Source organism: Sphingomonas sp. (genome assembly GCF_003248515.1).
Lineage (GTDB): Bacteria > Pseudomonadota > Alphaproteobacteria > Sphingomonadales > Sphingomonadaceae > Sphingomonas_I.
The window spans coordinates 1-112,024 of sequence record NZ_QFOB01000002.1 but is presented as its reverse complement, the minus strand read 5'-3'; the positions used below and the strand labels follow the sequence as shown (position 1 = coordinate 112,024).

The 112,024-nt window shown below is 66.7% G+C and carries 112 protein-coding genes, 2 tRNA genes and 1 pseudogene (1 of these 115 cut by a window edge); 70 read left to right on the top strand and 45 right to left on the bottom strand.

The features are described 5' to 3' along the window. The 3 genes from DI605_RS03690 to DI605_RS03680 form a co-directional block, all read left to right on the top strand. Nucleotides 1–546, top strand: partial view of an amidohydrolase family protein gene (locus tag DI605_RS03690; RefSeq protein WP_293969205.1) — the final stretch only. Its footprint begins 780 nt before the window's first position; the window shows 546 of its 1,326 coding nt (coding positions 781–1,326); its start codon lies beyond the left edge, outside the window; it ends in the stop codon at nt 544–546. Nucleotides 547–809: 263 nt separating this feature from the next. Continuing rightward, entirely contained in the window at nt 810–1,034 is a 225-nt protein-coding gene (locus DI605_RS03685; RefSeq protein WP_293969202.1) for a hypothetical protein, read from the top strand. 596 nt (nt 1,035–1,630) lie between these two features. Next, entirely contained in the window at nt 1,631–2,554 is a 924-nt protein-coding gene (locus tag DI605_RS03680; protein WP_293969199.1) for a LysR family transcriptional regulator, read from the top strand. Between the two features lie 67 nt (nt 2,555–2,621). Here the strand turns inward: DI605_RS03680 and DI605_RS03675 are convergent, their stop codons facing one another. Further along, complete coding sequence (locus DI605_RS03675) at nt 2,622–2,813, bottom strand: helix-turn-helix domain-containing protein (RefSeq protein ID WP_293970137.1); 192 nt, start codon at nt 2,811–2,813, stop codon at nt 2,622–2,624. On the opposite strand from DI605_RS03675, the gene DI605_RS03670 reads away from it, so the two are divergent. Then, entirely contained in the window at nt 2,739–3,140 is a 402-nt protein-coding gene (locus DI605_RS03670) for a hypothetical protein (RefSeq protein ID WP_293970196.1), read from the top strand. The genes DI605_RS03675 and DI605_RS03670 overlap by 75 nt on opposite strands. A 19-nt stretch (nt 3,141–3,159) precedes the next feature. Here the strand turns inward: DI605_RS03670 and DI605_RS03665 are convergent, their stop codons facing one another. Genes DI605_RS03665 through trbB form a run of 10 tightly spaced genes read right to left on the bottom strand, consistent with a single transcriptional unit; the run spans nt 3,160 to nt 12,291 of the window. After that, nucleotides 3,160–4,341, bottom strand: coding sequence for a TrbI/VirB10 family protein (locus DI605_RS03665; protein WP_293969196.1), 1,182 nt, complete (start codon nt 4,339–4,341; stop codon nt 3,160–3,162). Continuing rightward, nucleotides 4,338–5,186, bottom strand: coding sequence for a P-type conjugative transfer protein TrbG (gene trbG, locus DI605_RS03660; RefSeq protein WP_293969193.1), 849 nt, complete (start codon nt 5,184–5,186; stop codon nt 4,338–4,340). The genes DI605_RS03665 and trbG overlap by 4 nt, the downstream gene beginning before the upstream one ends. Beyond that, a complete protein-coding gene (gene trbF, locus DI605_RS03655) occupies nt 5,183–5,872 on the bottom strand; it encodes a conjugal transfer protein TrbF (RefSeq protein ID WP_293969191.1) in 690 nt (229 codons plus the stop codon). The genes trbG and trbF overlap by 4 nt, the downstream gene beginning before the upstream one ends. Continuing rightward, a complete protein-coding gene (gene trbL, locus DI605_RS03650) occupies nt 5,869–7,182 on the bottom strand; it encodes a P-type conjugative transfer protein TrbL (protein ID WP_293969188.1) in 1,314 nt (437 codons plus the stop codon). The genes trbF and trbL overlap by 4 nt, the downstream gene beginning before the upstream one ends. Before the next feature lie 3 nt (nt 7,183–7,185). Further along, on the bottom strand, nt 7,186–7,593 hold the full coding sequence (gene trbK-alt, locus DI605_RS03645; RefSeq protein WP_293969186.1) for a putative entry exclusion protein TrbK-alt: 408 nt from the start codon (nt 7,591–7,593) through the stop codon (nt 7,186–7,188). Then, entirely contained in the window at nt 7,586–8,332 is a 747-nt protein-coding gene (trbJ, locus tag DI605_RS03640) for a P-type conjugative transfer protein TrbJ (protein WP_293969184.1), read from the bottom strand. The genes trbK-alt and trbJ overlap by 8 nt, the downstream gene beginning before the upstream one ends. Further along, nucleotides 8,329–10,782 carry a conjugal transfer protein TrbE gene (trbE, locus tag DI605_RS03635; protein ID WP_293969182.1) on the bottom strand — a complete coding sequence of 818 codons (2,454 nt, stop codon included), beginning with the start codon at nt 10,780–10,782 and terminating at the stop codon, nt 8,329–8,331. Before trbE ends, trbJ begins: the two co-directional genes overlap by 4 nt. 5 nt (nt 10,783–10,787) lie before the next feature. After that, nucleotides 10,788–11,051, bottom strand: a complete 264-nt coding sequence (locus DI605_RS03630) for a VirB3 family type IV secretion system protein (protein ID WP_133497036.1) — start codon at nt 11,049–11,051, stop codon at nt 10,788–10,790. Further along, nucleotides 11,051–11,365, bottom strand: coding sequence for a TrbC/VirB2 family protein (locus DI605_RS03625; protein ID WP_293969178.1), 315 nt, complete (start codon nt 11,363–11,365; stop codon nt 11,051–11,053). The genes DI605_RS03630 and DI605_RS03625 overlap by 1 nt, the downstream gene beginning before the upstream one ends. Further along, nucleotides 11,362–12,291 (bottom strand): P-type conjugative transfer ATPase TrbB, encoded by a 930-nt coding sequence (gene trbB / locus DI605_RS03620; RefSeq protein ID WP_293970134.1) that lies wholly within the window; start codon nt 12,289–12,291, stop codon nt 11,362–11,364. Before trbB ends, DI605_RS03625 begins: the two co-directional genes overlap by 4 nt. 319 nt (nt 12,292–12,610) lie before the next feature. Between trbB and DI605_RS03615 the strand changes: the two genes are divergently transcribed. The 5 genes from DI605_RS03615 (at nt 12,611) to DI605_RS03595 (ending at nt 15,562) form a co-directional block, all read left to right on the top strand. Beyond that, on the top strand, nt 12,611–12,982 hold the full coding sequence (locus tag DI605_RS03615) for a hypothetical protein (RefSeq protein WP_293969176.1): 372 nt from the start codon (nt 12,611–12,613) through the stop codon (nt 12,980–12,982). 326 nt (nt 12,983–13,308) lie between these two features. Beyond that, complete coding sequence (locus tag DI605_RS03610; RefSeq protein WP_293969173.1) at nt 13,309–14,046, top strand: hypothetical protein; 738 nt, start codon at nt 13,309–13,311, stop codon at nt 14,044–14,046. Between the two features lie 149 nt (nt 14,047–14,195). Next, nucleotides 14,196–14,507 (top strand): type II toxin-antitoxin system MqsR family toxin, encoded by a 312-nt coding sequence (locus DI605_RS03605; protein WP_293969170.1) that lies wholly within the window; start codon nt 14,196–14,198, stop codon nt 14,505–14,507. A gap of 1 nt (nt 14,508) precedes the next feature. Then, a complete protein-coding gene (locus tag DI605_RS03600; RefSeq protein ID WP_293969167.1) occupies nt 14,509–15,000 on the top strand; it encodes a type II TA system antitoxin MqsA family protein in 492 nt (163 codons plus the stop codon). Nucleotides 15,001–15,376: 376 nt separating this feature from the next. Continuing rightward, nucleotides 15,377–15,562 carry a hypothetical protein gene (locus DI605_RS03595; protein WP_293969164.1) on the top strand — a complete coding sequence of 62 codons (186 nt, stop codon included), beginning with the start codon at nt 15,377–15,379 and terminating at the stop codon, nt 15,560–15,562. 28 nt (nt 15,563–15,590) lie between these two features. Here the strand turns inward: DI605_RS03595 and DI605_RS03590 are convergent, their stop codons facing one another. Continuing rightward, complete coding sequence (locus DI605_RS03590; protein ID WP_293969161.1) at nt 15,591–16,418, bottom strand: hypothetical protein; 828 nt, start codon at nt 16,416–16,418, stop codon at nt 15,591–15,593. Between the two features lie 38 nt (nt 16,419–16,456). On the opposite strand from DI605_RS03590, the pseudogene DI605_RS03585 reads away from it, so the two are divergent. Beyond that, nucleotides 16,457–17,271: pseudogene (locus DI605_RS03585) on the top strand (IS5 family transposase). Here DI605_RS03585 and DI605_RS03580 read toward each other — a convergent pair. Further along, nucleotides 17,233–19,941 (bottom strand): DEAD/DEAH box helicase, encoded by a 2,709-nt coding sequence (locus DI605_RS03580; RefSeq protein WP_293969156.1) that lies wholly within the window; start codon nt 19,939–19,941, stop codon nt 17,233–17,235. The pseudogene DI605_RS03585 and the gene DI605_RS03580 sit on opposite strands and share 39 nt — an antisense overlap. Continuing rightward, the gene (locus tag DI605_RS03575) at nt 19,925–20,701 is read right to left on the bottom strand and encodes a Hachiman antiphage defense system protein HamA (RefSeq protein ID WP_293969153.1); all 777 of its coding nucleotides are present in this window, start codon (nt 20,699–20,701) and stop codon (nt 19,925–19,927) included. Before DI605_RS03575 ends, DI605_RS03580 begins: the two co-directional genes overlap by 17 nt. A gap of 157 nt (nt 20,702–20,858) precedes the next feature. Here DI605_RS03575 and DI605_RS03570 point away from each other — a divergent pair, with 157 nt between their 5' ends. From DI605_RS03570 to DI605_RS03560, 3 genes are read left to right on the top strand one after another with little or no spacing between them, the layout of a single operon-like run. Then, nucleotides 20,859–21,986 carry a helix-turn-helix domain-containing protein gene (locus DI605_RS03570; RefSeq protein WP_293969150.1) on the top strand — a complete coding sequence of 376 codons (1,128 nt, stop codon included), beginning with the start codon at nt 20,859–20,861 and terminating at the stop codon, nt 21,984–21,986. A gap of 16 nt (nt 21,987–22,002) precedes the next feature. Then, nucleotides 22,003–22,707, top strand: a complete 705-nt coding sequence (locus DI605_RS03565) for a hypothetical protein (protein ID WP_293969147.1) — start codon at nt 22,003–22,005, stop codon at nt 22,705–22,707. Next, a complete protein-coding gene (locus tag DI605_RS03560) occupies nt 22,704–23,501 on the top strand; it encodes a TIGR02391 family protein (RefSeq protein ID WP_293969144.1) in 798 nt (265 codons plus the stop codon). The genes DI605_RS03565 and DI605_RS03560 overlap by 4 nt, the downstream gene beginning before the upstream one ends. On the opposite strand, the gene DI605_RS03555 is transcribed toward DI605_RS03560, so the two are convergent. Next, nucleotides 23,490–24,803 (bottom strand): site-specific integrase, encoded by a 1,314-nt coding sequence (locus tag DI605_RS03555; protein WP_293969141.1) that lies wholly within the window; start codon nt 24,801–24,803, stop codon nt 23,490–23,492. The two genes, DI605_RS03560 and DI605_RS03555, sit on opposite strands and share 12 nt — an antisense overlap. 192 nt (nt 24,804–24,995) lie before the next feature. After that, nucleotides 24,996–25,086 (bottom strand) — tRNA-Ser (locus DI605_RS03550). A gap of 76 nt (nt 25,087–25,162) precedes the next feature. Here DI605_RS03550 and DI605_RS03545 point away from each other — a divergent pair. Further along, a complete protein-coding gene (locus DI605_RS03545) occupies nt 25,163–26,059 on the top strand; it encodes a peptidylprolyl isomerase (protein WP_293969138.1) in 897 nt (298 codons plus the stop codon). A gap of 82 nt (nt 26,060–26,141) precedes the next feature. Here the strand turns inward: DI605_RS03545 and DI605_RS03540 are convergent, their stop codons facing one another. Both DI605_RS03540 and DI605_RS03535 read right to left on the bottom strand, forming a co-directional pair. After that, nucleotides 26,142–27,074 carry an intradiol ring-cleavage dioxygenase gene (locus tag DI605_RS03540; RefSeq protein WP_293969135.1) on the bottom strand — a complete coding sequence of 311 codons (933 nt, stop codon included), beginning with the start codon at nt 27,072–27,074 and terminating at the stop codon, nt 26,142–26,144. A gap of 175 nt (nt 27,075–27,249) precedes the next feature. Beyond that, nucleotides 27,250–28,002, bottom strand: coding sequence for a response regulator (locus DI605_RS03535; protein WP_293969132.1), 753 nt, complete (start codon nt 28,000–28,002; stop codon nt 27,250–27,252). A gap of 134 nt (nt 28,003–28,136) precedes the next feature. Between DI605_RS03535 and DI605_RS03530 the strand changes: the two genes are divergently transcribed. Further along, nucleotides 28,137–29,429, top strand: coding sequence for a glycoside hydrolase family 130 protein (locus DI605_RS03530; RefSeq protein WP_293969129.1), 1,293 nt, complete (start codon nt 28,137–28,139; stop codon nt 29,427–29,429). Nucleotides 29,430–29,468: 39 nt separating this feature from the next. On the opposite strand, the gene DI605_RS03525 is transcribed toward DI605_RS03530, so the two are convergent. Next, entirely contained in the window at nt 29,469–30,650 is a 1,182-nt protein-coding gene (locus DI605_RS03525; RefSeq protein ID WP_293969126.1) for an NAD(P)/FAD-dependent oxidoreductase, read from the bottom strand. A 150-nt stretch (nt 30,651–30,800) separates the two neighbouring features. On the opposite strand from DI605_RS03525, the gene DI605_RS03520 reads away from it, so the two are divergent. From DI605_RS03520 to DI605_RS03510, 3 genes are all read left to right on the top strand, one after another. After that, nucleotides 30,801–31,154: a DUF6481 family protein gene (locus DI605_RS03520; protein WP_293969123.1), complete on the top strand. Its 354-nt coding sequence runs from the start codon at nt 30,801–30,803 to the stop codon at nt 31,152–31,154. Then, nucleotides 31,151–31,813 (top strand): spermidine synthase, encoded by a 663-nt coding sequence (locus DI605_RS03515; protein ID WP_293969120.1) that lies wholly within the window; start codon nt 31,151–31,153, stop codon nt 31,811–31,813. Before DI605_RS03520 ends, DI605_RS03515 begins: the two co-directional genes overlap by 4 nt. Before the next feature lie 147 nt (nt 31,814–31,960). Beyond that, nucleotides 31,961–32,791, top strand: a complete 831-nt coding sequence (locus tag DI605_RS03510) for an alpha/beta hydrolase (protein ID WP_293969117.1) — start codon at nt 31,961–31,963, stop codon at nt 32,789–32,791. Nucleotides 32,792–32,823: 32 nt separating this feature from the next. Here the strand turns inward: DI605_RS03510 and DI605_RS03505 are convergent, their stop codons facing one another. Continuing rightward, the gene (locus tag DI605_RS03505) at nt 32,824–34,503 is read right to left on the bottom strand and encodes an amino acid ABC transporter ATP-binding/permease protein (protein ID WP_293969114.1); all 1,680 of its coding nucleotides are present in this window, start codon (nt 34,501–34,503) and stop codon (nt 32,824–32,826) included. Next, nucleotides 34,500–36,164 carry a thiol reductant ABC exporter subunit CydD gene (cydD, locus tag DI605_RS03500; RefSeq protein ID WP_293969111.1) on the bottom strand — a complete coding sequence of 555 codons (1,665 nt, stop codon included), beginning with the start codon at nt 36,162–36,164 and terminating at the stop codon, nt 34,500–34,502. Before cydD ends, DI605_RS03505 begins: the two co-directional genes overlap by 4 nt. 115 nt (nt 36,165–36,279) lie before the next feature. Here cydD and DI605_RS03495 point away from each other — a divergent pair, with 115 nt between their 5' ends. The 4 genes from DI605_RS03495 to DI605_RS03480 all read left to right on the top strand — a co-directional run bounded on the left by DI605_RS03495 (nt 36,280) and on the right by DI605_RS03480 (nt 40,142). Beyond that, nucleotides 36,280–37,833 (top strand): cytochrome ubiquinol oxidase subunit I, encoded by a 1,554-nt coding sequence (locus tag DI605_RS03495; protein WP_293969108.1) that lies wholly within the window; start codon nt 36,280–36,282, stop codon nt 37,831–37,833. Nucleotides 37,834–37,860: 27 nt separating this feature from the next. Beyond that, nucleotides 37,861–39,009, top strand: coding sequence for a cytochrome d ubiquinol oxidase subunit II (gene cydB, locus DI605_RS03490; protein WP_293969105.1), 1,149 nt, complete (start codon nt 37,861–37,863; stop codon nt 39,007–39,009). A gap of 15 nt (nt 39,010–39,024) precedes the next feature. Then, the gene (gene cydX / locus DI605_RS03485) at nt 39,025–39,129 is read left to right on the top strand and encodes a cytochrome bd-I oxidase subunit CydX (protein ID WP_293969102.1); all 105 of its coding nucleotides are present in this window, start codon (nt 39,025–39,027) and stop codon (nt 39,127–39,129) included. 302 nt (nt 39,130–39,431) lie between these two features. Further along, nucleotides 39,432–40,142: a Crp/Fnr family transcriptional regulator gene (locus DI605_RS03480; protein ID WP_293969099.1), complete on the top strand. Its 711-nt coding sequence runs from the start codon at nt 39,432–39,434 to the stop codon at nt 40,140–40,142. A 43-nt stretch (nt 40,143–40,185) separates the two neighbouring features. Here DI605_RS03480 and DI605_RS03475 read toward each other — a convergent pair whose 3' ends face one another. Together DI605_RS03475 and DI605_RS03470 are read right to left on the bottom strand one after the other, a co-directional pair. Then, nucleotides 40,186–40,725, bottom strand: coding sequence for a hemerythrin domain-containing protein (locus DI605_RS03475; RefSeq protein WP_293969096.1), 540 nt, complete (start codon nt 40,723–40,725; stop codon nt 40,186–40,188). A gap of 163 nt (nt 40,726–40,888) precedes the next feature. Further along, nucleotides 40,889–41,542 (bottom strand): OmpW family outer membrane protein, encoded by a 654-nt coding sequence (locus tag DI605_RS03470; protein ID WP_293969093.1) that lies wholly within the window; start codon nt 41,540–41,542, stop codon nt 40,889–40,891. Between the two features lie 105 nt (nt 41,543–41,647). Between DI605_RS03470 and hemN the strand changes: the two genes are divergently transcribed. Together hemN and DI605_RS03460 are read left to right on the top strand one after the other, a co-directional pair. Continuing rightward, the gene (hemN, locus tag DI605_RS03465; protein WP_293969091.1) at nt 41,648–43,000 is read left to right on the top strand and encodes an oxygen-independent coproporphyrinogen III oxidase; all 1,353 of its coding nucleotides are present in this window, start codon (nt 41,648–41,650) and stop codon (nt 42,998–43,000) included. 87 nt (nt 43,001–43,087) lie between these two features. Further along, nucleotides 43,088–43,639, top strand: coding sequence for a GNAT family N-acetyltransferase (locus DI605_RS03460; RefSeq protein WP_293969088.1), 552 nt, complete (start codon nt 43,088–43,090; stop codon nt 43,637–43,639). Nucleotides 43,640–43,728: 89 nt separating this feature from the next. On the opposite strand, the gene DI605_RS03455 is transcribed toward DI605_RS03460, so the two are convergent. After that, entirely contained in the window at nt 43,729–44,109 is a 381-nt protein-coding gene (locus tag DI605_RS03455) for an Mth938-like domain-containing protein (RefSeq protein ID WP_293969085.1), read from the bottom strand. Nucleotides 44,110–44,195: 86 nt separating this feature from the next. Further along, the gene (locus tag DI605_RS03450) at nt 44,196–44,756 is read right to left on the bottom strand and encodes a hemerythrin domain-containing protein (RefSeq protein WP_293969082.1); all 561 of its coding nucleotides are present in this window, start codon (nt 44,754–44,756) and stop codon (nt 44,196–44,198) included. A gap of 214 nt (nt 44,757–44,970) precedes the next feature. On the opposite strand from DI605_RS03450, the gene DI605_RS03445 reads away from it, so the two are divergent. After that, nucleotides 44,971–45,873 (top strand): winged helix DNA-binding protein, encoded by a 903-nt coding sequence (locus DI605_RS03445; RefSeq protein ID WP_293969079.1) that lies wholly within the window; start codon nt 44,971–44,973, stop codon nt 45,871–45,873. A gap of 366 nt (nt 45,874–46,239) precedes the next feature. Then, nucleotides 46,240–46,315, top strand: a tRNA-Val gene (locus DI605_RS03440). Between the two features lie 93 nt (nt 46,316–46,408). Here DI605_RS03440 and DI605_RS03435 read toward each other — a convergent pair. Continuing rightward, nucleotides 46,409–46,975: a helix-turn-helix transcriptional regulator gene (locus DI605_RS03435; protein WP_293969076.1), complete on the bottom strand. Its 567-nt coding sequence runs from the start codon at nt 46,973–46,975 to the stop codon at nt 46,409–46,411. Nucleotides 46,976–47,064: 89 nt separating this feature from the next. On the opposite strand from DI605_RS03435, the gene DI605_RS03430 reads away from it, so the two are divergent. The 6 genes from DI605_RS03430 to DI605_RS03405 all read left to right on the top strand — a co-directional run bounded on the left by DI605_RS03430 (nt 47,065) and on the right by DI605_RS03405 (nt 51,316). Further along, the gene (locus DI605_RS03430) at nt 47,065–47,625 is read left to right on the top strand and encodes a DUF6456 domain-containing protein (protein WP_293969073.1); all 561 of its coding nucleotides are present in this window, start codon (nt 47,065–47,067) and stop codon (nt 47,623–47,625) included. Further along, entirely contained in the window at nt 47,622–48,365 is a 744-nt protein-coding gene (locus tag DI605_RS03425; protein ID WP_293969070.1) for a TlyA family RNA methyltransferase, read from the top strand. The genes DI605_RS03430 and DI605_RS03425 overlap by 4 nt, the downstream gene beginning before the upstream one ends. A gap of 162 nt (nt 48,366–48,527) precedes the next feature. Next, nucleotides 48,528–48,827, top strand: coding sequence for an accessory factor UbiK family protein (locus DI605_RS03420; protein ID WP_293969067.1), 300 nt, complete (start codon nt 48,528–48,530; stop codon nt 48,825–48,827). A gap of 102 nt (nt 48,828–48,929) precedes the next feature. Beyond that, nucleotides 48,930–49,439, top strand: coding sequence for a YbjN domain-containing protein (locus tag DI605_RS03415; protein ID WP_293970131.1), 510 nt, complete (start codon nt 48,930–48,932; stop codon nt 49,437–49,439). Nucleotides 49,440–49,445: 6 nt separating this feature from the next. Beyond that, nucleotides 49,446–50,255: a pyrroline-5-carboxylate reductase gene (gene proC, locus DI605_RS03410; RefSeq protein WP_293969064.1), complete on the top strand. Its 810-nt coding sequence runs from the start codon at nt 49,446–49,448 to the stop codon at nt 50,253–50,255. After that, complete coding sequence (locus tag DI605_RS03405) at nt 50,252–51,316, top strand: AI-2E family transporter (RefSeq protein ID WP_293969061.1); 1,065 nt, start codon at nt 50,252–50,254, stop codon at nt 51,314–51,316. Before proC ends, DI605_RS03405 begins: the two co-directional genes overlap by 4 nt. Nucleotides 51,317–51,356: 40 nt before the next feature. Here DI605_RS03405 and DI605_RS03400 read toward each other — a convergent pair whose 3' ends face one another. Genes DI605_RS03400 through modA form a run of 3 tightly spaced genes read right to left on the bottom strand, consistent with a single transcriptional unit; the run spans nt 51,357 to nt 53,404 of the window. Further along, nucleotides 51,357–51,968, bottom strand: a complete 612-nt coding sequence (locus DI605_RS03400; protein ID WP_293969058.1) for an ATP-binding cassette domain-containing protein — start codon at nt 51,966–51,968, stop codon at nt 51,357–51,359. Then, nucleotides 51,958–52,644, bottom strand: coding sequence for a molybdate ABC transporter permease subunit (modB, locus tag DI605_RS03395; protein WP_293969055.1), 687 nt, complete (start codon nt 52,642–52,644; stop codon nt 51,958–51,960). The genes DI605_RS03400 and modB overlap by 11 nt, the downstream gene beginning before the upstream one ends. 7 nt (nt 52,645–52,651) lie before the next feature. After that, nucleotides 52,652–53,404 (bottom strand): molybdate ABC transporter substrate-binding protein, encoded by a 753-nt coding sequence (modA, locus tag DI605_RS03390; protein ID WP_293969052.1) that lies wholly within the window; start codon nt 53,402–53,404, stop codon nt 52,652–52,654. A 48-nt stretch (nt 53,405–53,452) separates the two neighbouring features. Here modA and DI605_RS03385 point away from each other — a divergent pair, with 48 nt between their 5' ends. Beyond that, nucleotides 53,453–53,944, top strand: coding sequence for a DNA-deoxyinosine glycosylase (locus tag DI605_RS03385; protein ID WP_293969049.1), 492 nt, complete (start codon nt 53,453–53,455; stop codon nt 53,942–53,944). A 77-nt stretch (nt 53,945–54,021) separates the two neighbouring features. Here the strand turns inward: DI605_RS03385 and thiD are convergent, their stop codons facing one another. The 3 genes from thiD to DI605_RS03370 all read right to left on the bottom strand — a co-directional run bounded on the left by thiD (nt 54,022) and on the right by DI605_RS03370 (nt 58,083). Continuing rightward, entirely contained in the window at nt 54,022–54,855 is an 834-nt protein-coding gene (gene thiD / locus DI605_RS03380; protein ID WP_293969046.1) for a bifunctional hydroxymethylpyrimidine kinase/phosphomethylpyrimidine kinase, read from the bottom strand. Beyond that, nucleotides 54,852–56,189 carry a phosphoglucosamine mutase gene (gene glmM, locus DI605_RS03375; protein ID WP_293969043.1) on the bottom strand — a complete coding sequence of 446 codons (1,338 nt, stop codon included), beginning with the start codon at nt 56,187–56,189 and terminating at the stop codon, nt 54,852–54,854. Before glmM ends, thiD begins: the two co-directional genes overlap by 4 nt. Before the next feature lie 85 nt (nt 56,190–56,274). Further along, on the bottom strand, nt 56,275–58,083 hold the full coding sequence (locus DI605_RS03370) for a peptide MFS transporter (RefSeq protein WP_293969040.1): 1,809 nt from the start codon (nt 58,081–58,083) through the stop codon (nt 56,275–56,277). 131 nt (nt 58,084–58,214) lie between these two features. Here DI605_RS03370 and DI605_RS03365 point away from each other — a divergent pair, with 131 nt between their 5' ends. From DI605_RS03365 to DI605_RS03355, 3 genes are all read left to right on the top strand, one after another. After that, nucleotides 58,215–58,799: a nitroreductase gene (locus DI605_RS03365; protein ID WP_293969037.1), complete on the top strand. Its 585-nt coding sequence runs from the start codon at nt 58,215–58,217 to the stop codon at nt 58,797–58,799. A gap of 61 nt (nt 58,800–58,860) precedes the next feature. After that, nucleotides 58,861–59,208, top strand: coding sequence for a GntR family transcriptional regulator (locus tag DI605_RS03360; RefSeq protein WP_293969034.1), 348 nt, complete (start codon nt 58,861–58,863; stop codon nt 59,206–59,208). Between the two features lie 47 nt (nt 59,209–59,255). Then, complete coding sequence (locus tag DI605_RS03355) at nt 59,256–60,194, top strand: L-threonylcarbamoyladenylate synthase (protein WP_293969031.1); 939 nt, start codon at nt 59,256–59,258, stop codon at nt 60,192–60,194. Between the two features lie 12 nt (nt 60,195–60,206). Here DI605_RS03355 and msrA read toward each other — a convergent pair whose 3' ends face one another. Further along, a complete protein-coding gene (gene msrA, locus DI605_RS03350) occupies nt 60,207–60,752 on the bottom strand; it encodes a peptide-methionine (S)-S-oxide reductase MsrA (RefSeq protein ID WP_293969028.1) in 546 nt (181 codons plus the stop codon). Between the two features lie 149 nt (nt 60,753–60,901). On the opposite strand from msrA, the gene DI605_RS03345 reads away from it, so the two are divergent. The 4 genes from DI605_RS03345 (at nt 60,902) to DI605_RS03330 (ending at nt 65,255) form a co-directional block, all read left to right on the top strand. Beyond that, nucleotides 60,902–62,413: an O-antigen ligase gene (locus tag DI605_RS03345; RefSeq protein WP_293969025.1), complete on the top strand. Its 1,512-nt coding sequence runs from the start codon at nt 60,902–60,904 to the stop codon at nt 62,411–62,413. 228 nt (nt 62,414–62,641) lie between these two features. Then, a complete protein-coding gene (xrtV, locus tag DI605_RS03340) occupies nt 62,642–63,547 on the top strand; it encodes an exosortase V (protein ID WP_293969022.1) in 906 nt (301 codons plus the stop codon). Then, nucleotides 63,544–64,266: an exosortase-associated protein EpsI, V-type gene (gene epsI, locus DI605_RS03335; RefSeq protein WP_293969019.1), complete on the top strand. Its 723-nt coding sequence runs from the start codon at nt 63,544–63,546 to the stop codon at nt 64,264–64,266. Before xrtV ends, epsI begins: the two co-directional genes overlap by 4 nt. An 80-nt stretch (nt 64,267–64,346) precedes the next feature. Continuing rightward, nucleotides 64,347–65,255, top strand: a complete 909-nt coding sequence (locus DI605_RS03330; RefSeq protein WP_293969016.1) for an EpsD family peptidyl-prolyl cis-trans isomerase — start codon at nt 64,347–64,349, stop codon at nt 65,253–65,255. A 99-nt stretch (nt 65,256–65,354) separates the two neighbouring features. Here DI605_RS03330 and purL read toward each other — a convergent pair whose 3' ends face one another. The 3 genes from purL to DI605_RS03315 all read right to left on the bottom strand — a co-directional run bounded on the left by purL (nt 65,355) and on the right by DI605_RS03315 (nt 69,007). Then, nucleotides 65,355–67,589, bottom strand: coding sequence for a phosphoribosylformylglycinamidine synthase subunit PurL (purL, locus tag DI605_RS03325; protein ID WP_293969013.1), 2,235 nt, complete (start codon nt 67,587–67,589; stop codon nt 65,355–65,357). Between the two features lie 92 nt (nt 67,590–67,681). Then, nucleotides 67,682–68,434: a PEP-CTERM sorting domain-containing protein gene (locus tag DI605_RS03320; RefSeq protein WP_293969010.1), complete on the bottom strand. Its 753-nt coding sequence runs from the start codon at nt 68,432–68,434 to the stop codon at nt 67,682–67,684. A 192-nt stretch (nt 68,435–68,626) separates the two neighbouring features. Next, nucleotides 68,627–69,007 carry a hypothetical protein gene (locus tag DI605_RS03315; RefSeq protein ID WP_293969007.1) on the bottom strand — a complete coding sequence of 127 codons (381 nt, stop codon included), beginning with the start codon at nt 69,005–69,007 and terminating at the stop codon, nt 68,627–68,629. Between the two features lie 175 nt (nt 69,008–69,182). On the opposite strand from DI605_RS03315, the gene DI605_RS03310 reads away from it, so the two are divergent. Beyond that, complete coding sequence (locus tag DI605_RS03310; protein ID WP_293969004.1) at nt 69,183–70,175, top strand: cysteine synthase A; 993 nt, start codon at nt 69,183–69,185, stop codon at nt 70,173–70,175. A gap of 186 nt (nt 70,176–70,361) precedes the next feature. Here the strand turns inward: DI605_RS03310 and DI605_RS21480 are convergent, their stop codons facing one another. Beyond that, on the bottom strand, nt 70,362–70,862 hold the full coding sequence (locus DI605_RS21480; RefSeq protein WP_367120026.1) for a PilZ domain-containing protein: 501 nt from the start codon (nt 70,860–70,862) through the stop codon (nt 70,362–70,364). Between the two features lie 241 nt (nt 70,863–71,103). Here DI605_RS21480 and DI605_RS03300 point away from each other — a divergent pair, with 241 nt between their 5' ends. From DI605_RS03300 to DI605_RS03210, 19 genes are all read left to right on the top strand, one after another. Next, nucleotides 71,104–71,346: a hypothetical protein gene (locus DI605_RS03300; RefSeq protein ID WP_293968999.1), complete on the top strand. Its 243-nt coding sequence runs from the start codon at nt 71,104–71,106 to the stop codon at nt 71,344–71,346. A gap of 319 nt (nt 71,347–71,665) precedes the next feature. Beyond that, nucleotides 71,666–72,175 (top strand): hypothetical protein, encoded by a 510-nt coding sequence (locus DI605_RS03295; RefSeq protein WP_293968996.1) that lies wholly within the window; start codon nt 71,666–71,668, stop codon nt 72,173–72,175. Continuing rightward, a complete protein-coding gene (rsmH, locus tag DI605_RS03290; RefSeq protein WP_293968993.1) occupies nt 72,172–73,140 on the top strand; it encodes a 16S rRNA (cytosine(1402)-N(4))-methyltransferase RsmH in 969 nt (322 codons plus the stop codon). The genes DI605_RS03295 and rsmH overlap by 4 nt, the downstream gene beginning before the upstream one ends. Further along, entirely contained in the window at nt 73,137–73,994 is an 858-nt protein-coding gene (locus tag DI605_RS03285; protein WP_293968990.1) for a hypothetical protein, read from the top strand. Before rsmH ends, DI605_RS03285 begins: the two co-directional genes overlap by 4 nt. After that, nucleotides 73,991–75,748: a penicillin-binding protein 2 gene (locus DI605_RS03280; RefSeq protein WP_293968987.1), complete on the top strand. Its 1,758-nt coding sequence runs from the start codon at nt 73,991–73,993 to the stop codon at nt 75,746–75,748. Before DI605_RS03285 ends, DI605_RS03280 begins: the two co-directional genes overlap by 4 nt. Then, on the top strand, nt 75,735–77,171 hold the full coding sequence (locus tag DI605_RS03275; protein ID WP_293968984.1) for a UDP-N-acetylmuramoyl-L-alanyl-D-glutamate--2,6-diaminopimelate ligase: 1,437 nt from the start codon (nt 75,735–75,737) through the stop codon (nt 77,169–77,171). The genes DI605_RS03280 and DI605_RS03275 overlap by 14 nt, the downstream gene beginning before the upstream one ends. A gap of 109 nt (nt 77,172–77,280) precedes the next feature. Then, the gene (gene murF / locus DI605_RS03270; RefSeq protein WP_293968981.1) at nt 77,281–78,648 is read left to right on the top strand and encodes a UDP-N-acetylmuramoyl-tripeptide--D-alanyl-D-alanine ligase; all 1,368 of its coding nucleotides are present in this window, start codon (nt 77,281–77,283) and stop codon (nt 78,646–78,648) included. 2 nt (nt 78,649–78,650) lie between these two features. Continuing rightward, the gene (gene mraY, locus DI605_RS03265) at nt 78,651–79,721 is read left to right on the top strand and encodes a phospho-N-acetylmuramoyl-pentapeptide-transferase (RefSeq protein WP_293968978.1); all 1,071 of its coding nucleotides are present in this window, start codon (nt 78,651–78,653) and stop codon (nt 79,719–79,721) included. Further along, a complete protein-coding gene (gene murD / locus DI605_RS03260) occupies nt 79,718–81,001 on the top strand; it encodes a UDP-N-acetylmuramoyl-L-alanine--D-glutamate ligase (RefSeq protein ID WP_293968975.1) in 1,284 nt (427 codons plus the stop codon). The genes mraY and murD overlap by 4 nt, the downstream gene beginning before the upstream one ends. Before the next feature lie 29 nt (nt 81,002–81,030). After that, complete coding sequence (locus DI605_RS03255) at nt 81,031–82,290, top strand: putative peptidoglycan glycosyltransferase FtsW (protein WP_293970128.1); 1,260 nt, start codon at nt 81,031–81,033, stop codon at nt 82,288–82,290. After that, entirely contained in the window at nt 82,287–83,471 is a 1,185-nt protein-coding gene (murG, locus tag DI605_RS03250; protein ID WP_293968973.1) for an undecaprenyldiphospho-muramoylpentapeptide beta-N-acetylglucosaminyltransferase, read from the top strand. The genes DI605_RS03255 and murG overlap by 4 nt, the downstream gene beginning before the upstream one ends. Continuing rightward, nucleotides 83,468–84,886 carry a UDP-N-acetylmuramate--L-alanine ligase gene (gene murC / locus DI605_RS03245; RefSeq protein WP_293968971.1) on the top strand — a complete coding sequence of 473 codons (1,419 nt, stop codon included), beginning with the start codon at nt 83,468–83,470 and terminating at the stop codon, nt 84,884–84,886. Before murG ends, murC begins: the two co-directional genes overlap by 4 nt. Next, a complete protein-coding gene (locus DI605_RS03240; protein ID WP_293968968.1) occupies nt 84,883–85,080 on the top strand; it encodes a hypothetical protein in 198 nt (65 codons plus the stop codon). The genes murC and DI605_RS03240 overlap by 4 nt, the downstream gene beginning before the upstream one ends. A gap of 29 nt (nt 85,081–85,109) precedes the next feature. Beyond that, on the top strand, nt 85,110–85,991 hold the full coding sequence (gene murB, locus DI605_RS03235) for a UDP-N-acetylmuramate dehydrogenase (RefSeq protein ID WP_293970125.1): 882 nt from the start codon (nt 85,110–85,112) through the stop codon (nt 85,989–85,991). Continuing rightward, a complete protein-coding gene (locus DI605_RS03230) occupies nt 85,988–86,935 on the top strand; it encodes a D-alanine--D-alanine ligase (protein WP_293968965.1) in 948 nt (315 codons plus the stop codon). Before murB ends, DI605_RS03230 begins: the two co-directional genes overlap by 4 nt. Then, nucleotides 86,932–87,867, top strand: coding sequence for an FtsQ-type POTRA domain-containing protein (locus DI605_RS03225; protein WP_293968962.1), 936 nt, complete (start codon nt 86,932–86,934; stop codon nt 87,865–87,867). The genes DI605_RS03230 and DI605_RS03225 overlap by 4 nt, the downstream gene beginning before the upstream one ends. Nucleotides 87,868–87,890: 23 nt before the next feature. Next, on the top strand, nt 87,891–89,150 hold the full coding sequence (ftsA, locus tag DI605_RS03220; protein ID WP_293968959.1) for a cell division protein FtsA: 1,260 nt from the start codon (nt 87,891–87,893) through the stop codon (nt 89,148–89,150). A 121-nt stretch (nt 89,151–89,271) separates the two neighbouring features. Then, a complete protein-coding gene (ftsZ, locus tag DI605_RS03215; protein ID WP_293968957.1) occupies nt 89,272–90,732 on the top strand; it encodes a cell division protein FtsZ in 1,461 nt (486 codons plus the stop codon). Nucleotides 90,733–90,897: 165 nt separating this feature from the next. Beyond that, the gene (locus DI605_RS03210) at nt 90,898–92,286 is read left to right on the top strand and encodes an SPOR domain-containing protein (protein WP_293968955.1); all 1,389 of its coding nucleotides are present in this window, start codon (nt 90,898–90,900) and stop codon (nt 92,284–92,286) included. 6 nt (nt 92,287–92,292) lie between these two features. Here DI605_RS03210 and DI605_RS03205 read toward each other — a convergent pair whose 3' ends face one another. After that, nucleotides 92,293–92,418, bottom strand: a complete 126-nt coding sequence (locus DI605_RS03205) for a hypothetical protein (RefSeq protein ID WP_293968954.1) — start codon at nt 92,416–92,418, stop codon at nt 92,293–92,295. A 141-nt stretch (nt 92,419–92,559) separates the two neighbouring features. Between DI605_RS03205 and DI605_RS03200 the strand changes: the two genes are divergently transcribed. Further along, nucleotides 92,560–93,732 (top strand): deoxyguanosinetriphosphate triphosphohydrolase, encoded by a 1,173-nt coding sequence (locus DI605_RS03200; protein WP_293968952.1) that lies wholly within the window; start codon nt 92,560–92,562, stop codon nt 93,730–93,732. Nucleotides 93,733–93,750: 18 nt separating this feature from the next. Here the strand turns inward: DI605_RS03200 and DI605_RS03195 are convergent, their stop codons facing one another. Continuing rightward, the gene (locus tag DI605_RS03195) at nt 93,751–94,263 is read right to left on the bottom strand and encodes a CcdC protein domain-containing protein (RefSeq protein ID WP_293968950.1); all 513 of its coding nucleotides are present in this window, start codon (nt 94,261–94,263) and stop codon (nt 93,751–93,753) included. 124 nt (nt 94,264–94,387) lie between these two features. Between DI605_RS03195 and argS the strand changes: the two genes are divergently transcribed. The 6 genes from argS (at nt 94,388) to DI605_RS03165 (ending at nt 99,765) form a co-directional block, all read left to right on the top strand. Beyond that, entirely contained in the window at nt 94,388–96,115 is a 1,728-nt protein-coding gene (gene argS / locus DI605_RS03190) for an arginine--tRNA ligase (protein WP_293968949.1), read from the top strand. Nucleotides 96,116–96,118: 3 nt separating this feature from the next. Next, nucleotides 96,119–96,946 (top strand): SPOR domain-containing protein, encoded by an 828-nt coding sequence (locus DI605_RS03185; protein WP_293968948.1) that lies wholly within the window; start codon nt 96,119–96,121, stop codon nt 96,944–96,946. A 78-nt stretch (nt 96,947–97,024) separates the two neighbouring features. Further along, complete coding sequence (gene nagZ, locus DI605_RS03180; protein ID WP_293968946.1) at nt 97,025–98,032, top strand: beta-N-acetylhexosaminidase; 1,008 nt, start codon at nt 97,025–97,027, stop codon at nt 98,030–98,032. A 91-nt stretch (nt 98,033–98,123) separates the two neighbouring features. Next, the gene (locus tag DI605_RS03175) at nt 98,124–98,885 is read left to right on the top strand and encodes a ScpA family protein (protein ID WP_293968944.1); all 762 of its coding nucleotides are present in this window, start codon (nt 98,124–98,126) and stop codon (nt 98,883–98,885) included. Further along, a complete protein-coding gene (gene scpB / locus DI605_RS03170; RefSeq protein WP_293968942.1) occupies nt 98,882–99,454 on the top strand; it encodes an SMC-Scp complex subunit ScpB in 573 nt (190 codons plus the stop codon). The genes DI605_RS03175 and scpB overlap by 4 nt, the downstream gene beginning before the upstream one ends. Before the next feature lie 59 nt (nt 99,455–99,513). After that, on the top strand, nt 99,514–99,765 hold the full coding sequence (locus DI605_RS03165; RefSeq protein ID WP_293968940.1) for a twin-arginine translocase TatA/TatE family subunit: 252 nt from the start codon (nt 99,514–99,516) through the stop codon (nt 99,763–99,765). Between the two features lie 42 nt (nt 99,766–99,807). Here DI605_RS03165 and DI605_RS03160 read toward each other — a convergent pair whose 3' ends face one another. The 4 genes from DI605_RS03160 to accB form a co-directional block, all read right to left on the bottom strand. Further along, on the bottom strand, nt 99,808–100,422 hold the full coding sequence (locus DI605_RS03160) for a TRIC cation channel family protein (RefSeq protein WP_293968938.1): 615 nt from the start codon (nt 100,420–100,422) through the stop codon (nt 99,808–99,810). Between the two features lie 29 nt (nt 100,423–100,451). Then, nucleotides 100,452–100,787: an arsenate reductase family protein gene (locus DI605_RS03155; protein ID WP_293968936.1), complete on the bottom strand. Its 336-nt coding sequence runs from the start codon at nt 100,785–100,787 to the stop codon at nt 100,452–100,454. Between the two features lie 75 nt (nt 100,788–100,862). Further along, complete coding sequence (accC, locus tag DI605_RS03150; protein WP_293968934.1) at nt 100,863–102,221, bottom strand: acetyl-CoA carboxylase biotin carboxylase subunit; 1,359 nt, start codon at nt 102,219–102,221, stop codon at nt 100,863–100,865. A 6-nt stretch (nt 102,222–102,227) separates the two neighbouring features. Continuing rightward, complete coding sequence (gene accB / locus DI605_RS03145; RefSeq protein ID WP_293968932.1) at nt 102,228–102,710, bottom strand: acetyl-CoA carboxylase biotin carboxyl carrier protein; 483 nt, start codon at nt 102,708–102,710, stop codon at nt 102,228–102,230. A gap of 153 nt (nt 102,711–102,863) precedes the next feature. Here accB and thiS point away from each other — a divergent pair, with 153 nt between their 5' ends. Both thiS and DI605_RS03135 read left to right on the top strand, forming a co-directional pair. Next, the gene (gene thiS / locus DI605_RS03140; protein ID WP_293968930.1) at nt 102,864–103,898 is read left to right on the top strand and encodes a sulfur carrier protein ThiS; all 1,035 of its coding nucleotides are present in this window, start codon (nt 102,864–102,866) and stop codon (nt 103,896–103,898) included. Between the two features lie 662 nt (nt 103,899–104,560). Beyond that, nucleotides 104,561–107,371 carry a pitrilysin family protein gene (locus DI605_RS03135; protein WP_293968928.1) on the top strand — a complete coding sequence of 937 codons (2,811 nt, stop codon included), beginning with the start codon at nt 104,561–104,563 and terminating at the stop codon, nt 107,369–107,371. 115 nt (nt 107,372–107,486) lie between these two features. On the opposite strand, the gene DI605_RS03130 is transcribed toward DI605_RS03135, so the two are convergent. Next, the gene (locus tag DI605_RS03130; protein WP_293968926.1) at nt 107,487–109,271 is read right to left on the bottom strand and encodes an aspartyl protease family protein; all 1,785 of its coding nucleotides are present in this window, start codon (nt 109,269–109,271) and stop codon (nt 107,487–107,489) included. Nucleotides 109,272–109,366: 95 nt separating this feature from the next. Continuing rightward, nucleotides 109,367–110,782 carry a UdgX family uracil-DNA binding protein gene (locus DI605_RS03125; protein WP_293968924.1) on the bottom strand — a complete coding sequence of 472 codons (1,416 nt, stop codon included), beginning with the start codon at nt 110,780–110,782 and terminating at the stop codon, nt 109,367–109,369. A gap of 168 nt (nt 110,783–110,950) precedes the next feature. Between DI605_RS03125 and DI605_RS03120 the strand changes: the two genes are divergently transcribed. After that, entirely contained in the window at nt 110,951–111,967 is a 1,017-nt protein-coding gene (locus tag DI605_RS03120; RefSeq protein WP_293968922.1) for a glycosyltransferase family 39 protein, read from the top strand. Nucleotides 111,968–112,024 lie beyond the last annotated feature (57 nt).

The window sequence follows — 112,024 nt, the reverse complement described above, 5'->3', positions numbered from 1 at the left end:
GCCGCGCACGCGCATGGCACGGCGGCGATCAACAATTCCGTCCGGCTCGGGGTGGATTCGATCGAGCACGGTTCGTTTGCCACGGATGCATCATTCGCGGCGATGAAAGCTCATGGCACTTATCTCGTGCCGACCCTCCTTGTCGCGGATGTCGGGGCCGGCATCGCGCGCGAACATCCCGAACTGCTAAATCCATCATCGGCTGCAAAAGCACTGAGGATCGCGCCCGTAGTCACGGCCAATCTGGGCAGGGCCTATCGAGCAGGCGTGAAAATTGCTTTCGGCACTGATGCAGGTCTTCCAGCACATGGAACAAATGCACGCGAGTTCTCGCTCCTTGTTCGCGCAGGCATGACACCAATGGATGCCATATTCTCTGCCACCCGCAATGCCGCTGATCTTATCGGAGCAAGTGATCGCATTGGTTCGATCGCTACCGGGCGATACGCCGATATCATTGCTGTTAGCGGTGATCCGCTGCAAGACATTTCAGTATTAAATCAAGTCTTCTTTGTTATGAAGGGCGGTTTTATAATAAAGAAATAAAAACATCATTGATAATATGCAAATACTTACTTCTTATTTCTCTTAAGACGATTATAAATGAACAAACATCTTTAACTACCTTCATCGGCAATGGTGATGCATGAGTGCTCGACCTAACTTGCGCCGGTCGCACCTTTCGCAGGCTGGAAGGGAACGAACATATGTTGAGAAGAGGACGGAAGCATTTGAGACGCTTCAGCTCCTGTTCCCGCAGAACTGCCGAAGGATCAGCCGCTGGCCATTGCATTGCCAAAATACGGCCCGTGAAAGCCGAAGCCGATCCATCCATCGCGACGGATACCGATACGCCCGATGAATCGTGGCAGCGCTCAACGCCAGTATCACAGCGCGCAGAATGTTTCGAAGCCCGTGCGCTGACCCCGGCTATCGTGGAAGAGCTTGGACTTGAACGCATGTTCTGGGACAAACCACTCTGTCCGAAGACGGGCTTTGCGAGCGCGATCTTGCCGATCAGACGCGCTGCCTGAGGAACATACCTCATGCCAGGCACCGCAGCTTGTGACTTGCTACGTCACCTAGTTCAATCTACCGGTCGTCCTGCGCGACCATTTGGACTTGGTGTGCGGCGCGCCGACCGAACAGATCGTGGGCGAGCCTCTGGCCCTTGCCGCGTTGGCAACGATCCTAACCTATTCTTCGACCATGAAACGGTTTCAGGACGTGGAGGACGGCCGGTCCGAGTTCGATGTGAAGTTGTGTATCACGCTCGTTGGCGTAGCGCTTCGCGCCAACCGAGGCTGGCCATTCGCGCTCACCTGGCTTTAAGAGACCGTTTGAGAAAGCGCGAAAGAGCGCGTTCTGGTGACGGTTTCGGCCCGCGCCCCCGCCCATTCTCTCGATCCAGTGTCATTCTATCGGAAGGTCGGGCGGGGACGCCGGCCGGAATCGGCTTTCTCAAACGGTCTCTAAGTATAAATAATCGGCGCGCGGTTTCGAAAGTTGATCCGGCCGCATCTGATCGAGGTGACGTATTTCCTCATGATCGCCAACTTGAGCTTATCCATGCTCCTGTTATTAGCGAAAACCTCTTGGCACCAGCGGTGTCTGCTCCTGTATCGTGACCATGACCTCTTCTGGTCCATCCGGAACAAGGGCCCGGTCCCGCCGTCCTGAATTTCGCCAGCTTGAAACATTTCTTAAAGTTGTCGAAACGCGCAGCTTTGCCGCTGCTGCGCGCCAGCTCGGGAGCACCCAGCCGGCTGTCAGTCAGGCGATCGCACGTCTTGAAGAGATTGTCGGCGCTGACCTCTTCGAGCGGCGCCGCGGGGCACCAGTGGGGCTCACGCCCACCGGCCGCGCAATCCTGCCATCCGCGCGATCACTCTTGCACACCATCGACCAGCAAATGGTTCGGGCGGTCGCCACCGCTCAGAGCCGGTCGGGATCGCTGACGATTGGCTTCTATCCAGGGCTTGTTTCAGGTCCGCTCCGTGATGGCATCACGGCGTTTGCCGCCGATCGGCCCGATGTGGGGCTACGCCTCGTCGAAGCATTTCCGCATGAACTGCACAGGCAGCTCAACGACCGCTTGATCGACCTCATGTTCGTTACATTCCTACCGGATCTCACCTCCACGGCGCTTGTCCAGGAAACTCTTTGGGAAGAGCGCATGATTGTAGCGCTGCGGGAAGACCATCAACTCGCGGGCAAAGCGTCGCTCGGCTGGAATGACGTATCGAAGCTGCGCATCATGATGCGGTCTAGCGAGAGCGATCGGACCAGCCATCATGCGCTGCTGTCCCGAATCGGTGAGTGGCCGCTCGATTGCGAACTGCACGATGTGTCGCGCGGCGCCATTTTCGACATGATCCTTATGGGCCTCGGCACGACGATCTGCTTCCAGTCCGCGGCAATCCCCCGAGACGGCATCACCTATCTTCCGATCGCTGACGACGCGGCGGTCGCAAAAGTGGAGGGGGTATGGATTGCTACTGACCGAAATCCGATCCGGCACAGCTTTCTAACATACGTGCGCAAACACATCTAAAGAACCGCCTCGCCCACGCTGGCAGTTCAACCTCTCTAAATCGACGGTCCGGTGAATTCCAAAATCTTTAGCTCGGCGGCCTCTGATCTCGATCATCCCCGTAGTATGGGACTTCCGCAAACAAGGCGGCTGGCCGTACATCAAGCGCTTCGCATACGCCCCAAATCGTGAGCAGCGTGACATTTTGCTCGCCTCGCTCGATCAGGCCGACATAGGCGCGGTCGACGCCCATTTTCGCGCCGACCGCCTCTTGGCTCAAATTGGCGGCGAGCCGATAGCGGCGGAGGTTGCTTCCGAACAGCTTGCGAATATCCATCGCAAGGTTAGAAGCCATCCGGGTACTTTAGCGCTACGTATTATAAAACCCGTCAATCCGGAGCTTTGGATGGAAGAGCGAACGACGCCAAACCCCGCGGTGCGCGCTGCTAGCTCCGACTATGCTGCGATCGATCGCCGGGTCGAAGCCGAACGGCTGATCGGTCTTGCAAAGGCTATGCTAATCGCACCCGAGGAAGAGATCGCGGTGATCTATCTCGACCATGCCATCGACACGCTTCAGGCGATTCAGCTCGATCCAATCACATGAGGGTTCGAAGGTCGGTGCCTTACGTCGGCTCGAGCAGCAAATCCCGCGACACCAGCACGCGCACGCGCGCGCCCGGCCGGACGGTGATGGTCGGCTGAACATCGAGCTGGCGACTGACGATCTTGTCACCCGCGCTTTCCACCGATCGGCCCGCGCTCTCCCGGATGGCGTAAGCGAGGTCGTTGTTACTGCCGCCTCCAGACGTAGCCGCATTGGCACCGACCCCGAACAGGGTGGAGAGCAATCCCGCCATCAGTAATTTGCCGGTGTGGCCGTTCACGCGATCCACCAAACCCGATTGTCCCGCTGCATCCGTCCCGATCAGCCGGTCAAGGTCGATCGAACGGCCGTCGGGAAAGATCATCCGCGTCCAGACCACCAGCGCACGGCTCTGCCCGTAGGTGACACGGGCATCATAAGTGCCGATCAGCCGTGTGCCCTGCGGAATCAGCCGGCTGCGGCCGGTCGCACTGTCGAACACATCCTCTGTCACCTGGGCCACGACCTGGCCGGGAAGGTCGGAAGACAGGCCGGTGATCAGGGCGCCGGCGATCGTCGATCCGGCGGAGATGACATAGCGACCAGCAGGCGCGTTCAGCCTGCCACCGTTCACGGCCGGCTGCACTGCGCCACCGGCCACGAACGCCGCCTTACGATCCTGCGCATCAGCGTTTCCGGCGCGCGCATCATTACTGGGCGCTTCTCCGGGAGGCGCGGCGACGGGTTCCGGTGCTGAGGCCACGGCTCTCACGCCGTCGCCCGCGCCGGCGAACAGCTTGCTTGACCGCGCACTGTCGCGTTGTTGTCGACCACGCTGTTGGTCCGCCGCTGCTCCGTTATTGACGGGAGCCGATGATCCGGATGCAGGGCCGGAAGGCAGCTGCGGTGTGACCGGCTCGGTCGCAGTCGTCGGCGCCGCGATACCGGCGGCCGCAGTCCGAGCCAGATCCCCATAGTTTTTCGGCGCGTCGGCAAGCGCGTCGGTATTGCGGCGTTCAACGGACACCGTTTCCTGAGGGACTTCGGTGCGGTGGCTCATCGTCAGACTGTAGCCGAGCGCCGCCGCCACCCCGAGCGCGCTGACCCCGGTGAGCGTCACCAGCGCCTTGCGCGATAGCCGCCGCGGTGTTGGCGCGGGTGCGCGGGTAGCGATCGGCGGCCGCGCCGCCGGATCGACCGGGCGATCGTCGGGACCGCTCATTTGCCGATCTCCCGGGCACGCGTGCGCTCGATCCGCACGATCTGCTGCCTCTTCGTGCCCAGCCGCAATTCGGCAACGGAGAACAGCCGGTCGACCACCATGTAGCGGCCCGACACCCGATAGTTGACCAATTCGGCATTCTTCCTCTCGCCGATCAGGAATAGCGGCGGCAGTTCGCTCTGCGCGATCGTGGCCGGGAAGAGGATGTAGGTCTTCGCGCCGTCGTCGAACACCTGGACTGGCTTCCACGCCGGATTGGCCCCGGTCAGCCGGTAGGCGAAGTCGAGGTTGGCCGGATCGATGCCGGTCTGGACCTGCGTGTTCGCCACCGCGTTCGCAGCCTCGATCCGGGCGCGCACCGCGATCAGCTCATCCTGGGGATAGGACCAGCCCACGCTCGCCATATAGATGCCGGGCGTCGAGCGAAGCTCGATATGGTAGGTGCGTCTGTCGGTGTTGATGACCAAATTGGTCCTGAGGCCAGGATCGGTCGGCTTCACGAGTACGTGCGTGCGGCGACCCGTTCCGCTCCCACTCGCCGCCTCGCCGATCACCCAACGCACGGTATCGCCCGCCGCCACGGCGCCCGTATCGGACAGCGTCTCGCCCTCCTGCAGCACGATGTCGGTGACCTGGCCGACCGCGGCATAGACCTGATAGAGACCGCCCGGGGCATAGACGAACAGCTGCGTCGCGCCTTGCCATCCAGCGGCACGCGGGCTGACCCGCGCCGCTTCGGTCGCTGCGGCGACCGGTCGAGCCGATGACGGTGCAGTCTGAGCGACTACTGGCGCCGCCGCGAGCAGAAGAAGCGGCATCACAATGGGAACGGTGCGCATGGTCATTCTCCGAGATCTTGCGACCAGTTGATCGCGTGGACGTAGAGGCCGAGCGGATTGCGGCTGAGTGTCGCCGCATCGCTCGGGGTGCGGATCACGATGGTCAGGATCGCCGACCAATGGGTGGTCGCCGCGAGTTGTCCGTGCTCGTAGCGGCGCTCGTCCCAGGCGACGCGGAAGCTGTCGCCCGACGCGCGGACGACATTCTTCACGTCGACCGAGATCTGACGGTCGGCCAGCCCGGCAAACGGGTCGTTGGCGCGGGCATAATCGTTGAGCGCAGCCGCGCCCTGCTCGGTCGTGAAGTCATAGGCGGCGGCAAGATTCTGACGGAGCACAATCGGATCGGCGGGCCGTGATCGCACATTCTCGATGAAGCGCGCGAGATGCCATGCAATCTGCGGATCGGTCGGGCGATAGTCCGTCGCCGCCGGCGCGACAGACCGCGCCGCGCCCAGGCGATCGACCTCGACGACATAGGGCACGATATGCGAGCCGAACCGTAGCCTCAGATTGTCGACGATCGAGAGCGACAGCAGGGCGGTCGCGCCAAAGGCCATCAGCCGCCAGCTACGCGCCTGCACCCGCGCCGAGCCGATACGATCGTCCCAGGCCTGGCCGGCACGCTGATACGGGGTCTCAGGCACAGGTTCGCGGCCGAAGCGCGATGAGGGACGGCGAAACGGGTTCATGAACGATCCTCCAGCGAAATGTGGGCCGATCCGCCATGATGGTCGGCGGACCGCAAGGTGTGGGCGGCGAGCGTCGCGCCCTGGATCATCGCTTGGCGACGGCGGAGCTGCTTGGCCCAGGCCGGGGCGGCTGCCTGCGCCGCAGCCGGCGCCACCGGAGCCTCGGCGGCTTGCGGCTCGGCCGCCGCGCTGCTCTCGCTACCGCTGGGTGCCGGTTCAGCTTCGGACCCGGCGGGTTCCGTGCCGCCGCCTGCGCTACTGCCACCGCCTCCCGGCGCTCCGGACGGCGGGGGAACCGTCGGAGCGCCGCCCGTCGGCGCCGGGGGAGCGGGTGGGACCGACGAGGATCCGCCCGCGGGGGGCGAGCCAGCGGACCGGGAGAGGGTTGAAGCCGCAGCGGAGCCAGCCCGGCCGGCAAGGCCCGCAGCGCCCGCCACGCCCATCGTGGCGGCAGCACCGATCCCCGCGACCGTCGCGCCGGTGGCGACCGCCGCGCCGGCACCGAGTTGCGGGCCGCCCGAGATCAGGCCGGAGGCAATGCCGGGGCCGAAGATGGCGAGACCGAGAAGCGTGAGCGCGGCAAGCGCGAGACTGGCGACCTGTTCGAGCGTCGGTTGCGCGCCGCCGAAATCGATCACGAAGTCGCGGAAGATGGTCGAGCCGATCCCGATGATCACGGCGAGGACAAGCACCTTGACGCCCGTCGCCATCACATTGCCGAGCACGCGCTCCGCGAGAAAGGCAGTGCGGCCGAAGAGCCCGAACGGCACCAGCACGAACCCGGCCAGCGTCGACAATTTGAACTCGATCAGCGTGACGAACAGCTGGATCGCGATTATGAAGAAGGCGAGCAGGACGATCGCCCAGGCGAGCAGCAGCACCGCGATCTGGACGAAGTTGGTGAAGATGCCGACCGGGCCGACCAAGAGCGAAGCCTGGTCGAGCAAAGGCTGCCCCGCATCGATCCCGATCTGCGCGATCTTGCCGGGATGGAGCAGATCGTCCGCGCTGCCCGAGCCAGCCGCCTTCAGGCCGATCCCGGAGAAGCTCAAATAGATGATCTTGGCGAGGCCGTTCCAGTTCGAGATCAGGAAGGCGAAGAAGCCAACCTGCAGCGTCTTCTTGACCAGCCTCGCAACGACATCTTCGCCATCGCCCCAGGTCCAGAAGAGCAGCGCAAGCGTCACGTCGATGACAATCAGCGAACTCGCCAGGAACCCGACGTCGCCATGGATCAGGCCGAAGCCCGAATCGATGTAGCGCGCGAACAGATCGAGGAAGCGATCGATGACGCCCGTGCCTTCGCCCATGGCTCAATGCTCCAATGTCGTTGATGGCGCACCGCCGGCGGCTGGAACGATAGGCGGATCAGCGGGCGCTGGCTCGATCGGCGCCGGCTCGATAGGCACAACCAGGCTGCGGCTCTCGCCCATGAAGCGGCGCCGGTTCACCTCCCACGCCGCACGGCAACGCGCGTCGTCGGTATCGGCGGCAAGCGTCCGGCAGCGCGTGAGCTCGGCGAGAAGCGGATCGGCGCTTGGCGGCGCAGACTCCTCGCTCGCATCGCCGACCCGGTAATGCGCGACCGGCGGGGCCGCATCGCCGAGCGCGATGAGCGCGGCTACGCCCGTGGTCGCGACGGCAGCGGCGATCGCCGCCGATCGCCAGCCGAGCGCGGCAAACCGGCCGCGCGGCTTTGCGAGCTGCTCCCCCTCAGTCATGGAACAGGCTGACGCTTTGCGCGACATAGCCGGTGCCGGGCGCGAGGAACCGCTTGGTCTGCTCGCGGCCCTGCGCCTCATCTGCCGCGGCGCGCGCGGACTCGATCGCGGTAGCTCGCGCCTGTGCCGCCAGCATCGCGGTCAGATCCGCGAGCTGGCGCGTTTGCAGTGCGATCAGTTGGTTGCCCGCCTGTGCCGCCTGCAGCGCGCCCCTCGCCGCCTGGCTTGCGGTCACCAGCGTGCTCGCTTGGCTGCGCGTACCGTCGAGGTTACCGGTGACGGTGGCGCCGGTGCGCAGCGAATCCTGATAGGCCGCCAGGGCATCGGTCCAGCGCGTCTGCGCGTTGGAAACCAGCGTCCCCGACGACGTGCCGGACAGCGAGCCGGCCGGGTAGCGCTGGCTGAACACCTGGTCGATATCCTGCACCCGATAGGCGATCTGCTGCGCCTGGGTAATCAGCGCCCGCGTCCGGTCGATGTCCTGCTGGATGCTCGACAGGACCGAGGTCGGCAGGTTGGTGAGATTGCGCGCCTGGTTGATCAGGCTCTGCGCCTGATTCTGGATTTGCGTGATCTGGTTGTTGATCTGCTGGAGGCTGCGCGCGGCCGTCAGCACATTCTGCGCATAGTTGGTCGGATCGTAGACGATGCCGCCGAACTGGGCGCTGGCGGGCGAGCTCAGCGCCAGCGCGAGCGCGGCGGCGCCGAGGGCGAGCTTGGCGGTACGGGAACGGGTCATGGGACAACCTCCTCGGGCTTGAGTGATCCTGTGGTGAGAAATTCGGCCGCCCAGCCGAGACCGCGGTGGCGGGCCCAGGCAGCGGCGAAGCCCTCGGGGCCGTGCTGCTCGACGAGCGCGGTAATGGCGTTCAGGTCGGTGCGCGACGAGGCGGCCGTGAAGGCGAGCGCGACCGGACCAAGCCCAAGGTCGAACAGCCGGTTGCCGAGGGCGGACTGGCAGTAATAATCCCGCTTGGGCGTCGCCGACGCGATGATCTCGATCTGGCGGTCGTTGAGGCCGAACCGGCGATAGACGCCGAGGATCTGCGGCTCCAGCGCCCGCTCATTGGCGAGGAACAGCCGCGTCGGGCAGCTTTCGATGATCGCCGGCGCGATCGCCGAGCCCTCGATGTCGGCCAGGCTCTGCGTCGCGAACACGACGCTCGCATTCTTCTTGCGGAGCGTCTTCAGCCATTCCTTGAGCTGGCGGCCGAACAGCGGATCGTCGAGCGCCAGCCAGCCCTCGTCGATCAAGATTAAGATCGGGCGACCATCGAGCCAGCGCCCTATCCGGTGGAACAGATAGGCGAGCACCGCTGGCGCGGCCGGCGTACCGACCAGCCCTTCGGTCTCAAACGCTTGCGCGTTGCTGTCCCCGAAATGCTCGATATCGCCGTCGAGCAGCCGGCCATAAGGACCGGCCAGCGTATAAGGAGCCAGCGCACGCTTCAGTCCGGACGCCTGGATCAGCACCGTGAGGCCGGTAAGCGTGCGCTGCGCAACCGGCGCATCGGCGAGGCTGCCCAGCGCTGTCCAGAGATGCTCCTTCACCTCCGGCGTGATCGCGAACCCCTCGCGCGCCAGGATCGCGCCGAGCCAGTCCGACGCCCAGGCCCGTTCGTCCGCTTCGTCGATCCGCGCCAGCGGCTGCAACGATAGCGGCGCGGCGTCGCCGCCCAGCGCGCCGCCGAGATCATGCCATTCGCCGCCGACCGCCAATGTCGCCGCGCGGATCGAGCCGCCATAGTCGAAGGCGAAGACCTGCGCGCCGCGGTAGCGGCGGAACTGCAGCGCCATGAAGGCGAGCAGCACGCTCTTGCCCGAGCCCGTCGGACCGACGACGAGGGTGTGTCCGACGTCGCCGACATGGAGCGAGAAGCGAAACGGCGTGCTCCCGAGGGTGCGCGCATGGAACAGCGGCGGGGCATTGAAATGCCCGTCGCTGGCCGGCCCCGCCCAGACCGCCGACACCGGCATGATATGGGCGAGGTTCAGCGTCGAGATCGGCGGCTGCCGGACATTGGCGTAGGGATTGCCTGGAAGCGAGCCGAGCCAGGCCTCAAGCGCGTTCAGCCCTTCGGCGATGCAGGCGAAATCGCGTCCGCGGACGATTTTCTCGATCGCCTGTAGCCGGAGGTCAGCGTCGCGCGGGCTGTCACCCAGCACTGTGATCGTCGTCGTGACATAGGCATAGCCCGCGATGTCGGCGCCGAGATCCTGCAGCGCCGCGTCGGCCTCGGCCGACTTGTTCGCCGCATCGCTGTCGACGAGGACGCTCGCCTCGTTGGTCAGCACCTCCTTGATGATCGCGGCCAGGCTTTTGCGCTTGGAGAACCAGAGCCGTCGGATGCGATTCAGCATCCGCTGTGCGCTCACCTTGTCGAGGCAGATGGCGCGTGTCGTCCAGCGATAGGCGAAGCCCAGTCGATTAAGTTCGTCGAGCATGCCGGGCACCGTCGCCGCTGGAAAGCCGGTGATCGACAGGCAGCGCAGGTGCTTGCCGCCCAGCTGCGGGGTCAGCCCGCCGACAAGCAGTTCATCCGCAAGCAGCGCATCGAGGTGCATCGGCGTCTCGGGAACCGCGATCTGCTGATCGTGGGTCGAGATTGTCGAATGCAGATAGGTCAGCGTTTCGGCCGACGACAGCCAGGCCGCCTCGGGCATTACGCCCTCGACCATATCGAGGACGCGGCCCGTCTCGCGCTCGAAATCGTCGAGATGGTCGGCCGCCGTCGCGACGCCCTCGGCACCGCCTTCGTAGAAGAGCGATGATGCCTTTGACGTATCGTCGGCCGGTGGCAACCATTGCAGCGTCAGATAATAAGCGCTGGTGAAGTTGGGGCGGGTGATGTCCCCGCCTTCGAACAGGTCGCGCCGTTCTTCGTCGATCAGCATCGAGACCGGATCGGCGAACCCGTCGGAGACGGGGTAGCCCGGCGAGGCGCTGCGCTGCGCCTCGACATAGATGGCCCAGCCGGTACCGAGCCGCTTCAAGGCGCTGTTGAGCCTGGCGGACGTCGCGATCAGTTCGGCCTGCGTCGCGCTGTCGAGATCAGGTCCGCGAAACCGCGCAATCCGCAGGAAGCTGCCATCCTTGTTGAGGATGATACCAGGCGCGATCATCGCCGCCCAAGGGAGGAAGTCGGAGAGCCGCGACGCGCGGCGGGCATGTTCGCGCAGGAACAACATGGGGCTTAGCTTTCAAAGAGGGTGGGAAGCGCGATGTGGCGACGGGCGACGGGGAGGATCTGCGCGTCACGGCGGGCGGCGAAGACGGCGAGACCATGGCCGACCACCGCCATCACGATGCCCGCGATCCAGAGGCGCAGACCGATGCCGATCGCGGCCGCGAGCGTCCCGTTGACGATCGCGAGCGCACGCGGCGCCCCGGCCAGCAGGATCGGTTCGGCCAGCGCCCGATGCACCGGCGCCGCGAACCCGGGCAGATCCTCTTGCATCAGACCAGCGCCCCGCCACCGAAGCTGAAAAAGCTCAGGAAGAAGGACGAAGCGGCGAAGGCGACCGACAGGCCGAACACGATCTGGATCAGCTTGCGAAATCCGCCCGACGTGTCGCCGAATGCCAGCGTCAGACCGGTGATCACGATGATGATCACGCCGATCACCTTGGCGACAGGGCCCTGCACCGAGTCGACGATCGACTGGAGTGGCGTCTCCCAGGGCATGCCCGAGCCGCCCGCCCAGGCCGGAGGCGACGTGAGGATCGCGGCAGCGAGAAGGCCGGCGCGCTGGAGTTTCTGCAAACGCGTCATGATGCTGCTCCTGTGGCAAGGTGGATGGTGACAAGGCGGTAGGTGCCGTCGGGATCGAGGCCCTCGACGCGGACGAGCTCGGACAGTCGGCGCTCGACGCCGCGGCCGGTCAGCACCGCGATCACGTCGATCGTCTCGGCGATCAGTGCGCGCGGCACATGGGCGATGGCTTCGAGAATGAGCTGCTCAAGCCGATGGAGCGCGGCGGTCGCGGTGCCGGCGTGGATCGTGCCGATCCCGCCGGGATGGCCGGTGCCCCAGGCCTTCAGCAGGTCGAGCGCTTCGGGCCCGCGCACCTCGCCGATCGGAATGCGGTCGGGCCGCAGGCGCAGGCTCGACCGCACGAGATCGGTCATCGTGACGCCTGGCGCAATGCGCAACGCCACGACGTTGGCCGCGTCGCAGCGCAGCTCGCGCGTATCCTCGATCAGGATGATACGGTCGCTTCCGCTCGACGCGACACCGAGCAGCGCGTTGGTCAGCGTCGTCTTGCCGGTCGACGTGCCGCCGGCGACGAGGATGTTCGCGCGCGTCTGGACCGCATGCGCGAGATACGCCGCCGCCGTCGCCGTCATCGTGCCGGCCGCCACATAGTCTGCCAGCGCGAGCGGCAGGCTCGCTGGGCGGCGGATCGAGAAAACGGGCTCGGTCACCACCGGCGGCAGCAAGCCCTCGAACCGCTCGCCACCTTCCGGCAGCTCAGCCGAGACGCGCGGGGCGCCCCGATGGACCTCGGCGCCGACATGGTGCGCGACCAACCGGATGATACGCTCGGCTTGCAGCGGACTGAGTGTCTCGTCGGTCGCGGCGATGCCGCTGTCGAGATGATCGACCCACAGCCGGCCATCGGCATTGAGCATGATTTCGGCGACGTTGGCGTCGTCGAGCCAGGCCGCGATCGCCGGACCCAGCGCGCTCCGCAGCATCGCGGTTCCGCGTGCGTGAACGATGGCTGAGGGCTGGGTCACTGGGATGTCTCCGTGGTGCGCGAGCCGCGTGAGCGGCGTCGGAGACAGGTAAAGAATACGAAATTCCGCCGCTGACAACAGCCCCGTGAAGCCGTCGCAGGATCGGCGGCGGCCGGATATCTAGGGCTCGGTCACGTCTGGGCCGGCTGCCGAATTTTGAGCCTGTCACGATCACCCTCGAGCGAATCACTCGCACGGCGGATCATCATTCTCTGGCTGCGAGCAGTATCGCTGACCTAGAATGCGGGCTTTGGATTTCGACTGCTATGAGGTGCCTATGTCGGACATTCCGCATTTCGTTGCTTGGCTCGACTATCTCATCGCCAGCGGCGATTCGGCGGATCAGGCGCTCGCCACCGAATATCGCACGCAGAACTGGGCAATGCGTGAACTCGTCGAGGCAACCGCGGCCGAAATGACGGAAGGCAAGCTTGCCGCGGATTGGCTGGAAAAGATGGAAGCGCAGCGGCGCGTTTGCGACGACCTGACGAAGAAGGTCTTCGAACGCGCCCAGATGCTGGTTGCAGCTGGCGCTTCCCCAGCTGATGCGGCGACCGTCGCAAGGGATTGGCGGGCGCGAGCCACAGGCGTTCACCTCGCCGAATGGCCGGACGATGATCGCGATGATCCGTCATCGACTGTCAACTGAACCTGCCGACCAACGATCATCATGGTGTCGGCGTCGAGCAACATGTTGGGGCCGACCCGGACCAGTGTCATAACAATGGCGTGCCATCTGCAATCGCGTGACGCACTCGGATCGATCGATAGGGGGAAGCATTGAATCCATGGCCTGCGATACCCGACGATGTCGTTGCGTGGTTCCGCAGCGTCTTCGCAGAGGCCAACCGGGCCGTTTGCGAGCGCCTCGTCAATCTTCCGAACATTCGGGAGACCTCGCTCGATGACAGTCTGATCGAAGCGCTGATTCCCGACAGCGCCCCGACCCTTCTGCCCTCGGGCGCGATCGTCCGCATGGACACCCACAATATCGGCGGACTGCGGCGCCTCGGTGCGCCGCATTGGGACTGGGACTTCCCGCAACGCCGTCGGTGGGAGACGGCGGACATCGCGATATTGGTTTTCGTCTATCGCCGCGACAGGCTCGTCGCCAAGAAGATCGGCCTCCTGCAGTCGAAGCGACTCTTCCCAACCAATAGCGATGTCGAGGACGAGGACGAGATCGGCTTCCTTCACGGCATGAACGCATTTATCCGGCGCGAGGGGCAGCAGGCCGCCGCAGCACTCCATCGGATCTACGGCTTCGACCGGACCTGCACATACGCGGCGATCCAAGCCGGCCATCGGCAGGTCGGCTTGATTGACGACCTCAACCGCGACTTTGGCAAGGCGGTCTACTACCTCCTCTACAACCCGCCCGAGCTTCCCTATTCGGTCAGCTATCCGTTGCGGGCGCGGATCCGGATTAGCGACATGCCGGTCGGCAACCGGGTCGTCGATGCCGATGATGTGCATCGTGCCCTGTCGGAGCTGAAGGAGGGGCAATCGCCCAGCTTCGACCATTTGCGATCCGCATGCGCCGCTCGCGATTGGCCGCTCGAAACATGGGCGGCCGACCTATTGCTCACATGCCAGGTCGGTCAGCAGTTCGACGATAGCACCGATGATCGCGTGCGCTATTTCCTCGAGCGGCGGTCCGGGCCGATCGGCGCGGCGCTCGCCGCATCGATCACTCTATCGGATGAGGATTGACCCGCTATTTGGTGGCATGGAAAGCAGCGACATCCGAACGATGCCTCTGAAGCTTGCCAGCGTTGTTCGTCACCCATCGGGGCAGTTAGCCAATCGCCTCAATAACGGAAGAGTGTTGAAAAAGTGACCTCTAAGGTGTATATGTCGTGATGGTAAAGCGAAAGCCCCACCATGATCTGACGGCCATCCAGGCGAAATTTGCCGATCCGGAGACGCTTGAGATCACGAGCAAGGCAACCCGCGATGCCCAGGCGATCGGCTATTCACTGGAGGACATTGTCGATGTGGTGCAGGCGCTGGAACCGGGCGATTTCGTCAAGTCCGAGACAGCGCATAATCCGCCAAACTCAAAGGTTTGGCACGACACCTACAATATCCCCTGTGACGGCCTTCACCTGTACCTGAAGTTTGCCGGCGAGACGCTGATCGATGTGGTGCTGACATCGTTCAAGGAGGTATGACGTGAGCGAGACACGGATTCATCCGGAGACGGGTATGGTACTGCGCCGCGACGTGCGGCAGCAGACGATCGTCGTTGGCTCGCTCTCGCAGACCATCGAGATGCCCGGCTGGTATCCCGAGGGCGACGGCGATGCCATCCACACTGGCGCCGATCTCAAGGCATCGAACGAGGCCTATAAGCTGCTGCGCGAGCAATATGCCGCCCACGTCAAATCCGTCCGCAAGAAGCTCCGGCTGACCCAAGAGGAAGCCGGTGTGATCATCGGTGGTGGAAAGCGCGCGTTCCAAAAATATGAGAGCGGGCGCACGCCGCCAAGCGATGCGGCAGTCGGCCTGATCGAGGTGCTGGCTCGTCATCCTGAAGAAGTCGCGACGCTGCGCGCCTTCCGTCTCCTACCGGGGAAAGTGGCGCCGACCGGCAAGAAAAGTCCACTTCTCGGCAGGCTTGCATCCGGCCGGGCAAAGCGGGGCGTCCGGAAGGCCAGCGCTTGAAAGCCGGATGGTCGAAGGTAAGCGAGCGCAGTCACGGCCCTGGTTACGTCCCGTACGCGTGGGGGAGCAGGCCGCGCCGTGACGGACGCTACGCGTGATGGACCGTGTCGAAGCCCTCATTCATAGGCTGGCGCCGGCCGCGATTTGCGATGATTGTATCGTCGAAAGGCTGGGGCTCGCTGCGTTGCACCAGGCGAGTCTGCGCACGCGCGAATTGGCGGGTACGCGGGCTTATGAGCGCAGTGAAGAGCCCTGCTCTTTGTGCGGCGAACCCAAATCGGTGATCCGCCGACAGGTGCACCGATAGGCCCAGCATCAAGCTGCAGCGCCGCTGGCAGCATTAGACAAGAGGCGCTTTTCGCGACGGAGACGTTCGATGCCAAACCTTACAAAGCCGCTCGAAGCAGCAGCGCGTGCGCTGTGCCGGCTTGAGGGGAACCCTGAGAACATCAAATTCGAAGGCAAGCCGATGTGGCAAAGCTATCTGCCGCAGGCGACGGCCGCGGTTGAAGCAGCGCTCCCGTATCTACGCGATCTCCCGACCGACGCAGCGCCGTCATAACAGAGTCGCCGTACCGGCGACTCGCGCTTCACGCCAGCCACAGGTCGTCTGGCCCAAAATAGGTGATGTCGACCTTGTTGGCCTCGGCGCTCACCTGGGTTCGCAGCAGTCCCCGATGCGCTGGATTGAGTACCGCCTGCAGTTCGCCCATCACACTGCCGTCGGCCGCTGCAACCAACCGCTGGCCATCGAGCACCTTGAGACGCAATGCCGAACCGGCAACCGGCACGATACCATCACGCCATTTCACCCAAGCCCAATAGCGGCGCTCGGACCAAGTCCGCTTCTCGACGGGAACGAAGCTGGCGACAAACTCCCTCCACAGCGCCTTCGTCTCAGCCGTAGGCCAGTCGGCAAGCTGATCGAAAGCCTGCACCACGTCGCTGCCCAACCAGGCCTGAAGCTCGCCCAGCGTCGCAAAGTCCGCTCCCGTATCGGTAACCGCCTTGATCGCGGCCAGACGTGAGGTGAACCCTGCCTGGATGAGGATCGCGGCTGACCGGTTCACCGTGCCCGTTTCGACCGCGGCCACGGCCAATCCAAGTTCGAAATCGTCGAGCGCAAAATCGCCGATGGCATCTCCGTTCGCGATACCGCGTACCCGAATAGCCTCCATCGCCCACGGCAAACGGTACACCAGCCCGCCTTCGACGAACTGAAGCGTCGACGAAGGATCGCCGGCGCCTAATTGCGCCAACGGTTCGCCAAGCAACCACGCCCGCAGAATGTCGCGCCAGTTGCCCGGAAGCGCGTCCGGCGTGAATGGGAAAATCGGGAACACAAGCTCCGCGAGACCGGTAATCGCCTGGATTGCCGCTGCCGCATCGGGTTCTTGCAGGGCTGCGTTTGCCGTCACTAGGCGTCGTGGACAAAGCTTGACCTGAGACTCGTGGGTTGATTCAAGGCTGTCTTTTGGAGGCGGCGTTGGGCGAGCGGGTTGGGGTATCGGACGAAGAATGGGCGCTGATCGGGCCGCTCCTGCCACCGGAACAAGGTCGCGGATGTCGCCCCGCCGGGGACAACCGGCGCTATTTCGAGGGCATGATGTGGATGGCGCGCTCAGGCGCGCAGTGGCGCCTGCTTCCCGACGAATATGGCAAATGGAACAGCGTGTTCCGGCGCTACCGGCGCTGGGTCGAGACCGGCGTGTTCGACGCGCTGCTGGAAACACTGGCAGAGATGGTGGCGCGCGACACCAGCGCCGACATGATCGATAGCACGGTGATCCGGGCGCATCATTGCGCCGTCGGGCTAAAAAAGGGGATCAAGAGGCCCAGGGGCTTGGCCGGTCGCGCGGCGGCTTCGGCACCAAGCTTCACGCTCGTTGTGACGGGCACGGCCGGCCGCTCGGCTTCGTCCTGACGCCGGGTCAGACGCACGATGTGCAGGGCTTTGGCCCGTTGTTCCGGATGCTCGACGACCGTATCGAAGCGCTGCTCGCCGACAAGGGCTACGACGCCGATGCCATCCGCGCAGAGCTTGCAGCTGCCAAAGTGGAGGCGGTTATCCCCGCCAAGAGCAATCGCCGGATCCCTATCCCGCACGATCGTTCGAAATACCGCTGGCGCAATCTCGTCGAGCGCTTGTTCAGCAAGCTCAAGAACTGGCGCCGCGTCGCCACGCGATATGATAAAACCAGAGAATCCTATCTCGGCTTCGTCAGCCTTGCCTCAGCATTCCTGTGGTTGCCCTTTGTCCACGGCGCCTAGCAGGTCATTCGCCTGTGCGGCGATCGCATCGAGCGCGTGGCCGGTGCCCAACCCGACACCCGCAAGGAAATAGCCGCGTCGCTGTTGCGCGGTCGAATTCGCCCACACTACGCGGCTGCGACCGATCAAGCCCGCACGCAGCGCCACCTGCGCTTCCTCGCCGCGGCGATTGAGCCGCCGCGACCACAGTGAAGATTGCAAGATGTTGTCGAGCGCTTCGGCAATGCCGTCGTCAGGCACCTCAGCATCACCGAGCAATGCCAGGATAGCAGTGTCTAATGAGGCAACATAGCCGTCCCATGCCCGGCGTTCCCTCTCCGCGTCTTCGGGACTTTCACCGGCTACCACCGGGAAAGCCCAAGCCTGGGCCTGATTGAGAACATATTCCGTGAGATCAGGTAGACTCCGCCTGACCTGCGCCTGCATGCGCAGAAGCAACGTCAGGACCAGACGCAGCAGACCGCTTTCCATCTCGCGCGACGTGACGTCCGCGATCAACCCTTCCCATTGGGCGGTGCGATAATCGTGCTGGTCGAAAATCGGATAGAGGACGAGCCCCTCGACATCGACATAGGCACGACCTGCCCGGCCCACGACATTCTTGAACTCAGCCGCCTCGATCCTCGCGCGGTTGCGGTACAGCGAATGGATGATGACTGCGGTCGCGGAAAGATTGAGCCCCTGCGCCAAAGTCGGCGAAGAGATCGTGACCTTGAGTACGCCTTCGCGAAGCAGTCGCTCGACCTCCTTGCGATAGGCAGTCGGAAGAGCGCCGTGATGGATGGCGACGCCAAGCCTCAGGCATTCGAGTATCGGATGGGCAGCACCGAGCCACTCCGCTCCCAGCACGAGCGCCGTGTCGAGCACCGCCGGCTCTACGGTCAGCAGGCTTCTCAACGCGCCTCTGCGATGCAGGTCGATGATGCGGTCGGCGAAGGGTTCGACGTGCTTGCGAACCGGGCAGAACACCAAGACTGACTGCCCATCGTCGACCAGCCGCCACGCCGTTGCCAGGCAAAGCTCGCCGAGATCCTTGGGAAACGGGGTCGTCCGCCGACCGACCGGCGGAACGAAGCTCGTCAGATAGCGCGGTACAAACGGGCGCTCGTCACCCACTCGCAGGTTGAGACGAGCAGAATTGCCGTTCCACAGAACCTCGCCGTATCGCAGCCGCGTTGGACGCCAATCATTCTTGATCAGCCCGCCTGGCTGATCACGCCGCAGCCAGCACGCGAAGTCGTCGAGTTGATCGCCGTCCGGCAAAATCGCCGACAGGCAGACAATCCGCCGATCGGCAGCGTCCGCCCGCTTCAGGAGCCGCTGAATCTGAACCTCGTAGCGAACTTCACGCTCGCTCAATCCGATCATGTGGCCTTCGTCAAAGATCAGCAGCCCGACATCATCGAGCAGTGTCGGATCATTGCGCAGCGCAAAATCGAGCTTTTCCGGGGTCGCAACGACGATATCGCGCGTGCGGATCGCATCCTCATCGACGTCGCTAACACCCGTACTCCCGTACAGCGCAGAGATTGTCTTACCCAGCGGGCCGAAGGTTCGTTGGAGAATGATTTCGGTTTGCGCGGACAAGGCACGAAGCGGGGTGACAAACACGATCCGCTTATCCGCGGCCAGGCATCGCAGGATGCATAGTTCCGCGATGCGCGTCTTTCCTGCGCTCGTCGGCAAGGACACGACGAGATCATCGGTTTGGTTCACGCTTCGCGCGGCCGCATCGATCTGCGAAGGCCATAGCTCGAGTTCCGCCTTCCGCCGGCTGTGCAGCACCGCAAGAAATAATGTCCTGAGCCCCGGCCACGTCGGCGCATCCCCGCCGGCCGGCACGATCGGCAATCGATCGTGAAAGCTGCAGTCCCAAAGGTCCGAAAGCAGGTGGATTGCGATCCGGTTGATCCACCATTGGGGAACAAGGTTCAGTTCTTCGCTGGCCGCTACATTTTCGGTGAGATCCGCGATTGCCGCATCGACAAGGGCGCGTTCCCCCCGTTCGAGTGCCACAAGGAACATCGCGATCGCGCCGAAGAAGCGGTCGGTGAGCACGGTATCGACCGCGTCGAAGACAAAGCTCGGATCGTCTCCCTCCGGGCGCCCCAGCAATTCCTCCACAAGCAACTGATTCTCAAGCGAGACGGTGATCGTGCGGTCTGATCCGGCGCCGCTCACCCGAAATGCCAGAACCATGGTTTCCAGCTCGTCCAGGTCTCGAAGCATCAAGAGCGCAAGCGCTCGCTCGGATCGCGAGAAATTCGCATCGGCAATCACGTGGCTGAGAAGCGAATAGGCCCGTGCCGATAGCCGCGCCAAATGATAGCTGGCCGCACCCACTACGAAATGGAAACTACGGTCGCTTCCCCCGCGTGGCCCGCGAGCGATCACAGCCTCGATCGCGGTCGCGGCTTGCTCGAACGCCGTACGCGCCCGGACACGATCACCGCCTTTGTCGCGCAGCCGGATGCCCATCTCCAGAAGAGCATACCCATAGCCGAGCAGGTCATTGCTAAGCTGCGGCGTAAACGCAGGCGCCTCGGGCGGGAGGACGCCGTCCCGCCATACCATAGCCCGCGCCTGACCTCGTGCAATCAGACGGTTTCTGAATCCCGGAACGGTCGCCGCGTCGATATCGACCTCGATCGCCTCAACCGTGGTTGGCATCGGCAATCACCCGGTCATACACGTCGGCGATAAAGGCGCCGTGGGCGTCGATCCGCACTCCAACATAGTTCTGCGGATATCCGCCAGGATAGCCTTGAAGGTTCGCACGCAGGATATTGCCAGGATCGTTTCCGGAGAATGTGAAGAGGAGGTGTGTGACGGTCTGCGGGGCAATACCATGCTTCAACAATGCGTCGTCGATCGCATCGGCCAGCGCGTCCTCGCCAGCCTCCATCAATCGTGCGGAGATGAACTCGAGTGCATGTGCGGAGGGCAAGCCACCCTCCTTGTCCAGTCCCTCCCGCGCCTCTGTAACGACCCCGCCCGCCAAAGCCGCGCGGCTCTTCGCCTCGGTCTTGAGAAAGTGAAGTCGCCCAGTCGCTTGATCGCGCATCAGGCCAATCACGTCGTCACCGCGCATCGCCATGTTGCGATGGTCCTTCCACCGCAAGCGTTTGATCGGCACATCATAGGGCGTTTCGCCGGCGATATATTCGGTCGCGAGAATCTCTCCGAGATCGCCGGACCGGATCGATTTGGTTGTCGGCAGCTTGTTTTCGATGAACGCCGCTGCCTCCGGGCGGCCGAGCCGGCGCAGGATGCGAGCGACCTGCTCTTCGGCGGCATAATGCTCGGGAACGATCGCGGCGACCGCGACGCATCCGTTCGCCGTGTCTGCTGCGCGTGCGGATATCACTTGCAGCGCATGCGGCCCCACATCCTCAAGCGCACTGTCACACCAGTTTGGAAATCCGACCATGCATCCCCCTTAGCCACCTCATAAGAGAGATGACCGAGGACCGCACGAAATAGCTGCGCCGATCCGGTCGATTGTTGCCAAGCTTTTCGTCTTAACTTGGTCGGTAGCTGGCCAAGTAACGGTCTCGACCCCGGACTCGCCGATGCTATGCAGCGACATGATCGACAAGCCCCTGGACCAGATCACGTTCAAAGACATCGAAGCGCTCGCCCTTTATGGCCGCAGCGAAGGGCTAACGCTGGATTTCAAGGTATCCTTCCCGGGCGCGGATCATAAGGGCACCCGCGATTTCCTGGCGGATGTAACGGCTCTGGCAAACACGGATGGCGGCGACATTGTCATCGGCGTTCGTGAGGACGGCAACGGTACCGCACAGGAAGTCGTTGGCATCGATGCGTCAAACCTCGATGAAGCCCTGCGGCGCGTCGACGATCAGCTGCGAAGCTGCGTAGACCCAAGAGTTCCGCAGTTCCGGATACGGACTATCGACCTTGAAAATGGGCGCGCCGTCCTCGTGATGCGGGTCGGAGCGAGCCTGATCGCGCCCCACCGTGTCGCCTTCGACAAGAGCAGTCGTTTCTTTCGGCGAGGCAATCGGAGCAACTACGAGATGAGTACAACGGAGCTCCGGCAAGCTTTCGCCGCATCGACCGACCTTCCGAACCGCATCCGCGATCTGCACCGTGCCGCCGTCGCAGCGATCGCAGGAACAGATATGCCATGCCGAATTCAGGAGGGCCCCACGGCCGTGTTGACCGTGGCGCCGCTGTCCGTTCTGAGAGAGGCGCGCTCTGTCAATTTCACGCGCGAGCTTGCGGTCCTTCCCCCACGCCACACCAGCAACCTCAATATGGTGGTGGGTTTGAGCGGCCTCGTCGTGCACTCGCCAATTGATGCCGAAACCAGGGCGGTCCGCAGTTGGTCAGTCAATCATCGACTGGGTTACCTCGACTTTGCCTGGACCGTCGGTCATGCCGACCGCGGCCAAAAGCTGGTCTGGCCGAAATATTTCGTCCCTGAGCTCAAGGGGATTGCGTCCTTCGCGGTCACGCGGCTCAGAAGCCTCGGAATAGAAGGGCCTTGGATCGCAATGCTGACGTTTGTTGGCGTGCGAGACTATCGCATCATTGCGGGTGACGATTACATGACCGATCCAGCGTGGGAAGATCCCGCCTATCTCGGCGAGATTGTCGACGATCAAATGTCTGCCGACGCCCTCCGACCGTTCACCGAGGGATTCTGGCGCCTCTTCGGGGTCGACCAGCCCCCGCAATCACAGCTCTGATCGTGAGGCACCGACCGTGGACGCCCTCTATTTCCTGAACAGCCGAACGAGATTCATCCGCTTCTTCTACGCGGAAAGTTCGGCATCATTCAGTGGCGTTAAGGACAAGATCGAGAACGCGCTCCCGCCCTTTGACGATCCCCCATATAGCGAGGATTCGGAGCCCCCATATCTTGAGGAATGGATGGATGCCGAGGCGGCGCTCGACGTCCTCGGCGTCGCCTGCATCTCCATGCTCTCCGACAGTCTGAAGCTCTATTTCAAGACCCTGGAAGAGAGGGTGATTGGATTCGGATTTGAGAACCGCGAGGCGCCCTTCCGTGGAGGCTTCGTTCCCGCCTACTTGGCAGCTCTGGGCGAGATACTCGGCACTGACTGGAGCGATTGTCCAGTTGATCTCGCCCTGATCGAGCAGATCGTCCTGGTCCGGAATCGGGGCCAGCACGGCGAGGATCTTACCTCATTCCATGTCACACACGACAAGGCGACGCTCGATAAGCACCCGCGGCCGTTCTTCGTCGCGGATAGCGAACTGTCGGCATTGACCGCGGAGGAGGGCTCGCTGGCGTCGCTCCTCATGCCGACGATCAAGGTCGATGGCGCCGGACTACATCGCGCGTTGGATGAGGTGGACGCCTTGGCGAGCTGGATTGAGGATCGTCTTGGGCACGCTCATGACTGGCGGCGACGCGTCGCCAGGCCACAGGTCGAACAGCCGTGAAGCTTTTTACACCCGACCAGCTGGAAGCGATCGCGGGAGCCTTGGGCGACACCGAGATCGGATTGACCAACCCCGATATCGAGTTTCTGATTCGATCGGCCAAAATGGTCGATCCCGGCAAGACCACGAAGCGTGTGCGCCTCTTCAACGCCTTCGCCGAGAGCCAGAACAGCAAACGCAATCGAACCCATATTCTCGAGTTTATCCGTCTTGCAATGAGCCCAGCTCGCTACAGCCGCGAGCCTCATCGCTTCGAACCGCTGCGCGCGGCCTTGAATCAGGCGCTCGCCTTCGCGGGGCTCGTCGTGGATGAGGCGGGGAAGCTCACGACGGTTGACGCGGTTTCCACGCTACCGGAAGCGCAGCGGCGCGCACGCGACTTGCGCGCCGACCTTGAGGGTCGCGACGTGCATCCCGACGTTCTCGCGTTCTGCAGGGCCGAGCTCCTCGCCGACAACTATTTTCACGCCGTCCAGGAGGCGGTGAAAAGTGTCGCGGACAAGATGCGCCGCCTGACCGGGCTCACCGATGATGGCGGCGCGCTGGTCGATCGCGCGCTGGGCGGCGAGCCACCGATGCTCGCGATCAATCCCCGATCCACGGTCAGCGAAAAGAGCGAGCAGAGCGGATTCGCGAACCTTGTGAAAGGCGCATTCGGGATGTTCCGGAACCCAACGGCGCACGAGGCCCGCATTCATTGGACGATGACCAAAGACGACGCCGAGGATCTGCTTACCATCGTCTCACTGATCCACCGTCGGCTCGATCAAGCCTCACGCCCGTCACGGGTGTAACAATGCGCCACCAGGTTGCGTCGGAGAGGGCGGCACTGGGGCAGCATTGGCTGGCACCAATTCTGTTGGAGAGACACCGTCCGAGCAGTAGCTTTCCCAAGCCTCCATCAAGGCGCGCCGTTTGGCCAGTGCTCGCCCGCGCCGATAGGCGCGCTCAGCCTTGTTACCAATGGTATGCGCAAGCGCCATTTCCACCGTCTCTCGTTCGAAATTGGTCTCTTCTCCGGCCCAGTCCCGGAACGAGGAGCGGAAGCCATGAACGGTGATACCATCGATATCCATGCGCCGGAGCAGCATGGACATCGCCATGTTCGACAACTTCCCGCCTCTCTGAGCCGGAAACACCAGTCGATGTGGCTCTAGGCTTTTTGGCTTCAACGCATTTAGAAGTGCCATCGCGCGATCCGTAAGCGGCACCGAATGCTCGACCTCAGCCTTCATCCGAAGGGCCGGGATCGTCCAGAGCCGGTTCTCGAAATCGACCTCGCCCCATGTCATCCCGATAACCTCACCTGTTCGTGCTGCAGTGAGGATGGCGAATTCGAGCGCCCGGGCAGCCGTAGCCGGCCGCCGCTTGAGCTTGCCATAGAAATCCGGGACCTGGATGTAGGGCATCGCCGCGTGGTGGCCCGTCGACTTGCGTTGCTTCGGCATCATCAGTTCGAGATGCCCCTTCCACCGAGCGGGGTTTTCGCCCTCTCGATGGCCCGCGACGCGTGCAGCATCAAGCACGCGCTCGATCCGGCCCCGCACGCGCCGCGCGGTCTCCGGCACCTTGAGCCAAATCGGCTGCAGCGTTGCCACGACGTCATCCGTGACGATCGCGGCGAGTTCCATCTCGCACAGCTTCGCGGCATGCGTCTTCAACGTCGCCCGCCACTGCTTGCGATGCTTGTCGTTGCGGAACCCATCCTCGATTTCGTCGATCAGCTTGTCTGCGAAATTCCAGAAGGTAACGCCGCCTTGCGAACGGGCGCGACGCTTCGGCCCCGGTAGAACCACCGCAACCGGCTCTGCCGGCTTCGGCCGAGCTTCGAGCCGCTCAGCGATTGGATCACGTCCCTCGGCAAACGCCGCCTTCGCATCCGCCGCCAATTTGCGGGCGGCAGCGAGCGACACAGCCTCGGGTGTGCCTAGCCCCATCTCGCGGCGTTGCCCGCCACCGATCAGGAGCAGCACCCAGGACCGGTTACCGTTGGGCTTCACCAACAGATATAGGCCGTTGCCGTCCGAATGCTTGCCCGGTTTGGTGATCGCGGTCACCTGCTTGGCGACCAGCTTGTTGCTGAATCTGCGTGCCATCACGACCTCCGCTCATCCAACTGGGAAGCCGGGGAGGCGATATCCAGCCCCAATCCTGTTCCCAATCGTGGCTGCGGCCTGAGGCGATCAAGCACGAACCAATGGGGTCGGAAAATATTTTTCAACCGCCTGATATTACTGCTGTTTTTGAGCCTTTGGACGGTCCGCCGCGGTTCGCGGGAGACCGTCCAGTGGCGGAGCGGGAGGGATTCGAACCCTCGATACGGTTTTGCCGTATACTCACTTTCCAGGCGAGCGCCTTCGACCACTCGGCCACCGCTCCGCATTGCTCTGGAAGGGCGCGCCCTAATGCGGGCGGGCGGCTTTCGCAAGCCGTGTCGACGTGGCAGTCTGCCGATATGCGCCTGATCCCTCCGTCCGTCTCCGCCGTGGCCGTTGTCGCCGCATCCCTTTCGCTCGCTTCCGCCTCCATGGCCGCGCCCGTCACGCCCGCTTCCGTGCTGGCGGAGGCGCCCGCGGCTGCCTGGATCGCCCCCGCGCCGGAGGATCTGCTCGTCATGGATCTGGCCGGCGGCAAGCGCGTCGTGATCGCGCTCGCGCCTTCCTTCGCGCCCGTTCATGTCGGCAATATCAAGGCGCTCGCCCGTGCCCATTGGTATGACGGGCTGTGGATCGAGCGCGTGCAGGACAATTATGTCGTTCAGTGGGGTGATCCCACCGAGAAGAAGCCGCTGCCCGAAGGCGTGGCGGCCGATCCGCCCGCCGAATATGAACGCAGCGCCGCCGGCCTCGTCGTGGCGCCGCATCCCTATCGGGATACCTTCGCCCCCGCGACGGGCTTCGTCGCGGGCTGGCCGGTGGCGGAGGAGGACGGGCAGGCGTGGCTCACCCATTGCTATGGCATGGTGGGCGTGGGGCGGAACAATGCGCCATCCACGGGCAGCGGGGCGGAGCTTTACGCGATCATCGGCCATGCGCCGCGCCAGCTGGATCGGAACATCGCGCTTGTCGGCCGGGTGCTGACCGGGATTGAGGGGATGACGGCGCTGCCGCGCGGCGGCGAGGCAATGGGTTTCTACAAGACGGAGGCCGAGCGGCTGCCGATCGTGTCGGCGCGGCTGGCGAGCGACCTGCCCGAGGCGGATCGCCCGCGGGTGCGCGTGCTGGATACGGCCAGCCCCGCCTTTGCGGCATGGGTGAAGATCCGCGCCAACCGGAAGGATGATTTCTACATCCGCCCGGCCGGCGCGATCGATCTGTGCAGCGTGATGCCACCGGTGAAGGAAGGGGATTGAGAGAGCCTTCCCGCCCTCCGCCGCCACCCGCGCGACAGGCGCGGATGGCAGCCGGCAGGGGTGTGACGGAGGAGCGCGCGCCTTATAGGGCGATGCCGATCACGGCGGTGGCGACATAGCCGGCGGAGACGCTTCCCGTCATGGACGGTGTCTGCTGTGCCAGCTGGGCGGCCGTATTGTCGCCGAAGACATTGTCGCTCGAAAGCGTCACGCGCGAGAAATTGGTGATGCTGCTGCTGTAGCCGGTGGCGCCGTTATAGACGGTGGAGCAGGTCGCGCTCGGCAGCGCCAGCTGGGAGGTGAGCACGGCATTCCGCCCCGTGGTGGCTGTGGCCAGGCTCGAATAGATTTCGAAATGGATGTGTGGCCAGCGCCCGTCATAACAGCCGGGGAAGATGGTGGTGAACGTCACCTGTCCGTTGGAATCGGTCACCTGCACGCCGCGCAGATAGCTTTCGGCCGCCGCCGTATAGAGCGAATAATTGCCCGATCGATCGCAATGCCAGATGTAGATGGCATAATTGGAGAGCGGCGCGCCGCTGGCGTTGACGTTCACCAGCGTCAGCGTGAGCGTCATGAGCACGCCGGCCGCGACATTGGTGGATCCGGACAGGAAGCTCGGGCGGATATCGGACCGCACGATGCCGCTCTGGATCAGCACATTGTTGGTCGATCCGCTGGAGCTGTTGGTCCCGTCGCCGGGATAGGGCCCGGCCGTCTCGGCGGGATCGGCCACATAGGTACCGCTCGTCGTGGTGGTCGTGGTCGACCCGCTGTCGGTGGTGCCGGTATTGGTGGTCGTGGTCGTGGTGGTGGTCGATGTGCTGGACGATGTCGTGCCGGTGGAGTTGGCGGAGGCCGTATCGCCGCTGCCGCCGCCACAACCCGTCACCAGAGCGCCGGCGCCTGCGCCCGCGAACCAGGCGAGCGCGCGGCGGCGATCGATCATCTTCTTCTCGATGATGGCGAGATCGTAGGCGAGGCCGCGATCATGGTCTTCGATTTCGTGTTGCATGGCAGGTCGCTCCCCCGGAGAATGGATATGGGGTTCTTCTTAAGCGGCGGAATTTGCCCGTGGATTTCGTCGCATGTCGGGCATGTTGCGATGTTGCGCCGGGGAGGGGGCTTGCCCTGCCGCGGAATGGATCAGCGCGGCGATGCCCCCGGAAAACGCCGTTCCCGGGGACTCCTCAGCTCCGGCTGACGGCCGGGGCGAACAGATAGCCTTCGTTGCGCACGGTGCGGATCAGCTCGCCCGATCCGGCGCCGTCGGAGAGTTTGCGGCGGAGCCGGCTCACCTGCACGTCGATCGCGCGATCATAATGGTCGCTTTCCTCGCCGCGCGCGAAATCCAGTAGCTGGTCACGCGTCAGCACGCGGCGCGGATGCTCGACGAAGGCGCGCAGCAGGCGGAACTCGCCGTCGGTCAGCGCGATCAGCCGGTCGGCCGGATCGTAGAGCATCCGCATGTCGAGATCGATCCGCCAGCCGGCGAAGCGCAGCGCCTCGCCCTCGTGCACCTCCGCTTCGCGTGTGGCGCCGGCATCGCGCTTCTCGCGCCGGCGCAGCACGGTGCGGATCCGCGCGAGCAGTTCGCGCGGATTGCAGGGCTTGGCCAGATAATCCTCGGCGCCCATTTCCAGGCCCACGATGCGATCGACATCGGTGCCCACCGCAGAAAGCATGATGACGGGCGGCCCTTCCTCGCGCTGCAGCTTGGTCAGCGCGGAAAGGCCGTCTTCCTTGGGCATCATCACGTCGAGCACGATCAGGTCGTAGCTCTGCTTCGCCAGCATTTCGCGCATCTCGATCGGATTGGCGGCGGTTTCGGTCTGGAAGCCGTGCTTGTCTAGGAACGAGGACATCAGGCGGCGGATGCCCGCGTCGTCGTCGACGATCAGGATACGGGTGGCGAGATCCATATTCATATTGATGGCGTTCATGCGCGCCGAATGCCAGCATCTTGTGCCGCGTGTGTTTCATCAATCTTGCGACGGCCCCACCGGATGTTGCGCTCTGCAACTTCCCGCCTTGCGGCGTGTTGCAGGTGCGAAAGAGAAATCGTCGAGGAGCCGTCATGCCCGCAGGCACCGATATCATGACCCATTCGCCCGTCTCGCTCCGGCCCGATCCGTCGCGCACGGTGCTGCGCCCGTTCGATGTAGGCGATCCGAAGGGGTTCGAGCAGGCGGAGCCACGGGCGCACCGCATCGCCGATCGCGTGCGGCATATGGACGCCGATCTGCTGCGCGACGAGCTTCGCCGCGTGCTCGAGAATCTGGGCGAGCGTCATTATGATGTCGAGGACGTCGTGTTGCGCCGGTTCGAGGAGGTCAAGGATCGGGCCGGCTGCGTCGGCATGGATCAGGATCGCGCGCGCCTGATCGGCGCCTATTTCACCGAAGAATATTCGTTCGAATCCGCCGCCCTCTTCAATCCCAGCATCCTTGCGCTGGAAGATCAGGCGGGCGTGCCGGAGGGGGGGGTGCGCTTCGCTCTGTCGCTGCGCGGCATAGGGGAGGGGCATCTGTCCTCCGTGACCTTCCGGATCGGGACGTGGGATCCGAAATATGGCTTCCGCGTCGATCCGCCGAGCGCGCATGCGATCACGCCGCAGATCGAACGCGGGGTCAGCAAGGATGATGGCAGCTATACGCGGATCCGCTTCGAAGGCGCGAAGGATCCGTCGGAAGCCATCCTCTTCCCCGTCACGCCCAGCCAGTCGCGCGGGATCGAGGATCTCCGGATGACGCGCTTCGTGGAGGATGACGGCTCGGTCCGCCCGCTCGGCACCTATACGGCCTTCAATGGCGTGGAGGCGCGATCCGAACTGATGGAGGCGGTCGATTTCCAGGTGTTCGATCTGCGCGCGATGACGGGCAGTGCCGCCTCGGCCAAGGGCATGGCGCTGTTTCCCCGGCGCATCAACGGCCGCTATGCGATGCTGGGCCGGCAGGATGGCGAGAATCTCTGGTATCTCGAATCCGACGATCTCACCCACTGGGACGGCGGCGAGATCATCATCCGGCCCGAAATGTTCTGGGAATATGTGCAGATCGGCAATTGCGGCGCGCCGATCGAGCTGGATGAAGGCTGGCTGGTCATCACCCATGGCGTGGGATCGGTGCGCAATTACTGCATCGGCGCCTGCCTGCTCGACAGGGATGATCCGCGCAGGGTGCTGAAGCGGATGCACCTGCCGCTCGTCCATCCCAGCCCCAAGGAGCGCGACGGCTACGTGCCGAATGTCGTCTATAGCTGCGGCGCGCTGGTCCACGATCGCACGCTGCTTCTGCCTTATGGCGTGGCCGACAATTTCACGAGCTTCGCGAGCGTGCCCGTGGACGATCTGCTCGCGGCGATGAAGTGAGAGGGCGCTCGTCCGATCGCTGACGGGCAGGTGAAATGGCTATCGGCTGGCGATCGCCTCGCCACAGGCGCGCCCGCTCGCCCACGCCCACTGGAAATTATAGCCGCCGAGCCAGCCGGTGACGTCCACCGCCTCGCCGATCGCATGGAGGCCAGGTACGTCGCGGGCCTCCATCGTCTGGCTGGAAAGGCGTTGGGTGCTGATCCCGCCCACCGTCACTTCCGCCTTGGCGAAGCCCTCCGTGCCGTTGGGATGGAAGTGCCAGGCCGCCAGCGCCTGTTCCGCCGCCTGCAATCGGCCATCGGTGAACGCGCCGATCTCGCCCGAAAGGCCCAGCCTTTCGGCCAGCGTCTCCGCCAGCCGGTCCGGCAGGCGGCCGCCCAGCATGCGCAGGATGCCGGCCTTGGGATTGGCGCGCTTGGCCTCGCGCAGCCAGCCGGCCGGGCGATCGGGCAGGAAATCGATCGTCACCGCCTCGCCGTGCCGCCAATAGGAGGAAGCCTGCAGGATTGCCGGGCCTGATAGCCCACGATGCGTGAAGAGCGCAGCCTCGCGGAAGCTGGCCTTGCCGGCCTTCGCGGTTACCTCGGCCGAAACACCGGAAAGCTCGCGGAACAGCACTTCCTCGCCACCCAGCGTCAGGGGCACGAGCGCGGGGCGGGGCTCCACCACCTTCAGGCCGAAGCGGCGCGCGAGATCATAGGCGAATCCGCTCGCGCCCAATTTCGGGATGGAGGGGCCACCGGTGGCGATCACCAGCGCCGGCGCCTCGGCGGTGCGCGCGCCGAAGCGGATGCGATAGCGCCCGTCCGCATGATCCACCGTGGAGACTGCCTCGCCCAGCGCGATTTTCACCCTGCCGGTGGCGCATTCTTCCAACAGCATCGCCACGATCTGCTTCGCCGATCCGTCGCAGAAGAGCTGCCCCAGCGTCTTTTCGTGCCAGGCAATGCCGTGCCGGGCGATCAGCGCTAGGAAGTCGGCCGGTGTATAGCGGGCGAGCGCCGATCGCGCGAAATGGGGGTTGGCCGAAAGAAAGCGCTCGGGCGTGGTGCCGATATTGGTGAAGTTGCAGCGCCCGCCGCCCGAGATCAGGATCTTCTTGCCCGCAGAGTCGGCATGATCGAGCAGGAGGATCCGCGCGCCCCGCTGCCCGGCGGTCGCCGCGCACATCAGCCCGGCTGCGCCGGCCCCCAGAATGATCGCATCATAGCTCGTCATCCCACGCCCTTAATCGCTGGCGTGGCATCCGCGAAGCCATCGCGCCTGAGAACATTTGGCGGAACGTTTGGCGAGTCCGGGCCTTTGCGGATAAGGGGCCTCCTTTCAATCAGGCCCACCGTGGCCAAAGCAAGGATGACGGACGGAAAGATGGCAGGTTTCAAGACCCCGGATCTCAACGAGCGGGCGGCGGCGGCACGCGCGGCCAAGCAGCGCGCGCTCGATCTGCTGCGCGAAAAGCCCGCGCCGGATCCGGCCGAACTCGCCGCCAAGGCCGCTGCCCGCGAGGCGCGCGAGGCGGCGGAGGCAGAGCGCCGCGCCGCGAAGCGCGCGGCCGAGGCGGAGGCCAAGGCGGCCAGGGCCGCCGCGCGCGCCGAGGCGGAGGCCGCTGCTGCTGCCGCCGCCGCCGCGTCGCAGAAGCCGGCCAAGCCGGAACTGAGCGACGCCGAGAAGAAGGCGCTGCGCGATGCGCGCTACGCGGCGCGCAAGGCCCGCAAGAAGTGAAGCCACGCGAAGTCATCGGCGTGGCGGAGGTTCCGGGCGGTCCGCCGCTCCGCCTCATTCGCCACGACGATGATTTCATGATCCTGCTCGAGCGCAACGAACTGATGAGCACGCGCAAGAGCGGCTCGGAAAAGGCGCTCGGCCAAATGACGTGCGATCGCCTGTCCCTGCGCTCGCCGCGTCTGCTGATCGGCGGCTATGGCATGGGCTTCACGCTGCGCGCCGCGCTGGAAAAGGTCGGTGCCGATGCGCGCATCGTGGTGGCGGAGCTGGTGCCCGGCATCGTCGAATGGGCGCGCGGGCCGATGGCGGCGCTCACCGCCGGCTGCCTCGACGACGCTCGCGTGGAGATTCGTATCGACGATGTTGGCAGGGTGATGGAGCAGGGGGGCTACGATGCGATCCTGCTGGATGTGGATAATGGCCCCGATGGCCTGACCCGTCCCGCCAATGACGGGCTCTATTCCACGCAGGGCCTTGCCCGCGCGCGCGCCGCGCTCAATCCCGGTGGAATTCTCGCCGTCTGGTCTGCCGGTGACGATCCCGCTTTCACCGCGCGCCTCAAGAAAGCGGGCTTCGTGGTGGAGGATGTCCGCGTCCGCGCGCGCGAAAATGGCAAGGGCCCGATCCACGTCATCTGGTTTGCGCGGAAGCGATAGGGTTTCCGCCCCACGCCCCGCTGCCGACGCACGGCTCGCGCGTCGCATTTGCCCGCTGCACCCGTAACGAAGCAGCCCTATAATGGCCCCGGCTTCGGCCATTGGGGCAGGGGTGGGCCCGCGCTCCGGTGAAGAAGGGATAGCGACATGGCGACCATCACCACGCAGGACGGCACCGAGATCTTCTACAAGGATTGGGGGCCCAAGGATGCCCAGCCGATCGTCTTCCATCATGGCTGGCCGCTGAGCGCCGACGATTGGGACAATCAGATGATGTTCTTCCTCGGCCACGGCTACCGCGTGATCGCGCATGACCGGCGGGGCCATGGCCGCTCCAGCCAGACCTGGGCGGGCAACGAGATGGATACCTATGCGGCTGATGTGATCGCGCTCGCCGCCGCGCTGGATCTGAAGGGAGCGGTCCATATCGGCCACTCCACCGGCGGGGGCGAGGTGGCGCGCTATGTCGCCCGGTCCGAACCGGGGCGTGTCGCAAAGGCCGTGCTGATCGGGGCCGTGCCGCCGATCATGGTGAAGTCCGATGCGAATCCCGGCGGCCTGCCGCTGGAGGTGTTCGATGGCTTCCGCACGGCGACCGCCGACAATCGCGCCCAATTCTTCGTCGATGTGCCGGCGGGGCCTTTCTACGGCTTCAATCGCGAGGGCGCGAAGGTCAGCCAGGGCGTGATCTACAATTGGTGGCGGCAGGGCATGATGGGCGCGATCAAGGCTCATTATGATTGCATCAAGGCTTTCTCGGAGACCGATTTCACCGAGGATCTGAAGGCGATCGAGGTGCCCGTTCTCGTGATGCACGGCACGGACGACCAGATCGTGCCCTATGCGGATTCGGCGCCGCTCACGGTGAAACTGCTGAAGAACGGCACGCTGAAAAGCTATGACGGGTTCCCCCACGGCATGTGCACCACGCATCCGGACATCATCAATCCGGATCTGCTGGCCTTCGTTCAGGCCTGATCGGGGCCTTTCCCGGCCCGAACGCCCAGACGCTACGCCAGTTCGCGTGCGCGGGGGCAGCCCGGCGCCGGCTCGGCCTTCCCGCCGAGCCGGATGACCTCGCCGCACAGCGTGGTGAGCCTGTGGCGATGGCTCACCAGCAGCAGCCCCTGTCCGGTCCGCTCCAGCCGCGCGGCCAGCCTTTCCGTCACCAGCGCCTCGGTCGCTGCGTCCAGCCCCTCCGCCGGTTCGTCCAGCAGAAGGAAGGGCGCGGCGGAAAGGCAGGCACGCGCCAGGGACAGGCGCCGCCGCTCGCCACCGGAAAGGCGCGCGCCATTCTCGCCGATCCAGCCATCCAGCCCCAGAGGCAGCGCCTTCACGCGACCGTCCAGCGCGGCATCGTGCAGCGCCGCCCACAGGCTCGCCTCGTCGGCATCCGGCCGGGCCAGCAGCAGATTCTCGCGCACCGTGCCGGCCAACAGCATCGCGTCCTGCGGCGCCCAGCCGAACAGTCGGCGCAGCGTGCCGCAGGGCAGATCGGCCAGATCCACCCCGTCCACCAGGATATGGCCGCGTTCCGCCGGTCGCAGGCCGATCAGGCTTTCGATCAGGGTGGTCTTGCCGATGCCGGACGGCCCTTCGATCAGAATCCGGCTTCCGGCGCGCAGCCAGCGGAAATCGTCCCGCGCGAATTCGATCATCGGCAGCGATCCCGCCCCGACATCGCCTTCGGCATGAGCCCATGCGTCGATCCTCGCGTCGGTCCATGTCCGGGCCGGCGCGGGATCGGAAAGGATCGCGTCCAGCCGCCCGGTCGCCTCGTCCACGGCGCCGCGTTCCGCCAGATCGCGCAGCAGCGGCGTGATGCCGTCCAGCGTCATCGCGCCGGCCAGCGCCGCGAGCGCGGCGATCGCCGCGCCATGACCGGCCGAAAGCGCGGCGGCCGCAACCGCCGCCAGCGCGATGCCGATCGGCTGGCACAGATCGAACCAGCCGGCCACGATCGCCTGCGCGCGCTGCGCCCCGGCGAGTTCGCGGCTCCGTTCCGCGATCTGGTCGGCCGCCCAGCCTTCCAGCCCGTAGCAGCGCAGCTCGGCGGAAGCGCCGGCGAGCGATGCCACCTCCGTCTTGAGCGCGCCGATCGCGTGCTGCGCCCGCCGGCCCGGCCCGGCCAGCCGGTGCGCCAGCAGGCGCGCGGCGAGCAAGGTGGCGGCGAACAGCAGCAGCACCGTCAGGGCCGCCGCCCATCCACCCGGCGCGATCAGCGCGCCACCCGCGATCAGGGAGGATGCCGCGCCCCACGGCGCCGAAAGGCGCACGAAGCGCGCCTCGATCCGGTCGACATCCTGCGTCACGCGGGCGGTGGCATCGCCGCTCGTGATCGCCAGAGTGCGTGTGATCGGGGCGGCCGCGATGGCGGCGAACAGCGCCGGCCGGATCCGCGCCAGCGCGGAAAAGGCCGCCTCGTGGCTCGCCAGCCGCTCGCCATAGCGCGCGCCTGTCCGCACGATGGCAAGCAGGCGGATCGTGGCGCTGGGCAGCATATAGTTGAAGCCCTGCGCCGCGAGGATCCCCGCCGCGCCGGCGGTGGCGGCCGCGGTGATGAACCAGCCCGAAAGCCCGAGCAGTGCCACCGAGGATGCCGCCACCAGCCCAGCCAGCAGCGCCCCGCGCGCGAGCAGGCCCCGCTGGTGGGCGCGCTCGGCGCGGATCAGTCGCTCGATCGGCCTCATGGCTTGCGCTCCAGTCGGATGATGCGATCGGCAATGGCTGCCAGCCGCGCACTGTGCGTGGCGATCAGGGTGGTGCGGCCCGCGCAGGCATCGGCGATCGTGGCGATCAGCGCGGCTTCGGATCCTTCGTCCAGATGCGCGGTCGGTTCGTCCAGCAGCATGAGGGGCGCGCCTTTCAGCAGTGCGCGCGCCAGCGCGATCCGCCGCCGCTCGCCGCCGGAGAGGCCGCCGCCGCGTTCGTCGATCGGGCTGTCGAGCCCCTGCGGCCGCACCAGCAGCATCGGCCCCAAGCCGGCCGCGCGCGCCACCGCATCGATCGCGGCATCGTCGGCATCGGGCCGGGCCAGCGCGATATTGTCGCGGATCGTGCCCGCCATCATCAGTGGATTCTGCCCCATCCATGCGGCGATCGGCGCGACGCTGCCGATCGCATCGATCGGCCGTCCGTCCACCGTCAGCCGTCCATCACTCAGCGGCGCGAGCCCCAGCAGCAGATGGAGCAGGCTGCTTTTGCCGCTTCCCGATGGCCCCAGCATCGCCACCATCTCACCCGGCTTCACGTCCAGCGAAAAGCCGGAAAGGGCGGCCGCCTCGCCCTCGTCATAGCGGATCGCCACGTCGTGGAAGCGGAGGGCCGGAGCCGTGGGGCAGGTAATCCGCGCGGCGGCGCCCGTGTCGCCGGCCTCCCGCTCCACCGCCGCCAGCCGTTCGGCCGCCGTCTCGGCCGATTGCTTGTCATGATAGGCGGCCGCCAGCCGGCGCATCGGCGCGTAGAATTCGGGCGCCACCGCCAGCACGAAAAAGGCGCGCGCCAGATCCAGCTTTTCCGGAACGGGGAAGGGGAGCAGCCCCAGGAGGTTGAAGCCGGCATAGACGGCGACGAGCGCCACGGAGAGCGCCGCGAAGAATTCCAGCGCTGCCGAGGAAAGGAAGGCGACGCGCAACACCCGCATCGTCCGCCGGGACAGATCCTCCGCCGCATCGTGCAGCAGCGCCGTCGATCGCGCCTCCCCGCCAAAGGCCAGCACGATCGGCAGCGCGCGAATCCGATCACCGAACAGCGAGGAGAGCCGCGCCAGCGCCATGAATTGCCGGCGAGACTGATCCGCCGCCGCCCCGCCGGCCAGCGCCATGGCGAGGATGAAGGGCAGGAGCGTCGCCGCCAGGATCCCGGCCGCGATCGGGCTGGCCCAGGCCGTCGCCGCCAGCACCAGCAGGGGCGCGATCCCGGCGGCGATCCGCGCGGGCAGGAAGCGTGAGACATAGCCGTCCACCGCCTCCACATCGTCCACGGCCGCGCTCATCATCGCCCCCGCCGTCACGCCCGCGCGCTGGCGGAAGAGCGCGCTTGCGATCCGGCGCCGCAGCGCGAGCTTGGCGGCGCGGGCGTCATCCGCCCCCGCCATGGCGAGCGCCAGCGCGATCACGCCCCGGATCATGCCCGCGCCCAGCGCCAGCGCTAGCCACGGCAGCATCGCGCGCCAGCCTTCGGGAGATGCCGTGATCGCGCGGGCGAGGCCGGCGGCGAAGGCGATCGCCGCCGCCGTATCGCCCAGCAGCAGCGCCACGCCGCGTCGCGCGCCGTTGCCCGGCTTCGCCACGCCGCGAAGGTAGAGCGTGCGCGCCCGCGCCGCCTGCCTGTCCAAGACCGTCGCCACCATAAGACCCTTATAGCCTCGCGCGGCGCCACCGTCTTTGATACCGATCAATGTTGCGGCCCGGGGCTGCGCCTAGGGGCGGCGTGAAGGGGCCGAACGGACCCCGGGGAGATCATAGATGGACGTCGGCGTCGTCGACCTGTCGCGGCTGCAGTTCGCCCTGACAGCTTTATATCATTTTCTGTTCGTGCCGCTCACGCTGGGGCTCAGCTTCATGCTGGTCATCATGGAGGCCATCTATGTGATGACCGGCCGTGCGATCTGGCGGGAGATCACGCGCTTCTGGGGCAAGCTCTTCGGCATCAATTTCGTGCTGGGCGTGGCCACGGGCCTCACCATGGAATTCGAGTTCGGCACGAACTGGTCCTATTTCTCGCATTATGTGGGCGATATTTTCGGCGCCCCGCTCGCGATCGAGGGGCTGATGGCCTTCTTCCTCGAGGCGACGATGGTAGGCCTCATGTTCTTCGGCTGGGATCGCCTGTCGAAGCTCGGCCATCTCATCGTCACCTTTCTGGTGGCGCTCGGCACGAATCTGTCGGCCGTGTGGATCCTCGTCGCCAACGGCTGGATGCAGAGCCCCACGGGTGCCGCCTTCAATCCGGATACGATGCGGATGGAAGTCGTCGATTTCGGCGCGGTCATCTTCAATCCGATCGCGCAGGCCAAGTTCGTCCATACCGTCAGCGCCGGCTATGTCTGCGCCTCGGTCTTCGTGCTCGGCGTCTCGGCTTATTATCTGCTGCGCGGCAGGTGGACGGAGGTCGCGCGCCGCTCGATGACGGTCGCGGCCGCCTTCGGCCTCGCCTCCTCGCTCTCCGTCGTCGTGCTGGGCGACGAAAGCGGCTATACGCTGACCGACAACCAGAAGATGAAGCTCGCGGCGATCGAGGCCGCCTGGCACACCGCGCCAGCCCCGGCCGGCCTCACGCTTGTCGGCATTCCCGACGTGGGCGAGCGCACCACCCATTATCAGGTGGAGATACCGTGGGTGCTCGGCATCATCGCCACGCGCAGCCTGGACAAGGAAGTCACGGGCATGTCGGAACTGGTGCTGAAGGCGCAGGAGCGGATCACGTCCGGCGTGATCGCCTATGATGCGGTCCAGAAGCTGAAGGTCGATCCCGCCAATCTGGCGGAGCGCGCCCGGTTCGAGGCGCACAAGCGCGATCTGGGCTATGCCCTGCTGCTCAAGCGCCACGTCGCCGATCCGCGCGACGCCAGCCCGCAACTGATTGCGGCGACAGCATGGGATGTGGTGCCCAACGTGCCGCTCATGTTCTGGGCCTTCCGCATCATGGCCTTCATCGGCTTCTACATGATCGCCCTGTTCGGTCTGGCCTTCGCGCTCTGCTCGCTGCGGCTGCATCTGAAGACGCGCTGGTTTTTGAAGATGGCCCTGTGGTCCATCCCGCTGCCGTGGATCGCGATCGAGCTGGGCTGGATCCTGGCCGAGATCGGCCGCCAGCCCTGGGCGATCGAGGGGGTGCTCCCCACCTTCCTCGCCGCCTCCACGCTCTCACGCGCTGCGCTGTGGACCACGATCGTCGGCTTCACCGCGCTCTACGGCACGATGGCGGTGATCGAGGTGCGGCTGATGCTCGCCTCGATCCGGAAGGGGCCGCACGATCATGCGCAAGAGCCCCATGTCGCCACGTCGGTCGCCGGCTGAGCGCCTTTAGGCACAAGGATCAAGACAATGGCATTCCTCGATTATGAAATGCTCCGGCTGATCTGGTGGGCGCTGCTCGGCATCCTGCTGATCGGCTTCGCGCTCACCGATGGCTTCGATCTCGGCGTGGCGGCGCTGCTGCCGTTCGTCGCGCGGGAAGATCGCGAGCGCCGCATGGTCATCAACACGATCGGGCCGACGTGGGAGGGCAACCAGGTGTGGTTCATCCTCGGCGGCGGCGCCATCTTCGCCGCCTGGCCCTTCGTCTATGCGGTGAGCTTCTCCGGCTTCTATCTCGCGATGTTCCTTGTCCTCTCGGCGCTCATCCTGCGCCCGGTGGGTTTCAAATATCGCTCGAAGCGGCCGGATCCGGCGTGGCGCGCGCGGTGGGATTGGGCGCTCTTCGTGGGCGGTCTCATGCCGGCGCTCGTCTTCGGCGTGGCGGTGGGCAATGTCCTGTCGGGTGCGCCCTTCCGGCTCGACAGCGATCTGCGCGCTTTCTACGAAGGCACGCTGCTGGGCCTGTTCACCCCCTTCACCCTGCTTTGCGGCCTCCTCTCGGTGGCGATGCTGGTGCTGCACGGATCGGCCTGGATCACGCTGAAGGTGGAACAGACGAGCGCCGTCCATGCCCGCGCCCGCGCGATCGGCACGGTCGCCGCCTTGCTCTCGATCCTGCTCTTCGCGGGCGGCTGGGCCTTCGTCGCTTACGGCGATATCGGCTATCGGATCGTCGGCGATGTCGATCCGCTCGGCCCCTCCAATCCGCTGCGCACCACAAGCGAGGCGGCGGCAGGCGCGTGGCTCGCCAATTATGGCGCGCATCCGTGGATGATGATCGCCCCGATCCTTGGCTTTGCCGGCGCGCTGCTGGCGTTGTTCGGCATCCGCCGTGGCAGCGAACCGGCCGCCTTCACGGGATCGTCCCTGTCGGCGGCGGGGATCATCGCCACGGTCGGCCTGTCGATGTTCCCCTTCCTGCTGCCGTCGCGGATCGATCCGCACAGCAGCCTCACGGTGTGGAACGCCTCGTCCAGCGCGCATACGCTGGCGATCATGGTGGTGGCGACGGTCGTCTTCCTGCCGATCGTCCTCGCCTACACTGCCTGGGCCTACAAGGTGATGTTCGGCCGCGTGACGGCGCGCGACGTTGCCACCAACCCCGATTTCTACTGATCTGGAGCGATTGCCATGTGGTATTTTACCTGGGTTCTCGGCCTCGGCCTCGCGCTGGCCTTCGGCATCCTCAACGGCCTGTGGCATGAGTTCCACCTGCCGATGGACGACGATCGATAGGTCGTCATCCCCGCTATCCCCTCTGTGCCGCGGGCTTCTGGAAGCCCGCGGCACTTTTCCGTTCCTCCGCCGCTAAAAAAGAAGGCCGCCGTGGCAGGGACCACGGCGGCCAGTGAATGACCCGCGCTGGGGAAAAGCGCCGGGTCTCGGGGGCGGGCCCGCTCCCGCTCCCCAATCGGGAGCAGGGCCACCGCCGTCGCCCCGATCGCCGGTTCCCGCGCGAACGGCCTTGATCCCGGTCAAAGACGGGCGTTCGATCCGAAAGACGCGACTTTTCGTGCCGCTCCGTCTATGCGGGGGGGATGCATGCGAGCACCATCTGCGCCGATTGCGGCGTGCGCGATCAGGCCCTTTGCGGAAGCCTCGATGATGAGGAACTGACGGCGCTCAACCGCCTCGGCCGCCGCCAGAAGCTGGCGCGCGGTGAAACGCTTGTCTGGGCGGGGGAGGAGGCGGCGATCTGCGCCAATCTCCTGTCCGGCGTGCTCAAGCTCAACGCCGCCACGGCCGATGGGCGCGAGCAGATCGTGGGGCTGCTCTATCCGGCCGATTTCGTCGGCCGCCCCTATGCGAAGCAGACCGATTTCACGGTGACAGCGCTGACCGACGCGGAATTGTGCGTCTTCCCGCGCGGCCCGTTCGAACAGGTGCTGGAGGATCATGTCCGGATGGAGCGTCTGCTGCTCCAGCGCACCTTCGCGGCGCTGGAGGAGGCGCGGGGCCGCATGCTGATGCTCGCGCGCCAGTCCGCCGAGGAAAAGATGGCGGGCTTCCTGCTGGATATGGCGGCCCGCGCCGCCGGCAATGGCTGCCGCGCCAGCATGAACGGCCCGGTCACGTTCGATCTGCCGCTCACGCGCGGCCAGATCGCGGATGTGCTGGGTCTTACGATCGAGACGGTGAGCCGCCAGCTCACCAAGCTCAAGACGGCGGGGATCATCGCGCTGCCCGCCGCCCGCGCGATCACGATCCGCGATCGCGACGCGCTGGCCGCCCGCGCGGACGCGGGATGATGGCCGGCGGCTGACGGTTTCTCGTTTCGGGCCGTTCGCGCCGCTAGCTTCGTCTCGCGATACGATCGACCAGCAGCGCCCGTGCGTCGGCGGTCAGCCGCAGGCCACCCAGCGCCAGGATCGCCAGTTCCTCGAAGGCGATGGCATCGCGGCAGCCCTCGAAGAAGCAGCGCAGCATATAGCCGAGCGCCTCCGGCTCGGTCGGCACGGGGGCGTCCGGATCGGGCGCGAGCGCCGCGACCAGATCCTGCCCCAGCACCGTGCAGGCGATATGGCGCCCGCGAATATGATCGAGCACGCTCCGCGCGAGCGGATCGCGCGCCTCGCGCCGGAATAGCCCCTCCATCAGCCGATCCTCGGCGTCATTGTGGCGGGAAAGCATGTCCAGCTCGGCGGTGATCCAGTCGGTTTCCTCCGGCGCCGGCAAATCGGGCAGGGCATCCGCAATCGCCTCCAGCCGCCGGCACATATGCTCAAGGCCGCTATGATCGGCCACCAGCCGCGCGAGATCGATTTCGGCGATAACGTGCCATCGCCGGCAGAAGGGCACCTTGCTGCCCGCATAGGCATCGATCTCTGTCATGCGTCTCTCTCCGGCCGCCGGAGTGGCCGATCGGCGCGCGGCGGGCCTTGATCGGGATCAAAGCCGCGCACCGCTTCATCCCGATGGATCGAAAGGCGGCCCACGTCCTTCTTTCGGGAGTGGGCCGGTGCCGTTCCCGTCTCCGTCGCGTAGGAGCCGGTGTTCAGAAGCGCATGCCCAGGCCCACGCCCACCACGATCGGATCCAGGCTCACGCGCACCCGGTTCACGGTAGAGCCGGTCGTCAGCCGCGCCGTCGTATCGATGTCGATATATTTCACATCGATATTGGCGAAGATCTTGCTCGTCAGATCGAAATCCAGGCCCGCCTGCACGGCATAGCCCACGCTATCCTTCAGGCGCACCTTCGTCTGGCCGATCGCGGCATCCAGCGCGTCGCTGGATTTCTCCGAATAGAAGATCGTGTAGTTGATGCCCGCGCCCACATAGGGACGGATCTTCGCCTGCGGCGCGAAATGATATTGGGCGGTCAGCGTCGGCGGCAGCACCCAGGTTCCCGCCAGACGGCCCAGCGAATCGAGGCTGCCCCGCCCGGACACATGATGCTTGGTGGTGGCGAGGATCAGCTCCGTGCCGATATGGTTCGTCACCATGTAGGTGAAGTCCAGTTCCGGCGCGTAGCTATTGTTCACCGCCACGTGCGCGCCGGGGAAGCTGGGCGTTACCGGGCCTGATTTCTCGGTGGGCGCTACCATCAGCGCGCGGACGCGGACGAGCACGTCGCCCTTCTCCGCATGGGCCGGCGCCGCTGCCAGCAGGGCCGCCGTGCCCAGCCCGAAAAATGTGGAAATCCGCATGATCTGCTCCCTCATTGAAGTTGAGGGGCGCCTAGGCCCGGCGGTGGGGGGCAACATTGACCGGGATCAAGGATGCGCGGGGGAGCCGCTGGCACCAGCCTGACCATGCACTTTTATCTTCCCGATCTCGCCGCGCGGCCGGTGCCGCGCTATACGAGCTACCCCACCGCGGCCGAGTTCCATGATGGCGTGGATGCAGCCGATCAGGCCGCGGCGCTTGGGGCGATCGCCCCCGATGCGCCGGTGTCGCTCTATGTCCATATTCCTTATTGCCATCGCATCTGCTGGTATTGCGGCTGCAATACCGGCGCGATCGGCCGGGCGGAGCGGCTGGATGCCTATGTCGATGCGCTGGAGCGGGAGGTGGAGGCCGTGGCCGGGCGCATGCGCGGCCGGGTCGTCTCGATCCACTTCGGCGGCGGCAGCCCCAATGCGCTGACGCCCGCGCAGTTCGGCCGCCTGATCGCCATGTTGCGCGCGCGCTTCGCGGGTGCGGCCGATGCGGAGATCGCGGTGGAGCTGGATCCCCGCGCGCTGGATCCCGCCTTCATTGCCGCCATGGGGCAGGCGGGCGTCGCGCGCGCGAGCCTTGGCGTGCAGACCTTCGCGGAGCCCGTCCAGCGGCGGATCAACCGGATCCAGCCTTATGAAATGGTGGCGGCGGCGGTGGCGGGGTTGCGTGCCGCCGGCATCGCCCATGTCAATCTCGATCTGATGATTGGCCTCCCCGGCCAGTCGGAGGAAGATGTCGCGGAAAGCATCCGGCTGGCGCTCGCCCTCGCTCCCGATCGGGTGGCGATGTTCGGCTATGGCCACAATCCCGGGCTGCTGCCCCGCCAGAGGATGATCGATCCGCGCGATCTGCCGGATGCCGAGGCGCGCTTCCGCCAGAGTGCGCTTGCGCACGATCTGCTCGTCGCCGCCGGCTATCGCGCGATCGGCTTCGATCATTTCGCGCGGCCGGAAGACAGCCTGGCCGTCGCGGCCGCCGAGGGACGGCTGCGGCGCAACTTCCAGGGGTTCACCGATGAGCCCGGGGAGGCGGTGATCGGCATTGGCGCATCGGCGATCAGCCAGTTTCCGGGGCTGCTCGTCCAGAATGAGAAACATGTCGCGCGGTGGCGTTCGCGCGTTGCGGAAACGGGCCTTGCCGGCGTGCGCGGTATCGCGCGTTCGGCCGATGCGCGGCTGCGTGGCGCCATCATGGAGCGGCTGCTGTGCGATGGCCGCGTCGACATGGCCGCCGTGGCGCGCGCACGCGGCCTCGCACCGGAGCGATTGATCGGCATCCGCCCGCGCCTTGCCGCGCTGGAAGCGCGCGGGGTGATCGCGATCGAGGGCTGGCGCGTCACGCTCGCGCCGTGGGGCTGGCCTTATGCCCGGCTCGTCGCGGCCGCGCTCGATATGCATCGCACGATCGAGATCGCCGAATCGCCCGGCTTGGCGATGGCGGGCTGATATCCGTCGCGCCGCTTTTGACGGGCATCAATGCGATGTCGCTCGTCCCCGCCTAGCATCCCTTCATCACTTCAGGCGAGAAAGACGATGACCCAGCAGACTTCGCAGACCCTGCACACCGAGCGCAGCCGCTGGAGCGCGGCGCTCACCACGCGCACCGGTCTTGCGCTTCACGTGCGCACCGCCGGCGAGGAGGACAAGGCGGCCCTGGCCGATCTGTTCCGCCATGTCGGCGCCGAGCATCTGCGCGAGCGCTTCAGCTCGACGATGCTGGAGGTGGACGATGCCCGGCTCAGCACGATGGCGTGCGCGGACGATCCGACGCTCGTCACTTTCCTCGCCTTTCTCGGCGATGGCACGCTGGTCGCCTGTGCCACCCTTTGCGACAATCAGGATGGAGAAAGCGCAGATGTCGCGCTTTCGGTGCACCGCGACTGGCGCGGGCGCGGGGTGAGCTGGACGTTGCTGGAACATGTGCTCGTCTATGCCGAGGCGCATGGCCTGCGTGAGGTGACGTCGCTCGAAACCCCGGAGGAGCGCGCGGCGATCAATCTGGAGCGCGAGATGGGCTTCGTCGTCCGCCTCGCCTCCGCCAGCCCGGTCGAGCTGAAGCTCAGCAAGCTGCTGCGGCAGGATTGATCGGCGGGATTGTTCGCGAAAGGCAACAGGTTGGCCTCCGGTCCGGCTGGAGCCGTGATCGGGCGCCGCCCCGTTTTTCGGCGGCGCTGCTAGTCGATCGGCAGCAGTGCTGCAGCGATCGCCCGCCCTTCGCTCCGCAGCAGGCCCCACGTCCGCGCGGCGGCACGGCTGTCCATCGGTTCGAGATGGAGCCCGCGTGCCTCCAGCGCGGCGGCCAGCGCCGGCGCCGGGCGGCGCAGACTGGCGCCGGTTCCGAGCAGCACGAATTCGGGCAGCGGATCCATGGCGAGCAGGATCGCGAAATCCGCTTCCGTCAGCGCATCGATGGTGCGCGCCGGCCAGTCGCGGGCGTCGTCGGGCGTGAGGATCAGGCCGCCGGGCACGATGCGATCGGCCACGCGGAAGCCGGCCGGTCCCATCGCGGCGACGAGGGGGCCGATGGCGGCGGGGGTCTTGTCGAGTTTGGACATTCCGTTCGGCTAGCCCCTGATCGCGCGGGGCTCAATCCGCCCGGCCGCGAATTCCGCGCATCGGCCTTTCCTGTCGGGCCTGCGGCTCACACCCGCGCAATTTCCTCCGCATCCGCCTCCGCCGTCGGGCCGAGATCGCCCGATGCCTCCACCTTGCGATACAATTGCGCCTGGCGCGCGCGCATCGTCTCGCCCAGCGCGTCGAGGTCGATCTTTCCGGCGACGTGCGCCTTCTTCATGTCCTCGAACAATTCCTCATCCTCCTCATCGATATGGTGGATGGTCTGTTCGCCCAGCACGTGGACCTTGCTCTTGTAGAGTTCCTCCCTGCCGGAGAGCTGCGCAATCTCGGCCGCGAGCGTCTTGCCGGCATCATGCTCGACAATGCCTTCGTCCACCTCGTCGCCTTCGCCCAGCGCCTTGCCCGCCGGATAGAGTATCTCCTCCTCGATCGTCATGTGCACGTCCAGCCGCAGGCAGATTTCGTCCGCGATATGCTTCAGGCGCGCGCCTTCCGCCTCGTTCGCCTCGGTGAAAAGCTCGCGAAAGCGATGATGCTCCTGCTTCAGCAGGGCAATCGCGGCCGGATCGTCTTTGGCAATGCGATGATATCCCTTGCCGTTCCGCGCGGCATAATTCTCGGCCATCCTGTTGCTCCCGAATAGTTTTCCCTAGAGCGCGCAAGGCGCGGCCACGGTTCCCGCCATGGCCTGTCCATGACAGGATCCCGCGAAAAACGTCCGCTATGGATCGAAAAAAGCCCGAATCGACCGGATTCGGGTGATATCCGAAATGGATCGATTGAAGGGGACGGCAACGTTCCATACCTTTCGGTGACCGCATCATTCTGGGGGGAATGCGATGGTGGGTCTGGGGGACAGCTATCTATCGACGCCGGCTATCCTGCTTTTCGCGGATAGCGAGGCGGGCCTTGCCGAGCAGGCGAGGGCGATACATCGGCTGGAAGGGAGGATCGCCGCATCCGGCGCCATCGATGGCGCGATCGCGGCGATCGAGGACAGGTGCGATATCGGCGCGGTCGTGGTGGATGCCAGCGTGCCCGGCGCGGCGCTGGATGCGCTGCTGGATCGGCTGGAGCGGGCCGCGTGTGACGGGCGCTTCATGAGCATCGTCGCGATCACGCCCGATCTGATCGATCTGGCCGCCGCGCGCTGCCCGCACCCGCATGTCGCGATTCTGTGCGGCGCGGGGGAGGCGGAAAGCGTCGCCGCACTCGCCCTGGCGCTCGCCGGATCAGCCCGCGTGCCGCAATTGGCCGAGGAGAATGGCCATGCCCGCCTCCGCCAGCTGAGCGAGGAAGTGGGCCGGATCGCCAGGACGCTGGCCGCGCTCTCGGAAGGGGAGGATTCCGCCCGCTTGCCCGGGCTGCCGCCGCTGGAAGGGGAGGAGACCATTCCGCCCAGCGCCGCCACGATCCGCGCCTGCATCCGGGCGCGGAGGCTGCGCGACCAATATTTCCCGGCGGATCTTTTCGCGGATCCGGCGTGGGACATGCTGCTGGATCTGGCGGCCGCGCGGATCGAGGGCGGCAATGTCGCCGTCTCCAGCCTGTGCATCGCCGCCGCGGTGCCGGCCACGACGGGCTTGCGCTGGATCAAGACGCTGACGGACGAGGGGCTGTTCGTCCGCGTCGCCGATCCGGATGACGGGCGGCGTGTGTTCATCCGCCTCTCCGATGCCGCGATCGGCGGTATCAGCGCTTATTTCAGGGCGCTCGATCGCGCCGGCCTGATCGCGGTGTGAGGGATAAGCGGGGTGTGGTCGGGAGGCGTGGCGATCCCCCCGAAGGCCCCCGCCACACCGTGCGATGACGTGCGAAATTCATCGTGCGGGTTCGGCCGCCCGGCATCGTCTTGGTGCATCAAGAGGTGGTGGAACCGATGCGGTCTGCAACAGGATTGGTGAGAGGTATCGAATTGAGCGCGTGGCTGTGGCTCGCGGTGATCGTCGCTGTGCATCTGCCGCGCTGAAGCCCGGCTCCGGAGCGAAACAGAAAACATGTCCCGGAATTCGGCGCGGGCATGCGTCGCCGGGCTATCCCCACGAGGTGCCCATGGCCTTTGAGGCGCTTGAGCCAGACGAGCGGAGCGTCTAGGGGGCTCCACCGGCGGTGGCTTAGCTCAGTTGGTAGAGCATCTCGTTTACACCGAGAGGGTCGGCGGTTCGAGCCCGTCAGCCACTACCAGCCGGTTCGTCCCCTCGATCGATTTCAGCGATCGATCGGGAAGGGGGGAGAGGCGCCGGCGCGCGCGCCGCGTATGCGGGCAGGCGCCTGGCCTCAGCGCATCTCGCGTACCAGCCTGCGCACGATGCCCACCCACGCCGGATCCGCCACGACGGCCGATTTCGCGCCCGGCGCCGGCGGCAGGAGCAGCAGGCGCGCGCCCTCGCGCTGGATCACCCGCCCGAAGGCGAAGCGCCCGGCCGGGCGGGGCGCGATCACGTCGCGGTTCAGCGCCTCGCCGAACCGATCCGGATCGATCTGTTCGCACCACAACGTGTCTCCGGCGCGATAGTCGCCCACGCTTTCGATCACGCGCAGCGCCACCATGCCCGGCAGGGCTTCCGGCAGGGGGAGGCGTGCGGGATGGGCGAGAGCGCGCGCGCCATCCATCCCCAGATCCGCCACCACGGGCAGGTCGCCCCGTTCGGGCAGGCGGACGAGATCGGCGGCGGTGACACCCAGCGCGTCGGCGATGCGATTGAGCCAGCCGACGGATACGGTACGCGTCCCCATTTCCAGCCGGCCGATCGTCTGCGCGGTCGTCGGCGGCGCGCAGCGTTCGGCCACGTCGGCCAGCGTCAGGCCCTTCGCGCGCCGTATCTCACGGATGCAGGTAATCATCATCGCCTCCTGATGAACCAGATCGGTTATTCTCTTTCCTACAGATGCGCCCCCGTGGCAAGCGAATCGGCGAAGCGGAGGAGCACGCCATGACGACGCCCGAATCCCATGTCCGCCATCCCGGCCGCCTGCTCGTGGAACGCCCCCTGGCAGCGCCTGTGGACGGCATCCGTGCCGGGCGCGATTCCGGCTCTACCCACGCCGCTTCCTCAAATTCGGCTGCATCGCGCGCGGCGCGCCCGACACGCAGCGTGACGGTGAATCTCGCCGAATCGCCGCTCGGCTGGCTTCATGCGCGCGGCCTCGTCTCCACGCGCCAGTTCGATGCGGGCGAGCGGCTGCGTGCGGACTGGACGATCGCGCAGTTGGGGTCGCGCGTCACGATGCGCTGGGATCCCCATCCGGCGCGCGGCACGCGGGGCGCCGGCGCCCCGCTCGATCCCACGCTGGCGGGTATCGCCGCAAAGCGCCGTTTCGACGAGGCGATCGAGGCGGCGGGCAAGGGCCTGTCGGATATTCTCTGGCGGGTCGTGTGCGATGGCGCTGGGCTGGAGGCGGCCGAAAGCGCGCTCGGTTGGCCCCGGCGTGCGGGCAAGCTCGTGCTGCTGATGGCGCTCGATCGGGTCGCGGACTATTACCGGCTCCCGTGAGCATTCCATCCAGAAAATCCCGTGCGGACCAGCTTCTCGTCGATCGCGGCCTCGTCGAAAGCCGCGCGCGGGCGCAGGCGCTGATCCTCGCCGGCCTCGTCTATGCCGGCGATCGCAAGGTGGCCAAAGCGGGCGAGGCGATCGCCGCGGATGTGGTGCTGGATGTGCGCGGGCGCGATCATCCCTGGGTGTCGCGCGGCGGCATCAAGCTGGATCATGCGCTTGCCTTCTTCGGCTGGGATGTCGCGGGCGCGGTGGCGATGGATGTGGGCTCCTCCACCGGCGGCTTTACGGATGTGCTGCTCACGCGGGGGGCGGCGCGCGTCTATGCGATCGATGTCGGCACGAACCAGCTTGCCTGGAAGCTTCGCCAGGATGATCGCGTGATCGTTCACGAAAAGACCAATGCCCGCGCGCTGACGGAGGCGCAGGTGCCCGAGCCGATCGACATCATCGTCTGCGATGCGAGCTTCATCGCGCTGACCAAGGTGCTGGATCGCCCGCTGGATTTCGCTGGCCCGGATGCGCGCCTTGTCGCCCTCATCAAGCCCCAGTTCGAGGCGGGGCGCGACGAGGTGGGCAAGGGCGGTGTGGTGCGCGATCCGGCGGTTCACGCCCGCGTCTGCGCGGAGGCGCGCGCCTGGATCGAGGGGCGCGGCTGGACGGTGGAGGGCATCGAGCCCAGCCCGATCACCGGGCCCGAAGGCAATGTCGAATTCCTGATGGCGGCGCGGAGATGATGGGCCTGCCCTTCACCATGCCGGCACGGGCGGGGAAGGGAAACTCCACAGGATAGCGGCGGGGGATGGTGCCGCGCAGGCCCCTGTGTGGCGCCCGCCGAAAGACTCTGGTTGCGGCGGCCCGGTTCCTCTCCCATCTAGCGCCCGATAAAGGAGCTTTCGATGCAGACCGAAAATCGCCTGTTCGAGGATTTCGTGAAGATGGCGAATGGCGTCGCCGGCACCTTCGCGGGCATGGCGCGCGAGGGCGAGGCCGGCGCGCGCGAGAAGCTGAAGGGCTGGCTCGGCGGCATGGATTTCGTCGCGCGTGAGGAATTCGATGCGGTGAAGGCGATGGCGGCGGCCGCTCGTGACGAGGTGGAGGCGCTTCGTGCCGAGATCGCAGCGCTCAAGGCTGCATCCGCGCCGGCGCCGAAATCGCGTGGCAAGGCAGCGGACAATCCACCTCCCATTCAGGATTGATTCCTAAACCTATCCACAGCTTTATGCCCCTATATGCGTGGGCGTGCTTGCGCTGGTGCGGGCGGCCGCTAACCCTCGGCGGAACCGGAGGGCGGGATGACGATGCTGGCGGACGAATATGAGGCGGATCGCGACGGCGGCGCCCCGATCGATACGCTCGAACAATATTGCGAGGCGCATGGCTGGACGTTCGAGCGGCTCGGCGAGGACGAGCTGATCGCCAACGTGCAGGGCAGCTGGGCGAAATATGAGCTGCGCGGCGTGTGGCGTGAGGAGGATCGGGTTCTCCAGATCCTGGCGCTGCCTGATATCCGCGTGCCCGCCGATCGCCGTGGCCAGCTTTACGAGACGATCGGGCTGGTCAACGAGCAGCTTTGGATCGGCCATTTCGAGTTGTGGTCGGCCAGCGGCATCCTGCTGTTCCGCCACGGCGCCCTGCTCGACATGTCGAACGAGGCGGCGCTTTCGATCGATCAGTGCGAAACGCTGATCGAGGCCGCGATCGAGGAATGCGAGCGTTTCTATCCCGTCTTCCAGTTCGTGCTGTGGGGCGGCAAATCTCCCTCCGAAGCGATCGCCGCCGCGCTGATCGAGACGCACGGCGAGGCATAGGGCGCCATGGCCTTTCCGATCGAGGGGCCGATCTGGTTCATCGGCTGCGGCAATATGGGCGGCGCGATGCTCGGCCGCTGGCTGGACGAGGGGCTGGATCCCGCCCGCGTCACGGTGATCCGCAAGTCGGCCGAGCCGGTCGCGCCGGGCGTGACGGTGCTCACCGCGCCGCCGCCCGATGGCGCGGTGCCGGCGCTCGTCGTGCTGGCGGTCAAGCCGCAGATGCTGGATCTGGTGGCGCCCGCCTTCGCGCCGCTGCTGGAGCGCGAGACATTGCTGGTCTCGATTCTCGCGGGCGTCGAGACAGACGCGCTGCGCCGCCGTTTTCCCAATCCCCGCGCGGTGCTGCGGGCCATGCCCAACACGCCGATCGCGATCGGGCGCGGCGTGATCGCGCTCCATGGCGAGGGGCTGGATCATGCCGGCCGCGCGCGTGCGGAGTCTCTGATGGCGCCGCTCGGCCGCGTCGAATGGGTCGATGAAAGCCTGTTCGACGTCGTGACCGCGCTGGCCGGCTCCGGCCCCGCCTTCCTGTTTCGTTTCGTTGATGCGCTGGCGGCCGCCGGTGCCGATGCCGGGCTGGATGCCGATCAGGCCGCGCGCCTCGCGCTCGCCACCGTCACGGGCGCGGCCCTGCTGGCGGAAGGCGCGAAAGAAAGCCCCGCCGCTCTGGCCGATCGCGTCGCCAGCAAGGGCGGCAGCACGCGCGCCGGCCTCGACATATTGGACGAGCCCAGCGCGCTGCGGGCGTTGATGCGCGATACGATCGATGCCGCGATCCTCCGCAATCGCGAGATGGCCGCCGCGGCGCGATGAGCGAGCCGGCCGATTTTGCGCGGCTCCACCGTATCGCCAAGGTGGTGCTGTCCATCGCGCTGGTCGTGCTGGGCCTGTGGATCGGGGGCACGTTCCTGCCCGCGCTCGTCTGGGCCGCGATCATCGCGATCGCGATCGATCCGCTATACCGCCGTGCCGAGATCCGCTGGCCCTGGGCGCGCAATCTCTTCCTGCCGCTCGTCGCGACCACGCTGATCGCGCTCCTCGTGCTCGTGCCGCTCGCGATGGGCGCGGTGGAGGCGGCGCGCGAGGCCAAATATCTCTTCGCCTGGCTCGCCGATGCGCAGGAAAATGGCATGCCGGAGCCGGAATGGCTCACGCGCCTGCCGCTCTTTTCCGATCAGGTCGCCGCCTGGTGGCACGATAATCTCGCCACGCCCGAAGGCGCCGGCCAGCAGCTTCACCGGCTGCGCAGCGGCATGCTGCTGGAACAGTCCCAGTTGCTGGGCAAGGGGCTGATCCTGCGCGGCGTGATCTTCGGCTTCACGCTGCTGGCGCTCTTCTTCGTGCTGCGTGATCGCGATGTGATCGTCGCTCAGTTCGCCAGGGCCGGCGATCGGCTGCTCGGCCCCGCCGGGCAAAGGCTGGGCGGGCAGGTGATCCTGTCGGTGCGCGGCACGATCGACGGGCTCGTGCTGGTGGGCATCGGCGAGGGCGCGGTGATGGCGATCGTGTATCTCGCCGCCGGCGTGCCGCATCCGCTGCTGCTGGGCTCGATCACGGCGGTGGCGGCGATGATCCCGTTCGGCGCGGCCGTCTTGTTCCTCATCGCGGGCGGCCTGCTCGTGGGGAAGGGCGCGGTGGGCGCCGCGGTGATCGTCTTTGCGATCGGCATGGCGGTGGTGTTCGTGGCCGATCACTTCATCCGCCCCGTCCTGATCGGAGGCGCCACGCGGCTGCCCTTCCTGCTGGTGCTGATCGGCATATTGGGCGGGGTGGAGATGCTCGGCCTGCTTGGCCTGTTCGTCGGCCCCGCGACGATGGCCGTGCTCATCATGCTGTGGCGCGATTATGTGGGGGCGGGCACGGCTTCGGAGTGATTTTCGCACCGTGCGCGTGAAAGCGCGGCGTGCCTCGGCTTTACCGCGCCACCTCCACCACATGGGTCGCCAGCCTTTCCACCTCGCTGTGCGAGTGGCTGACATAGAGGATCGGCAGGCCCATCTCGTCGCGGATCCGTTCGATCAGACCCATGATCTCCTCGGCTCTCGCCCGATCCAGCGCCACCAGCGGCTCATCCATCAGCAGGAAGCGCGGCGCGGAAAGCAGGGCGCGCCCGATCGCCACGCGCTGCGCCTCGCCGCCGGATAATGTCGCGGGTTTGCGATCGAGCAGGTGGGCGATGCCCAGAAAGACGGCCGCCTCCCGAAGCGACATCAGCGCGGCCCCCTCCCTTGCGCCGTAGGCGAGGTTCGCCCGGACGCTCATATGCGGGAAAAGCCTGCGATCCTGAAAAACATAGCCCGCGCGCCGGGCCTCGGGCTGCAGATCGATTCCGTCGCCAAACAGAGTCTCACCCGCCACGATGATCCGGCCCGCATCGGGCTTCAGCAGCCCGGCCACCATATTGAGCAGGCTCGTCTTGCCGCAGCCCGAAGGCCCGAACACGGCCGTAAGCCCCGGCCCGGACGAGAAAGCGAGGCGCACGTCCGCCTCGCCGATCCGCCGCGCGACATCGACGTCAAAGGACATGGGCGCGCGGCCCCGAACGGCGGATCATCCATTCCGACGCGATCAGCGCGCCGAGCGACAGGATCACGGAGATGATCGCCAGCCGCACCACGCGCGCCTCGCCACCCGGCACCTGCATCGCCGCATAGATGGCGATGGGCAGCGTGCTCGTCTCGCCCGGAATGTTGGAAACGAAGCTGATCGTGGCGCCGAATTCGCCCAGCGATCGCGCGAAGCCCAGCACCAGCGCGGCGAGGATGCCGGGCAAGGCGAGCGGCAGGCTGATCGTGCGGAAGACCCTGGCCCTGCTCGCGCCCAGAGTCCGCGCGGCCTCTTCCAGCCGCACGTCCACCGCCTCGATCGAAAGGCGGATCGCGCGCACCATCAGCGGCAGCGCCATCACGGCGGCGGCAATCACCGCGCCCGTCCAGCGGAACATCACGGTCACGCCGAACCAGCGATCCAGCCAGCCGCCGATCGGCCCCATCCGCCCGAACAGCAGTAACAGGATCCAGCCGGTGACGACCGGAGGCAGCACCAGCGGCAGATGGACGAGCGCATCCACCACGATCCGTCCGGGAAAGCGCCGCCGTGCGAGCAGCCACGCCAGCCCGAAGGCGAAGGGCAGAACCAGCAGCACCGCGACGATCGCGACCTTCAGCGAGAGGAGGACGATTCCCCAATCCTCGCCGCTCATGCGGGCGTCATCGCGTGCCGAAGCCGTAGCGGCGGAAGATCGCCTTGGCCTGTGCCGAGCCGAGGAAGCGCAGGAAGGCAGGGGCGTCGGCGCTCTTCGCGCCCGTCAACAGCGCCGCCGGATAGATGATCGGCGCATGGCTCTCATCGGGGAAGGTGCCGACCACCTTCACGGCGGGGGAGGCCATGGCATCGGTGCGATAGACGATGCCGTAGGGCGCCTCGCCGCGCTCCACCAGTGCCAGCGCCGCGCGTACATTCTCGGCCCGCGCCACCTTGGGGGATATCGCGGCCCATATGCCCAGCCTGGTCAGCGCCTCGCGTCCGTAGAGGCCGGCCGGCACCGCATCGGGATCGGCCATGGCCAGCTTCTCGCGGCCGAGGGCGATGGCCAGCGGAAAGCCCTTGCGGATTGGCATGGGGCGGGTGGGGCCGGCCGGTGCGATCAGCACCAGCGCGTTGGTGAGAAGCGCCACGCGGCTGCCGGGCGTGACGAGCTTGCGCTGCTCGACATAATCCATCCACGGTTCGTCGGCCGAGATGAAGAGATCGGCGGGCGCGCCCGCCGCGATCTGCCGGGCGAGCGCCGAGGAGGCGGCGAAGGAAAGGACCGGGCGCTCGTGCCCGGCCTTTGTCCACGCATCCGACACGGCATTGAGCGATTCCTGCAGGCTCGCGGCCGCCAGCACCAGCGGCGCTTCGGCCGTTGCGGCTTCCGCGAGGCCGAACAGCAGGAGCAGGGCGAAAATCAGGCGGCGCATGGGGCTCCCCGGCAGGTCCGCTTGCTCTATGCACCGGCGGATACGGCCATGACAATCAAGAGCGCCTTTCCGCCCAGCATCTCGTCCGATGCGCGGCTGCTGATCCTCGGCAGCCTGCCGGGCGAGGAATCGCTGCGGCAGGGGCGCTATTATGCGCATCCCACCAACGCCTTCTGGTGGCTGATGGGCGAGGTGCTGGGCGAGCCGCTGCCCGATTTTCCTTATGAAGCAAGGCTGGATCGGTTGCAGGCGAATCGGATCGGCCTGTGGGATGTGATCGCCAGCGCGCGGCGGGAAGGAAGCCTCGATCAGGCGATCCGCGATGCGGAGGTGCGCGATCTGGCGGCGTTCGTGGGCGGCCTGCCGGATCTGCGCGCGGTGGCGTTCAATGGGGCCACCTCGGCGCGGCACGGGCGCAGGCAACTCGCCGGCGTGAGCGGGGTGGCGCTGATGGATCTGCCCTCGTCCAGCGCGGCGCATGCGGGGATGACGAGGGCGGCGAAGCGGGGTGCGTGGATCGGGTTGCGGGGGTTTCTGTAACGGCGCTCCCCTTCGCAATCCGTTCGCTTCCCGACGCGTTCGAACCGCATGGGGTTGGGGAAAGGCGCGCGCGAAATTCAGATCACCAGTGGAGCCTTGCCCCGAAAATGTTCGCGGCCGAGGCCATGCCCCATCGGGCCGTGGCCGGCGCCCAGCCCCGGTGCGGCCTCGATCGCCGAGCGCACATAGAAGCGCGCGCGGGTGATCGCCGCCTCCGGCTCCAGCCCAGCGCCCAGCCCGGTCGCGATCGCGCTGGAAAGGGTGCAGCCCGTTCCGTGCGTATGGCGTGTCTCGATCCGATCGCCGCTCCATTCGGCGACCGTGCCGTTCCAGCCGACGAGCCGATCCGTAAGGCGTGGGCCTTCCGCATGGCCACCCTTCACCAGAAAGGCCGCCTGATGATCGCGCACCAGCCCGATCGCAGCCGCCACCTGCGCGCCTTCGTCGGGCAGCGCCTCCGCCCCTGCCAGCGCCGCCAGTTCGGGCAGGTTGGGCGTCACCAGCACGGAAAGGCGCATCAGCCGGCCGAAGGCGGCGATCGTGGCTGCGTCCGCCAGCACGGCACCGCTGGATGCGATCATCACCGGATCGAACACGACCGGCACGATCTCCCGGCCTCGGAACAGCGCCTCCAGCCTGTCTGCCACGGCATTCGCCACCTCAGGCGATCCGATCATCCCGATCTTGATCGCGTCCACGCCGATGTCGGAGACGACCGCATCGATCTGTGCCAGCACGATTTCGGCCGGCACGGGCAGCACGTCTGTCACGCCCCGCGTATTCTGCGCGGTGATGGCGGTGATGGCGGTCAGCGCATGGCCGCCCAGCATCGTGATCGTCTTGATGTCCGCCTGGATGCCGGCGCCGCCGCCCGAATCAGAGCCAGCGATCGAGAGGATACGCGGGATCACGCCGCCTTGCGCACCGCGTCGCAGATGCTGTCCACGACTTCGCCGACGAGCTTCGCATCCTCGCCCTCGGCCATCACGCGGATCAGCGGCTCGGTGCCGGATTTGCGGATCACGAGTCGGCCGGTGCCGTCGAGGCGCCTCTCCGCATCCGCGATCGCCGCTTTCACCTTCCCGTCCTCCAGCGGCTGGCCGCCGGTGAAGCGCACATTCTTGAGCAATTGGGGCAGGGGATCGAACTGGCGCAGCAGGCGATGCGCGGGCTTGCCGGAGGAAACCAGTTCGGCCAGCACCTGCAGCGCCGCGATCAGCCCGTCGCCCGTGGTGGCATGATCGGCCAGCACGATATGGCCCGATTGCTCGCCGCCGACATTGTAGCCGCCCGCCCGCATCGCCTCGACCACGTAGCGATCGCCCACCGGCGTCCGATGGAGCGCGATGCCCTGGCCCCACAGGAAGCGCTCCAGCCCGAGATTGGACATGACGGTGGCGACGATCCCGTCACCCTTGAGCGCGCCGGCGCGCGCCTGCGATCCGGCGATCAGCGCCATCAACTGATCGCCGTCGACCACCTGGCCGCGATCGTCCACCACGATCAGGCGATCGGCATCGCCGTCCAGCGCGATGCCGATGTCCGCGCGCGTCTCCAGCACTTTGGCCTGCACGGCACTCGGGTCGGTGGAGCCGACATGATCGTTGATGTTGGTGCCGTTGGGCGAGACGCCGAGCGTGATGACGTCCGCGCCCAGTTCCCACAGCGCATCAGGCGCGACCTTGTAGGCGGCGCCATTCGCGCAATCGAGCACGACGCGCAGGCCATCGAGCCGCAGATGATCGGGGAAGGTGGATTTCGCCGCCGCGATATAGCGCCCCTGTGCATCCTCGATCCGGCGCGCGCGGCCGATCTGCTCGGCGGGCGGGAGGGCCACGCGCCCGTCGATCGCGCGCTCGATCGCGGCCTCGGTATCGTCGGAAAGCTTGTAGCCGTCCGGGCCGAACAGCTTGATGCCATTGTCCGCGAAAGGATTGTGGCTGGCGGAGATCATCACGCCAATGTCCGCGCGCATCGATCGCGTCAGCATCGCCACGGCGGGCGTGGGCATGGGGCCGACCAGCACCACATCCATGCCGACACTGGTGAAACCGGCCGTCAGCGCGCTTTCCATCATATAGCCGGAAAGGCGCGTATCCTTGCCGATCAGCACGCGATGGCGATGCGTGCCGCGCATGAAGTGCGCGCCGGCCGCCTGGCCGACTCGCATCGCGATCTCGGCGGTCATCGCGCCTTCGTTGGTGCGGCCGCGTATGCCGTCTGTGCCGAAATATTTGCGGGACATGATGATCTTCCGGTGAAACTCTGTGCGGAGGGCTTAGCGCAGGACGCGGGTGCGCGTCATGTCGGGCAGCCCTCCGCCGATGGCCTTACTGCACGCCGTGCATCCACTTTTTCAGCAGGGGCGAAACCAGCAGGAGCCCGATGCCGATCGCCACCGCCGCGATGCCGATGATCGTGAAGGTGTGGAGATAGGTGTCCAGCGCCAGCTTCGGATTGGTGACCTCGCCGCCGACCGTGGAGACGGAGGTCAGCTGCGTGATGAGGCCGCCCGCATAATTGGCCATGGAGATGGAGAGGAACCAGACCCCCATCATCATGCCCACGACCCGCGCGATCGACAGCTTCGTGATCATCGAGAGGCCCACCGGCGACAGGCACAATTCGCCGATCGAGTGAAGCAGATACAGGATCACCATCCAGATCAGCGCGACACGATATTGCCCGTCGGCAAACAGCGCCCCCACCGGCAGGACGAGAAAGCCGAGACCCACCAGGGTCAGGCCGATCGCGAACTTCACCGGGATGGATGGCTCCGCGCGTCGCTTGCCGAGCCACACCCACAAGGCGGCCATGACGGGCGCGAGGGTGACGATGAAGATCGGATTGAACACCTGCACCGATCCGCCCGGCATGTCCCACCCGAAGATGGAGCGATCGACCGATCGCTCCGCGAACAGGGTGAGGGCCGATCCCGCCAGCTCGAACAACGTCCAGAAGACGACGGACATCACGATCAGGATGGAGGCGACCAGCATCATCTGGAATTCGGCGCGGGATCCCGCGCGGAACGCCCAGATGGGCATGCCGATCGCGGCGGCGGCGAAACAGGTGAGCAGCGCCTTGCCCAGCAGCGGCAGCGCGGCGAGATAGCCGATCACGCCGGAGCCGGCCGCCGCCGCCTCGCTCGCCGCGGCGGCGGAGGTCAGCGTGTTGTTCAGGAGCAGCCAGGAGACGGGCACCGCCGCCGCCAGCGCGACATAGCTGAGCAGGCGCGCGCGCGGCGTGGAGGAAGCGGGGCGCTCGCCATAGCCGGCAAGCTTCCCCTTATCGAACTGGAACAGGCTCCACGCCACGACCATGCCCACCGCGACGAGCCCGAAGCCCGCCCACCAGCCGAGCGCGCGCGCCAGCAGCGGCGCGATCAGCTGGCTGCCGATCGAGCCGAGATTGATGCCCATGTAGAAGATGGTGAAGCCCGCATCGCGCCTGCGATCCCCCGGCGGATAGAGGGAGCCGACCATCGTGGAGATGTTCGGCTTGAACAGCCCGTTGCCCACGATGATGAGCGACATGGAAAGCAGCATGAGCGAAATCCAGAAGGGACTGCGCACGCCGTCCGTCCGGTAATCGCCCTTGGCGATCACGGGCGGCAGGGGCTGCCCGGTCGCGCCTTCCAGGCGGATCGATCCGTCCGCTTGTCCGCGGATCGCGAAATTGCCGGCGGACGTGACGACATATTGTTCCTCGCGGCCGCTGACGGCGGTGGACACCTGCACCGCGTAGGTCTGCCCGCCATGGATGAAGACCGGCTTCGCCTGCTCTCCCCCGAAGCACAGGCCGAGATAGCCGACCGACATGATGATCGCGCCGAGCTTCACGGCGCCCTTGGATCCCAGAATGCGATCCGCGATCAGGCCGCCGATGACGGGCGTGAGATAGGCAAGGCCGATGAAGGCACCGTAGAGGCCACCCGCGGCGACATCGTCGAACAGATAGAATTTGGTGAGATAGACGACGAGCAGCGCGCGGATGCCGTAATAGCCGAAGCGTTCCCACATCTCGGTGGTGAACAATCGCGCGAGCTGGCGGGGATGGCCGAACCAGACGTCTGCGTCGGCCGGATTGACGTGGCTGATGTCGGGCTGTGCCCGCGAGGAATCGGTGGCGGTCTCCATAAGACCCTTTTCTGCAAAATGCGGCGTGCCGGGGTGGCCCCGGCCGAATGGCGTGAGCCTAGTCGCGAAATCGTCCGCCGCAAATCCCGCAGGCGATTGTTGGCCGGGCGGTGGCCTGTTAGCCACAGCCGATGTTCAACGATCTCTCCTCCACGATCGCCCTGCTCGCCACGCGTCGCTCGGGCAAGGCCCGCGATCTGGCCGCTCCGGGGCCGGATGCGGCACAGCTCGATCGTATCCTCGCCGCCGCCACGCGCGTTCCCGATCATGGCAAGCTCGCGCCCTGGCGCTTCGTGATCGTGCCGCAGGAGAAGCGGGCGGATTTCGCCGCCCTGCTGCACGAAGCCTATGCCGCGCAGGCGGAAACGGTCGGCAAGATGGCGCGTGAGGCCGTGGAGCAGTTCGCGCACCAGGCGCCCTGCCTGATCGTCGCGCTTTCCACGCCCGCGCATGCCAGCCAGATTCCGATCTGGGAGCAGGAGCTTTCGGCAGGAGCCGCCTGCCAGAATCTCCTGATCGCCGCCCATGCCGAGGGCTTCGTCGCCAATTGGCTCACCACCTGGGCGGCCTTTTCCGAAAGGGTTTGCGCGGCCTTTGGCGGCGGGCGCGATGCGCGCATCGCCGGTTTCCTCTTCATCGGCACACCGACGAGGGAGCTGGAGGAGCGCCCGCGGCCGGATCGCGATGCCGTCGTCGGAATATGGCAGGGCCGCTGACATAACGCGACGGTTAGTGGTTGCCACTCGCGCCATGCTGTGTTACGACAGCATAACGCAAATGTCGACCGCAGACCGCCCTGTCTATCTCCGCCTGCGCGATCATGTGATCGCGATGATTCTCGATGGGCGCATCGCGGAGGGGGATGCCCTTCCTTCGGTCCGTGCGCTCGCGGCCGAGCATGGCGCCAATCCGCTGACGGTGGCCAAGGCCTATCAGACCTTCCAGGAAGACGGGATCGTCGTCGTGCGGCGTGGCGTTGGCATGTTCGTGGTCGAAGGCGCGGCTGATCGGCTGCGCTTGGCCGCGCGCGCGCATTTCCTCGAGGAGGAATGGCCGGAGGTGGCCGAGCGGATCCGGCGGCTCGATCTCGATCCGGCCGAATTGCTGGATCGCCTGCCGGCCTGAGGCCGGCCCGCTTGCCTGCCGTGCCGCCGGGCTGATACCGGCCCCGCGTGACCCGCCGTCTGCCTTTCTCCCCTGCTGCGATCGCTGAGGCCGCCGCGCTGATCCGCGCGGGCGAGCCCGTCGCCGTGCCCACCGAGACGGTCTATGGCCTTGCCGCCGACGCGACCGACGCGGCGGCGGTCGCGCGCATCTATGCGGCCAAGGGGCGGCCTTCCTTCAATCCGCTGATCGTGCATGTGCCCGATGTCGCGGCGGCGGAGGCGCTGGCCGATCTGGGCGATGCCGGAAAGGCGCTGGCGCGCGCTTTCTGGCCGGGGCCGCTCACGATCGTGGCACCCCTTCGTGCCGATGCGGGGATTGCCGCGCTGGTGACGGCGGGCCTGCCGACGATCGCGCTGCGCGTGCCGGCGCACCCGGCGATGCGGGCGCTGCTCCTGGAATCGGGTCGCCCGCTGGCCGCACCTTCCGCCAATGCCAGCGGGACGATCAGCCCCACGCGCGCGGATCATGTCCTGCGCTCGCTGGCGGGACGGATCCCGCTCGTGATCGATGCGGGTGCGACGGGGCTTGGGCTCGAATCGACGATCGTCGCCGTCGTCGGCGGTGCGCTGCGGCTGCTTCGGCCCGGCCCGATCGATCCCGCAGCGCTGGCGGGCGCGACGGGGCTGGATGTCGCGACGGATGACAATGGCACGATCCAGGCCCCCGGCCAGCTGGCCAGCCATTATGCCCCGGCCGCGCCGGTTCGGCTGAACGCCACGGAGCGACGCGCGGGCGAATGGCTGATCGGGTTCGGCCCGGTGGCGGGCGATCGCTCGCTCTCGCCGGCGGGGAATCCGGCGGAGGCGGCCGCCCGCCTGTTCGATCTGCTCCACGAGGCCGACGCGGCCGGCGTGGAGCATATCGCCGTGGCGCCGATCCCGGATGAGGGGCTTGGTCTGGCGATCAACGATCGCCTGCGCCGGGCCGCCGCCCCCCGGATTTAGCGCCGGGGCGCCTCAGGCCGCCGCGCCGGCCTTCAGCCGCGCCTGATAGCTTTTGCGAAGCTTCGCCAGCTTGGGCGGGATCGTGGCGAGGCAATAGGGATTGCGCTGGCCTTCGCTCTCCCAATAGGCCTGATGATAATCCTCGGCCGGATACCAGGGCGCGTCCGGCTCGATCGTCGTCACGATCGGCGCGGGCCAGTCGGGCTGGGCACGCTCCTTCGCGGCCTTCGCCTCGGCTTCCTGCTCGGGCGAATGGGGGAAGATGGCCGATCGATATTGGGTGCCGATATCGTTGCCCTGCCGGTTGAGCTGCGTCGGATCATGGGTGTGGAAGAAAATGTCGAGCAGCGTCGCATAATCGATCACGTCCGGATCGAAGCGCACCCGGATCGCCTCGGCATGGCCGGTATCGCCGCCGCATACCTGCTTGTAGGTCGGGTTCGGAAGGCCGCCGCCGATATAGCCGCTTTCGACGTGGGACACGCCGGCGACATCGTTGAACACCGCTTCCACGCACCAGAAACACCCGCCTGCCAATGTCGCGACTTGTTCGGCCACCGCCGGTCTCCTCTCGAATGGTTCGTTAAGATGGGGGATCTAGGAGCGGAATCAATCGCAGCCGCCCGTCGCGCATGCTCGCCATGGCGGAGGGGCGCTGCTAAGCCGGCCGCGCGGCGGGTTGTCATGTTGCCGTCGATGGGGCGCTTATGTTTTCGTTGATCTGGATTTCGATAAAGATCGGCACGCTCCTGACGATCTACGGATTCGCTTTCACGAAGCTGGTGCACAAGTCCGAAGCGAACTGGATCATGCAGCGCCTGCTGCCGATCACGGTGGGCCTGTTCGTGACGGGCGTGCTGTTCCCGTCGATCTGGCTTTACTGGGCGCTGATCTGCATCCTCATCCCCACTTTGTCCCGCACCACGGCGGAGGCGGCGTGCCTTTATGTGCTGACGGTGCTGATGACACCGACGGCGCAGCTCGAGATGAATCTCGGCTCGATGTATCTGCTCACGTTCGACAAATGGCTGTTCGCGGGCATCGGCCTCATCATCGCCGTCCAGATCCGCCGGTCGCGCGCGCGCCTGCCTGTCGGCTGGTTCGATCTGTTCTTCGTGCTCATCATCACGCTGGAACTGATTCAGGCGCGTGGCATGAACGTGACGAGCACGCTGCGCTCGCTTTTCGGCACCGTGGTCGTGCTGATCCTGCCCTATTTCGTCGTCAGCCGCTCGCTGCGGCAGCCAAGCGACATTCGCCGGCTGATGTTCACCATCGCCTTTGCCGGCTTCGTCCTGTCGTGCGAGGCGGTCTATGAGCTGCGCTTCAAGTTCCTGCCCTATGATCTGATCTCGCAGCATCTGGGGTCGGTCGTCGGCATCAGCGCCTACAGCAAGCAGCGCGCGGGCAGCCTGCGCGCCTCCACCTCCTTCGAGGAATCGACGAGCTTCGGGCTCTTCCTCGCAATCGCCTTCCTCGCCATGCTCGCCTCGCACGATATCTTCAAGAACCGGCAGTCCCGCCTCATCGGGCTGATGGTGATGCTGGCCGGCCTCTATGCCGCCAATGCGCGTTCCGCGATCCTTTCGCTGGTGCTGGGCGTGCTCGCTTATGATTTCTACCGGAAGCGCTACGGCGCGATGATCGTGAAGCTTGCGGGGATCGTCGGCCTTGGGCTCATGGCCCTTTCGGCCGCCCAATTCTCGCCGCGACTCGCGGATCGGCTCGGTGTTTCCGGCTCCTCTGTCGATTCGACCGATTATCGCGCGCTGCTCCTCCGGCGCGGGATGGAGGAGATACGCAAGCATCCGTGGACAGGGACGAGCTCGGCCGAGGCCAAGATCGCGCTGGCGGACATCCGGCAGGGCGAAGGAATCATCGATTTCGTCAACGCCTATGTCTTCTACGGCCTCACGGCGGGAATCGGCGGCATCATCATCATGATCGTCTGCTTTTTCGGCACGGCCCTCAGGATGCTCGCCATCCGCAAAAGACTGCAGAAAACGCCCGGCCTGGTGCAGGTGGGCGCCGTGGTGTTCGCCGTTTCCCTGTTCACGGCCGTCACCGCCTTCACGTCCGGTTTCGGCGGCAAGGGCAGCATGATCTTCTACATCGTCATGGCGATTTCGTCGGCGCTCGGCACGCGGCGCGCGGCGGTGGCGCGGCCGCCGCAGATCCGGCGCGAGGAACCGGCTCCCATCCCCGTGGCCGTTGCCTGAGCGCCCGGACGCGATCCGGAAATGCGTAAACGCTTGCGGTATGCGGCGGATCGCGGGAAGAGATATCCACAATATGACGGAAGACAAAATTAGGATGGCGAGGCTAGAGGCGGACCGGGGCATGGTGCCGGACGTTCCCGTTCACGGCCCGAAATGATGGTGGTCGTCGAATTCATGGCATGTGATCCTTCATGACCGACGGAGCCCGCCGGCAGGATGAGCCGCGACATGTCTGATATTTCCGCGGTGGCGACACGGCCCGCAGCGTCGGGCAATGGCGCGCGTATCGGTGCTTTCGCCGCCGAACACTGGCTGCTGCTGCTGGGGCTGGCCGCGCTCATCATTCCCACCCTGCTGTCCGTCGCGCGGGATACGTGGTCGACGGAGCAGGGCGCGCACGGCCCGGTCGTGCTGGCCACCGGCATATGGCTGGTGCTGCGCATGCGGCCCGCGTTCCTGCCGCTCGCCCGTCCCGGATCGCCGGCGTTGGTGGCGCTCGGCCTGTTCGTCACGCTGACCATCTATGCGCTCGGCCGGATCAGCGGCACGATCGAGATGGAAGGCTTCGCCCTTTATGCGGTGACGGTGACGATCACCTATGCCTGCATCGGGCTGCGCGCGATGCGCGTGCTGTGGTTCCCCATCCTCTATTTCGCTTTCCTGTTTCCGCCACCCGATTCGCTCGTGGCCGCCGTCACCCAGCCTCTGAAGCTCGGCATCTCGCGGGAGGCGGTGAACCTGCTCAGCATGTTCGGCATGTCGGTATCGCGCACCGGCGTGATCATCCAGGTGGATCAGTATGACATTCTCGTCGCGGCGGCCTGCGCGGGGCTGAATTCGATCATCAGCCTGTCGGCGATCGGCCTGTTTTACATCTACATCCGCCACAATGCGAACTGGCGCTATGCGGTTGTGCTGATGGTGGCGATCGTGCCCGTGGCGATCCTCGCCAATTTCGTGCGCGTGCTGCTGCTGATCCTCATCACCTATTTCTTCGGCGATGCGGCGGCGCAGGGCTTCCTTCACGGATTTGCCGGCATGACCATGTTCACCGTGGCGCTTCTCGGTATCTTCGCGATCGATACGCTGGCGAGCCCGATCCGCCGCCGGCTCTCGCGGACGGGGGAGGCATGAGCGATATGGACGCGAGCGATCAGCCCCCGGCCAAGCCATCCTTCGTGCCGTCGCGCCGCGATCTGCTGATCGGGGGCGCCTGCCTCGCCGTGGCCGGGACTACCTATGCGCGGATGCCGCGCCGCCGCCTGGCGAGCATACCGACCGGCAGGCTGGAGAAACTGGCCCCCGATGTGATCGGTGACTGGCGCTTCGAGATGGCGAGCGGGATCGTCCTGCCGCCACCGGATGATCTGGCGCGGCTGCTCTACGATCAACAGGTAACGCGGGCCTATGTGAGCGAGAAGCATCCGCCGATCATGCTCGTCATGGCCTATGGCAGCAGCCAGGGCGGCATGCTCCAGGTGCATCGGCCCGAAATCTGCTATCCCGCCAGCGGCTTCCGCTTGAGCCGGACGAGGACGGAAACCTTGGCCATCGGCGGTGGGCGGGAGATTCCCGTGCGGGCATTCACCGCCACGGGCGATACCCGCGTGGAACAGGTGATGTACTGGACGCGCATCGCGGACGACCTGCCCACGAGCTGGACCAGCCAGCGCATCGCCATCATGGAGAGCAATCTCAAGGGATCGGTGCCGGATGGCCTGCTCGTCCGTCTCTCCACCCTCGTCGATCAGGTCGCGCCCGCGCGCGTCGCTCTGGAAACCTTCGCGCGCGCCATGCTCGATACGGTCGGCCCCCTCGGGCGCCGCCAGTTATTGGGTTCGGGCGTCGCCTGATGCTGTATCGTCATCCCGATCGGGCCGGGGGGCATCGTCTCGATTCCGGAAAAGGCATCCTAGAAAAAGGAATGTATGAGTTGAGGAACATTAAGGTCATCGCGGTTGGCGGGCTGCTTGCGACGACGGCGGCCATTACGGGGTGCAGCAAGGATGCGCCTTCCGGCCAGGTCGCCGCTGTCGTCAACGGCAAGGAAGTCACGCTCCAGGAGATCAACGCCGAATTGCAGGCGTCGAACATTCCGGCATCGGCGGACAAGAAGACGGTGCAGCGCGAGCTGCTCCAGCGGATCATCGAGCGCAAGCTGCTCGTGGATGCCGCGACGGAGAAGGGCATCGACAAGACGCCCGAATATCAGACGCAGAAGCGCCGCGCGGACGAACTGCTCCTCGTCCAGCTTTATGCCAAACAGCAGCTGACGGCTGTTCCCGTGCCCAGCACCATCGACATTTCGAACTTCATGGCGCAGCACGCCAATGTGTTCGGCCAGCGGCAGCAGCTCTCGCTGGATCAGATCCGCTTCCCGACGCAGCCCGATCTCCAGAAGCTGAAGACGCTGGAAAAGGATCACACGCTGGATGCCGTGGGCCAGACGCTCACAGGCATGGGCATCAAGTTCGAACGTTCGCAGGTGGGCCTGGATACGGGCAGCGTGCCGACCGACATCATGAAGAAGATCGACAGCCTGCCCCAGGGCGAGCCGTTCGTGATCCCGCAGCCGGGCTTCATCACCGTGAACGTCATCCTCTCGCGCCGCCCGCTGCCGGTGGACGAGGCGAAGGCGAAGCCGGCCGCGGTCAATGCGTGGCGCCAGGAGAAGTTCGGCGAACTGCTGACCAAGCAGATCGAGGCGCTGAAGGCCGGCGCGAAGATCAGCTACCAGAACGGCTTCGGTGCTCCGGCCAAGGGCGCACCCTCGAATGTGCCGCCGATGGTGTCCGGTGCGCCCACCGGCACTCCGGGCGCGGCCGAGCCTGCAAAGCCCTGACGATCACAGAGGGGTGGCCCGCTTCGGGCTGCCCCATCTTGTGTCGCCCCATCTTGTGTCGCACGGCCGGATCGCCCACGCGGTCCGGCCTTTTTTTGCTCAGGCGAGCGTGGCGTCCGCGCCCATCAGCCTGGGGAAGAAGCCTTCATGCGCGGTGCGCAGCGCATCCATCCCCACGCAATAATCCCCGCATTCCAGCTCGAAGATCAGGCGGCGGCCCGCCGTGGTCCGGCCGATCGGCTCGGCCTCGATCCCGGCGGCTTTCGCCCCGGCGAGGAAGCCCAGCAGGGCATGATCGTCGACCGTGACCACATACAGGCCCTGATCCTCGGCGAAGAAGGAGCCGGCCAAGCCGAAGGGGGCCGCCCCATCGATCAATGCGCCGATATTGCCGGCCAGCGCCATCTCCGCCAGCGCCACGGCCAGGCCGCCATCGGCCACGTCATGGCACGCGCTGATCCAGCCCTGCTCGATGCCGTTGCGCACATAATCGCCCGTCTTGCGTTCCGTCGCGAGGTCCACGGCGGGCGGTGCGCCCTCCTCGCGGCCATGCAGTTCGCGCAGCCATAGCGACTGACCCAGTTCGCCCCTGCGCGCGCCGACCAGCAGGATCACGTCGCCCGGATTGCGGAAACCGATCCCCACCGATCGCGTCCAGTCCTTGAGCAGGCCGATCGCGCCGATCGCTGGCGTGGGCAGGATGGCGGAGCCGCCACCGGTGGCCTTGCTCTCGTTGTAGAGCGAGACGTTGCCTGAGACGATCGGGAAATCCAGCGCACGGCAGGCATCGCTCATGCCTTCCAGCGCGCCCACGATCTGGCCCATGATCTCCGGGCGCTGCGGGTTGGCGAAATTCAGGCAGTTGGTGATGGCGAGCGGGGTGGCGCCCACCGCCGTCAGGTTGCGCCAGGCTTCCGCCACCGCCTGCCGGCCGCCCATCGCGGGATCGGCGAAGCAATAACGCGGCGTGCAGTCGGTCGTCATCGCTAGCGCCTTGCCCGTGCCGTGGACGCGAACGACCGCCGCATCGCCGCCGGGGCGCTGCACGGTGTCGCCGCCCACCTGCGTATCATATTGCTCCCAGATCCAGCGGCGGGAGGCGATATCGGGCGAACCCATCAGCTTCAGCAGATCGGCCGCGACGTCGCCGCATTCGGGAATGTTGGCGAGCGGCGCGGGGGCGGGCGTCGGCACATGCGGGCGATCGTAGAGCGGGGCTTCGTCCGCCAGCGGGCCGAGCGGAATGTCGCACACCGTTTCGCCCTTCCAGACGAGCTCCATCCGGCCGGTTTCCGTGACGGTGCCGATCACGGCGAAATCGAGTTCCCACTTCTCGAAGATCGCCTTGGCGAAATCCTCGCGGCCGGGCTTCAGCACCATGAGCATCCGCTCCTGGCTTTCCGACAGCATCATCTCATAGGGGGTCATGGCCGTTTCGCGCTGGGGCACGTCGTCCATGATAAGGCGGATGCCGACGCCGCCCTTCGATGCCATCTCGACGGAGGAGGAGGTGAGGCCCGCCGCGCCCATGTCCTGGATGGCGACGATCGCGTCGGAGGCCATCAGTTCCAGGCACGCCTCGATCAGCAGCTTCTCGGTGAAGGGGTCGCCCACCTGCACCGTTGGGCGCTTCTCGTCCGAATCCTCGCCGAAATCGGCCGAGGCCATGGTCGCGCCGTGGATGCCGTCACGGCCCGTCTTGGAGCCGACATACACGATCGGATTGCCCACGCCGGAGGCGGCCGAATAGAAGATCTTGTCCGTCTCGGCGATGCCCACCGTCATCGCGTTGACGAGGATATTGCCATCGTAAGCGGGGTGGAAATTCACCTCGCCGCCCACGGTGGGCACGCCCACGCAATTGCCGTAGCCGCCAATGCCGTGAACCACGCCCGCGATCAGATGGCGCATCTTGGGATGATCGGGCCTGCCGAAGCGCAACGCATTCAGGTTCGCGATCGGGCGCGCGCCCATCGTGAACACGTCGCGCAAGATGCCGCCCACGCCCGTGGCAGCGCCCTGATAGGGCTCGATGTAGCTCGGGTGATTGTGGCTCTCCATCTTGAAGATGGCGGCCTGCCCGTCGCCGATATCGACGACGCCGGCATTCTCGCCCGGGCCGCAAATCACCTGCGGGCCGGTGGTGGGCAGCTTCTTCAGGTGAAGGCGGCTCGATTTGTAGCTGCAATGCTCGGACCACATGACCGAGAAGATGCCCAGTTCCACCAGATTGGGCTCGCGCCCCAGCGCGCCCAGCACGCGCTCATATTCTTCCGGGGAAAGGCCGTGCTCGGCGACGATTTCGGGCGTGATGGCGGGGGCGGCGCTGCTCATGGGCGTGGCCGATAGCGGAGGCGCGCGCCCTTGTCAGCGGGAATGGCCGCGCCGGCGCGATCGAAACGCAGATTCGCGGCGACGAAGGCGGATCAGGCGGAGCGCGTCGTTACCCGGATTGCCCGGCGGCGGCGCAACCTCAGCCCCAGCGCGCCGAAGCCAAGCGTCATCGCGGCCCAGTTCGCGGGCTCGGGCACGGGCGATGTGTCGCTAGCCACGGTGCGCGTGAAGGCGCAGTCGGCCGATTGATCGGGGCAGGTGTTCGCGATCGAGGATGTCAGGAGATATGTGTAAACGGGGTGGCCGCCGCCCGAGGAGATGTAGCCGCTCGCCGCCACGAGCACCCCGATATCATAGAGCGTATAGACGCCGGGCGCGATGGGGGCGGGATAGGGAATATAGGTGCCCACCAGCGCCGTGATCGATTCTCCGGGGTTCAGCGTGAAATCGGTCGGCGGGAAATAGGTGGGGCCCTGATAGGGCGGGGATTCGAACCGGTAGGGCTTGAACGCGCAGAAGCCGAATGTCTCGCCGTTGCACGAATAGGTGAGGCCCAGTTCCTGCGTGATGACCCGAGACGGATCGATGCCGTTCGCGAGCAGCTCGGCATCGGTAAAGCCGCCCGATATGAGCGCGCCATTCTTGATGATGATCGCCGCCGAATTGGCATCCAGCGTGAAGGTCACCTTCAATTCTATGCTGTCGCCCGGCTCCACCGTGCCGCTCGGCTGATCGAAGCGGATCGTGCCGAATGCCGTTGCCTCCGCCGGCGGGGCGGCCGGAAGAAAGGCGGCCAGCGCGGGAAGCAGGCCGCGAAACAGTTGCGAACGGATCTGACCCATCATGAGCGCGCTCCCCTACGAAACGGCATGGACGAACGGAGTCGAGGCGAGGATTATCCCGGTGGGACGGCGTGGGATCAAGAGTGTCCATCGGGCCGGGCACGTCGCTCGTCCCGTAGTGAGCCAGAAAGACGCGCCAAAAAGAAAGGGCGGGGATCGCTCCCCGCCCTCGTGGTTTTCATCTGTCCGGAAGGATCAGGCGTCGCAGGCCTGGGCGCTGCCGCCGGGAGCCTTGACCGTGATCTGCTTGGCGTCGGCAGTGCCGGTCACCTCATAATCGCTGCCCACATAGGGCTGGCCGGGGGCCGGCGCGGTCAGCGAGATGGGCGAGGCATCCTTCTTCGGCTTGATGTTCGCGGTCGTGCCGTCGTTGAACCAGTCGACCGAGACGACCGTATTGTCCTTGCACCGATAGGTCGTGCTCGCCAGCATGGCGGGCGGCAGCTTCACCGGCGGCGCGGCCTTGATCTTTTCCGCATCGGGATCGCTCGGGCCGCCGGCCGTGATGGTCTCGGGCTGGCCGCAGGCGGCGAGAATGAAGGAAAGGGCGAGGGGGGCGAGGACGATCTTGCGCATAGATGGCCCTCTTTGCGAGGCGCGCAACGATCGTCAAGTCGCCTATCACGCAAACGCAACATTTTTGCTGCGAATGCGATGAAAACATGCCGGATGCGCGACGAAAGGAGGAGTTTTCGATGATGAAGCTGAGGCTTCTTGCCGGGGGCGGTGCCTCTGCTATCTGCTTTGACCGATGACCAGCCCAGCCCAGCATGTCACCGAACTTGTCGGCAATACCCCGCTCGTGCGGCTTCGCCGCGCCAGTGAGGAGACCGGGTGCGAGATCCTCGCCAAGTGCGAGTTCATGAATCCGGGCGGCTCCGTGAAGGATCGTGCTGCCAAATATATCATCGAGGATGCCGAAGCACGCGGCCAGCTGGCGCCCGGCGGCACGATTGTGGAAGGCACGGCCGGCAATACCGGCATCGGTCTGGCTCTGATCGGTGCGGCCAAGGGCTATCGCACGATCATCGTGATCCCGGAAACGCAGAGCCAGGAAAAGAAGGATACGCTGCGCGCGCTGGGCGCCGAACTCGTCGAGGTGCCGCCCACTAGCTATTCGAACCCGGCCCATTATGTGCACACGTCGCGCCGGATCGCGGAGGAGACGCCCAACGCCCTCTGGTCCAACCAGTTCGACAATATCGCGAACCGCATGGCCCATATCCGCAGCACCGCGCCCGAAATCTGGGCGCAGACCAACGGGCGGATCGATGGCTTCACCTGCGCGGTCGGGACGGGGGGCACGCTGGCCGGCGTGGGGCTGGGCCTCAAGGAATATAGCCCGGACGTGACGATTGCGCTGACCGATCCGCACGGCGCCTCGCTCTACGAATATTATGCGCATGGCGAGTTGCGCGCCGAAGGCAATTCGGTGGCAGAAGGGATCGGCCAGAGCCGCATCACCGCCAATCTGGAAAGCGCGCCGGTCGATACGCAATATCGCATCTCCGATGAGGCGGGGCTTTCCTGGCTCTTCTCGCTGCTGCGGGAGGAGGGGCTGTGCGTCGGCCTGTCCTCCGGCATCAACGTGGCGGGCGCGGTGGCGCTGGCCCGTGATCTCGGCCCCGGCAAGACGATCGTGACGATCCTGTGCGACAGCGGGATGCGCTACCTCTCCACCTTGTTCAATCCGGCGTGGCTGGCCGCGAAGAACCTGCCCGCGCCGGATTGGCTGACGCGCTGAACGGGGCGGGATGCGTCGCCGTTCCTCAGGGTTGAACGGGCCGAAGGCGCGGGATGTGGCTGGCCGCATCTGAGCTGGCCCGAACGGAAAGACGGGTTTCGCTGTATTTGCGGGCGTGCCTCCCCCTGCCTGCCGGGAAGGGGGGGCGCTAACGTCGATTCCCGCCGGCCGCTTTGGGGGGGGGGGCTACGCCAAGTGGCTCGCGATCGTCGCAAAGGGCGTGCCCAGAACCTTCATCACCATATTCGCGATCAGGAGCGCGCCGGCCGCGCCGCCGGCCACGACGAGCGAGAATTGGAAGATCGCCGCCCGCTGCCTGTTTCTCTCGAACGCTTCGGCCGGGTCCGATGCGCGGGGCTGGGCGCGGCGTTCCACCGCGGGGTCGTGGGGTTCGGCGCCATCGGCGGCCGTGCCGTCCTCGATCATCCCGATGCTGATGCGATCCTGCGTCTGGATGCCGAAATGCTGCGCGTCGTGCCACACCACCTTGCCGACGATCACGATCTGCTTCCCGCGCCGGATTTCCACATAGGACCGCGCCTTCGGGACCGATCCGGTGCGGGCCATCAGCCCGCGTGAAGACATGTTGAGGATCGTGATATCGCTCCACCTGCCCTCGGAAAGCATCCGGGCGGGTGCGCAGACGCGAATCCGGGCCTCGCGCGGACGAAGGCCTGCGCGAACCACTTCGACCAGATTTGCCGCAATGGTGGCGATAAAATCTCTCCCGAACCCGCCACACGCCTAGGCGTGTTCTGGTTAAAATGACGTTGCATCAGTCATTTCCCGGTTTTCGGGCGAAAAAGCGCCAATCCCTGAAAAGCGGGCTGGACGGTTCGCCTCAGCTGTTCACCTCGACGGTTCACAAGCCCGGTTCGGCGCATTATCTTGCTGGAATGGCCGATCCCCGCCTTTGTTGGAACAGAATGTGCAGCGCGTCCGCGTCGGCCTGACGGGGCTCGCCTTCGTCTTCCTGCTGGTAATGCTGGCGACGGCATTCCTGCGCATGACGGGAAGCTCGGAGGGCGGCGCCGGGGCGCCTGTTCTGGCCGAGAATGTGACGACCCCCAGCGAGCCGCTCGCGCAACTGGGCGTCGTCCCCGGCAATCCGCAGCCGGCCGCTCCTGTTGTCGCCAAGCCCGATCCGGCCAAGCCCGCCCCGGCACAGTGATCTCGCCCGCGATCAGGAAGGCCGCGTGCCATCCGATCCCACGAAAAACCACGGGCGGGCGCTCGTCATTTTTGTCCACACAGCTTTATCCACAGGCTTTTTCTGTCGTAAAAAATTGTAAAACAACGGGATTTTATGAATCCTCCAAAGCTGTGAGCGGGATTTACTCACCATAGAAATCCATCCAGCGGTATTGAAAACCATAAGGATCCCATGATACTCCCCGATCATCCCAGGGAAGGAAGGCGCCTGTCCGCGCCCTCCGCCCGGGGGTAAGGCAGGGGATCAGGGCCCCCTGCCTGCTCGGACAGGGGCCATAGTGCAGATTGACCATGCCTTTCTCAGCCATGCGCTGAACGCGGTGGACGCGAAGGGCAGGGTGTCGGTCCCGTCATCCTTTCGATCGACCGTCGACCTTCGCATCCGCACCTACGGGATTGCGGGTGACGAGGTGCGCGCCACAGAGCTGATGATCGGCATGCACGCCGATGGCGATCGCCTGCGCGCTTATGATGCGGTCGGCACGCGCCAGCTGATGGAGGAGATCACCGAAGGCTTCGCCGATCTGCCCGCGCGCGAACGGCGCGAGGCGCTCACGCGTGCCAAGCGCTCCGAAGTCTCCACGCTCATGCCGGTCGGCTATGATGGCGCCGGTCGCATGGTGCTGCCGCCCTGGCTGCGCAGCGAGGCGGGCATTGGCGATACGGCGCTGTTCCTGGGCGTCGACACCTATTTCGAGATCTGGAATCCGCTGAAGGCGCGCGAGGCTCTGGCCGACGATCCCATGCTGGTGCGCATGATCGATTATTATCTGGGGCAGCGCGGATGATCGCGCCCGGCCCCTTTGTCGATCCGCGCCACGCGCCCGTCCTGCTGGACGAAGTGATCGCCGGCCTCGCTCCGGCCGAGGGCGAGACGCATGTCGACGGCACGTTCGGCGCGGGCGGCTATACGCGCGCCCTGCTCGCATCGGGCGCGCGCGTGATCGCCTTCGATCGCGATCCGGATGCGATCGCGGAGGGGCAGCCGCTCGTGGCCGAGGCGACGGGTCGCCTGACGCTGGTGCCGGAGCGTTTTTCGGAAATGCGCGGCGTGCTCGCCGATCTGGGCTGCGAGGCGGTGGATGGCGTGACGCTGGATATCGGCGTCTCCTCGATGCAGCTGGATCGCGCCGAGCGTGGCTTCTCCTTCCAGGCCGATGGCCCGCTCGACATGCGGATGAGCCAGGCGGGCATGTCGGCCGCCGATTTCGTGAACGAGGCGGACGAGGCCGAGATCGCGGACGTGCTGTTCACGCTGGGCGAGGAGCGCCAGTCGCGCCGCGTGGCCCGCGCGATCGTCGCCGCGCGCCCGATCGAGACCACGGCGCAGCTGGCCGGGATCGTCCGCAAGGCGCTCGGCTATCGCGAACATGACAAGAAGGACCCCGCCACCCGCACCTTCCAGGCGATCCGCATCCACCTCAATCGCGAGCTGGAGGAGCTGGAGGACGGGCTGGCCGCCGCCGAACGCGTGCTGAAGCCGGGCGGCCGCCTCGCGATCGTTTCCTTCCATTCGCTTGAGGATCGCATCGTGAAGCGCTTCCTCAAGGAGCGCTCGGGCGCCACGCCCGCCGGTTCGCGCCACCGCCCCGCCGCAGAGGCGGGTGCGGCGCCCAGCTTCGAGGCGGTCGCCAAGCCGGTGAAGGCCGGCGAGGCGGAGCTTGCCCGCAATCCTCGTTCGCGTTCCGCCACCCTGCGCGTCGCCCGGCGCACGGAGGCCAGTGCCTGGGCCCCGAAAGGTCTTTCCTCATGATCGCGCAGCGTTTTCGCTCGATCGGCTGGGTTGCCGGCTGTGCCGCCGCCGCCCTCTGCTGTTATCTCGCCTCCCAGTCGGTGGCGACGGAGCGGGCAGCACTCGCCCGCGTCGATCGCGAGATCGCGTCTGCGGGCAGCGACATTCGCCGCCTGAACACGGAAATCGCGGCGCGCGGCCGCATGGGCCAGATCGAGCGCTGGAATACCGAGGTGCTGGCCCTCCAGGCGCCCGCCCCGGGCCAGTTCGTGGCCGATGAGGTGCAGCTTGCCAGCCTTGCCGGCGGCAAGGGGCTGGATCTGGATCCCGCGATCGTCGCGTCGAAGGGCGCTGTGCGCAACGTCTCCTATGAGGGTGGCGCTCCGCAGCCGTCCGCTCCGGCCGATGTGGCGCCCGCGCCCGTATCCACAGCGCAGCCGCTGCTTCGCACCGCCACCTTCGTGCGCCCGAAGCCGGCCGTGCTCGAGGTGCCCGACAGTGCGATCCTGAAAGCGAGCGTGGTGCACACCAAGCCGTTCGCGCTGGATCTCGATGCCGATGCGGCCACTCCCGTTCCGACAAGGGCGGCCGACGCCCCGGCGCCGAAGGTGGCGGCGCCCGCTCCGGCGCCGAAGGCCGTCGAAAAGAAGGTGGCCGCAGCGCCGAAGGCGAAGCCCGACGCGGCAAGGCCCGTGACCGTCGCGGCCAGGGCCGTTCCGGCTGCCGCCGCCAGGGTGGAAGCCAAGGTGGCCGCCAAGGTAGGCAAGGCCGCGCCGGCCACGCTGACGGCCAGCCTGCTGCCGTCTGATCTCGGCAAGCTCATCGCCGCCGAGAAGAAGAGCGCCAAGCCCGCTCGCGCCCCGGCCGATCGGTGAACGTACAGACCACGATCCGAACCGAAACCGTGCATCGGCCGCTGTTCCGCGCGCCCGAGCCCACATCCGCGCCCGCCCGCCTCCAGCAATCGCATTTCCGCCTGATGGTGGTGATGATGCTGTTCATGCTGGTGACGCTGGCGGTGGCGCTCCGGCTGATGCAGTTCGCGATCTTCGGGGACGGGGAGAGCGCGCGCGTCTCCGCGCCCGTTTCCGCCCGCGCCGATATCGTCGATCGCAATGGCGTCCCGCTGGCGACGACGATCAAGGCATGGTCGATCGCGATCAATCCGCAGACCGTGCTGGGCGACAAGAATCAGCTCGCGCGCGATCTGGCGGCACTCATCCCGGAAAAGAGCGAGGCCGACTATCGGCGTATCCTCTTCTCGAAGAAGAAGTTCGTCTATCTGAAGGAAGAGGCTGTCCCAGCGCTCGTCGCCCGCGTCCACGCGCTGGGTGAGCCGGCGATCATGGAATTGCGTGTGCCCGAGCGCCTCTATCCGCAGGCTGCACTGGCCGGCCATCTGCTCGGCTATTCGCAGATGGTGGCCGATGCCAAGGGCAAGGAAGAGCTGACCGGCATCGGCGTGGAGCGCTTCTTCGACAAGCAGCTTTCGGCCGGCGAAACCGTCCAGCTTTCGATCGACACGCGCGTGCAGGCCGCGCTGGAGAGCGAGATTGCGCGCCGCATCGCGGAGACGTCCGCCGCCGGTGGCGCGGGCGTGATCCTCGACATGCGCACCGGCGAAGTGATGGCGCTTGCCTCGCTGCCGGACATCAATCCCAATTCGCACGCCCACTACAGCAATGCCGATATGGCCAATAAGGTGACCCAGTCTGCATTCGAGCTGGGCTCGACCTTCAAGATGCTCACCTTCGCCAACGCGATCGAGCATGGCGTGCTCAGCGATTTCCGCCAGACGTGGGATGTGACGCACCCGATCATGATCGGCGGCCACCAGATCCACGATGACGAGCCGATGCACCGCGCGATCACCACGCCCGAGGTGATGACCTTCTCGTCCAATATCGGCACGGCCAAGATCGCGGAGCTGATCGGGGAGGACCGGATCAAGGCCTTCTTCCGCGAACTGGGCTTCTTCGATCGCACCAGCATCGAACTGCGCGAGCGCGGCGCGCCGATCCTCCCGCGCGATTGGGGCCGTTCCACGATCATGACGACCGCCTTCGGTCATGGCATTGCGGTGACGCCGCTGCATCTGGCGCAGGCCTATGCCGCGATCGCCAATGGCGGCGTCTTCCATCCGGCCACGCTGGTGAAGCGCAAGCCGGGTGAGGCGATCCCCGGCAAGCGCGTGATCTCGGAAGCGACGAGCGCGCGGATCCGCCAGCTCATGCGCCTCGTCGTGCTCCAGGGCACCGGCACCAATGCCGATGCGCCGGGCCTGCGCGTCGGTGGCAAGACCGGCACGGCCGAAAAGGTCGTGAACGGCCGCTATGTGAAGAATGCCAACGTCACCACCTTTTCGGGCGCCTTCCCGATGGAAGATCCGCGCTATGTGGTGGTGGTGGTGATGGACGATGCCAAGGCGATCAAGGCGGCGCCGGGTGTGCAGAGCACCTATGGCTTCAAGACGGCGGGCTGGATGACGGCTCCGCTTGCCAAAAGGGTGATTCGTCGCGTCGGCCCCCTGCTCGGCGTGCGGCCGGAGTTGAACCGCGATATCGACGTGTCCGATCTGATGCCGCTGATCCTCGAGAAGAAGGTGCCCGGCAAGAATGCGTATGAATGAGCTGTTCGACGGGCTTCTGATCGGATCGCAGCCTGGCGCCGACGCCCGCGTCACCGGCTTTGCGATCGACAGCCGCAAGGTGGCGCCGGGCACCGTCTTCGGCGCCTTTCGCGGCGTGGTGCAGAATGGCGAGGATTATATCCCCGCCGCCATCGCCGCGGGTGCCGTCGCCGTCGTGGCGCGGCCCGAGGCGATCGTGGAGGGCGCGATCCATATCGCCGAGGCGGAGCCCCGCCGCGCCTTCGCGCGCGCCGCTGCGAAATTCTTCGCGCCTTTCCCCGATACGGTCGTCGCCGTCACCGGCACGAACGGCAAGACATCCACGGTGGAGCTGGCCCGCCAGCTCTGGCGGATGGCGGGCTTTCACGCCGCCTCGATCGGCACGCTCGGCGTCACCACGTCCGATGAAAGCGTGTCGACCGGCCTCACCACGCCGGACATCGTCACTTTCCTGTCGAATGTCGCCGGGCTCCGGCGCGAAGGCGTGAGCCACGTCGCGTTCGAGGCATCCAGCCACGGCCTCTCCCAGTTCCGGACGGAAGGCCTGCCCGTGATGGCGGGCGCCTTCACCAATCTCAGCCGCGATCATCTCGATTATCACGGCACGATGGAGGCCTATCTGGAGGCCAAGCTGCGCCTCTTCTCCGAGGTGATCGTGCCGGGTGGCACGGCCGTTATCTGGATGGACGATGCCCATGCGCCGCGCGTTGCCGAAATCGCGGCCGAACGCGGTATTCGGGTGCTGGGCGTCGGCGCGGCGGGCGATGGGCTGCGGCTGGTGAAGCGCGAGCCCACCCAGCTCGGCCAGACGCTGACGATCGAGGCGGAAGGCGCCACCCATATCGTGAAGCTGCCTCTGATTGGTGCCTATCAGGCGGCCAATGCGCTGACGGCGGCGGGGCTGGTCTGGGCCACGGGCGGTGATCTGAAGGCTACGCTGGGGGCGCTCGGCCGCGTCCAGCCGGTGCGTGGCCGGCTGGAGCGCGCGGCGATCAGCAAGGCGGGCGCCCCCATCTATGTCGATTATGCGCATACGCCGGACGGGCTGGAGGCGGCGATCGCGGCGCTGCGCCCCCATGTCGCCGGCCGGCTGATCGTGCTGTTCGGTGCGGGCGGCGATCGCGACAAGGGCAAGCGCCCGCAGATGGCGGCCATCGCCGCGCGCTTCGGCGATCATGTGATCGTCACCGACGACAACCCCCGCACCGAGGATCCCGCCGCCATCCGCCGTGATGTGATGGCCGGCGCGCCAGATGCGATCGAGATCGGCGATCGGCGCACGGCCATCGCCGCCGCCATCGCGGAGGCGGGGGCGGACGATATCGTGCTGCTCGCCGGCAAGGGCCACGAGCAGGGCCAGATCGTGGGAGATCGCGTGCTTCCCTTCGATGATGTGCAGGTGGCGCGCGAATGTGCGGGCTGAGCGTTCCGCTTGAGGCCAGTCTTTCGACTTCGCCCGGCGCGAAGGGGGCCTTCCTTTCCATTTTCCCCGAGCCCGTCGAAGCACGGCCTGCGTGCGCAGAGGTCCAACGATGACCCGCTGGACATCCGCGGCCATCGCCGCCGCCACCGGCGGCGCGGCTTCCGCCGATTTCGCCATCACCGGCGTCGCCTTCGATAGCCGCGAGGTGGGGCCGGGCGATCTGTTCGTGGCCCTGAAGGGCGAGGCGACCGACGGCCATCGTTTCGTGGCGCAGGCCTTCGCGCAGGGTGCGGCGGGCGCGCTGGTTTCCGAGCCTGTCGAAGGCCCCCATGTCCGCGTGGCCGATACGGCACGCGCGCTGGATGCTCTGGGCGCCGCCTCGCGCGCGCGGATGATGGGGCGCGTGATCGGTGTAACGGGATCGGTCGGCAAGACGAGCGTGAAGGAAGCCCTGTTCGCGGCGCTCGATCGCTCGTCGCCGGGCCGCGCGCACCGCAGCCTGAAAAGCTACAACAATCATGTCGGCGTGCCGCTCAGCCTCGCGCGCATGCCGCAGCGCACGCACTATGGCATCTTCGAGATGGGGATGAACCATGCCGGCGAGCTTTCGCAGCTCACCCGGCTCGTCCGCCCGCATGTCGCGATCGTCACGGCGGTGGCGCTCGCCCATGGCGCCTTCTTCGCCGACGAAAGCGCGATCGCGGACGCCAAGGGAGAGATTTTCGAGGGGCTGGAGCCGCACGGCACCGCGATCATCCCTTATGATAGCCCGCATCGCGATCGCCTGATCGCGGCCGCGCGGCCTTTCGCGTCGGAAATCGTCACCTTCGGGCGCGACAAGGCGGCCGATGTCTGGGCCCGTGAATCGATCGGCCAGCCGGCGGGCACGCTGATCGTGACGCGGCTGCGCGATGCCGAGCTGACCTTCACCCTTTCCCAGCCCGGCGATCACTGGGTATCGAATGCGCTCGCCATCCTCGCCGCGGTGGAGGCCGTGGGCGGGGATCTCACGGCGGCGGGCCTCGCCCTTGCCGAACTGCCGGGGCTGGCGGGTCGCGGCCGGCGCCTGCCCGTGCCGCTGCCGGAGGGCGAGGCGCTGCTGATCGACGAGGCCTATAATGCCAATCCGGCCTCGATGCGGGCGACTCTCGCCGTTCTGGGGCAGGAAAAGGCCGCGCGGCGGATCGCCATCCTGGGATCGATGCGGGAGCTTGGCCCGGCGGAAGCGCGCGAGCATGCCGCGCTGGCCGATCCGATCGCCGCCGCCAACGTCGATTTCGCGCTGCTCGTCGGATCGGAGATGGCCCCGCTTGCGGACGCGCTTGAGGGACGGATCGATTTCGCGCATGTGGCCGACGCCGCCGCCGCGGCGACCACGGCCCGGGGGCTGATCGGTGTCGGCGACGCAATACTCGTCAAGGGATCCAATTCCGTGGGGCTGGCGCGCGTCGTGAGCGCGCTGGCAGGGACCGTTTAACCATGCTGTACGTGCTCGCCGAAACGCTCGGCTTTCCACATATTCTGAATCTTATCCGCTACATCACCTTCCGCGCGGGGGCGGCGGCGATGACGGCGCTGTTCCTCGGCCTGCTGATCGGGCCGCGCTTCATCGGCTGGCTGCGGGTGAAGCAGGGCAAGGGCCAGCCGATTCGCGCGGATGGGCCGCAGACGCATCTCAAGAAGGCCGGCACGCCCACGATGGGCGGGCTGATGATCCTCACCACCGTCACCGTCTCGATGCTGCTGTGGATGAATCTGAACAACCGTTACGTCTGGGCCTGCATGCTCGTGACGCTCGGTTTCGGCCTGATCGGATTCCTCGACGATTATGACAAGGTGACGAAGCGCAGCCATGCCGGCCTATCCGGCAAGATGCGCCTCGCCATGGAATTCGCGATCGCGGGCGTGGCCGCCTGGATCATCACCAGCGGCAACAGCACAATCCTGTATCTGCCCTTCTACAGCGGCCCGGTGGTGGATCTGGGGCCGCTCTACATCTTCTTCGCGGCCTTCATCATCGTGGGCTTCGGCAATGCGGTGAACCTGACGGACGGGCTGGATGGCCTCGCCACGATGCCGGTGGTGATCGCCAGCCTCGCTTTCTTCGTCATCAGCTACATGGTCGGCAACATCAAGTTCGCGACCTATCTGGGCATTCCCCATGTTCCCGGCGCGGGCGATCTCACGATCCTGACGGCGGCTATCATCGGTGGCGGCCTCGCCTTCCTGTGGTTCAACGCGCCGCCTGCGGCGGTGTTCATGGGCGATACGGGCAGCCTTGCGCTGGGCGGCGCGCTGGGTGCGATCGCCGTGACCGCGCATCACGAAATCGTGCTGCTGATCGTCGGCGGCCTCTTCGTGCTGGAGACGGTATCGGTGATCCTGCAGGTGTTCTTCTACAAGCGCACCGGCAAGCGCATCTTCCGCATGGCGCCGATCCACCATCATTTCGAGCAATTGGGCTGGAGCGAGCCGACCGTGGTGATCCGCTTCTGGATCATCAGCTTCGTGCTGGCACTCGCCGGCCTCGCCACGTTGAAGCTGCGGTGATCACGTCTCCGGCCTTTGCGGGGAAGCGCTATGCCGTGCTCGGCCTTGCCCGTTCGGGCCTGGCCACGGTGGAAGCGCTGCTCGCCTCCGGCGCCGAAGTGACGGCATGGGATGGCAAGGAGGAGGCCCGCGCCAAGGCGCCCGCGGGCGCCACCTTCGCCGATCCCATGGAAATCGATCTGGCGGGCTATGATGCGGTGATCGTCTCGCCCGGCGTGCCGCTCAACCGGCATCCGATCGTCGCGCACGCGCACAAGGCGCATGTGCCGATCATCGGCGATATCGAGCTGTTCGCGCAGGCCCGCGCGAGCCTGCTGCCGCATCGCGTGGTCGGCATCACCGGCACCAACGGCAAGTCGACCACGACGGCGCTGATCACGCATATCCTTGAAACGGCGGGCGTGCCGACGCTGATGGGTGGCAATATCGGCCTGCCGATCCTCTCGCGCGATCCGCTGCCGGAGGGCGGCGTCTATGTGCTGGAGCTTTCCAGCTACCAGATCGATCTGACCTATACGCTCGACTGCGACGTGGCGGTGCTCACCAACATCACGCCCGACCATCTCGATCGCTATGACGGGTTCGAGGGCTATGCGGCCTCCAAGGCGCGCCTATTCTCGATGCAGGGTGAGGGGCATGCGGCTGTTGTCGATGCCTATTCCGAGGCCGAATATGCGGTGTTGGACGATGCGCCCGATGGCCTTGGCTTCATGCTGAGCGATGAGGTGGCGATCGGCGATCAGGCGAACTGGCCGGCGCTTCAGGGGCCGCATAATGCGCAGAACGTCCGCTGTGCGCTCGCGACCTGCCGGATCCTCGGCCTGGAAGGGGAGGCGATCGAGCGGGGCCTGCGCACTTATCCCGGCCTGCCGCACCGGATGGAGCGCGTCGCCGAAGTGAATGGCGTGCTGTTCGTGAATGACAGCAAGGCCACCAACGCCACCGCGACAGCCCCTGCGCTTGCCGCCTACCCACTTATCCACTGGATTCTGGGGGGGCTGCCCAAGACGGACGATCTGGACGATTGCGCGCCGCACTTCGATCATGTCGTAAAGGGCTACACGATCGGAGACGCGGGGCCGATGTTCGCCCGGATCCTGAAGGAGGCCGGCAAGCCTGTCGAGGAGAGCGGCACGCTCGAGGCCGCCGTGCGCGCGGCCGCGGCCATCGCCCGACCCGGCGAGGTGGTGATGCTGTCGCCCGCCTGCGCGAGCTTCGATCAGTTCAAGGATTATGAAGCGCGCGGGGTGGCCTTCCGCGATGCGGTGGCGGCTCTGTGAGTGGCGGGGGAGCGTAACCAGTGGCATCCGTGATCCTCGATCCCCCTCCCGCGCCGCGCCGCCCGGTGCCGGCGAAGCGCCGTGGCGACCGGTTCGGCCGTGGCGACCGCTCGGCGCTGGCCGTATGGTTCTGGGAGATTGATCGCGTCCTGCTGGCGCTCGTCACCTTGCTGATCGGCATCGGCCTGATCGCGGTGGCCGCCGCCGCGCCCGCCGCCGCGCACCGCTATTCCGATGCAACGCACACGATGCCGACCCTCTATTATTTCTGGCGGCAGATCATGTGGACGGCGCTGGCCGTGCCGGTGCTGATCGCCACGTCGATGCTGCCCAAGGATGTCGCGCGCAAGCTGGCGCTGGCCGGCGCCGCCATCTTCACTTTGCTGCTGATCCTCGTGCCGATACTGGGCGGCGCGGAGAAGAATGGCGCCCAGCGCTGGATCTTCTTCGGCCCCATCCAGGTGCAGCCGTCCGAATTCCTGAAGCCGATGTTCGTGGTGGCGGTGGCGTGGATGCTTTCGCTGCGCAACCGCGATCAGAAGCTGCCGGTGGTGCCGATGACGTTCGCCTATCTCGCGCTGATCGGCGGCTTCCTGATGAAGCAGCCCGATCTGGGCCAGACCGTGATCTTCGCCAGCGTCTGGCTGTGCCTGCTCACGCTTTCCGGCTTCCCGCTGAAATGGCTGGGCGCGATCGGCGCGGCGGGCGTCGCGGCGCTGGGCCTCGCCTACATGTTCTATTCGGTCGCGCGCACCCGCATCGATGGCTTCCTGAAGATCGGCGATGCGGGCAAGGCGATCGATTCCTATCAGGTGGAAAGCGCCTACAACACGCTCACCAATGGCGGCCTCGTCGGCATGGGGCCGGGGGCGGGGATCATGAAGTTCCGCCTGCCGGAGCCGCACACCGATTATATCTTCTCCGTGATCGGCGAGGAATTCGGGCTGATCGCCTGCCTCGCCATCGCACTGATCTATCTCGCCATCGTCATGCGCGTGTTCCTCAAGCTGCTACACGAGGAGGATGAGTTCCTGTTCTTCGCCAGCGCCGGCCTGGTGACCCAGTTCGGGCTTCAGGCGTTGATCAACATGATGGTCAACGTCCACCTCGCGCCCTCCAAGGGCATGACGCTGCCGTTCATCTCCTACGGCGGATCGTCGATGATCGCGCTCAGCCTGGGCTTCGGCCTGCTGCTCGCCTTCACCCGCAAGAATCCCTATCTGAGCCGCTCGCCCTATATCGTGACCTGGAATAGCGGCGTCGGCAGCGTGGAGCGGCCGCAAAGATGAGCGTGATGCGCCATTTCGTGCTCGCCGCAGGCGGGACGGGCGGCCATATGGTGCCGGCCCACGCGCTGGCGGCGGAGTTGACGGCGCGCGGCCACCATGTCGCGCTCATCACGGACGAACGCGGCGCGCGCATCCCTGCCCTGTTCGAGGGGGTGGAAACGCATGTGATGCCGGCCGGCAGGATCGCCGGCGGGCCGATCGGCTGGCTCAAGGCGTGGGGCGGCATTCGTGCCGGCCGGGCGATGGCGCGGCGCCTGTATCAGGGTTTCCAGCCCACCGCCGTGGTCGGCTTCGGCGGCTATCCCTCGCTGCCCGCTTTGCTCGGCGCGATGAAGGACGGCATCCCCACCGTGATCCACGAGCAGAATGCGGTGCTCGGCCGGGTCAACCGGCTGCTGGCCGGCCGCGTGGCGGCGATCGCCACCGCCTATCCCACCGTCGATCGGCTGAAGCCTAAATATCGCAAGAAGACGCATCTCGTTGGCAATCCCGTGCGCGAAATCGTCAAGGCGATCGGCGAGCGCCCTTTCCCCGCGATAGAGGAGGACGGGCCGTTCCGCATCCTCGTCACCGGCGGCAGCCAGGGGGCGACGATCCTGTCGACGGTGGTGCCGGATGGCCTGGGCCTGTTGCCCGATGCGATCCGGATGCGGCTCCAGATCGTCCAGCAATGCCGGCCGGAGGACATAGACGGCCCCCGCGCGCGCTATCAGGAGCTTGGCATTCCGGCGGAACTGGCCACGTATCTGGAGGATCTGCCCGCGATTCTCGATCGCTCGCATCTCGTGATCGCGCGCGCGGGCGCCTCCACGATCGCGGAGCTGACGGTGGCGGGGCGCCCGGCCATCCTCGTGCCGCTGCCCAGTGCGATGGACGATCACCAGACCTGGAATGCGCGCGAGATGGCGGCCGAGGGGGGCGCGCGGATGATCCCGCAGAGCCAGTTCACGCCGAAGGAACTGGCGCGCCAGATGGAGGCGCTGCTGGGCGATCCGGAAGCGCTCATCGCCGCCGCGCATCGCGCCAAATCCTGCGGATTGCCGCGCGCGACCGAGGATCTCGCCGATCTGGTCGAGAGCTTCGGGCGAACGCCGGTAATGGACGCGATCGACGATGATATTCGCGGCGGACATGGGGCGCCGGCCGGCGCCTCGCTGGCTATGGGAAGGAGTTCCTCTTGAAGGGTGTTGCGACCGATATCGGCACGATCCATTTCATCGGGATCGGCGGCATCGGCATGTCCGGCATCGCCGAGGTGATGCACAATCTGGGCTATAAGGTGCAGGGCTCCGATGTGGCCGAAGGCTATGTCGTGGAAGGCCTGCGCGCCAAGGGCATCCCCGTCGCGATCGGGCACAAGGCCGATAATCTGGGCGATGCCGCCGTCGTCGTCACCTCCACCGCGATCAAGCGCGGCAATCCGGAGGTGGAGCTGGCGCTGGAGACGCGCGTGCCCGTGGTGCGCCGTGCCGAGATGCTGGCCGAGCTGATGCGCCTGAAATCCACCGTCGCGGTGGCGGGCACGCACGGCAAGACGACCACCACATCGATGATCGCGGCCCTGCTGGATGCGGGTGGCGTGGACCCGACCGTCATCAATGGCGGCATCATCAACAGCTATGGCTCCAACGCCCGCTTGGGCGCGTCCGACTGGATGGTGGTGGAGGCGGACGAGAGCGACGGCAGCTTCCTGCGCCTGGACGGCACGATCGCGGTCGTCACCAATATCGATCCCGAGCATCTCGATCATTATGGCTCGTTCGACAAGGTGAAGGACAGCTTCGTCGAGTTCGTCGAGAATGTGCCCTTCTACGGCGCGGCCCTGCTGTGCATCGATCATCCGGAGGTGCAGGCGATCATCCCGCGCGTGCGCGATCGCAAGGTCGTCACTTATGGTTTTTCGGCGCAGGCCGACGTGCGCGGCGTGAACGTGACGCCGGTTCCGGGTGGCAATCGTTTCGAGGCGATCATCCGGAACCGCGACGGCACGACCCGTTCGATCGAGAATATCGAGCTGCCCATGCCCGGCCGCCACAATGTGCAGAATGCGCTGGCGGCGATCGGCGTCGCGCTGGAACTGGGCGTCACGGATGACGTGATCCGCACCGGCTTTTCGAAGTTCGGCGGCGTGAAGAGGCGCTTCACCAAGGTGGGCGAGGTGGCGCTGGCAGGTGGCCCCGTCACGATCATCGACGATTACGGCCATCATCCGGTGGAGATCAAAGCCGTGCTGTCCGCCGCCACGGAGGGCGCGCGCGGCCGCGTGATCGCCGTTGTCCAGCCGCATCGCTTCACCCGGCTGCGTGATCTGATGTCCGATTTCCAGAGCGCCTTCAATGAGGCCGATATCGTCTATGTGGCGCCCGTCTATCCGGCCGGCGAGCAGCCGATCGAGGGCGTGGATACCGATGCGCTGGTGGATGGGCTGAAGCAGCGCGGCCATCGCGCCGCGCAGGCCATCGCAGGCCCCGAGGCGCTGGCTCAGGCGCTCGCGGAGACGGTGCGGCCGGACGACATGGTCGTCTGCCTGGGCGCGGGCGACATCACCAAGTGGGCGGCGGGCCTGGCCGACGCGATCAAGGCGGCGCGCGCATGAACGAACTGATGAAATCGATGATCGCCTTTCAGGAACAGGCGCTGGAGATGCAGCGCCAGCAGATCGCGATGGCCAGCCGGATGATGGAGGCCGGCCGCGATGCCGTCTCCGCGCAGAAGCAGGGCATGGCCGCGCTGGAAGCGGGTACGAAGGCGTGGAAAAGCTGGATCGATCTGTGGTTGGTCAAGCCGTGAGCCTCGTCGCGCCTGTCCCCGCCGTCGCGCTGCCGCCGCTGGCCGGCACGGCCGAGGCCGGCGGCTCGCTCGCGGATTTCATCTGGTTCCGCACGGGCGGCCCGGCGGAGTGGCTGGTGCGCCCGGCCGATACGGCGGATCTCGCGCGCTTCCTCGCCGCGCTCGATCCGGCGGTGCCGGTCCTTCCCGTGGGTGTCGGCTCCAATCTGATCGTCCGCGACGGGGGCGTGCCGGGCGTGGTTGTGCGTCTGCCCAAGGCGTTCGCACGCGTGGTGGCGGAGCCGGGCAACCGCGTGCGCGCGGGCGGGGCGGCGATGGGCATCACCGTCGCCAGCGCCGCGCGCGATGCGGGCATTGCGGGCATGGAATTCCTGCGTGGCATTCCGGGCACGGTCGGCGGCGCGGTGCGCATGAATGCGGGCGCCTATGGCCGCGACGCGAGCAACATCCTCGTCGAGGCGACCCTTGTGCTGCGCGACGGCAGCGTCGAGCGGTGGGAGGCCGAAAAGCTCGGCTACACCTATCGCCATTCGGATGTGCCGGCCGGCGCCGTGGTGGTGGAGGCGCTGTTTCAGGGTACGCCCGGCGATCCGAAGGAGATCGGCGCCGAAATGGACCGCATCGCCGCCGAGCGGGAGGCGAGCCAGCCGCTGCGCAGCCGCACGGGCGGATCGACGTTCAAGAATCCGCACGGGCACAAGGCCTGGCAGCTGATCGACGAGGCGGGCTGCCGGGGCCTGCGGCGCGGGGACGCGCAGGTTTCGGAAAAACATACGAACTTCCTGCTCAATCTCGACAAGGCCAGCTCCGCCGACATCGAGGCGCTGGGTGAGGAGGTGCGCGCGAAAGTGAAGGCGAAGAGCGGCGTGGAACTGGAATGGGAAATTCAGCGCGTGGGGGTGTCCGCATGACCCTCCACGTCGCGGTCCTGATGGGCGGCTGGTCGGCCGAGCGCGAGGTGAGCCTCGTCTCCGGAGAGGGCGTCGCCAAGGCATGTGAGAGCCTCGGCCATCGCGTCACGCGGATCGATATGGGCCGCGATGTCGCGCTGCGCCTGGCGGAGGCCGCGCCGGACGTGGTGTTCAATGCGCTCCACGGCACGCCCGGTGAGGATGGCACCGTGCAGGGGATGCTGGAGCTGATGGGCCTTGCCTATACCCATTCCGGCCTCGCCACCTCCGTCATCGCGATCGACAAGGAACTGACCAAGCAGGCGCTGGTGCCGCACGGCGTCCGCATGCCGGTGGGAACGATCGTGAAATCGGAAAGCCTGTATCAGCGCGATCCGATCGCGCGGCCCTATGTGCTGAAGCCCCTCAACGAAGGCTCGTCCGTGGGCGTCGCCATCGTCACGCGCGAGGGCAATTATGGCGATCCGATCGCGCGCGAGGCGGCCGGCCCCTGGCAGACGTTCGATTCGTTGCTGGCGGAACCATATATCAGGGGGCGCGAGCTGACCGTCTCCGTGCTGGATACGGCCGAAGGCCCGCGCGCGCTGGGCATTACCGAGCTGATCCCGAAGAATGGCTGGTATGATTATGACGCCAAATATACCGATGGGCTGACGACGCATGTCTGCCCGGCGGAGAATATTCCGGCCGATGTCGCGGCCTCGATGCTGGCCATGTCGATCGAATCCCACCGCCTGCTCGGTTGCAAGGGCGTCTCGCGCGCCGATTTCCGCTGGGATGACGAACAGGGCGAGGCGGGCCTCTATCTGCTGGAGGTGAATACCCAGCCGGGCATGACGCCGCTGAGCCTGGTGCCCGAACAGGCGCGCGCGATCGGCATGTCCTATGAGGCGCTGGTGCAGACGATCATCGACGAAGCCCTGGCGAGGAAGGCCCCCCGGTGAGCGCGAAGGCGGCCCCCAAGCGCCCGCGCGCACGGCCGGCGACCAGCGCCGCCCGCCGTGCGCCGGCGCGCGTGCGGCCGCCCGCGCGCACAGCATCGCCGGGGGCCGGCGCGATGATCGGCAAGGCTTTGGCCTCGCTGCCGCTGCCGGATGGCTTCCTGCGCGGCCTGGGCAACTGGACGCTGGGCCTGCTGCTGGCGGGCGGCATCGTCGCCGGCGTGGTGGCGATGGGGGTGCCGGGCATGATCGGCATGGCGCTTTCGCATGCCATCGGGCGGGCCGGCTTCGTCGTGCGCACGATCGAGGTGAACGGCCGCACCCATGTCGATCGTGATGCCGTCTATCGCGTGGCGATGGATTCGCGCGGGCAGGATATGCCGCTGGTGGATCTTTCCGGCATTCGCCAGTCGCTGCTGGGCCTTGCCTGGGTGGAGGATGCGCGCGTTTCCCGCCGCCTGCCCGATACGCTGATCGTCGATATCGTCGAGCGCAGGCCGGCCGGCGTCTGGCAGCATGATTACAAGCTTTCGCTGATCGATATGGCTGGCCGCGTGATCGCGCCGGTCGGCCCGTCCTCGCCGCTCGATCAATTGCCCCTCGTGATCGGCCCGGATGCCAATCTGCATGCGGGCGAATTCGCCGCGCTGATCGCCACCCAGCCGGTGCTCAAGCCCCTGATCGAGGGGGCGACATGGATTGGCGGGCGCCGCTGGGACGTTCGCTTCCAGTCTGGCGAGACGCTGATGCTGCCCGAGGGCGATCAGGCGGCGCGCGATGCCTTCGCCCTCTTCGCGCGCAAGGATAGCGAGGCGCGGCTGCTGGGGCAGGGGATCGTCCGCTTCGATATGCGCGTGCCGGATCGGATGGTGGTCCGGATGTCCAGCGAACCGGGCGCCAAGGTCACCCCGCCCCAACCCGCGAACCAGATATAGGATGTCAGTACGAGGCACGAGTGATGGCCCAGACGCGTAGCGAAGGATTGATCACGGCGCTGGATATCGGCTCGTCCAAGGTGGCGGCGCTGATCGCGCAGCCCACGCCTGACGGGCTGATGGTGCTCGGCACCGGCCAGCGCGAGAGCCGGGGGATAAGGCGCGGCTATATCGCCGACATGGGCGCCACCGAAGGCGCCGTGCGGGAGGCGGTGGAGCAGGCCGAGCGGATCGCGCGCACCCAGATCGACGAGACCTGGCTCAGCTTCTCGGCCGGCGGCCTCGTCTCCGATGTCGCCTCGGTGGAGGTGGATCTGGGCGGGCAGCGCATCGCCCAGCAGGATATCGATGATCTGCTGATGGCGGGCCGCCGATCGATCGATCCGGACGGGCGCATGGTGCTGCATGCCCAGCCCACGCTCTATACGCTGGATGGGCTGAAAGGCGTGAAGAACCCTCTCGGCCTCCATGCCGACAGGCTGGGCGTGGATATTCACGTGGTGGTCGCGGAGCCTTCGCCGGTCCGCAATCTGGATCTGTGCGTCCGCTCCGCGCACCTCGCCGTGCGCCAGATCGTGGCGAGCCCGATCGCCACCGCCATGTCCTGCCTGTCTGCCGAGGAGCGCGAACTGGGTGTGGCGCTGGTGGAACTGGGGGCGGAGGTGACGAACGTCTCGCTGTTCGCGGGCGGCCTGCTCGTGGGCCTCGCCTCGCTGCCGCTGGGGGCGGCCGATATCACCGATGATATCGCCTCCGCCTTCGGCACGCGCCGGGCGCAGGCGGAGCGGATGAAATGCTTTCACGGCAGCGCGCAGACATCCCCGCGCGACAATCACGAGATGATCGAGGTGGCGCCGCTCTCCGGGGAGCAGGATGCGGGTGAGGCGCCCCGCATCACGCGCGCGCAGCTCATCTCGATCATCCGCCTGCGGCTGGAACATATCTTCAATGCGATCGAAGGCTCGCTCAAGAGCCTGGGCTTCGTCGGCCCGGTCGGGCGACAGGTGGTGCTCACCGGCGGCGGCGCCGAGCTGAAGGGCATCGCCGATTATGCGCAAGGGGTGCTTGGCCGGGCCGTCCGCATCGGCCGGCCGCGCGGATTGATCGGTCTGCCCGAGGCGCATAGCGGTCCGGCTTTCTCCACGCTCGCCGGTCTCGTACAATTCGCCGCGTCGGATCCCATCGATCTGCGCCCGGCGGCCGCCCCGCAGACGATCGTCAAGCTGTCGCCCGGCAATCTGGTCCAGCGGCTGCTGTCGGTCGTGAAGAGCGGCTCGTTCTGATGCGAACAAGTCTGTGGATAAACCGTGGTTAATTTCACAGAAATTGCTCGCGCGAAGTGGCCGAGTCTGTCAGATTCGGTGTAATCGGCGGTGAGCCGCCCGTCTGTTTAAGGTACGCCCCATGACCATCGAATTCCTTCGGCCGGAAATCGACGAACTCAAGCCCCGCATCAGCGTGATCGGCGTCGGCGGCGCCGGCGGCAATGCGGTTGCGAACATGATCGCCGCCGAAGTGCAGGGCGTCGACTTCATCGTCGCCAACACGGACGCGCAGGCGCTGAACGCCTCGCCCGCCGAACAGCGCATCCAGCTGGGCCTGAAGATCACGCAGGGTCTTGGCGCGGGCTCCCGTCCCGAGATCGGCCGTGCGGCCGCCGAAGAGACGATGGATCAGGTGGAAAAGGCGCTGGAAGGCGCACACATGTGCTTCATCGCGGCCGGCATGGGCGGTGGCACGGGCACGGGCGCGGCGCCCGTGATCGCCAAGGCGGCGCGCGAGCGCGGTATCCTCACGGTGGGCGTCGTCACCAAGCCGTTCAGCTTCGAGGGCAATCGCCGGATGAAATCGGCCGATGCCGGCATCACCGAGCTGCAGAAGCATGTCGATACGCTGATCGTCATTCCCAACCAGAATCTGTTCCTGATCGCCAATCCGAACACGACCTTCAAGGAAGCGTTCCTGATGGCCGACGAGGTGTTGCAGCAGGGCGTGCGCGGCATCACGGATCTGATGGTGATGCCGGGCCTCATCAACCTCGATTTCGCGGACGTCCGCTCCGTCATGTCCGAAATGGGCAAGGCGATGATGGGCACGGGCGAGGCCGGCGGCGACAATCGCGCGATCGAGGCGGCCGAGAAGGCGATCGCCAATCCGCTGCTGGATGGCGTGAGCATGAAGGGCGCCAAGGGCGTGATCGTTTCGATCACCGGGGGCGAGGATATGCGCCTCATGGAGGTGGACGAGGCCGCGAACCACATTCGCGAACTGGTCGATCCCGATGCCAACATCATCTGGGGCTCCGCCTTCAACAGCGAGCTGGACGGCCGCATCCGCGTCTCCGTGGTGGCGACGGGGATCGAGGCCGGCGAGCTTGGGGCATCCGCGCCCGAGCCCAGCAAGCTCTTCAGCTTCCCGCCGCGCAGCCGCGCCGAGGCTCGCCCGCCTGCCGGCGAAGCGCCGTCCGCGCCGACGCCTCCCGCGCCGCCCGCGCCCGAGGCCAGCGTGGAGGCTCCCGCGCCGGAGCCGGCGCAGCCGGCCCCGACCGCCATTAATGACGAGCAGGATGAACTGATCCTCGGTGAGCCCGAGCAGCCGGTCGCCGCGGCGCCGGCTCCCGTGCAGAGCCAGCCCGCTCCGGCCGTCGAGCCGACGCCGATTGCCGCCGGCCCGCGCCGCTGGCTGCGGCAGGAGCGCAGCGAGGCGCCCCGCCCGGTTCCCGCGCGTGAGGGCGGCACCCTGTTCGAACGCATGTCGAGCATCGCTCGCGGTTCCGCCAAGGTGGGCAATGACGATGACGAGGAGGAAGGCTCCTCGGATCCGCTCGATATTCCGCGTTTCCTGAACCGCCAGAACAACCAGTAAGAGCGCGGATCGCACGCTTCCGTCTCCCCGGCCTGTCGGGGAGACGGGGTGGCCCTGATGCTGGTGGCGGTGCGCATCCCGCTCGTCCCGCATCGCGCTCGTTTCGGCTTTCGTCCCGCGCCTTGTTCATCGCCGGGCCGGGCAATCCCCATTAAGGGCCGGGCGATGCGCCTCCGCCCGATTCTCCTACTTTCCGCCGCACTCGCCGGCCCCGTTCTCGCCCAGGCCCCGCAGGACAGCCTTGAGGAAGAGACGCCTCACGCGTCCGCCCCCACCGACGCGCTTTCGATCGCCCGGGCCGCCGCCGCGCGCGGGGATCATCCCGAGGCGCTCTCGCAATATCTGCGGGTGCTCTCCACCTCGCCCAACAATGTCGAGGCGCTGGCCGGCGCGGGCCGGGCGGCGCTGGCGGTGGGCGATGTGAATGCCGCCACGGGCTTTTTCGCCCGCGCCGAGGATCTGGCCCCCAATGACGGCGCGGTGAAGGCCGGGCTCGCTTCCGCCACGGTGCAGACGGGCAATGCGCGCGCGGCACTCCGCTATTTCCGGCAGGCGCAGTCGCTGGGCGTCGCCGAGGCCAGCATCGCGGAGGATCGTGGGCTGGCTTACGATCTCAGCGGAGACAGTCGTCGCGCGCAGGCTTCCTATCAGCTCGCCCTCGTGAGCCATCCCGGGAATCCGACCACAATCCGCCGGCTCGCCCTGAGCCAGGCGATTTCCGGCAATCTTCCCGGCGCGCTCGTCACGCTGGATCCGCTGCTGCGCAAGCAGGATATTCCGGCATGGCGGACGCGCGCCTTCGCCAAGGCCGTGGCCGGTGACGTGGCGGGAGCGGAGCAGGATGCCGGCCTCGTTCTGCCTCCCAATCAGGTGGAAACGCTGCGCCCCTATCTCGTCCGCCTCGCCGCGATGAAGCCGGCGGAAAAGGCCGCCGCGGTCTTCCTCGGCCGCTTCCCGTCGCCGCCGGGCAGCGCGAAGATCGCGAGTGCCGCGCCGGCCGCGCGCAAGCCGATCGCGATGCCGCCCGCTTCATCGCGCAAGGCGGCGCCGGCGGGGACGATCGTGGCCGATGCCTCCGTGGCGACGGCGATCGCGCCCTCGACCGTCGCGCAGGCGACGGGCGCACCGGCGGCTGCCGCTTCGGAGGCGGCTGCGGTGGAGGATTCCGCCGCCCTGCGCGCCCAGAAGCAGAAGGTGGCCGCCGCGAAACGGGCTGAGGCGCTCGCCGAACAGAAGAAGAAAGCCGAGCAGGCCAAGGCCGCCGCCGAGGCGAAGGTAGCGAAGGCCAATCCACCCCGCCATTTCGTGCAGGTGGCGGGTGGCGCCAACAAGGCGGATCTGCCGCGCGCCTGGGCGCAGCTGAAGGCGAAATGGCCCGGCCAGCTGGGTGGGCGCTCGCCCTGGACGATGCATTATCGCTTCACCAACCGGCTGCTGATCGGCCCCTTCCCGAGTGCCGAGGCCGCGCAGGACTGGGTGACGGAACGCAAGAAGGAGGGGCTTACCACCTTCCGCGTCTCAACCCACGCCGGCGAGGTGATCGAGCGGCTCTGACGAGGCTCAGGCGAAGGCGGGGCGCAGTCCGGTCCGCCTCGCCAGCGACAAAGCGCGCAGCCGTGCCCGGATCGCCGGACGGCTTGCGCGCCCTTTTTCCAAGTGAATGGGCGGAAAATCGTCGCTGCGCATGATCGGGCTCCTTGATCGGCCGATCCTCGCGCATCCGGCGAATGCGCGCCAATGCGCTTCCTTGTTCAGACTGATCGATGGCTTGCCGGATGCTCGCGCTCCTTTGCCGGGAAGCGCTTTCGCAGCCGGCGATCAGCCTCTATGGCGCGGCGCGTGCCTGCTCCCTACGCTTCCGATCCCGCGCGCAGCCGTGGCCGCCGGTTCGGTCCGCCCGACGGCCGTTCCACCACGCCGCGCGATGCCTTCCAGCGCGATCGCGACCGGATCATCCATTCGATCGCCTTCCGCCGCCTGCGCCACAAGACGCAGGTGTTCGTGGCGCCCGATGGCGATCATTTCCGCGTGCGGCTTACCCACAGCATCGAAGTCGCCCAGATCGGGCGCACGATCGCGCGCGCGCTGGGGCTGAACGAGGATCTTACGGAGGCCCTGTGCCTCGCCCACGATATCGGCCACCCGCCCTTCGGCCATGCCGGCGAGGAAGCGCTGAAGGCGGCGACCGCGCATGCCGGCGGCTTCGATCACAATGCGCATACGCTGCGCGTGCTGGATCGGCTGGAATCGCCCTATCCCGATCATGCGGGGCTGAACCTGACGTGGGAGATGCTGGAAGGGCTGGCCAAGCATAATGGCCCCGTCGCCGCCGCCCCCTGGGCGCTGGCGGAGATCGATCGGGATTTCCCGCTGGAACTGGGCGGCCAGCCCTCGCTGGAGGCGCAGGTGGCCGCGCTTTCGGACGATATCGCCTATGACAATCACGATATCGACGATGGCCTGCGCGCCGGCCTGCTGTCGCTGGACAAGGTGCTGACGGCGCCCCTGGTGGTGGATGGCTGGCCGGTCGTGCGCGATCGCTGGCCGCATCTCCCCGCCGATCGGCTGGCGGGCGAGCTGATCCGCGATCAGATCGGGCGGATGGTGGGCGATCTCATTGCCGAAAGCCGCCGCCGAATCGCGGAGGCGGCGCCCGCATCGGTGGAGGAGGTGCGCGCGGCGCCCGGCCCGCTGATCGGCTTTTCGGAGGCGATGGCGGCCGAGGAGCGCGCGCTGAAGCGCTTCATGTATGCCGAGCTTTATCACCATCCGAGCCAGCTTGCGGTGGCGGAAAGGGCCAGCCGGATCGTGGCGGGGCTGGCGGAAGCCTATCTGGCCGATCCGACGCTGCTGCCGCCGGCCTGGTTCGGCTCGCTCCCGGCCGGGGAACCGGCGCGCACCCGCCACATCGGCGATTTCATCGCGGGGATGACGGACCGCTACGCCGTATCCCGCTATCGCGAGGTGATCGGCCCGGTGGAGATGCCGGACGGGCTCTAGCGGCCCGGCGGCGGCCGCTCAGGCGGGGCGGGCGGCGCGCGCCTCGTCCAGCAGGCGGCGTGCGCGCAGATACATTTCGGCGCGCGTGGCGGCCAGCAGGCCGAAGGCGAAGGCAAACATGATGCCGGTGATCTTCATCAGGTTGATGCCCGCTTCCGCCGCCTCGTAGCGCAGCCCCTGGCGCGCCACGATCAGCAGCACGATCACGAGCAGGGCGGCGGGGCTGTTCTGCTTGTTAAGCTGGTGCGTTTCGGGATCCACGCTGATCTTCATCAGCTTGCCGCGCTGCCAGCCAAGCAATGCGCCAATGCCGGCCGCGATCGCCAGCCACAGCCAGCCGAGCGGCGTGGGGGGTGGCGCCTCATACACGCCGATCGAGAAAGCGAGCCCGAACAGCGCGGGCACGATCCACAATGTCTCCAGCCGCAGCCGGCTCGCCCGCCGCATCCCGCGATAGCGGAGCAGGAGCACCAGCCCGATCACGAGGCCGGTGATGATGTAGGTGATGGTCTGCTGGGGCGGATGCTGCATCGCGCAACTGTATCAACTGCGCGGGCGCTGTCGATCCTTCCGGCACCACCACCGGATCGGCGGCCGTGACGCGCGCGCGCCTATCGGCTACAGGCGCGCGCTCACTCTATCCGGATACGCCTCCTTGCCCACGCTCTACGCCCGTTTCTCCGCCGATCTCGCCGCCGCGCTCGACGCGCTGGAAGCCGAAGGGGCACTTCCTTCCGGCCTGAAGCGCGATGCGATCACGGTGGAGCCGCCGCGTGACGCGGCGCATGGCGATCTGGCGACCAACGCCGCGATGGTGCTGGCCAAGCCCGCCGCCACCAATCCCCGCGCGCTGGCGGCTCTGCTCGTGCCGAAGCTGGAGGCGCTGCCCCATGTCGAGACGGTGGAGATTGCCGGCCCCGGCTTCATCAATCTGCGGCTGACGGAGGCGACGTGGCGGGCGGAACTGGCCACGATCCTGTCCGAAGGGGCGGCCTATGGCGGCTCCGATGCGGGGCAGGGCCTGCGCGTGAACGTGGAATATGTCTCCGCCAATCCCACCGGGCCGATGCACATGGGCCATTGCCGGGGCGCGGTGGTGGGCGATGCGCTGGCGCAGTTGCTGGAATATGCGGGCTATGCCGTCACCCGCGAATATTACATCAACGATGCCGGCGCGCAGGTGCAGACGCTCGGCCGCTCGGTGCATCTGCGCTATCGCGAGGCGCTGGGCGAGGATATCGGCCAGATTCCCGAGGGCTTCTATCCGGGCGATTATCTGATCCCGATCGGGCAGGCGCTGGCCGCCGAATATGGCGATTCCTATGTGGGCAAGCCGGAGAGCGAGTGGCTCGATCTGTTCCGCACGCGCGCCGTGGCCGCGATGATGGACATGATCCGCGCCGATCTCGCGCTGCTCGGCATCAATCATGAGGTGTTCGCCTCCGAGGCCGCCGTGCAGGCCGAGGGGCGCGTGGACAAGGCATTCGATCGTCTGCGTGCCGATGGCCTGATCTATCAGGGCGTGCTGGAACCCCCCAAGGGCGAGCTTCCCGACGATTGGGAGCCGACCGAGATGACCCTGTTCCGGTCCACAGCCTTCGGCGACGATCAGGATCGCCCGGTGCGCAAGTCGGATGGCGGGCTCACCTATTTCGGCACCGATCTCGCCTATCACTGGCAGAAGGCCGAGAGCGCCGATCAGCTGATCGATATCTGGGGCGCGGACCATGCCGGCACCGTCAAGCGTATCCAGGCGGCGGTGAAGGCGCTCACCGGTGGCAAGCCCTTCGACGTGAAGCTCGTGCAGATGGTGAAGCTGCTGCGCGATGGCGAGCCGGTGAAGATGTCCAAGCGCTCCGGCTCGTTCGTCACGCTGGCCGATGTGGTGCGCGAAGTGGGCAAGGATGTCGTCCGCTTCACAATGCTCACGCGCAAGGCGGATGCGCAGATGGATTTCGATTTCGCCAAGGTGGTGGAAGCCTCCAAGGACAACCCCGTCTTCTACGTGCAATATGCGCATGCCCGAACCCATTCGCTCCACCGGCGCGCGGCAGAGGCGGGGATGGCGCTGCCGCCGGCGGATCTCGCCTTGCTGGATGCCGAGGAACTGATTCTTGTGAAGCTCGCCGCGCAATTTCCGCGCCTGATCGAAGGTGCGGCGGCCGCGCGTGAGCCGCACCGCATCGCTTTCTATCTCTATGATCTCGCCGCGGCCTTCCATGCCCTGTGGAATCGGGGGAATGACGATCCGGGTCGTCGCTTCCTTCTCACCGATGATCCGGCCTTGAGCGCGGCACGGCTGGCGCTCGCCGATGCGATCGGGCAGATCATCCGCAATGGTCTCGCCGTCATGGGGGTCGAGGCCGCCGAGGAGTTGCACTGAGCGATGGTGGAGATCCGGCGGGGCGGTTCGGGCGAGGCGGCGCGCGAGCGTCTGCCGTGGCTGGAGCCGGTCGAGGACGAGGATGATTATTATCAGGCGGAGCGGGGCGGCTATGGCGGCCTGATCCTCGCCGCCATCCTCGTGCTGGTGGCGATCGCGCTGATTACGGCGGGCGTGATCTGGTATCGCGGCCATGGCGGCGCTTCGGGCGGCAGCGGCCAGATCATCAAGGCGGAGCCCGGCCCCTACAAGGTGCGTCCCCCCAATCCCGGCGGGATGACGCCGGATGCCAATGGCGAGGTGACCTACGACACCAGCGCCGGGCAGGATGTGAACAGCCCGATCGATCTGAACGCACTGCCCGAGCAGCCGATGGTCGGCCCCGCGCAGAACCGGCCGGCCGCTCCGGCCGGTGCGGAAGGCGCGCCCGCACCCGGAACGCCGGGGCCGGCGGCCCGGCCAGCGCCGGCGCCAGCCGCCAAATCCCCAGCCTTGCCGGCGACGCCGCCCGTCGCGGTCGTGCCGTCGCCGGTGGAGCGGCCGAAGCCGGTGCCCGCGCCACCCGTCCCGGCGGCGCCCCCCGGTGCGCCCATGGCCGGCGGAACGGGTGTGGTCCAGCTCGGCGCCTTCTCCAGCGAGGCGAAGGCAAAGCAGGCCTGGAAGACGCTTTCGGCCCGGTTTGCGGGCCTGCGCGATCTGGGCCTTGCGATCAGCCCGGTGAAGAGCGGCGACAAGACGCTCTATCGCCTGCGCGCCTCGGGCGCGGCCAACGCCGCCCGGCTCTGCGCGCAGCTGCGCGTGGCCGGCGAGAGCTGCAGCATCGTGAACTGAGTCCGCCGTCCGTCCGGGTCTCAGGCAGGGCCGGACGGAGCCGGTGCGGACGTGCGACGATCCATCGAAGGCTTTGACATGACCCCCCTGATCCTCGGCCTGTCCGGCCCGGCCCTCACCCATGACGAGCAGGCTTTCTTCCGGGAGATCTCGCCCGCCGGCTTCATCCTGTTCCGCCGCAACGTGGTCGATCGCGTCCAGCTGCGCGCGCTCACCGATGCGCTGCGCGATCTTTCGGGGCGCGCAGACGTTCCGATCCTGATCGATCAGGAAGGCGGGCGTGTTGCCCGGATGCAGCCCCCGGAATGGCCGGCCTTTCCGCCCGGCGCGGCCTTTGATCGCCTCTATGACGTGGCCCCCATGTCCGCGATCGAGGCGATTCGCGCCAATGCCGCCGCCATCGCGCTGATGCTGCGCGAGGTAGGCGTGAACGTGGATTGCCTGCCCCTGCTCGATGTGCGCCAGCCGGGCGCGCACGATATTATCGGGGATCGCGCGCTTGGTGCGGAGCCGCTGCGCGTGGCCGCGCTCGGCCGGGCGACGATCGAGGGCCTGCGCGCGGGCGGCGTGGTCGGCGTCGTCAAGCATGTGCCCGGCCATGGCCGCGCCATGGCGGACAGCCATCTGGAATTGCCGGTGGTGGATGCGCCCGCCGAGGAACTGGAAACCGATCTGGCGCCCTTCATCCGGCTGCGCGACGCGCCGATGGCGATGACGGCGCATGTCGTTTACGAGGCATGGGACAAGGCCGAATGCGCGAGCCTTTCCGCCCGCGTGATCGCGGGCGTGATCCGCAAGCGGATCGGCTTCGATGGGCTGCTGATGTCGGATGATCTGGGCATGCATGCCTTGCAGGGCGATTTCGGCGATCGGGCGTTCGGCGTGATCGCGGCAGGCTGCGACGTGGCGCTCCATTGTTCGGGCGACATGGGGGAGATGATCGCCTGCGCCGATGCGGTGCCGGCGATCACGGCGGAAGGGCGCGTCCGCCTCGATCGCGCGATGGCGACGATCGCCGCCCCCGGGACGGCCGAGCCGTTCGAGGCGCTGATCGCCAAGCGGGATGCGCTGCTGGCGCTGGGCTGATCGCTCGCGCGCCCTCGCCCCGAAACCGGTTCGGGATGGCGACATCCGAGCTTCTCGACTCGGCGGCCGGCGCCGCTAATCTGGCGCATTCATGTCCGACCAGCTCGATCTTTCCCTGCCCGACAGCGAGACGCTGACGCTCGACATTGACGGGTGGGAAGGCCCCCTCGATCTGCTGCTGACGCTCGCGCGCAATCAAAAGGTGGATCTCAAGCAGATCTCGATCCTCGCCCTCGTCGAGCAATATCTCGCCTTCATCGCCCAGGCGCGCGCGCTGAAGCTGGAACTGGCGGCCGATTATCTCGTGATGGCGGCCTGGCTCGCTTATCTGAAATCCGGCCTGCTGCTGCCGCGCGATCCCGAAGTGGAGCCGAGCCCGGAGGAAATGGCGCTGCGGCTCCAGCTGCGCCTCCAGCGGCTGGATGCGATGCGCGAGGCGGGCGCGCGGCTGATGGCACGCGATCGGCTGGGCCGCGATGTCTTCGCGCGCGGTGCGCCGGAAGGCCTCCGGATCGTCAGGATGCCGGCCTGGGAAGCCAATCTGTTCGAGCTGATCGCCGCTTATGGCGCGGTGAAGGCGCGCGCCGTGCCGGCCATCCATGTCGTGTCGCGCCGCCCGGTGATGACGCTGGAGAGTGCGCTGGAACTCGTCGCGCGGATGGTGGGCCAGGAACGGGACTGGGCGGAACTGGCGAGCTTCCTGCCGGAGGTGGAGGATGAGGATTATCGCCGCTCCGCCGTGGCCTCCAGCTTCGTGGCCGCGCTGGAACTCGCCAAGCAGGGGCGGCTGGCGCTGCGGCAGGAGGCGGCCTTCGCGCCCCTGATGGTGCGGCGCGCGGGAGCAGGGGCGTGATCGATATCGAAGTCCGCGCGCTGGAGGCGACCCTGTTCGCCGCGGAGCAGCCGATGACCCCGCACGAACTGGCCGCCGCCACCGGCATCGCGGATGTGAAATCCGCGCTCGGCCGTCTGGCCGATCTCTATGAGGGGCATGGCGTCGAACTGGTGGAGCGGGGCGGGCGCTGGCGGCTGCAGACCGCGCCCGATCTCGCGCATCTGCTCCGGCGCGAGAAGGTGGAGCCGCGCAAGCTTTCGCGCGCGGGGATCGAGACGCTGGCGATCATCGCCTATCACGAGCCGGTCAGCCGGGCCGAGATCGAGGCGATCCGCGGCGTGCAGATTTCGAAGGGCACGCTCGATGCGCTGCTGGAGGCCGGCTGGATCAGGCCCGCCGGCCGCCGCGAAGTGCCGGGCCGTCCGCTCACCTATGCCACCACGCCGGCCTTCCTCGATCATTTCGGCCTTTCCTCGCGGCGCGACCTGCCGGGGATCGAGGATCTCAAGGCCGCCGGGCTGCTGGATCCGATCGATCTTGCGCTGGAACAGCAGCTAGAGGTGGCGAAACCGGACGAGGCGGACTAGATAACGCCAAAGCGCAGTGATGGAGCCCTGCAAGCGGGCGGGCTCCCGGGAGATTTCTGATGGGCGGTTTGAGCATCTGGCACTGGCTGATCCTGGCGGTCGTCGTCATGCTGCTGTTCGGCAAGGGGCGCCTGTCGGACATCATGGGCGATGCGGCCAAGGGCATCAAAAGCTTCAAGAAGGGCCTGCAGGACGAGGAAGACGAGCGCCCGGCGCAGCGCCCCGCCCAGCGGCTGCAGAACCAGCCTCCGATGGACCCGAATCCGGATCACAAGCTCCAGCCCATGCAGGATGATCGCCCCGCGCATTGAGGCGAGCGGCGGCCTCTGGGCCGCCGCAACGGTGTGCCCGGCTCAGCCGAGCGTGGGCAGATGCCAGCCGTGCCGGTAGGCGAGCAGGCGCAGGCCGAAACAGGCAAGGCCGGCAAGGATCGCCGTGGCGCGCGCGGGCCAGCCCAGCGCGCGGCCGATGACGATGATGATCGCGGCGCAGGCGGCGGCCGAGCCGTAAATGTCCGTGCGCAGCACGCGCGGCACCTGATTGATGACGACATCGCGGAGCGTGCCGCCGCCGGCGCCGCTCACCGTTCCCAGAAAGACGCAGACGAACGGGTGGATACCATGTTCCAGCGCCTTTTCGGTGCCCGCGATCGCGGCGAAGGCGAGGCCGGCGGCATCCAGTGCTACCATCAGCCCCGGTGGCAGCGACAGCAGCGCGGGATGGACGAGCCAGACGATGGTGGCCGCCGCCACGACGGTGACGGCATAGTGCCAGTCCCGGATCGCAGCGGGCGGCAGCGATCCGATCAGCACATCGCGGATCAGGCCGCCGCCCAGCCCGGTCAGAAAGGCAAGGGCGAGGATGCCCACCGGATCCAGGCCCACGCCCAGCCCGGTCAGGCCACCCTCTATCGCGAAGACCAGCGTGCCGGCGATATCCGCTGTGCGCGTGACGGCGTTGGTCGGCATGCCCCGCATCGCTCGCTGCCGGCCGGCGCTCAGAGGATCTCGCGTACCTTTTCGGGCGGGCGGCCCAGGCGCACGCCCCTGGCGGTCTCCACCAGCGGGCGTTCGATCAGGATCGGATTGGCGGCCATCGCGGCGAGGATCGTTGCCTCGTCCGCACCCCTGAGCGGCCTGGCGTCCGCCTCGGCCGCGCGCAGCCCTTCCGCCGCCGTCATCCCCGCCTTGGCATAGAGGCGCGCCAGTTCCCCGGCCTCGGGCGGTGTCTTCAGATATTCCACGATCGTCACGTCCGCGCCCGCCGCCTCGAGGATGGCCAGCGCCTCGCGCGATTTGGAGCAGCGGGGATTATGGTAGATGACTGCCTTCATCAGTGCCTCCCTGCGCCTGAATTCTCTGCTGGCCGGTCGGGACGAACGGACGGGGAGTGGCCTCCCGCCCTGGGATCAGTCCTTGGCGTTCTCGCGCGCCAGCCACTCTTCCAGCCACTTGATCGAATAGTCGCCTTCCTGGAACTCCGGATCTTCCAGCAGGGCCTGATGGAGCGGGATCGTGGTCTTTACGCCATCGATCACGAATTCCTCCAGGGCGCGGCGCAGGCGGCGCAGCGCGCCGTTACGGGTCGTGCCGTACACGATCAGCTTGGCGATCATGCTGTCATAGTAAGGCGGGATGCGATAGCCGGCGTAGAGGCCGCTATCCACGCGAACGTTCATGCCGCCCGGCGCGTGATAGCCCTTCACCAGCCCCGGCGAAGGCGCGAAGGTGCGCGGATCCTCGGCATTGATGCGGCATTCGATCGCATGGCCCCGGAAGACCACGTCTTCCTGCCGCAGCGTCAGGGGATGGCCCTCGGCGATGCGGATCTGCTCGCGCACCAGATCCAGGCCGGTGATCGCCTCTGTCACCGGATGCTCCACCTGAAGGCGGGTGTTCATCTCGATGAAGTAGAATTTCCCGTCTTCCCACAGGAACTCGATCGTGCCGGCGCCGCGATAGCCCATGTCGGCCATCGCCTTGGCGACGATCCCGCCCATCCGCGCGCGTTCCTCGGGCGTGATGACGGGGGAAGGGGCTTCTTCCAGCACCTTCTGGTGGCGGCGTTGCAGCGAACAGTCGCGCTCGCCCAGATGGATCGCGTTGCCCTTGCCGTCGCCGAACACCTGGAATTCGATGTGGCGCGGATTGCCGAGATATTTTTCCATATAGACGGTGTCGTCGCCGAACGCCGCCTTCGCCTCCGACGAGGCCTGCTGGATCAGGGTTTCCAGCTGATCTTCGGACGGCACCACCTTCATGCCGCGCCCGCCGCCGCCGGAGGCCGCCTTGATCAGCACAGGATAGCCGATCTCGCGCGCGACATCCGCCGCCTCGCCCGCGCGCCGGATCGGCCCGTCGGAACCCGGCACCAGCGGCAGGCCGAGCGCGCCGGCGGTGCGCTTGGCCTCCACCTTGTCGCCCATCGTCCGGATATGTTCGGGCTTCGGCCCGATCCAGATGATGTCGTGCGCCTCGACGATCTCGGCGAACTTGGCGTTTTCCGAAAGGAAGCCATAGCCGGGGTGGATGGCGTCCGCGCCCGAAATCTCGGCGGCCGAGATGATGTTCGGGATGTTCAGATAGCTTTCGGTCGCCGAGGGCGGCCCGATGCAGACCGCCTCGTCCGCCAGCCGGACGTGCATCGCATCGGAATCCGCCGTGGAGTGTGCCGCCACCGTGCGGATGCCCATTTCATGGCAGGCGCGATGGATGCGGAGCGCGATCTCGCCGCGATTGGCGATCAGGACCTTCTTGATCTCGGGCAAGGCCGCTTACTCGATAATCACAAGCGGCTGATCGAATTCGACCGGCTGGGCATTGTCGATCAGGATCGCCTTCACCGTGCCGGCGCGGGGCGCCGCGATCGGATTCATCACCTTCATCGCTTCCACGATCAGCAGCGTATCGCCGGCGGCGATCTGCTGGCCCAGGGCGACAAAATTCTTCGCCTCGGGGCCGGCCGCGAGATAGGCGGTGCCCACCATGGGCGATTTCACGGTTCCCGGATGGTCTCCGGCGGGCGCCGCCGCCACGGGGACCGGGGCGGGCGCCGCCGCCACCGGAGCTGCGGGGGCGGCCGGGGCCGCGACGGGCGCAGGCGCGACAGCCGCGACAGTCACCTTGCGCGCGACGCGGATCTTGCGATCCCCATCCTGCACCTCGATCTCCGTGAGCTGCGTTTCATCCAGCAACTCGGCAAGCTGGCGGACGAGCGCAGGATCCACCTGCATCGCCGCCTTCGACGTATCGGTCATCAAGACCACCTCATTCACATTTGGTCGCGCGCCATGTCAGAGCTTGTGCTCCACGTCCAGCATCAAGGGCATAACGGCCTCCCGTCTCACCATTTGAAAGCGGGCGGCAGAGAGCCTAAGTCGCGCCTCTCTCCAGCGGAACGGTAGCACGACATGCACAGCGACGGTACGATCAGCATCATCGTCAACGGCGAACATCGCCGCGTCAATGACGGAATGACGATCGCGGGCCTCGCCGCCGAGCTTGGTCTGGAGCCGGCCAAGGTGGCCGTGGAGCGCAATCTGGAGATCGTGCCCCGCTCCACGCTGGGCGATGTGGCGCTGGAGGATGGCGACGAACTGGAGATCGTCCATTTCGTAGGCGGTGGCGACCATCCGGTCGCGGGCGGCGGCGATCATGCCGCCACTGCGGCTGTGAATGCGGATACGTGGACGGTCGCGGGCAAGACGTTTCGTTCGCGGCTCATCGTCGGCACCGGCAAATATAAGGATTTCGCGCAGAATGCGGCGGCGGTGGAGGCTTCCGGCGCGGAAATCGTGACGGTCGCGGTGCGCCGCGTGAACATCGCCGATCGCAACCAGCCGATGCTCACCGATTTCATCGATCCGAAGAAGATCACCTATCTGCCCAATACCGCCGGCTGCTTCGATGCCGAAAGCGCGATCCGCACGCTGCGCCTCGCGCGGGAAGCGGGCGGCTGGGACCTCGTGAAGCTGGAAGTGCTGGGCGAGGCCAAGACGCTCTATCCCGACATGATGGAGACTTTGCGCGCGACCGAGATCCTCGCGAAGGAGGGCTTCCTGCCCATGGTCTATTGCGCCGACGATCCGATCGCGGCGAAGCGGCTGGAGGATGTGGGTGCGGTGGCGATCATGCCGCTGGGCGCGCCGATCGGCTCGGGCCTCGGCATCCAGAATCCGGTGATGATCCGGCTGATCGTGGAAGGCGCCAGCGTGCCCGTACTGGTGGATGCGGGCGTGGGCACGGCCAGCGATGCGGCCGCCGCGATGGAACTGGGCTGTGATGGCGTGCTGATGAATACGGCGATCGCGGAGGCGAAGGATCCGATCCTGATGGCGGCGGCGATGAAGGCATCGGTGGAAGCCGGCCGCCTCGCCTATCGCGCCGGGCGGATGGGCCGCCGCCGCTATGCCGATCCTTCGAGCCCGCTGGCCGGATTGATCTGACGGACTGCCAGGTGCTTTGATCGTCGCCCCCGCGAGACTGATCCGGGATGAAATGTCGTCCCGGGAGCGCGGGGAAGAGGCGATGGTTTGGGGAAGCCGTGATTCCGATCGGTCTTGGCCGATCGATCCGGGCGGCGAGCGAGGGGTGTTCTGTCGCGCCCGCTCAGGCGATCGCCGCCGGCAATCCCGGCCCGCAGGCCGGGATCAGTCGCAACTCAGCGCGCGACGGCGAGCGACTTGCGGACGTTGTTGATCAGGATCAGCAGGCTGAACATCGTAAACCTCGAAAATGGATTTGCTGCACCGCAGCGTCAACGCCCCTCTCGCGGAACGGGCCTGTGCCGTCAAATGCTCGCTTGCAAGCAACGGTTGCATGAAATGCACCTATAAAATTCTTTAATATTAGTATGTTGATCATATTCCTTGCCCAAATGCTACCGATCGCTGATGGCTCTGCCTCCTCATTTTGCGGTGCATCGGCGTGGGCGGATGGGATCTTTGATCTCTGCGTGATCGCAGCCGGCAATCGGACCCGCCTGAGCAGCGCGCCTGCCGATCTTCCGGAGAAGGCGCCTCGCGGGATGCTGTGGCATCCGTTTCTGCCACCTTCCGCGCCTTATCGCCGTTCATGGCGCAGTCGGGGAAACCTGTTAGGCAGGGCCATGCGCTTTTCCCTGCTTCCGCTCGCCCTCCTTGCCGCCACGGCATTGAGCCCCGCCGTCGCCGCGCCGGTCACCGTGCCGCCTCTGGCCTTCACCACGCGCACCCTGCCCAATGGCCTGCGCGTCTATGAGATGCCGGACAGGACGGGCACCACCGTTTCGGTGCAGGTCTGGTACGATGTCGGCTCGAAGGATGATCCGCGCGGGCGATCCGGCTTCGCGCACCTGTTCGAACATCTGATGTTCAAGGCGACGCGCAACATGCCGTCGGAAATGCTCGATCGGCTGACCGAGGATGTTGGCGGCGCCAACAATGCCTCCACCGACGATGACTATACCGAATATCACGAGACGGCGCCCGCCAACCATCTGGAACGGCTGATCTGGGCCGAGGGCGAGCGGATGGGCGGCCTCGTCATCGATCAGCCGACCTTCGTGTCGGAGCGGGATGTGGTGAAGGAGGAACTGCGCACGGGCCTTGCCCGCCCCTATGGGCAGCTTTTCAGCCACGATCTGGTGAAGGCCAATTACAAGGTGCATCCCTATGCGCGGCCCGGCATCGGCAGCATCGCCGATCTCGATTCGGCCAGCCTGGAGGATGTCCGCGCCTTCCACGCCACTTATTACCGGCCCGACAATGCCGTGCTGGTCGTGTCCGGCAATTTCGATCCGGCGAAGCTGGATGGCTGGATCGATCGCTATCTCGCCCCGATCGCGAAGCCCGATCGCCCGATCCCGCGCGTGACCGTGGCCGAACCGCCGCGCACCGCGCCGGCGGCTTATTCAGTGACGGCGGCGAATACGCCGCTGCCGGCCGTCACGCTTTCCTGGCTGCTGCCGCCGACCACCGATCCCGATCATGCGGTGGTCACGGTGATCGACGGGCTGCTCTCGGGCGGCGAAAGCTCGCGTCTCTATCAGGCGCTCGTCTATCGCGATCGCGTCGCGAGCGAGGCGGATGTGGATGCCGGCTTCCGCAAGGGGCCGGGCCTGTTCACCGCCTTCGCGATCGTGGCCGGCGGCAAGACGGTGGCGGCGGCGGAGGCCGGGCTGCGGCGCGAAGTGGGCCTGCTGCGGGATCGGCCGGTCGCGGCGGCCGAGCTGGATCGCGTGAAGAATCTGATCGTCACGTCCGCCCTGCGGGAGCGCGAGACGGCCGAGGGCCGCGCCTCGCTGGTGGCGGGCAGCGTGATCCTCGATGGCGATCCCGCCGCCGCCGATCGCCGCCTTGCCGCGATCCAGGCGGTCACGGCCGCCGATGTGCAGCGCGTCGCCCGGCGCCTGCTGGCGGATGATCGCGCGGTCGCGATCCGCTATGCGGCGCCGGGCAGGGGTGCCGCGCCCGTCGATCCGGTCAGCATCGCGGCCAGCGTCGTCACCGTCCCTCTCATATCCCCGCCGAACATTCCCGTCGTGATCGCGCTGGGAGCGGCCGAGCGCGCCCAGCCGCCGGCTCCGGGGCCGGCCGTCTCGCCCACCGTGCCCGCGCCTTTCGCCGGCACGCTTGGCAACGGGCTGCATTATGTCGTGCTGGAGCGGCACGAACTGCCGATCGTCACGGCGATGCTCGTCTCGCCCACGGGGTCCGCCGGCGATCCGGACGATCGCCTCGGCCGGGCGGAACTGGTGGCGGATCTGATGACGAAGGGCACGCCCACGCGCTCCGCGACGCAGGTGGCGGAGGCGATCGAATCGCTTGGCGCCGCGATCGATGCGGGCACCTCGCGGGATGCCTCCACGCTCACCCTCACCACGCGCAGCGATCAGCTCGCGCCGGCAATGGATATCCTCGCCGATGTCGCGCGCAGTCCCGTCTTCGCGCAGGGGGAACTGGATCGCGCCCGCGCGGAGGCGCTCGATGGCCTCGCCGTCGCGCTGAAGCGACCGGGCACGCTCGCCGGCCTCGTGGCGACGCGCGCGGCTTATGGCACGGCGCCTTATGGCAAGCCCGGATCGGGCACGCCGCGCACGCTGGCTGCTATCACGCGCGCGGATGTGACGGCCGGCTACAAGGCGATCTGGGCGCCCGGTGGCTCCACCGTGGTGCTCGCCGGAGACATTACGCCCGATGCCGCGCGCGCTCTTGTCGAGCGCGCCTTCGGCAGCTGGGCCGGCGCTACGGTGGCGGGCAGCACCCCATCCGGCACGCCGCCGCTGCCGGGGCCGCGCAACATCCTGGTCGACATGCCCGATGTCGCACAGGCGGCGGTCACGATCGCGCGGCCCACGCTCACGCGCACCGATCCCTCTTATTATCCCCTGCTCGTGGCCAATTCGGTGCTGGGCGGCGGATTTTCCTCGCGCCTGAATCTCGAGGTGCGGATCCGGCGCGGCCTGGCCTATGGCGCCAGCAGCCGTTTCGCCGCGGGGCGAATGCCCGGGCCGTTCGCCGCCGCCACGCAGACCAAGAATCCGTCCGTGCCGGATGTGATCCTGCTGATGCGCGATGAAATGGCGCGGCTGGGGCACGAGGCCGTTCCCCCGGCCGAGCTGGCCGCGCGCAAGGCGGCGCTGATCGGCGGTTTCGGCGATGCGATCGAAACAACGGACGGCCTGGCCGGAACGGCGGCGGCCCTGATCTCCCAGAATGTGCCGCTGGAGGAGATGGCGGCCTATTCCGGCCGGATCGATGCGGTGACGCCTGATGCGGTGAAGATGGCGGCCGCCACCTATCTGGATCCGGCGGCGGCCAGCATCGCGGTGGTGGGGGATGCGAAGCAATTCGCGGCGGGGCTGGCCGCCAAGGGCATCGCGATGGAGCCGATCGCCGCGGATGCGATCGATCTGGGATCGCCCACGCTCGGGCGCTGATCGGGAGGCGGGGCGGAGCGTTATTCGGTCCGGTCGCTCCGGATCGGTCGCTTCAGGGTTATGCTCTGCCCCGATTCCCGGGCGGGCCGCTTGTCCCGCCCGCTTTGAAATCGCTTCAGCCCACCAGCCCCATCTTCCGCGCGCGCTCGGCGGCTGCGGGGGAGGCGGCGAGCGCGGCATCGCGGTCCGCGTCCGCGCCCGTAATGTTGCCCATCCGCCGTTTCACGAGGCTGCGGCAATAGAGCGTCCAGGCGAGGCTTGATGGCACTTTCGCCTTCGGATCGAGCCCCTTCAGGGAGGCATCATAATCGGCGAGAGCCTGCGCCAGTTCGCCGCGCCGGAACCGAACGAGCGCGCGGCTGTCCAGATAGGCGGAGGTATCCGGACGCAGCTTGAGGGCGGTATCGCAATCGTCGATCGCGCGATCGAGATCGCGGTTCATCTGCGCGCGCACCCAGCAGCGGCCGTTGAAGGCGATCGCCCGGCTCGCATCCGCCGGATGGCTTTTCAGCCATGCGTCGAAATTGACGAGGGCGGCATCCTGCGCGCCGGTGGCGTCCAGCATCTGGGCCAGGCCCAGCCGCTTGTCCGATGTGGGCGCCAGCGTCCTGTCGATCGCGGCGAGATCCTCGCCGGCGCCCTTGGGATCGCGCCCCGCCAGGCGCATCCCGGCCCGCGCCATCCGGGCGTCCGCGTCGGCCGGATCCAGCTGGATCGCCTTGTCGAGATCGGCGGCGGCGAGCAGCGGCTGACCATTGGCCAACCGGGCCAGCGCGCGCTGGACGAGATAGCGGCTGACGGCGGGCGCCATGGCGATCGCGCGATCGAAATCCGCGATCGCCTGCTCCGTCTTGCGCTGGGATGCGAAGACGGCGCCGCGCCGGCTGAAGCCTTCGGCATCGGTGGGCTCGGGGCTCTTGTCCGTCAGGTCGAGTGCCTTGCCCTCGGCGTCCACCGCGCCTTTGGGGTTGAGGCCGAAAACCGGGCCGCCCTCATAGGTCAGCAGCATCCGCTGGCCCTTGTTGGCCACATAGACGCGGTGCGACAGGAAGAAGTCCGCGCCGATCAGCAGATCGGCATCGCCCAGCGTGATGTCCGCGAAGCGCAGCTTCGGATGTTTGAGCGATTCCCCGCCAATCTCGATCGAATCGAAGGTCGCGATCCAGCTCTGCGCGCTCTGCGAGCCGAGGCCGGTGGAAATTCCCCCGGAAGTCACACCCGGGCTGCTGGGCGTGATCCCCGCTTTCCTGGCCGCCGCCAGCGAGAGCATGGTAGAGGACGCGCCCGTATCGAAGATCGCGCGAAGCTTCACGCCGTTGATCGTGATCGTGCCGATCGTGTGCGTCTGGAAGGGGGGCGCACGCTGCACGATCGGCAGGATCGAAAGCGGGCGATCGGCCGCCCAATAGGCCTGCTGCCCGGCCTCGCATCCTTCGGCCTTGAGCAGGCGGACCTTGCCGTGCGGCAGATCATATTCGACATCGCCGATGCCGAGGATATTCTGGCCGAGCAGGCCGACCGTGCCCGTATCCGATCCGCCGACGATGAAATCGGCGCGTGGCAGCGTGACGCCGGCAATGCCGAAATCCTTGACCGTCGTGATCGAGACGGCCGCGCTGCCATTGATCCCGCGCATGCGGAACCAGGAAGGGGCCGGATCCAGCCGCAGCCCATATTCCTGCGCGGAAGCCTTCGAGAGCGTGCTGAAGAAGGCGCCACTGTCGAGGATCAGGCGCGCATCCTTGCCGCCGATCGTGGCCGAAACGATCGGGCGCGGGCCGGACATGGTGACGGGAAGCTCGAGATAGCGTTGCAACTGGCAGGCGGCCCGCGCCTGGGACGGGAGGATGGCCGCCAGTACCAGCGCCGCATTCCGCCAGCCGCGCTCCGAAATCCCCATTCCCGCCCCCACACATTACCGGAATGGCACGTTATTGGGAGCAATCCCGTGGCACAACCGGGTCACATTGGGGGGCGTGGTGCGTGGTGGCGCTTTCAGGCGGCCAGATCCGCCAGGCGCGCCTTCACCCGCCGCAGATCCTCCACGAAGCGCGCATATTCCTCGTCCGCCCCGGCCTTGTCCGGAATGCGGAGCAGATAGCTCGGGTGGACGGTCACCCAGCCTTCCCCGCCATCGTCCAGCGTGTGGGGCCGGCCGCGCGCCGCACCGATCGGGACGGCCCTGCCCAGCATGGACCGCGCGGCCGTGGCACCCAGCGCCACCGTAAGCCTTGGCCGGATCAGGTCACGCTCCTGCGCGATCCACCAGCGGCAGGCATCGATTTCGTGCGCGTTGGGCCGGGTGTGGAGGCGGCGCTTGCCGCGCTGCTCATATTTGAAATGCTTGACGGCGTTGGTGACGTAGGCGGTCGCGCGATTGATGTCGGCATCCGCGATCGCGCGATCGAACAGCTGGCCGGCCGGGCCGACGAAAGGCCGGCCGGCAAGATCCTCCTGATCGCCGGGCTGCTCCCCCACGAACATCAGCGCTGCATCCACGGGGCCTTCGCCGAACACCGTCTGCGTGGCCGGCGCGAACAGGGGGCAGCGGGTGCAGCCCGAGGCTTCCACCCGCAACGCTTCCCATGCGACGAGGCGGTTGGCACCCGATTGATCCCTCGCCAGTGTCTCGCGGCTTGCCGTGACCATTCCCGCCTCCCGCGCGTGGGCGCCTGCGATCAATTCCGGCACCAACGCCGTTTCGGGCATGTTTTTCCAGTATTTGCGGGGCATCTCCTTCAGCATCGCACCGATCTTCACGCGCGCCGGATTGAAGATGGAGGCATAATAGGTCTTCCATGTCTCCTCGATCGGATCGCCGTCGGGCGCGTCGGCGCGGGTGGCGCCCGGCCCCTCGCGCAGCGTTTCGCCATCCCAGTCGAGCGAGAGTTCCGGCGTCAGGATCGTCCAGCGCATCGCGGCGAAACGGTTCAGGAAGAAATCGGCATTGGCGCGCACGATATGATGGTCGGGCTGAAACCAGGCGACGAAGCGGGCGCCGTCCCCGTCGGCCACCTCGCGGAAGCGCAGGAAGGCGCGCATCTTGTGGATGTCGCGACGAACCTCCTTCGCCATCGGCTCCAGCCGGCGCATCAGCGGATCGGCCGGATCGCCGATCAGGCCGGGTTCGCGGCGCAGGCGCGCAAGCGCTGCATGCAGCAGGCCGAAGCGCTCGGGATCGGCATGGAGAATCACGGTGCGGGCGAGATCGAGAAAGGCGCGCGGCACGGAGAAGGCCGCGCCCGCCGGTGGCGCCGCCAAGGCAGCCGGCGCGCCACCGAAGAGATTGGTTGGGCCGTCGCCGATCTGCCAGATGACCTGATCGGGCGCGATATCGGCGAGTATCAGGGCGCGTGCGGCGCTGCGCCAGCCCTCGAAATCGTCCTCCGCATCCAGCACCGCGACAGTCATCGGATCGGGCCGGTTGATTTGCTTTCCGCCATCATGACTATATAGGCGCCGCGCGCCCGTTACCCAAAGTTGCTCCGGCAAAGAGGCTGCCCGCAACATCATGCAATGCTGATGCAAAGAAGAAAGGCCAGCTTGGCCATCGAACCTCTTCCTGCCTCAGGACAGACGATGGCCAGCCGTGCTCTTCCGCTTTCCCCCTCGCTGCGCACCTCCCCGATCGCCGCGATACCCCTATGGCGCGATGCGCTGGCGATGTTCGCGCTGGCCGTGCTGCTGCGCTGCTGGTGGTATGGCGATCCCGCGATCCAGGTGGACGAGCAATTCTATCTGCTGACCGGGGACAGGCTGCTCCACGGCGCCATCCCCTATGTGGACATATGGGATCGCAAGCCGATCGGCCTGTTCCTCATCTATGCGGGCGTCCGCCTGCTCGGCGGGGCGGGCATCGTCCAGTATCAGCTGGTGGCGACGATCTTCGCGGCGACGACCGCCTTCCTCGTGATCCAGCTCGCCCGTTCGATCGCCAGCCCGTGGGCGGCGCGGATGGCGGGCGCGGCCAGCCTGATCTTCACGATCGTGTTCGATGGCGCGGGTGGCCAGTCCCCGGTCTTCTACAATCCGCTCGTGGCCGGTGCGGCGCTGATCGTGCTGCGCGCGCTGGAAATGCCGGAGGGCGAGGATCGTCGCTTCGCGGCGCGCGGCGTGCTGGCGATGGCGCTGATCGGCGTCGCCATCCAGATCAAATATACCGCCCTGTTCGAAGGCGTAACGCTGGGGCTGGTGCTGCTGTGGGCGGCGCGGCGGCGCGGGATCGAGGCGGGCCTGCCGGGTCTTGCCGCCTTGTGGATCGCGATCGCCATCCTGCCGACGGCCATCGCCTTCACGGCCTATGCGGTGGCGGGGCATGAAGAGGCGTTCGTCTATGCCAATTTCATCTCCATCGGGGATCGGCCGGGCACGGCCGCGCTCCGGCTCGCCAAGCGGCTGGGCGCCGTCATCGGCCTTGGCCTGCCGCTGATCGTGGCGGGGGTGGCGGGCGTGCGCGTGCGCCAGCATGGCGAGGAAGCGAAACAGGCGCGCATGTTCCTGCTCGTCTGGCTGATTGGGGCCACGGTGGGCTTCTTCGCGATCGGCAGCCTCTTCAACCCACATTTCCCAAGTAAGGCGCTGATTTCGCTGTCCTGACCATTATATTTCCTATATAAAACATGGTGTTGAAGGCTGCGAGGGGCGCGTTTCATG

Excerpts from the sequence above, each read along its gene's own strand:
- DI605_RS03680 (WP_293969199.1), top strand. The coding sequence starts at position 1,631 with ATGACCTCTTCTGGTCCATCCGGAACAAGGGCCCGGTCCCGCCGTCCT.
- DI605_RS03665 (WP_293969196.1), bottom strand. The coding sequence starts at position 4,341 with ATGAGCGGTCCCGACGATCGCCCGGTCGATCCGGCGGCGCGGCCGCCG.
- trbG (WP_293969193.1), bottom strand. The coding sequence starts at position 5,186 with ATGACCATGCGCACCGTTCCCATTGTGATGCCGCTTCTTCTGCTCGCG.
- trbF (WP_293969191.1), bottom strand. The coding sequence starts at position 5,872 with ATGAACCCGTTTCGCCGTCCCTCATCGCGCTTCGGCCGCGAACCTGTG.
- trbL (WP_293969188.1), bottom strand. The coding sequence starts at position 7,182 with ATGGGCGAAGGCACGGGCGTCATCGATCGCTTCCTCGATCTGTTCGCG.
- trbK-alt (WP_293969186.1), bottom strand. The coding sequence starts at position 7,593 with ATGACTGAGGGGGAGCAGCTCGCAAAGCCGCGCGGCCGGTTTGCCGCG.
- trbJ (WP_293969184.1), bottom strand. The coding sequence starts at position 8,332 with ATGACCCGTTCCCGTACCGCCAAGCTCGCCCTCGGCGCCGCCGCGCTC.
- trbE (WP_293969182.1), bottom strand. The coding sequence starts at position 10,782 with ATGTTGTTCCTGCGCGAACATGCCCGCCGCGCGTCGCGGCTCTCCGAC.
- DI605_RS03630 (WP_133497036.1), bottom strand. The coding sequence starts at position 11,051 with ATGCAAGAGGATCTGCCCGGGTTCGCGGCGCCGGTGCATCGGGCGCTG.
- DI605_RS03625 (WP_293969178.1), bottom strand. The coding sequence starts at position 11,365 with ATGACGCGTTTGCAGAAACTCCAGCGCGCCGGCCTTCTCGCTGCCGCG.
- trbB (WP_293970134.1), bottom strand. The coding sequence starts at position 12,291 with ATGCTGCGGAGCGCGCTGGGTCCGGCGATCGCGGCCTGGCTCGACGAC.
- DI605_RS03615 (WP_293969176.1), top strand. The coding sequence starts at position 12,611 with ATGTCGGACATTCCGCATTTCGTTGCTTGGCTCGACTATCTCATCGCC.
- DI605_RS03610 (WP_293969173.1), top strand. The coding sequence starts at position 13,309 with ATGGACACCCACAATATCGGCGGACTGCGGCGCCTCGGTGCGCCGCAT.
- DI605_RS03605 (WP_293969170.1), top strand. The coding sequence starts at position 14,196 with ATGGTAAAGCGAAAGCCCCACCATGATCTGACGGCCATCCAGGCGAAA.
- DI605_RS03595 (WP_293969164.1), top strand. The coding sequence starts at position 15,377 with ATGCCAAACCTTACAAAGCCGCTCGAAGCAGCAGCGCGTGCGCTGTGC.
- DI605_RS03580 (WP_293969156.1), bottom strand. The coding sequence starts at position 19,941 with ATGCCAACCACGGTTGAGGCGATCGAGGTCGATATCGACGCGGCGACC.
- DI605_RS03575 (WP_293969153.1), bottom strand. The coding sequence starts at position 20,701 with ATGGTCGGATTTCCAAACTGGTGTGACAGTGCGCTTGAGGATGTGGGG.
- DI605_RS03570 (WP_293969150.1), top strand. The coding sequence starts at position 20,859 with ATGATCGACAAGCCCCTGGACCAGATCACGTTCAAAGACATCGAAGCG.
- DI605_RS03555 (WP_293969141.1), bottom strand. The coding sequence starts at position 24,803 with ATGGCACGCAGATTCAGCAACAAGCTGGTCGCCAAGCAGGTGACCGCG.
- DI605_RS03545 (WP_293969138.1), top strand. The coding sequence starts at position 25,163 with ATGCGCCTGATCCCTCCGTCCGTCTCCGCCGTGGCCGTTGTCGCCGCA.
- DI605_RS03540 (WP_293969135.1), bottom strand. The coding sequence starts at position 27,074 with ATGCAACACGAAATCGAAGACCATGATCGCGGCCTCGCCTACGATCTC.
- DI605_RS03535 (WP_293969132.1), bottom strand. The coding sequence starts at position 28,002 with ATGAACGCCATCAATATGAATATGGATCTCGCCACCCGTATCCTGATC.
- DI605_RS03530 (WP_293969129.1), top strand. The coding sequence starts at position 28,137 with ATGCCCGCAGGCACCGATATCATGACCCATTCGCCCGTCTCGCTCCGG.
- DI605_RS03525 (WP_293969126.1), bottom strand. The coding sequence starts at position 30,650 with ATGACGAGCTATGATGCGATCATTCTGGGGGCCGGCGCAGCCGGGCTG.
- DI605_RS03520 (WP_293969123.1), top strand. The coding sequence starts at position 30,801 with ATGGCAGGTTTCAAGACCCCGGATCTCAACGAGCGGGCGGCGGCGGCA.
- DI605_RS03510 (WP_293969117.1), top strand. The coding sequence starts at position 31,961 with ATGGCGACCATCACCACGCAGGACGGCACCGAGATCTTCTACAAGGAT.
- DI605_RS03505 (WP_293969114.1), bottom strand. The coding sequence starts at position 34,503 with ATGAGGCCGATCGAGCGACTGATCCGCGCCGAGCGCGCCCACCAGCGG.
- cydD (WP_293969111.1), bottom strand. The coding sequence starts at position 36,164 with ATGGTGGCGACGGTCTTGGACAGGCAGGCGGCGCGGGCGCGCACGCTC.
- DI605_RS03495 (WP_293969108.1), top strand. The coding sequence starts at position 36,280 with ATGGACGTCGGCGTCGTCGACCTGTCGCGGCTGCAGTTCGCCCTGACA.
- cydB (WP_293969105.1), top strand. The coding sequence starts at position 37,861 with ATGGCATTCCTCGATTATGAAATGCTCCGGCTGATCTGGTGGGCGCTG.
- cydX (WP_293969102.1), top strand. The coding sequence starts at position 39,025 with ATGTGGTATTTTACCTGGGTTCTCGGCCTCGGCCTCGCGCTGGCCTTC.
- DI605_RS03480 (WP_293969099.1), top strand. The coding sequence starts at position 39,432 with ATGCATGCGAGCACCATCTGCGCCGATTGCGGCGTGCGCGATCAGGCC.
- DI605_RS03475 (WP_293969096.1), bottom strand. The coding sequence starts at position 40,725 with ATGACAGAGATCGATGCCTATGCGGGCAGCAAGGTGCCCTTCTGCCGG.
- DI605_RS03470 (WP_293969093.1), bottom strand. The coding sequence starts at position 41,542 with ATGCGGATTTCCACATTTTTCGGGCTGGGCACGGCGGCCCTGCTGGCA.
- hemN (WP_293969091.1), top strand. The coding sequence starts at position 41,648 with ATGCACTTTTATCTTCCCGATCTCGCCGCGCGGCCGGTGCCGCGCTAT.
- DI605_RS03460 (WP_293969088.1), top strand. The coding sequence starts at position 43,088 with ATGACCCAGCAGACTTCGCAGACCCTGCACACCGAGCGCAGCCGCTGG.
- DI605_RS03455 (WP_293969085.1), bottom strand. The coding sequence starts at position 44,109 with ATGTCCAAACTCGACAAGACCCCCGCCGCCATCGGCCCCCTCGTCGCC.
- DI605_RS03450 (WP_293969082.1), bottom strand. The coding sequence starts at position 44,756 with ATGGCCGAGAATTATGCCGCGCGGAACGGCAAGGGATATCATCGCATT.
- DI605_RS03445 (WP_293969079.1), top strand. The coding sequence starts at position 44,971 with ATGGTGGGTCTGGGGGACAGCTATCTATCGACGCCGGCTATCCTGCTT.
- DI605_RS03435 (WP_293969076.1), bottom strand. The coding sequence starts at position 46,975 with ATGATTACCTGCATCCGTGAGATACGGCGCGCGAAGGGCCTGACGCTG.
- DI605_RS03430 (WP_293969073.1), top strand. The coding sequence starts at position 47,065 with ATGACGACGCCCGAATCCCATGTCCGCCATCCCGGCCGCCTGCTCGTG.
- DI605_RS03420 (WP_293969067.1), top strand. The coding sequence starts at position 48,528 with ATGCAGACCGAAAATCGCCTGTTCGAGGATTTCGTGAAGATGGCGAAT.
- DI605_RS03415 (WP_293970131.1), top strand. The coding sequence starts at position 48,930 with ATGCTGGCGGACGAATATGAGGCGGATCGCGACGGCGGCGCCCCGATC.
- proC (WP_293969064.1), top strand. The coding sequence starts at position 49,446 with ATGGCCTTTCCGATCGAGGGGCCGATCTGGTTCATCGGCTGCGGCAAT.
- DI605_RS03405 (WP_293969061.1), top strand. The coding sequence starts at position 50,252 with ATGAGCGAGCCGGCCGATTTTGCGCGGCTCCACCGTATCGCCAAGGTG.
- DI605_RS03400 (WP_293969058.1), bottom strand. The coding sequence starts at position 51,968 with ATGTCCTTTGACGTCGATGTCGCGCGGCGGATCGGCGAGGCGGACGTG.
- modB (WP_293969055.1), bottom strand. The coding sequence starts at position 52,644 with ATGAGCGGCGAGGATTGGGGAATCGTCCTCCTCTCGCTGAAGGTCGCG.
- modA (WP_293969052.1), bottom strand. The coding sequence starts at position 53,404 with ATGCGCCGCCTGATTTTCGCCCTGCTCCTGCTGTTCGGCCTCGCGGAA.
- DI605_RS03385 (WP_293969049.1), top strand. The coding sequence starts at position 53,453 with ATGACAATCAAGAGCGCCTTTCCGCCCAGCATCTCGTCCGATGCGCGG.
- glmM (WP_293969043.1), bottom strand. The coding sequence starts at position 56,189 with ATGTCCCGCAAATATTTCGGCACAGACGGCATACGCGGCCGCACCAAC.
- DI605_RS03370 (WP_293969040.1), bottom strand. The coding sequence starts at position 58,083 with ATGGAGACCGCCACCGATTCCTCGCGGGCACAGCCCGACATCAGCCAC.
- DI605_RS03365 (WP_293969037.1), top strand. The coding sequence starts at position 58,215 with ATGTTCAACGATCTCTCCTCCACGATCGCCCTGCTCGCCACGCGTCGC.
- DI605_RS03360 (WP_293969034.1), top strand. The coding sequence starts at position 58,861 with ATGTCGACCGCAGACCGCCCTGTCTATCTCCGCCTGCGCGATCATGTG.
- DI605_RS03345 (WP_293969025.1), top strand. The coding sequence starts at position 60,902 with ATGTTTTCGTTGATCTGGATTTCGATAAAGATCGGCACGCTCCTGACG.
- xrtV (WP_293969022.1), top strand. The coding sequence starts at position 62,642 with ATGTCTGATATTTCCGCGGTGGCGACACGGCCCGCAGCGTCGGGCAAT.
- epsI (WP_293969019.1), top strand. The coding sequence starts at position 63,544 with ATGAGCGATATGGACGCGAGCGATCAGCCCCCGGCCAAGCCATCCTTC.
- purL (WP_293969013.1), bottom strand. The coding sequence starts at position 67,589 with ATGAGCAGCGCCGCCCCCGCCATCACGCCCGAAATCGTCGCCGAGCAC.
- DI605_RS03320 (WP_293969010.1), bottom strand. The coding sequence starts at position 68,434 with ATGATGGGTCAGATCCGTTCGCAACTGTTTCGCGGCCTGCTTCCCGCG.
- DI605_RS03315 (WP_293969007.1), bottom strand. The coding sequence starts at position 69,007 with ATGCGCAAGATCGTCCTCGCCCCCCTCGCCCTTTCCTTCATTCTCGCC.
- DI605_RS03310 (WP_293969004.1), top strand. The coding sequence starts at position 69,183 with ATGACCAGCCCAGCCCAGCATGTCACCGAACTTGTCGGCAATACCCCG.
- rsmH (WP_293968993.1), top strand. The coding sequence starts at position 72,172 with ATGATCGCGCCCGGCCCCTTTGTCGATCCGCGCCACGCGCCCGTCCTG.
- DI605_RS03285 (WP_293968990.1), top strand. The coding sequence starts at position 73,137 with ATGATCGCGCAGCGTTTTCGCTCGATCGGCTGGGTTGCCGGCTGTGCC.
- DI605_RS03275 (WP_293968984.1), top strand. The coding sequence starts at position 75,735 with ATGCGTATGAATGAGCTGTTCGACGGGCTTCTGATCGGATCGCAGCCT.
- murF (WP_293968981.1), top strand. The coding sequence starts at position 77,281 with ATGACCCGCTGGACATCCGCGGCCATCGCCGCCGCCACCGGCGGCGCG.
- mraY (WP_293968978.1), top strand. The coding sequence starts at position 78,651 with ATGCTGTACGTGCTCGCCGAAACGCTCGGCTTTCCACATATTCTGAAT.
- murG (WP_293968973.1), top strand. The coding sequence starts at position 82,287 with ATGAGCGTGATGCGCCATTTCGTGCTCGCCGCAGGCGGGACGGGCGGC.
- DI605_RS03240 (WP_293968968.1), top strand. The coding sequence starts at position 84,883 with ATGAACGAACTGATGAAATCGATGATCGCCTTTCAGGAACAGGCGCTG.
- DI605_RS03230 (WP_293968965.1), top strand. The coding sequence starts at position 85,988 with ATGACCCTCCACGTCGCGGTCCTGATGGGCGGCTGGTCGGCCGAGCGC.
- ftsA (WP_293968959.1), top strand. The coding sequence starts at position 87,891 with ATGGCCCAGACGCGTAGCGAAGGATTGATCACGGCGCTGGATATCGGC.
- ftsZ (WP_293968957.1), top strand. The coding sequence starts at position 89,272 with ATGACCATCGAATTCCTTCGGCCGGAAATCGACGAACTCAAGCCCCGC.
- DI605_RS03210 (WP_293968955.1), top strand. The coding sequence starts at position 90,898 with ATGCGCCTCCGCCCGATTCTCCTACTTTCCGCCGCACTCGCCGGCCCC.
- DI605_RS03205 (WP_293968954.1), bottom strand. The coding sequence starts at position 92,418 with ATGCGCAGCGACGATTTTCCGCCCATTCACTTGGAAAAAGGGCGCGCA.
- DI605_RS03200 (WP_293968952.1), top strand. The coding sequence starts at position 92,560 with ATGGCGCGGCGCGTGCCTGCTCCCTACGCTTCCGATCCCGCGCGCAGC.
- DI605_RS03195 (WP_293968950.1), bottom strand. The coding sequence starts at position 94,263 with ATGCAGCATCCGCCCCAGCAGACCATCACCTACATCATCACCGGCCTC.
- DI605_RS03185 (WP_293968948.1), top strand. The coding sequence starts at position 96,119 with ATGGTGGAGATCCGGCGGGGCGGTTCGGGCGAGGCGGCGCGCGAGCGT.
- nagZ (WP_293968946.1), top strand. The coding sequence starts at position 97,025 with ATGACCCCCCTGATCCTCGGCCTGTCCGGCCCGGCCCTCACCCATGAC.
- DI605_RS03175 (WP_293968944.1), top strand. The coding sequence starts at position 98,124 with ATGTCCGACCAGCTCGATCTTTCCCTGCCCGACAGCGAGACGCTGACG.
- DI605_RS03165 (WP_293968940.1), top strand. The coding sequence starts at position 99,514 with ATGGGCGGTTTGAGCATCTGGCACTGGCTGATCCTGGCGGTCGTCGTC.
- DI605_RS03160 (WP_293968938.1), bottom strand. The coding sequence starts at position 100,422 with ATGCCGACCAACGCCGTCACGCGCACAGCGGATATCGCCGGCACGCTG.
- DI605_RS03155 (WP_293968936.1), bottom strand. The coding sequence starts at position 100,787 with ATGAAGGCAGTCATCTACCATAATCCCCGCTGCTCCAAATCGCGCGAG.
- accB (WP_293968932.1), bottom strand. The coding sequence starts at position 102,710 with ATGACCGATACGTCGAAGGCGGCGATGCAGGTGGATCCTGCGCTCGTC.
- thiS (WP_293968930.1), top strand. The coding sequence starts at position 102,864 with ATGCACAGCGACGGTACGATCAGCATCATCGTCAACGGCGAACATCGC.
- DI605_RS03135 (WP_293968928.1), top strand. The coding sequence starts at position 104,561 with ATGCGCTTTTCCCTGCTTCCGCTCGCCCTCCTTGCCGCCACGGCATTG.
- DI605_RS03130 (WP_293968926.1), bottom strand. The coding sequence starts at position 109,271 with ATGGGGATTTCGGAGCGCGGCTGGCGGAATGCGGCGCTGGTACTGGCG.
- DI605_RS03125 (WP_293968924.1), bottom strand. The coding sequence starts at position 110,782 with ATGACTGTCGCGGTGCTGGATGCGGAGGACGATTTCGAGGGCTGGCGC.
- DI605_RS03120 (WP_293968922.1), top strand. The coding sequence starts at position 110,951 with ATGGCCAGCCGTGCTCTTCCGCTTTCCCCCTCGCTGCGCACCTCCCCG.